Raw genomic sequence first — 86,497 nt, forward strand, 5'->3', positions numbered from 1 at the left:
GACGAAGTCTTCCCCGACTCTCCAGAGATAAAGGAATTTGGCAGGGTCTTCTTCGTAGGATCGGACGAGTTCGAGCAAGGCGAGCGGAGATTTGTCGCTACATGAGAACGCGAGCAAGCCCATCGCCGTCTTTTCGTACGATTGTTTATATTTCACCAGCATCGCTGGTTTCACCACCTTTAGTCATTCATGTTTCACTAAGTGAACACGTGAGAGACATGGCTCATTGTGTCATAACATTCAGGCAGAAATCAATTCTCGTCCCAAACTTTGACTTCGGCCATCTTCGTGCCTTGACGAAGTTTGACCGCGTGCTCGAGGCCAGACGTCACTTTTCCGAAGACCGTGTGGACGCCATCAAGGTGCGGTTGTGGCTCATGGACGATAAAGAACTGTGACGAGCCCGTGTTGCGTCCAGCGTGCGCCATTGAGAGCGAACCGGCTTCATGCTTGTACGGGAACGACGTCGACGTCTCACATGGGATCGTGTAGCCTGCGCCGCCCATGCCTGTGCCTTCTGGGCAGCCGCCTTGGCTGACGAAGCCTGGGATGACCCGGTGGAACGTCAAACCGTTATAGAAACCGCTGTTCGCGAGCTTCTCGAAGTTTTCAACCGTGATCGGTGCCGCATCGTGGAACAAATCGAATTCGATCATTTCGCCGTTCTCTAATTTCATTGATCCTTTTTTCATATCAAGTTACCCCTTTATGTTCATATTGTCTTTCTCACTCACACATTGCCCATTCTATCAAAAAAAACCGTCTGTCTCCACTATTTTGTGGAAACAGACGTTCTGACTTGCTACTTACTGGATGACAGCGTGGACGAGTGGACGGGCCTCCGGCTCTGTCGCACCGATCGTATACGCGTGGTCCATCCGCTCGAGCGCAGACGTCATATCTTCTTTGTTCGAACGGAGCACGGCGATCACGTCACCGGCTTCGACCTTGTCACCGACTTTCTTCTCGAGCGTGATCCCAGCCGCAAAGTCGAGCTGATCATCTTTTGTCGCCCGACCTGCGCCGAGGAGCATCGCTGCCACACCGACTTCGTCAGCGATAATCGACTCGACGTAACCCGCTTGTTTCGCGACGAACGTCGTCTCATACTTCGCTTGCGGAAGTTTCGACAAGTCATCGACGAGCGACGCGTCGCCACCTTGTGCCGCTACGAACTGACGGAACACTTCGAGGGCATGACCATCCGCCATCCGTTTCTCCAGGTCAGCGTACGCCTCGTCGAACGTCGGATAGAACTCGCCAAGTACAGCCATATGGCCGGCGATCGTGAGGGCAATCGTCTTCAAGTCGTTCACGTCTTTGCCCGATAGGACTTCGATCGCTTCTTTCACTTCATTCGCGTTCCCGATTTCGAAACCGAGCGGCTGGTCCATGTCCGTGATGACGGCGACCGTTTGACGGCCGACGTTCTTCCCGATGGCGACCATCTCTTCAGCGAGCGCTTTTGCATCATCGAACGACTTCATGAACGCGCCTGAACCCGTCTTGACGTCGAGGACGATGCTGTCGGCACCGGCCGCGATTTTCTTCGACATGATCGAGCTCGCGATGAGCGGGATTGAATCGACCGTCGCCGTCACGTCACGGAGTGCGTAAAGACGTTTGTCGGCAGGCGTCAAGTTACCCGTCTGACCGATGATTGACATCTTGATATCGTTTACTTGCTTCGTGAACTGTTCTTCCGTCAACTCGACGTTGAAGCCAGGGAACGATTCGAGCTTATCGATTGTCCCGCCCGTGTGGCCGAGACCGCGCCCGCTCATCTTCGCGACCGGAATGCCGATTGACGCGACGAGCGGAGCGACGATTAAGCTGATTTTGTCACCGACACCGCCGGTCGAGTGTTTATCGACTTTTTTACCTTGGATGTTCGAAAGATCGATGACGTCACCAGACTTGACCATCTCCATCGTCAAGGCTGCCGTCTCTTTCTCTGTCATGCCGTTAAAGTAAATAGCCATTGAAAGGGCCGACATCTGATAATCAGGAATCGTCTCGTTCGTGAAGCCTTCGATGATGAAGCGAATCTCCTCTTCGTTTAATTCGCCACCGTTACGTTTTTTCAAAATCAAATCGACCATGCGCATAAGTTTCGTCCTCCTAATTGGGTAGTGGTTACATGCTTTGAATCGTGCCGCGTACGAGTGAAAGGAAGTCTTGGCGGACGCGTTCTGTCGTCTCGATGACCTCTTCATGGTTGAGCGGTTGATCTAAAATCCCGGCTGCCATGTTCGACACGCACGAGATGCCGAGCACACGCATATCCGAATGACGGGCCACGATGACTTCAGGTACCGTCGACATGCCGACGACGTCGCCGCCGAGGAGGCGTGCCATCTTCACTTCAGCTGGTGTCTCGTATGTCGGACCTGTGTTTCCGAAATAGACGCCTTTTTGAATCGAGAGGCCGAGCTTCGCAGCGACACCTTCCGTCAACGTGACGAGCTCTTTATCGTACGCTTCTGACATATCTGGGAAACGTGTCCCGAAGTCGCTCGCGTTCTTGCCGATGAGCGGGCTCGTGCCGAAGAAGTTGATGTGATCCGTGATGATCATCAAATCGCCCGGGTTGAATGACTCGTTGCAAGCACCAGCCGCGTTCGTGACGATAAGCGTCTCGACACCGATCAATTTGAGGACGCGGACCGGGAACGTGACTTGTTCCATCGAGTAACCTTCATAGAAATGGAATCGTCCTTGCATCGCGACGACGCGTTTTCCTTCGAGGTCACCGAAGACGAGTTGTCCAGCGTGTCCTTCGACGGTCGATACCGGGAAGTGCGGGATGTCCTCGTAAGGGATTTTGACCGCGTTTTCAATTTCATCAGCGAGGACGCCGAGTCCTGAGCCGAGGATGAGTCCGATTTCTGGTGTTCCGTTCATGCGTTCCTGTAAAAATGCCTTTGTTTCGTTCCAATTTACCATGAGTAGTGCCTCCTCAAATTTCGTTTAAGAAACTCTTTCCGTGTACTGGTGCATCGACATCGAAGTTATCCGCGACTGTGGCGCCGATGTCGGCGAACGTTCCTCGAATCCCGAGGTCGACTGCTGTCGCGCCGTGATGATGAACGATGAGCGGCACGTATTCACGCGTATGGTCCGTGCCTGGTGCCGTCGGATCGTTCCCGTGGTCGGCCGTGATGATGAGCAAGTCGTCTTCACGCAACTTCTCCATCACTTCTGGTAGACGGGCGTCATACTCTTCAAGCGCGATCGCATAGCCTTCTGGGTCACGGCGGTGACCGAAGAGTGCGTCAAAGTCAACGAGGTTCAAGAAGCAGAGTCCTTCGAAGTCTTCATCGAGCGATTCGACAAGCTTGTCCATCCCGTCCATGTTCGACTTCGTCCGAATCGCTTTCGTGACGCCTTCGCCGTCGTAAATATCGCTGATTTTCCCGAGGGCGATCACGTCTTTCCCGGCCGTCTCGAGCGTGTTCATGACCGTCTTGCCGAACGGTTTGAGCGCATAGTCGTGGCGGTTCGACGTACGGACCCAAGCGCCAGGTGTTCCGAGGAACGGGCGGGCGATGATGCGACCGAGCATGTACGGGTCTTCGCGCGTGATTTCACGGGCGTATTCGCAGATGCGATACAACTCGTCGAGCGGGACGACTTCTTCATGCGCCGCGATTTGAAGCACAGAGTCAGCCGACGTGTAGACGATCAAGGCGCCCGTGTTGACGTGTTCTTCACCGAGCTCATCCAAAATCTCTGTGCCTGATGCCGGCTTGTTGCCAATGATGTCACGACCGCTGAACTCTTTGAGACGATTGATCAAGTCATCCGGGAACTCTTCGAAGACGCGAAACGGCGTATCGATATGAAGGCCCATGATCTCCCAATGGCCGGTCATCGTGTCTTTACCTGCTGAAATCTCTTCCATGCGTCCGTAGGCGCTAGGCGTCTCCGATGATTCGATTCCTTCAATCGGCTTAATGTTCGACAAGCCGAGACGGCCCATATGCGGCATGTTTAAACCACCATGCTCACGGGCGATATGTCCGAGCGTGTCCGAACCGACGTCGCCGAACTGATCGGCATCCGGGGACTCCCCGATTCCGACCGAGTCCATGACGACCAAGAAAATACGTTTAAATTTCTTCACAAAAAGTTCCTCCTTTGGTGTCGTTACGCACGCGGGTGATGTTTTCGATAGACATCATGAAGTCGTGCCTTATTGACATGTGTGTAAATTTGAGTCGTGGAGAGGTCTGCATGCCCGAGCATCTGTTGGATGGCCCGAAGGTCGGCGCCGTTCTCAAGCAAGTGTGTCGCGAACGAATGCCGGAGCACGTGCGGCGTGATCTCTTTTTGAATGCCAGCCTCTTTGGCCCGTCGTTTAATCATCTTCCAGAATCCTTGACGACTGAGCCGGCCGCCACGTCCGTTCAAGAACAACGCCTCGGTCTCCCGACCACCGAGCCCGTTACGCGCCTGCTGGATATAGCGTTCGACAAAACTTTGGGCGACCGATGACACCGGGATAATCCGGGCACTCTCGCCTTTGCCTTCACACTGTAGATACCCCAATTCGAACTGTAAATCATCCAAATCGAGCCCAAGAAGTTCACTGACGCGCATGCCCGTGCCGTAGAGCAGTTCGAGCATGGCCCGATCGCGCAGCGCAAGCGGGTCTGACGTCGGAACGCTGTCGAGTAACCGCTCGACTTCGTCTTGCGACCACGTGTCCGGCAGATGGCGCTCTGCTTTCGGCGTCTCTAAATAGAGCGCCGGGTCAGTCGTTGCCCCACCCGTCATCTTTAAATGATGATGGAACGTCCGAATCGAACTGACGGCCCTCCGCAATGATGAGGCGGCCCGACCGGCTTGCGACAACTCTTCCATATGCTTGACGATATGTGCCCGCGTGACTTCATTCCATTCGGTCACCCCGAGTTGGGTCAACGTCGATAAGTACTGGGTCAAATCGCTCGCATAGGCTTGTCTCGTGTTCGTTGACATTCGTTTTTCTACCGTCATGTACTGCAAAAATGACTCGACTTGCGAACGCATGACATCCCCCTCCTTTCTCGTTACACCTGAATACGCTTACATCATATCACTTATGTAAACCGTTGTGAAGACGTCTGACCTCATTTTTTTTAAAGCTTTTTTGTGACGGATTTTGGTGAGGTTTTTACGCTTTCCTTCCGATTGGGGGCTTACGAATCTCGTCACAATTTGATACACTCAAGTCGACTTATTAAACCAATTTAAAAAGTTAGGAAGGAGTCGTCCATGGACCAGACCACTACTAATCTGACGGTCGCCGTCAGACGGCAACTCGTCTTGAACGGCCGCTCGACCGTCGCCGCCATCTCGGAGGCGACCCGGCTCAGCTTTCCGACCGTCAAGAAGCAGTTAGAGCAGTTGATGCAAGCCGGTGAAGTGTTCGAACACGGATTTGAGGACTCACGCGGCGGACGCCCTGCCAAACGTTACATCTATAATGAGCGGTTCACGCACGGATTGACGCTATACGTCGAGAAGACGGTCGTCCGCTATCGTCTCATCGATTGCAAAGGCGCAACGATTGACGACGGGACGCAAATGATTCTAGACGGGGACCACCTTGGTGCGCTCGGTGCGGTACTCGATCGACAGTTGGACCAGACCTCCGACGTGAGTGCGATCTCCATCGGTGTCGCGGCGGCCGTCGCGGACGGGACGGTCATCTTCGCCCCGGACTATACGACGTTCGCACACCTCGACTTGAAACATTGGGTCGAGTCACGCACCGCTCGCCCTGCCGTCATCGAGAACGACATGAACGCGGCTGTCTATGGATACGGACACACGCACGAACTCACTGGCGACCAGTCAATCGTCTACATCTATCTGGGAAAAAACGGACCCGGTGCCGGGATTCTCATCAACGGACAGCTCATCCGTGGAAAGACCGGGTTCAGCGGGGAGATCTCGTTTCTACCGCTCTATGACGACTCGACGTTTCATGACCGGATAGCGAGTGAGCGGTCGGCCCCGGCCCCATTGTCGGACGCCGCGCTCGATGCGCTCGGTCGGCTCGTCGCGACCTTCACCGCGACACTCAATCCGCACGCCATCATTTTTTCGGACGTTGATCTCGTCGATACCGAGTTGGAGGGGATTCGGCACGCCTGCCAGCGTCATATTCCGGCGGCTCACACCCCAGATTTATTGATCGGCATATGGGAGGAAGATTATTTCGCAGGCTTAGCTCGACGTTGCGTCGGGTTGATCCTTGAATCGATTTGAAGAGGTGAACTATGACAGGATTTTTATTATTGACCGTGATTTACATTGCCTTTATCAGTCTTGGCCTGCCCGACGCCTTGCTCGGTGTCAGTTGGCCGTTGATGCACGTCGAGTTCAACGCCCCAATCTCGATGGCCGGATGGATTTTTATGACCATTGCTGCAGGCACGATTTTATCGAGCCTACTCAGCGGTAGGTTGCTCGAACGTTTCGATACGAAGCAAGTCACGTTCGGCTCCGGACTCGTGACGGCAATGTGCCTGCTCGGCTTTTACGCGGCCCCGTCCTTGATTTGGCTGTTCGTCCTATCGATTCCACTCGGACTTGGTGCCGGGGCGGTCGATGCCGCGCTCAACCATTACGTCGCAGAAAACCATCAGGCGCACCATATGAACTGGCTCCATTGTTTCTGGGGCGTCGGAGCGACGGGCGGACCGCTCGTCATGGCCGGTGTCTTGACGGAGAGCGGTTGGCGTGACGGCTATTTAATCGTCGCGTTGATTCAGTTCGCGCTCGCCTTCCTCCTGCTCCTGTCGTTCCCGCTCTGGAAGCGCGAAAACAAAACGGAGCCCTCCACGCTCGAACGACAAGAGACGGCCGTGACCGCGCTCGAACGAAAGATGCCGAAAGGCCTCTCGTATGCGCTAGCCACGTTCCTGCTCTATTGTGGGATTGAGGCGCTCATCGGCCTGTGGGCCAGCAGTTATCTCGTCCAGATGAAACAGTTCTCTGTCGCGACGGCCGCGACGTGGGTGTCAATCTATTACGGCAGCATCACGCTCGGTCGCTTCCTGAGCGGGTTCCTCTCGTTCCGCTTCACGAATCGACAAATGATTCGGCTCGGGCAAACCTTCGCTTTAATCGGTAGCCTCGTGTTTCTCATTCCGGCGACCGGAGCGATGTTGATCGGATTGATTTGTATCGGGCTAGGCTTGGCCCCGATTTACCCGAGCATGCTTCATGAGACGCCGCAGCGGTTCGGGAAGGAACGGGCAAAACGGTTGATGGGCTTCCAGATGGCGTTCGCCTACACGGGCAGCACGTTCCTGCCACCGCTATTCGGACTCATCGTGTCTCAGACGTCGCTCGGCCTATTCCCGCTCGTGACCGTCTTGATCATGCTCGGGATGCTCTTGAACACGGAACGCTTGAACTCGATCATGCACCAACCATCAAAGGAGGAACTCACATGAAAATCGAACACATCGCCATATGGGTGAACGACCTCGAACCGATGCGCCGCTTCTACGAGACGTACCTCGGGGCAACTGCAAACGACAAGTATACGAACGAACAAAAACAGTTCGAATCCTATTTTCTGACGTTCCCTGATTCGACATGCCGGCTCGAGTTGATGCGACGCCCGGACGTCCAAGGCACACCACGCGAAACGATCGGCTACGCGCATATCGCGTTCGCGCTCGGTAGCAAAGAGGCGGTCGATGCGTTGACACGACGACTCGAAGTCGACGGGTATCCGCTCATCGACGGACCGCGGACGACGGGAGACGGTTATTATGAAAGTGTCCTGCTCGACCCCGAACAAAATAAACTTGAATTGACGATTTAAGGAGATGAGACGATGATTCAGGCGATTTTACTCGACCTTGACGGAACGTTATTGACCGACCAGAAGATGATTTCATCGCGCACGAAACAGATATTGCTCGACCTCCAGGCGGAAGGCAAAAAAGTCGTACTCGCCTCCGGCCGGCCGAAACGGGGCATCGAACCGTTCGCCGAAGAGCTCAGACTGCATGAATACGGGGGACTCATCGTCTCCTCGAACGGGGCGTGCGTCACGGATGCTGCGACGAATGAAACATTGTTCGAACAGGCGATTCATCCGAACGACGCTCGTGCCATTTTGGATCATTTGACCGGCTTCGACGTCATTCCGATGATCAATGACGAGACGTATATGTATGTCAATGACGTCTTCAACGGCATGCTCGAGTTGAACGGTGAGCCGTTCAATATCATCGAATATGAGTCGCGCGGCGGTCGGTTCCGATTACGGGAAGCACCCCGTCTCGCCGACGCCATCCATTTCCCCGTCTATAAGATTCTCGTCGCGGGACAACCTGACTATCTGCAGGCGCATGCCGCTTCTCTCGCCGGACCGTTCACGGACCGCGTCACCGGCATGTTCACGGCCGCCATGTACTATGAGTTCACGGATCTCGGAATCGACAAGGCCCGGGCACTTAATCATGTGTTCCGGGAGATTGGGATTGACCGCGAGCATGTCATCGCGTTCGGTGACGGGCATAACGACCGGTCGATCATCGAGTATGCCGGCATCGGCGTCGCCATGGGCAACGCCGTCGAGGACATCTTGACCATCGCCACGGAAGTGACGACATCGAACAATGAAGACGGGATCGCCACCGTCTTGTCCCGTTACTTGACGACGTGACGACATACAAAAGACAGGCAGCCTTTGAGGGGCTGCCTGTCTTGCTTTATCCGTTGATGACTGCTTTATGACCCTCGAGCGTGACGCCTTTGGCTTGGCAAACTTTACAGATGCCGTGAAACGTCAAGCGATGATCTTTGATTAAAAATTCGTATTTGCTTTCAACTTTCTTCTCGACGTCGACGAGCAAGTCTTCCATGATCTCCTCGACCGAACCGCACTCGACACAGACGAGATGATGGTGCGAATGGTTCGCGCCTTCTGGTCTGAGGTCGAAACGGGCGACGCCGTCACCGAAGTTGACTTTGTCGACGACACCGAGCTCCGTCAATAGCTCCAGCGTCCGATAGACGGTCGCGAGCCCGATTTCCGGTGCGATGCTTTTGACGAGCATGAACACGTTCTCTGCGCTCAAATGGTCCGTCTCATTCTCAAGTAGAATCCGGACAGTTGATTCTCGTTGCGGTGTCAATTTATATCCTTTGGCGCTCAATTGCTGTTTGATCCGTTCAATTCGCGTTTCCATAAGGCGCCCCCTCTTAGCATAATTCACTATTCAAAGCATACCGAAGTTCGTCCGGTTTTTCAAATTAAAATGATTCCTATGTAAGTGTAACATAACTCACTCTAGTTTAGAATCATTTCAATTTAGATAATTGCCACCACTGAATCGCCATAATCGTCTTCGCGTCAGTGATGCGTCCACTCGCCAGCAAGTCGACCGCCTCGTCGAACGTGAAGCGTTGGACTTGTAAAAACTCGTCCTCATCAAGGTTCATCGTACCGGCCGTCAAGCCGTGGGCGACATAGACATCGACCCGTTCACTACAAAAACCGGGTGCCCCGTAAAATGAGAAGATTTTTTCGAGCGTCTCGGCCGTATAACCGGTCTCTTCTTCGAGTTCGCGCTTCGCGCTCGCGAGCGGTTCCTCACCGACTTCTAATTTACCGGCCGGAATCTCGAGTGACATCGATTCAAACGCTTTCCGGTACTGCTCGACGAGGACGATGCGATCGTCTTCATCGACGACGAGGACGGCGACGGCCCCGTTATGGTAGACGAGCTCGCGGACCGAGGTCCCTCCGTTCGGGAGCGAGACGACGTGTTTCTCAACGTTAAAGATCTTTCCTTCGTAAATGACTTCCCGTTCAATCGTTTTCTCTTCCATTTGTATGTACCCCTCACTTTTCCTATATACTGTGATTATGATTCATATCGTCAGACGGAACAAGGAGGAATTATCAATGGCAGAGTTAGGATTAGGAACCATGTCGATTTTAAAACACGGGGAAGCAGAAGGTCGTCGGATTCTAGAGGCCGCCTACGACGCTGGGATTCGGCATTTCGATACGGCCGACGTCTACGATCACTTCGAGGTGGAACGTCTAGTCGGTTCGACGTTTGCCGGACGCCGGGACGAGCTGTTCTTGACGAGCAAGGGCGGGAACGTGCGAACGGAGGATGGGATGCGCTGGGATCCGAGCGCCGCGTATTTGGAGCAGGCGCTCGCCGATTCGCTCGAACGTCTCCAGACTGACTATTTGGATTTATATTACGTCCATGGCGGCACGATCGAGGACGACCTCGATGAGACGATCGCCTTCATGCGCCGGCAAAAACAAGCCGGGGTCGTCCGACAAATCGGACTGTCCTCGATTCGTCCGAACGTCATTCGCTATTGGCTCGAGCACGGTGAACTCGACGTCTTGATGACACCCTATTCGTTGCTCGATCGTCGCGTCGAATCACTCGACCTCGACATCCCGATTGTCGGGCGCGGACCGCTCGCCAAAGGACTATTGACCGCCGAGTGGTCCGAGCGCTTGACGGACAAAGGCTTCGAAGCATGGACTGCATCAGAGTTACGCGACGTGTTGCCGACGATCCCGACGCCGATTCAAGCTTACGCCCTTGCCGCCGCGAAACGAACGTGTGCCGTCGTCCTGCCGGGTGCCTCTTCGGTCGATCAATTGAACGAATTGATTGCCGCCAATCAAGCCGACGTCGATTCGGACAAACTTGATGAGCTGTTGGCACGGCTGCCTATTCACCCCTACACAAAACATGCGACCTGAACGTCAGGTCGCATCGGTGTCACGTTGTTTCATTTGTTCGATGGCCCAATCGGCCCAACCGGCGTAGTTTTCCATCATCCGAATCGCATACTCGCTCGTCAGTAAATAGCCGAGCGTATCGGCCTCGGACTGATGGGCCGCTTGAAACGCCCGGATTTGATGGGCGACTTGCTCGTGATGCGCTTTCGTCTCTTCGACGTAGCGAATCGCCTCGTCGAGCGGGAGCAACTGCAACAGGCTGACCCGGAGCAAGTTCTCGTCTTTCATTTTCGGTTGGTACGAGGTCGGTTGCCGCAACCAGTCGATCAACTCTTGACGTCCCGTGTCGGTGATCGAGTAAATCTTTTTGTCCGGTAAATCATGTTGGGCCACATGCTCAGAGGAGACGAGTGCTTCGTCTTCCATTTTTAACAGTTCACGGTAAATCTGTGTATGATGGGCGTGCCAAAAATGAATCATTTGCGCTTTGAACGTCGCGTTCAAGGCATAGCCGGTAGCGGGTTGATGGGTCAATAACCCGAGTAGTGCATGACGTAACGCCATAACCATCACCTATCCCTTGCGGTTCTATTTTTATTAGTGTATCACATATTGCAGCGCGACCGAGAATGCCAATCGGTTGACGCCCATTGCGATTACACAGACAATATACGTGAAGGGAGAGATTTTTTATGAAACCGATTCAATCCGATCAGCAATTCCAAGAAGCCATTCAAGATAAAGGCATGGTCGTCTTCACGACGTCATGGTGCCCTGACTGCCGTCGACTCGACATGTACGTCGACGAGCTCGTCAAAGACTACCCACAGTTCAACTGGTACGTCGTCGACCGCGACGAATTGCCGGAACTGTCGGACGCGCAAGAAGTACGGGGCATTCCCTCGCTTCTCTTCTATAAAGAAGGCGTCAAACAAGAGCATCTCCACTCGGCGAACGCCAAGACAGAGATGCAAATCCGCTCGTTCCTCGATGCGTTGAACGACTAAACAAAAAGACGACCGTCATGGTCGTCTTTTTTCGTTCTTTCAAGTAAATCGTTCGACGTAGCGTCGGTCGATTGTCCGTTTCAACCAAAACGGTAACCGCCCGTGCCACGTCAACTTCCCGTACGTCAAGAGTGCTTGTCCCGGAGTCGTCAGCAAGATGTTGAGCGATGTCCGTGATTTGAACGGCCGCTTTGTGCCCAGCAGCAGACGTGCGACGTGTCGGCCCGAGCGGACGGCATCGACGCCGCCGTTCAATCGGGCTGCCATATCGCCCGTAACAAAGATATCGCGATAGACCGGGTGCCGTAAATCGTCTTCGGTCTCGATGAACGCCGCTTCTTCCGCCAGTCCGGCCGCTGACCACCAGTCGTCGGCGACGACACCGGTCGCATCCAAGACGAGTCCGTCCCCTTGTCCGGGTTGGAACGGGCCCAGGATGATCGTCACGCCGCTCCGGACGAGACGACGTGCCATACGCTTAGCGACGCGCCGTGGGAGTTCAGGCAACAGGCGACGCGCATACAATGTCACGCGTCGCTTTTGTCGGATGCATGCGAAGGCGAGCTCGACCCCGGCCTTGCCACCGCCGACGACGGTGACCGCCTCACTGTTGACAATGTCGTCCAACACATATGACGTCATCGGTTTGAGGCCCGTCCCGAGTCCACGACTTTTCGCACCGGTCGCGAGCACGAGGAGATCATATCCGACTTGCCCGTGTTCGGTCTCGACGATTCGGGCATCCGGATCGAGCCCGATGAGGCGATTGGCGACCGGCGTGACGTCAGGGCGCAACCGTGTCGTCGCCGATTCCATCTCCCCGGCGATCACTTGCGGGAACGCGCCCGTGTATATCGTTTCGCGTCCCCCGATATACTGGACGTCATACCGTTCATGGAGCGCGTCGAGCCGAGCGAGAATCTCAAGTTGCCCGTGACCGAGTCCGACGAGGACGAGACGCGGCTTCATCGTAAAATCCGCCGCGCTTCTAACAACCGCTGTAAAATGGTCGACACTTCAAGGACGAGGAAAATCGTCGCGATGACGCCAATCCATGTCGGGAATAAAATCATGAGCGTGAACAAGATGAAGCATTCCGTCCGTTCTAAAATACCAGGTTGGTAATAAAACGACTTCTCCGACCGACGGGAGCTGCTCGCCCCAACGGCGAGGAACAATGTCATCGCCACGACGAACGACCCGAGCAACAGCAGAAAGACCGGCATATGCTCCGGATGGCGTAAGGCGAGCGCGATGACGACGGCAATCTCGACGATGCGGTCGAACACGAGATCGAGTACCGTCCCGAAGCTAGTTTTTTGCGAGCGACGCGCCATCGTCCCATCGAGGACGTCGAACAGACCGGACACCCATAATAGCAAGACGGCCGTCCACAGCATGTCGTTGTAAATGAAGAGACCGACCGAAACGCCGATGATGCCCCCGAGGACGGTCACCTCATTCGGGGTGAACTTCCATTTCAAGAGCCGGTCGGCCCCACGTTCGATGACGGGACGAACGAACCGGCTACCGTATGTGTCTAACATCATATTCCTCCTTGTCTCTTACGTAAATAATACGTCTCACCGTCTCGGAACGATTCATCCCGTGGCAAGATGACGTAGTCCCCCTGGCCGCGGCGATATTCGCCGAGACGATGCCCGAATCGCGTGAACGACCGGATCAGCACGACCGTCTCGTCCGTCGGGGAGTCCGTCACCTCGATATGAAGCGAGGGATACAGACTGCCACCCAGTTCGATAAAGTCGCCGAACGTCGATTCCGTCTCGGATAACGCTTGTGGGGTGCCGCTCGCGCGGACGAGCCCCGCTTCGAGCAGGGTCACCCGGTCAGCGACGAGCATCGCTTCTTCCCGGTCATGCGTCACGAGGAGCGCCGTCAATCCAAGTTCACGAACGAGGTCGCGAATCAAGCGTTGCAACTCGTATTTGAGCTCGGGATCGAGGTTCGTGAACGGCTCATCGAGCAGAATGAGCCGCGGTGAAGCCGCGAGTGCCCGGGAAAAGCTTACGCGTTGTTGTTCTCCGCCGGAAAGCTCGTGAATCTCAGCGTCATAGCGACCAGGCAGCCGGACGCGGGCGAGCCACGCCTCTGCTTCTTGGCGCGATCGGTTCGGTGTGGCGAGTGTCACGTTCTCCCCGACCGTCAAATGTGGGAACAAGAGCGGGGATTGTGACAACATCGTGATCCGGCGCAAGTGAGGTGGCACTCCGTCAAGCGGCGTCTCCTCCCACGTCACTGTCCCGGAGTCGTGTGTCTCTAATCCTGCGATGATGCGGAGCAACGTCGACTTCCCGGACCCGCTCACGCCGACGAGAGCATGAATCTCGCCGTTCGGAATTTCTAAATCAATGCCGCGTAACACGTCACGGTCTTTAAAGCGTTTATGAACGCCTGATAATACTAAGCTCATTGCAACCGTCCTTTCACCAATCTAATCCAGATGCCGAACAGTCCGCCGAGCCCAAGATAGAGGAGGACCGGAACGAGGATGAGCACCCATGTATTCTGTAACGCCAGCGAGACGTCATTGCCTGCATAGGACTGATAAAGCCGCGTTGTGACCGTCGGGACGAGCCCTGCCCCGATTAATTGAACGAGCACGAATTGACTCAAGACGATAACCGTCGAGAACAAGACGATCGTTCGAATCGTCTCTTTCAAGAGCGGGAATAGCACGAGACCGAACCGGGTCCACGGGGCGAGCATCAACGTCTGTTCAAGAAGCGTTCGGCCAATCACATACATGGCGTTATATGCCAGCCGGATGGAATACGGCAACGTCGTGACGAGCAGGACGAGGCCAACTCCAATGTGCGTGCCGACAAGGCCGAGTTGCGCCAAAGCGATATACATGCCGAACATGCTGGCCATGACCGGGATGAACAGTGGAAGGAACGTGAACCATTCGACTGAAGTTTTCCATCTCGACTCGGTGAACATAAGCCACCAAGCCGTACCGATACCGAGCCATACGTTGATGAAGCCGAGGATGATGACATAGATGACCGTGTTTCCGAACGCCTCATCCCAACTGAACGCGGCCGGGAACGCCAAAAACAGCCCGATGAATGGGAACAGGATCAAGCCAGCGGTGAGAATCCGACTCATCGTCTCACCCCCCGTTCGATACGTCGTCGTCGTTTCGCCGTCACCGCATAGGAGCTAATGACACCAATAAAGATGAATAGCGTCCAGATGAGGGCGACCGCATACGACTCGTACGCATTTAAAAACAACCCGGTCGTTAATCGTTCGTAGGCGAGTACCCCGAGCAGTTCAGGGAAGGTGACCCCTAACAAGGCCGGCACTTCATAGGCAAACGAGATAAAAGCGACGAGCACCCAAAACGAATCGAGGAGCGGTTTAACGAGGAATGGCCATTCCGCCACTTTAAATTGTTTAAACGGCGTGAGTTGAAGTGTTTTCGCCATATCCAAATAACCCCGATTCAATTGGGCATACGTCCCAATCACCATCAAAAACACGAACGGCACTTCTTTCCAAACATACGTGAAGATGACGACGAGATGGTGGCGTTCATTCGCCTCAATCAATCCATAGAATGGGAAGACGCCTGAGAACAACAGATAAAATAAATACGCGGCTGCGACGTGCGGTATGAACATCGGCCACCTGAGAAGTGACGCGAGCCACGTCGACCGATGTCGATACACCGAACGGGCGAGCCACGTCCCGATGACAAGTGAGAGGACCGTCGAAACGACTGTCACATACAGCGTCACGGCGAGACTGGCACGCCACGCCGCGTCGTTCAATTCAGACCAGTCGAACCCTATGGTCTCGTAAATCAGAAAAGCAACACCGGTGAACGGTAATGCCAGAACGAACAGACTAAGCCATAGACTACTTCGCGACACGGTCCCACTCCTCACGAATCGCATCGATCACGGCTGGCCCATAGTCAGGGATCGAGCGTTCGGCGAGACGTTCCGGGTCAGGATAAGTGACACCTTCATCGAGCTTTAAGAATGCGTCACGGTCTGCCGTATCGAGTTTGGTCAAATCGAGCGACGTCCCGTCTCCCCAGTACGTCGAGTCTTGTTTGGCGAGCTGGGCTTCGGGCGACAACAACTCATTGATGACCACGAGCGCACCGTTCGGATTTTTGGCGTTAAATGGAACGGCGAGAAAATGCGTCGAGGCAATCGAATGTTCGAGCACGAGTGCCCGTGTCCCACTAGGAAACACGCCATTTTCACGCTCGGCCTCGGCGCGTCGTTCATTGAAGCCCATCGTCATCCAGACGTCACCCGCGGCGTACAACTGGTCGAGCTGGGCCAGCGATTTCGGATACGTCGTCCCTTGTTTCCATTGGGTCGGCGACCACGTCGCAAGCTTCTCCCAGAACTCGTCTGGAATCTCACCGTCACCGCCCGCAGTCCCATACTCGGCGTAGAGCAGATGGCGGACGAACGCGTTTCCTGTGAAGTCTGTCACTTCAGGATACGTGAAACGGCCAGGATTTTCTTCGGTCCAACGATGTAATTCGTCGAACGTCGTCGGCGGATTTTTGACTTTGTCCGCATCATAGTGCATGACGAACTGCACGTTCCCCCAAGCGACTTCGAGCCCGTTCGTCGGAGTTCCCGCATCGGTCGCTTGCGCTTCCTCGTTCAATAACTTGGCGTTCGGGATTTTGCCGAGCAGGTCACCCTGCAACAAATCCGCCTCGGCAGCGTTACGGAAATTGTCTCCATTGATCCACATGAGGTCGATCGTTCCTTCTTCTCGATTCGCCCGCTTGTCGAGCGACAATTGACGCACGAATTCGGCCGTGTCCATCGGGACGCGGTTCAACTCCACGTTATACGTCTCTTTCAGGCGGGGCGCGACATACTCATCGATATAGCGATTGATGCCATCATCTCCTCCCCACATATAAAAATTGACCGTCGACTGTTTCGCTTCTTCGGCCGCCTGTTCGAACGTCGGTGCGATTTCGGCGCGCGTCGTCCCGCAGGCAGCGAGGAAGATGAGTGACAGCATCAAGCCAAACTGTTTCAATCGGCGCATCGTGTCTCCCCCTTTTTTTCTCTATGTTGACGCATTTACTTTTTGTCAAATCCCCGTTTTGCGAGCCGTTCGAACATGACCGGGCACATTGCGTACAGTTTCGCGCCAAGTTCCATCCACCACGGGGCGTTCACTTCACGTTTCGACGCCTCACATGCCGCGACGACGCGTTTCGCGAGACGATCGGGATCGAGCATAATCGATTTCACACTCGCTTCGTAACGTCCACTCTTGTCGGCCCGGAGAAAAAACGGCGTCGCAATCGGTCCCGGGTTGACGGTCAATACATGAATCCCAGCCGGCTTCAGTTCCAACCGGAGCGCGTTCGAGAACTGGAGCAGCGCCGCTTTCGATCCGGCATAGACGGCCGATTTTGGGGTCGGGACTTTTGCCGCTTGCGAGCAGACGTTGATGATCGTACTGCCACGGCGCATCGTTCGCGCACAATCACGCGCGAGCAACATCGGTGCGGTCGCGTTCAAGCACATCGTCTCCTCGATGACGTCGGTCGTTTGATCGACGACCCGGTCGAACTCGCCGATTCCGGCATTGTTCACCCAGACGTCGATTGCTCCATATGTACGTTCGACTTGGGCCACGAGCGTGTCATAGTCGGTACAGACGTCGGCCACCATCCAATCGGCCGATAACTTCTGTCCGAGTTCGCGCAACCGCTCCTCGTTCCGTGCAATCAACGTCAATCGGGCACCCGACTCATAAAAAGAATGCGCCAGCGCGGCCCCAAAGCCGCTCGACGCACCCGTGATGACAATATGTCTCATTCTACGATGTCCTCCACTCTCACATAAATCCATTTTCCATCCGTCAACTGTTTGACGACGCGCCCACGTTCCTCGAGTAACGTCAACCGGGCGAACACCTCACTGAAGACGAGCGGCATCGCCCGCCGCATCTTGCGTCCATACAGGCGCATCGACCAATCGAACACGCTCAAGCCGTCCACCCAGTCGTTCAGGAGCAGTTCACTTCGCTCATAGCGCTGACTGATGCGGGCCTCAATCAATGGACGCGGTTTGTGAATCGGTTCCCCATGCCCGCTCACGACGAGCTTCAAGTCGACCGACTGCAATTTCCGCAGTGAATCGAGATACAGGACGACCGGCGAAGCGAACCCTTCCTCTTCGTACGGCTGCTCGATGAGCGGGTTCGGTTCGACCGCATCGATTAAATGGTCGCCCGCGATTAACACGCCACCCGGACCGAGCAGTCCGAGCTGGTCACTCGCATGCCCAGGCAGATGGATCGTCTTCCACGCCCCGTCGCTCGTCACGTCCTGTCCATCCTCGAATGTCATCGTCACAGTCGTCGGACCGATCCAGCGCAGCGCCTCCCGATAATCGGGCAATTTGTTCACAATCGTCTCCGGGGTCCCGAACCAGTGCGCCAGATCGTGCAAAAACTGGTTGCCCCGTTTGATGAAGTTCGGTGTCTGTTCTAAATAGCGAACGAGCTTCTCATGTCCGTAGACGGGAATCGAGGCGTCACGCAGACGCCACGCCTGACCCGCATGGTCGGCATGATGGTGCGTCAAAAATAAAAAATCAATATCCGCGAGCGTCAACTCGAGCTCGGCCAGTTGTGTCGTCAATGAGGTCCACGCCTCTTCCGTATCTGGTCCGCAATCGACCATAAAGAAACGGTTCATGTGTTCGACGACATAAACGTTTACGTTGCCGACCTCGAACGGCGTCGGTATATCGAGTCTTGCCAGTTGGCTTGAAATCCAGTTCGCCACGTCCCCACAACCCCTTCCACCTATCTTCACTCATTATACCTGTCCGAAAGAATGGATTTCAATCACACAAAAAAAGGAGAGGATTTCTCCTCTCCGATGTCTTATAGGTTGATGACTGTGACTTTATCTCGTGTCATCGTCTCGAGGCTGCGTCCAATCCCTTGAACACCGAGGCCTGACTGTTTCACGCCGATGAACGGGAAGTGGTCTGGGCCACGTTCCGTGCGGCCGTTCACTTGGACCGTACCGACGTCGAGCTTGTCGGCGACCGTGAAGGCGCTGTTCACGTTTTGCGTGAACACACTCGCTTGAAGACCGAACTCAGACTCGTTCGTGAGTTCAATCATCTCGTCGAGCGAGTTGACGCGGATGATCGGTAAGACTGGTCCGAACGGCTCTTCCCAAGCGACACGCATTTCACGTGTGACGTGGTCGAGGAGCGTCGGGTGCAAGAGGTTGCCGTCGCGCTCGTTTCCGTGGACGACCGTCGCTTGCTTGTTGACGGCATCGTCAATCAAGCCTTGGACGTAATCCGCCGACTTCTTGTCAATGAGTGGGACGATAAAGCTGTTATCGACCGGTGACCCGACCGTGAGCTTCTCGACGCGCTCTTTCAACATGCCGACGAGTTCGTCTGCTTGGTGCTCGAGCACGAATACGCGCTTGATCGCCGTACAGCGTTGTCCTGAATACGAGAACGCCCCGCTGACGATTTGATCAGCCGCGAGCGTGAGGTCTGCGTCTTCGAGGACGAGCGCCGGATCTTTCCCGCCAAGTTCAAGCACGACAGGTACCATCGATGCTTGTTGCGACAAGTGTTGACCTGTCCCGGTACCGCCCGTGAACGTGATCATGTCGATGCCAGGGTGTGACGTCAAGTAGTCACCGATGACCGACCCGCGCCCTGTGACGAGGTTCAATAGACCGCTCGGAAGACCTGCGTCTTGGAGTGCCTCGATCATCTTCACACCACTGATGGCACCTTGTGTCGCCGGTTTGAAGACGACCGCGTTACCTGTGATGAGCGCCGGTGCGATTTTGGCTGCTGCCAAGTTGACCGGGTAGTTGAATGGTGAAATCGCGAGGACGACACCGAGAGCTTCTTTCTTGATGATTGCCATCTTGTTCTTCGAACCGCCAGGGAATGAGTCCCCTTGCATGAACCCGCCCGTGAAGCGAAGACCTTCTTCGGCCGTATAGCGGATGATTTCCGCCGTCCGGACGACTTCTTTCTTCGCGTCGCTCAAGTTCTTCCCGACTTCGCGCATGATGATTTGACCGATCTCATCAACGCGTTCTTCGAGTTTGTCCGCCCAAGCGTACAACAGTTCGGCACGCTTGTTGACCGGAAGCGCCGCCCATTCCTGTTGTGCGCTTTTCGCGCCGTGAATCGCCTCGTCGACTTCGTCGCGAGACATCGCCTGGACGTGCCCGACGACTTCATCTGTATAAGGTGAAACGAGTTCGATTGTTTCGTTCGTTGTCGATTCCTGCCATTGTCCATTAATTAAATATGGATACGTGTTCATACTCATAATCTCTATCTGCCTCCTGAGTAAGCTTTGATATCTCGTTGCCACCCCCATTGTATGCAAAATCAAATCGGTTGAACAACTATAAAGATTCAGTTTATGTAATGTAAACGGTTACTCGTCAATTTTTTGTCAATTCCGCCTCGACTTTGCCACTTTCAACTGAAGATGTTCATCAAATCGACCGATAGAAGAGATGAGAGTACGTGAACTAGGAGGGACCACCAGTGAGCATGGATCATAATATTTTACTTGAGGCAGGCACGAACGAATTAGAGATCGTCATTTTCCAGTCAGGCCCGTTCATTTTCGGGATTAACGTCATGAAGGTACGTGAGATCATCACGATGCTTCCCCTCACTCCGCTCCCGGGCACTCCGGAAGCAATCATGGGATTGATTGAGCTCCGTGGTGAGGTCATGACGGTCATCGATTTACCGATGGTCATCGGACATCCGCGTGACGTCGGAGACAACGATCGCTTGATCGTCTGTGAGTTTAACGGAGAGAAATCGGTGCTCCGCGTCGATCAAGTGACAGAGATTAAGCGTATCTCTTGGGAACAGATCGACACGCCGTCTGATCTCGCACGCGGCATGCAAGGAATCACGAACGGGGTCGTCAAGACAGGCGACCAGATGATTATCCTTCTTGACTACGAGCGCATCGCCCTCGAACTGTCCCGTAAAGACATCATGGCCCGTGAATCGGTCAAACGACTCGGTGCCCGGGAGCGCTCGAACAAACACGTCTGGATCGCGGAAGACTCGGAGATGTTGCGGACGCTCATCATCGATACGCTCGATGACGCCGGCTATTTCAACACGACGATTTTCAATAACGGGAAGGAAGCGCTCGATGCGTTCGAACAGAGCGACGTCCATTGTGACTTGCTGATCACCGATATCGAGATGCCGCAAATGGACGGCTTGCATTTGACGAAACGACTCCGTGAGATGGATCGTTTCGCCGACCTGCCGATTATCATCTTCTCTTCGCTCATCTCGGACGACTTGAAACATAAAGGCGACGCGGTCGGGGCGAACGCCCAAATCACGAAGCCAGAGATTGGCATGTTGATTGCCACACTCGACGAATTTTTAGCCTAATCCGAAAAACGGGACTTCGCCTTGCGGCGAAATCCCGTTTTATTTATGATAATGCATTCAAGCGCGCTTCCCATTCTTGGTCGAAGCGGCGCATATCGGCTTCGATGTCGTCGAGAATCGGTTCGAGGTTCTCGGTCTCGTTCGTCTCTCCAGCCACTTCGAGCTGATGGAACCGGGCGGCCGTCTCGTCGAGGCCGACAGAATAGGAGGCCCCTTTCAACAAGTGGGCGAGCTGTTCGATTTGTTCATGGTTTCGTTCCAGCACCATGCGTCTCAATTCCGGGAATTTCGCCTCAAATTGGCGGATATATGTCTCGGCAATCTTTTTTAAGAAATCTTTATTTCCGCTAGCGATTTGATGGAGCTCCGCCAACTTTTCTTCGTTAAACAGAGCATTATGGGGCGTTTGTGACAACTCCATCCCTCCTTTGCTTCAATCCTACTAACATTCCTACCCACTGTAGCATGTTTTCGAGAAAAAACAAAAAAACTCCTCCTTTTCCGATTGCACTCTCCCATTCGCCTACCTATAATTAGGTTGAGCTAAGGTAGGAGGAACATTATGCTAACGATTTACCGTACCGACGCATCTGGGCGTGTCGACGAAATCGAAGACTTTGACAAAGGGAGCTGGATTCAACTCGTCAATCCGACGAAAGATGAGGCCGATCAAGTCATCGCCGCCTCCGGCATTCCTGAAGATTTCGTCTACGACCCGCTTGATATTGAAGAAAAACCACGATTTGAAAAAGATGATGAGGGCCTCCTCATGATCATTGACGTCCCATATGTGGAAGAAGACGACACAGGACGCGCCTATAATACGATTCCACTTGGGATTATCGTCACGGGACGACACTTCATCACCGTCTGTTCGCGTGACCTCGACGTGCTCAATTTGTTCGCCAACGGAAAAGCCCGTTTGTTCCGGACGAACTACCGGAGCCGGTTCGTCTTTCAGATTTTGCACCGAGTCAGCATGACGTACTTGCGCTTCCTTCGCCAAATCGATCGGCGCATGGACGAGCTCGAGCAAGAGTTGCAACGTTCGATGCGAAATCAGGAAATCTTTCAATTGATGAACTTACAGAAGTCGCTCGTCTACTTCATGACGTCGCTCAAAGCGAACGACAGCGTCCTCGACCGCATCGTCAAGACACCGAGTCTCGAGAAGCACGAGGAAGACGAGGAGTTGCTCGAAGACGTGTTCGTCGAGCACCGTCAGGCGATGGAGATGGCGTCGATTTATAACGATATCATCAGCATCAAGATGGACGCCTTCGGTTCGATCATCTCGAACAACGTCAACTTCGTCATGAAGTTCTTGGCCTCGATCACGATCGTACTTAGTATTCCGACGATGATCTCTGGAATATTCGGGATGAACGTCCAAGTGCCGTGGGAAGGACAACCAATCGGCTTTGTGTTCGCCATTACGATGATGATCGGTTTCTCAAGCCTCGCCTTTTACATTTTGTGGCGCAAGCGATATTTCTAAAAAAAGATGGTGTTGCCCGTTGCGGCGACACCATCTTTTTACATCAATTTGACTGTGACGAGACACAAGTCATCGTCGATCTCGATTTTAGGGACGAGTTGTTCGGCGACGTGACGCGCGTAGTCAAGCCCGTATGACGCGACGTCCTTCTCGAGCCAGCGGATGCCGTCGTCGATGTCTTTGCTGTAACATTCCATCAATCCATCTGTATACATATGCATCGTCATCCCCGGTTCGATGTCGATGACCTTCGACTCAAAATTCGGCTCCTCGAACATGCCGACCGGGACACCGGTCGTCTCGAGACGGGTCACACCCGAGTCCGACGTCACGATGACCGGCGGATGACCGGCGTTGACGTACTCGATTTGACGCTTCGTCGTGTCGATATAACAATAGACGGCCGTGAAATAGCTCTGCATGTCCTCTCCCGAGAACAAGAACGTCATCTGACGGTTCAATTCACTCATCACATCGACCGGGTATTGGACGTTGCTGACGAGACCGGGCAAAATCGACCGAATCCCCATCGTAATCAACGCCGACGAGACACCATGCCCCATCACGTCGAAGATGATGACCCCATAGCGATCCGGTGCGACCTGGAACCAGGCATACATATCCCCGGCCAGTTTTTTAGACGGCAAGTAGAGGGCCCGGACGTCAATCTCATCGTTGCTGATGGGCGGGGTCAACGCGCTCTGTTGAATCTTTTGCGCGAGATCGAGGTCATATTGGAGCCGCGCCTCATATTTTTTGCGTTCATCGACGGCCGCTTTGTAACGGAGTGCGGAGCGGATGCGCGCGAGCAGTTCCGTGATTTTAATCGGTTTCGTCGTATAGTCGGACGCTTCAGCGTCGAGACCTTCCGCGATTTGCTTTTCCTCGGTGCGACCCGAGACCATAATCACGGGAAGTTCCTCATAGCCGCTCATCTGTCGAATCCGTTTACACGTCTCGATTCCAGAGATTCCTGGCATCTCGACATCAAGCAGGACAAGGTCGTATAGCGACGGGGCTTGCGGGTCCATCAGGAGCGCGAGCGCATCTTCACCACTCGAGACTGAAATCGTCTCATAATCATGTTGATGCAATAATTGTTCGAGAACCATCGTATTGACCGGTTCGTCGTCCACAATCAAAATCGCCATAGTCATCCCTACTTTCTCTGTCAGTGTTCTTCTGCATATTATTGTATCATATCTAATCGCTTCATTAGGTATTTCAATGCTGTGACAGTTCGAAGTGGTTCAAAGATGGAGAATCTCGTTCGTTTTTGGCATACTGGAAGTACGAAAGCGAGGAATGCCGCATGGGATGGATATTCGCTGTGAGCGGTTTGATTATTTTGCTCGTCTTAATCGCGTCAATCGTTGTCATTCAAAAAGGATATGCCTATAAAGACAACAAGGACGACATCGTGCTCGATTACGATGAAATCAATCGCCGCATCACCGAAGAAGAACAGCAGAAAAAATAGAGCCATCGGCGGATGGCTCTATTTTTTATTTAAATTCGAATCGAAGTGCCCCTTTTTCAAGGTAGAGCGCGGCATCGAACGTCTTGTCCCCTTTTTTGAACGTGTGCACGTTCGATTGCCCGCCGTTAATCATCTGTTTCAGTTCATCTTTGGCAATTCCGACGCCGAGTACTTGTTTCGACATCGTAAATTTGCAACCTTCGCGAAAGCCGCTACAACCGATGAATTTCGCATGCTCGACGAGTCCCTTGCCACAGCTCGGGCAGACGCCGAACGATGCTTTCGGCCGCGCCGCCGACTTCTTCCCGAAACGGCGGGCTTCAATCGTATAGCCTTCCGGGTTCGCCGTCTCGACTCGCGCTTTCGCCTCTTCGACGAGATGAATCGACATCTTTTTCGCCTGGTCGATAAATTCGGCGGCCGAAGCCGATGCCTGCCCGATTTCGTTGAGACGTTTCTCCCATTTGGCCGTCATGGCCGGTGAAGCAAGGATACTGTCACCGAGCACGTCAATCAACAAGCGCCCTTTATCGGTCGGGACGAGTTCTTTCTTTTGTAGGTCGACATAGCCCCGCTTCTTCAATCCGTCGATAATATTGGCTCGTGTCGCCTCGGTTCCAAGCCCCTCGACTTCTTTCATGATATGAATCAGTTCTTCATCATCGAGCTGCTTACCGGCCACCTTCATCGCCATGATGAGCGCGCCTTCTGTATACCGTTTCGGTGGCTCCGTTTGTTTCGATAATACTTCGACTTTCTTTTCCGTCAACGGCTCCCCGAGTGTGAGCGCCGGGAGTTCGACGTCTTTGGACTTCATCTCGACAACTTGACGATAGCCGGCACTGACGACGACCGTCCCTTTTGCCCGGTACAGGTCGTCGCCGTCCATGAGGTCGACCGTCGTTTTCTCAAGCTTGGCCGGAGGGGCGAACGCCGCAAGAAAGCGACGGTTAATCAAATCGTATAGTTTTGCCTCATCCCCGCTAAGTCGGGCCACATCGCCACACGCCTCGGTCGGGATGATCGCATAGTGATCACTGACCTTTTTCGCGTTGACGTAGCGGCTGTTCCGGGACGGGTTCTCGGTCAACACGTCTTTCAACTCGGCATAGGCCGCCGACTTCAATAGTCTTGCTTTCGTCTGTGGGAACAACGTCGCCTCGTCCGGTGTGACGAAACTTGAGTCAGTCCGCGGATAACTGATCCATCCTTTCGTATATAGCTTTTGAGCGATGTCGAGCGTCTTCTTCGCCCCGAAGCCGAACCGCTTGCCGGCTTCAGCCTGCAAACCCGATAAACTGAACCAGAACGGTGGGTGTTCCGTCTTCTCTTCCTTATCGATCGATTGAACGACCGCTGTTCCGGTCGCTCGGCTGACGACCGCGTCGGCTTGTTCGCGAGTCTTTAGTTTCGTCGTCTTACCGAGCGTGTATTTCGCTTTGAACGTGCCGCGTCCTTTTTGAAGCGTCGCCTCGACCTCAAAATACGGCTCTGGGACGAACTGTTTAATCTCACGTTCGCGATTGACAATCAAAGCGAGCGTCGGAGTCTGGACACGGCCTAGCGAAAACACGTCCTCGACGCCGATCGTCTTCAACAGCGTTGTATACGCTCTTGATGCGTTCATGCCGACGAGCCAGTCGGCACAGGCGCGACTCATTGCTTCGTGATAGTACGGGACCGTCTGGTCGCCTGGTAGCAGTGCGGCGAAACCACGGTCGACCGCCTGCTCGGTCAAACTCGAGATCCATAGGCGCGACAAAGGTTTTTGATTGCCGGCGAGCCGTAAAATGAGACGGACGATGGCTTCTCCTTCCCGCTCGGCATCGGATGCGATGATGACGTCGGTGATGGACCGGTCGTGCAGCCATTTCTTAATCGTCTGGAACGGTTTCGACTTGCCTTTCGAGATGCGATAGTCGAATCGGTCCGGCACGATTGGGAGCGACTCATATTTCCAAGACTTCCATTCCGGCTTATAATGGGACGGTTCTTGCAGCTCGCATAAGTGACCGACCGCCCAGACGACGATGGCGCCTTCTGGGAACCGGGCACATGAAGCGATCTCAATCTCCTCTTTTTTCTTTTTTGATGGATACGGCGCAGCCAGTTTTTGGGCCTGCGACGGTTTCTCCGCAATAATTAATCTCATAGGATCCCTACTTTCACAGTCATCCGAAATCTCGTCGGAACGACACTTTCGAGAAAGAATGTATTTTCTTATCTATTCTATAATATCATTAGAAGAGTATGTACAACATAAAGGGGGATGTCTCTTGTCTTATCTTATCTTATTCGCCGCCGTCTTCTTCTTATCGACGAGCGTCTTGTTCGTCAAATGGACGTCCGCACCGGCCGAGACGGCCGCGTTTTACCGTATGCTGATCACGTGCCTGATGTTGTTGCCCTTCGTCGATTTCAAGTCGCTCCTCGGGACACGACTCATGACGCGATATGCCTTGCTCCTCAGCGGGACGTTGCTCGCGTTCCATTTTTGGCTCTGGTTTTTATCGCTCGATTATACAACCGTCGCTAGCTCGACGCTGTTCGTCACTTCGAGCCCGATTTTTGTCTTAATCGGGAACGCCTTGATTTTTAAAAAGAATCCGACCCGGAAAGGGTTAGCCTTCTCGCTCATCGCTGTCTTCGGAGGTATGCTTGTCGCGGCAGGCGACATTCAACTCGGACGTGAAGCGCTGTTCGGGGACTTGCTCGCTTTAATCGCTGCTCTGCTCATCGCCGGCTATTGGCTCGTCGGCCAACACGTCCGGACCGAGATGAACACGAATACATACTCGTTCAGCGTCTATCTCGTCGCAGCGGTCGTCCTCTGTTTCATGCTTCTCGTCCGGGGGACGACGTTCACCGCGTTCGAATCGGTCAACTGGTGGTATTTCCTCGCCCTCGCCTTCTTCCCGACGATTTTAGGACATAACTTGTTCAACTATGCGCTCGCCCGTGTCAGTGCGACCGTTGTCAGCATCACCATCCTTGGCGAGGCATTGTGGGGCATGCTTTTCGGGTTCGTCTTCTTCGACGAGCGTCTCGGCGTGATGCAATGGGTCGGTGCGGCCGTCCTGCTCGGCGGAATTTACTTGTTCCTAAAAGAAGACGCCCGTTCCACAAGAACGGACGTCGCTTCATAAATTGGTTGCTTTCGCTTCGATTTCGTCTTCTGACGGGCGGAATAAGAGCTTGCGATCCCAAACAGCCATCCCGACCGCTGTCAGGAAGGTCATCGCATCAGCGATTGGGAATGCGAGCCAGACACCGAATACGCCGAAGAAGTTCGGCAGGATGAAGACGAGTGGAATCGTATAGAGCGTCTGCCGCGACAGCGACAAGAACATCGCGACCCGGGCCTTCCCGAGCGATTGATAGATGCCGTTGACGAGCATTTGGACGCTCGGGAGGAATGAGACGGCGAACAACACATGAATCGCCGTCACGCCGCCGGCAATCAAGTTGGCGTCGGTCGTGAACATGCGCATCAGTTGTTCCGGAATCAACTGGAGCGTCAACCAGATGATGACGGCGATGGCAATTCCAGCCCGCATTGCCGTCCAAATCGTTTCCCTCATCCGGTCGAATTGTTTGGCGCCGAAATTGTAACCGACAATCGGCTGCATACCTTGGACGATACCCATAATCGGCATCCCGACGAGCGCCATGAATTTATTGATGATCGCAAAGATGGCAAGTTCCTCGGTCCCACCGTACGTTCCGAGCATGACGTTGACCCCGACGAATAAAATCGACTGGGAGACCATCATGATGAACGAAGATGAGCCGATCGCCATAATCTCCTTCAATTCGCCGAACCGTAATCGAAACTTCCGCCATTGGAAATCGAGCTCGGTGCGGCGATTTTTTGAGAAGAAGAAACGGAGCATGAGCACAGACCCGACGACTTGAGCGAGCGCCGTCGACCAAGCGGCCCCGTAAATGCCCCAGCCGAACGTGAAGATGAATAGCGGTGTCGTCACCAAGTTGACGACAACGGTCGTGAGCATCACTTTCATCTGATAAGGCGCCTGTCCTTCAGCCCGTACCATCGCGCTCGCCGCGAGTGTGAACATGAAGAACGGAGAGCTGATGAGCACGACCGATAAGTATTGTCGGCTCAGTTCCATGATGGCCGACGTCGCTCCGAACACTTTCAAGATGTCATCCAACATGAAAAAGGCGGAACTGACCGCAAAGGCGGCGAACACACCGACGAGGACGAGCACGTTCAAAAACGTGACGGCGGCACCGGCATCGTCGCCTTTGCCGAGTTTCCTTGAACTGATGGATGCCCCGCCCAACCCGACAGCGCTCGAGACGGCCATAAGAATCATTTGAATCGGAAAGGCGATCCCGATGGCAGCCACGGCAGTCGACCCGATGCCACGGGCGACGAAGATTGTATCAATGATGTTGTACAGTGCCGTCACCAGCATCCCGATCATTGCCGGTAGCGACAGTTTGAACAGCAGGCGTCCGATTGGATCGGTCCGGAGCTGCTCCGTATTCTGATTCATGCTTCCATCCCCTTTGTCGTCTATGTTAACAGGTTAGCAAGATTGGATGGAACGGTCGACTATGTTGTCTTGTCGGATGTGTCAGACCGGGCTCGGCACAGGCGTGTTCACGACGCCGGCTTTTCGCTTGCGCATGATGAAATCGGTCGCGACCGGTTGCTCGACCTTGACACGTACCGTCATCATCGCCTGGTTCGCCGTCTCGAGGCTTTCTCCCGACTCATCGTACAGCTCATCGATGCGCTGCGAGAAACGGACGAAGCCGGGACCGAAGAACTCGACTTCTTCCCCGCGCCGAAAATGGTTTCGTTGCTCGAGTGTCGCTATTTTTGTCGTCGGTTCATACGCGATGACGCGTGCCGCGAATGCATATTGCGGGATGGCGCGCGGCTTACCGAATAGTTGCTCGTTCTCGGTCGGGACGCCGTAATAGAATCCGGTCGCGAGTTCTCGTTGTGCCGCTTTCCAGATTTCTTCTTCCCACGCCGGATTAAACTCGAATCCCTCGGGGTCATTACAGTACGCGTCGATGACTTGACGATAGACGTTACAAACGGTCGCCACATAGTGAATCGATTTCATCCGTCCCTCAATTTTCAAGCTGTCGACGCCAGCGTCGACCAAGTCCGGAATGTGACGTACCATCGCCAAGTCGACCGAGCTCATCGAGAACGGTTCCTCGTCGCGTGCTGCCATCTCGTCAGTCAACAGTTCGTCCGCCTCAAAGAATCCGTACTTCCAACGGCATGACTGGGCACAGCCACCCCGGTTCGCATCGCGGAGCGCCATATGGTTCGATAAGGTGCAACGTCCCGAGTACGAGATGCACATCGCCCCATGGACGAACGTCTCGATTTCGACATCGACTTGCCGTTTCATCTCTTTGATTTCTTCCATCGATACTTCGCGGGCGAGAACGATTCGCTCCAATCCTTCCTCTTGCCAAAAGCGGAGCGTCTCATAGTTCGTCGCTGACGCCTGCGTCGACAAATGGACCGGAAGTCCCGGCGCATCCGTGAGGCATACCTCAATCATGGCCGGGTCGGACACGATGACGGCATCAATGCCGATATCGCGAAGCTTGCAAAAGAACTCGCCCGCGCCATCGATATCGCCTTCATGGGTCACCATATTCGCGGCGACATACACTTTTGCCCCGCGCGCATGGGCGAACGCGACGCCTTCGGCCATCTCGTCATACCCAAAATTGCCGGCCCGAGAGCGGAGTCCGAACTGTTGTCCCCCGATAAAGACCGCATCGGCCCCATACAAAATCGCCATCTTCAATTTTTCTAAGTTGCCGGCCGGTGCTAATAATTCTGGACGTTTTTTCATCTCAATCCCTCACTTGATCTCTTCTGGATTTCGTAACAATAGTCCCGTCCCGAGCCGGAATTGTTCCGGCTGCAGTTCGGCGAGACGCCGTTCCATGACGAGACGGTCGAATCGACCGTTCAATAAATCTGAGCGGGCCTTATCGAACAAGCGGACGATATCAACGAATGCATCACCCGCGTGCCAACCCTCGAGCTTCCACGTGTGTAGGCCGCCTGTTATTAAAGTGGGCAGTTGTCCCATAAGCGTCAAATCCTCAGAGAACACATGCGTCCCGTTTTCGTCTTCATACACCGGATAGCGGCTGTCCGCATCCGATGGTTCGCTCACATAGTATTCGCGTGCTTCTGCCAACGTGTTCGATCGGCCAATCTCATTGAAGTAGTTCGTCAAGAGCGGACGTTTCGAATGATGGATACACGTCGGTCCGTACACTTGGACTTCGACCGGCAATCCGATTTGCTGTTGAATCAGCCCGAGTTCAGTCAACGTCACTTCACGGGCCGCGATTGCCCCGATTGCATCGCGTTTGCCCCAAAATTGAATGTGTCGGGCCGACGTGACGAGCGTTTGAGCATCATACCAATAGGGGATATTTGCATTACGGATTAAGCGGATGGCGCCCGGGTCACCGGCCGTCACACTGTCAACCCCGATTGTTTTTAAAGCCGATAAATAGTCAGGCAGCGTCTCAATCTGATGATTGTGCATCAAATTATTGACGGCGACGGTCACTTCTTTGCCATAACGGTGGGCAATCGCTGTGACTTCTCGCACAGCCTCCAACGACCAGTCTCCCTTATGGCGTAACCCGTATGTTGCTTCTCCGATATAGATGCGGTCAGAGCCCGCCATAATCAGCGCTTCTGCTTGCTCGACGCCCTGTGCTGTAGTCACTAGCTGTATCATCATCTGGTTTCTTCTCCTCACTTTGTGAGTCTAATCACATATTCTTGCTATACTCTAGCATACGTTTTGACGTCGCGGCCGAGCAGGAATTTAACAACTCGTGAAGAAATCAGTAACAATGTATGACTTTTTATATCGAAGGAGTGGACGATTTTGACAAAAACAGCCTTAATTACTGGAGCCTCGACAGGAATCGGACTCGATCTTGCCGTGTTAGCGGCCCGGGATGGATTTGATTGTATCCTCGTGTCTCGCAACGAGCCTCGGTTGCACGAATTAAAAAAAGTACTGGAGAAACGTTACCGTGTCAGCGTACACGTCTTCGCCCTCGATTTGTCTGAACACCAAGCCGTAAAACGATTGACGAGTGCAATCGCCGATGCCGGACTGACGGTCGACTTTTTAATCAACAATGCCGGTTTCGGAACGGCCGGCGAGTTTATCGAGCTCGATGCCGAGACCGAGGCCGAAGAGGTCCGTTTGAACGTCAACGCCTTGACCGAATTGACGAAAGCTTATTTGCCGGGCATGGTGGAACGGAATCATGGCTATGTGTTGAACGTCGCATCGGTCGCCGCCTTCCAACCTGGTCCGTATATGGCGGTCTACTACGCGACGAAGGCCTACGTGTTATCGCTCACCGAGGCGCTCCATGCCGAAGTGAAAGGAACAGGCGTGCACGTGAGTGTCCTCTGTCCAGGTCCAACCGATACCGGATTCTTCAATCGGGCCGGCAGCGAGATGATGGTGTCAAAAATGCCTTCTCATCTCGTCGCTTTCTTCGGCTATAAAGGCGTCATGACCAACAAACGCGTCATCGTGCCGGGTGTGTCGAACCAACTGCTTGTCGCCGCGGCCAAGCTCATGCCACGCGCAGTCAGCCTTGAGATTTTGCGCCGCTTCCAAAAACCATCAGATGCTGGATCGGAAGACGTCTCGACGATTTAACCCATGTATGCACGTTAAAAAAGGAGGAGGTCCCCCGGGGGACTTCCTCCTGCTTTATGTGATTTGATTATGACCGCGCCAACTGAATCATGCGCCGGATGAGTGTTATGCCCGGAATACACACCATCAGTGTCGTCGCCACGACGACCGACCAAGCCAAGGTGCTTTCGAGGGTGAGCGCCCGTTCCGTCAGCCCGCCGAGGACGCTTCCACCTTGGACGGACAAGACGATCATGAGTGCCGGCCAAACGCTGGCCCCGAGGATACTGAGCATCCCGTAGCGCGTCCGTAGCAGCTGACGTGACATCAAAAACAGATTGAGCCCCATAAACAACAGTCCGATGAAAAGAAACCAACCGATTTCAACCAGATTGACGTATCCGCTCATGCAAGTGTCACCTCACTCGTGTGATACCTACTTGTTACCCGTCTTCCCGCACAAATATGCGAACGAACAAGTCATGCAACAAGATGAGGAAGACGGCGTTCCCGATGCCGTGGGCCACATCGAACGGTAGACTGAGCACGAGCAGTTTGACGAAGTCGGCCCCGATGACCTCCGCGAACGAAAGATTGGCCGTCCAGCCGAAGAGAAAACCGGCCCCCAGACCTACGAAAGCTAGGAGCCACCGCGAGTGACGAAGCAGTGGTTTAAGTAAAATGACGACGAGTACGACGAGAAGCCATCCTAAAAATTGAAACAAGACGAACGGACCGAGTCCGAGCAACAGTCCCGATAAAATCGGGACGAACAACGCCAGCATCGCGGCGCTCGTGAACCCGAAATACAAGGCCGTCAACATGAGCAACGCCGTCGACGGTTGCACGTTCGGGATGGCCACGAATAACCAGCGCCCGATGACGGCAAGCGCGAGAATCTGTGTCAGAACGGCGATCGGGATGTCCGTCCGCTCAAATCTTGACATGATCGCCGCCGCAATGATTAGGATGAGGACGTATGTGACCATAGCGCACTCCGTTTCCTATACTCGTCTAAATCGCCATCGAAGACAATCGTACCGTTCGACAGGCAAAGGATACGGTCCGCCGCCTGAATCAGTTGCTCATCATGTGTCGCACACAAAACATGTGCCGTCATGGCTTTCTCGGTTAACGCTCGTTCAAACTGAGAGCGCTCTTGCTCGGTCAAGCCCACGCTTGGCTCATCCAACAAGAACAGCGAAGCTTCGGAATCGAAGACGGCCTGCAGTTGAGCGACGCGACGATTCGCCGCATGCGGGAACGGGCCGTACTCTTGCTCGGCCGGTAAATAAACCGGCCGCTCTGCCCATTTAACCTTCCCATACAAGGGACGCACGCTTTTGGCAATCAATTCGAGCAACGTCGATTTCCCGCTCCCGTTCGTTCCGATACAGATGGTCAGTCCTGCCTGCTTCGCCTCGTATGACACATGCTCGACCGCATAGGAAGCCTGCAACGGATGGCGATAGGACACGTCCGTCACGATAAGTTGGGGCTGATTCATGGTCGGATTGACGTGAAACGGGTCGGATGGGGTATGTTCGCGCGCCCTGTCCGTGTATGCAATCCGAACGCCGAGCCCGGTCAACCTGCTGAGCAACATCGTCAAATGCTCGACCCGAAACCGATCCAAATGTCGAAACGGCTCGATTAAGACGATCGCCTCGGATGAATCGGCCAGGGCGTGAGCGATTCGGACGAGTTGCCGTTCCCCACTTGAGCACTCGTCGAATCGCTTATGAAATAGATGATCGATTTGAAGAATGGCAGCCAGTTCGGCTCCTCGCAGGGCGTCACTCCCAGAAATGAGTGTTGCGACTTTCCCAGCAAGCGGAGTGTCGAGGCGAACGACTCGCGCTTGTTCTTCCCTCACCCACTCCTCGAATTCATCATGTCCGTCTGCCAAGGATAACCAACGCATCGCGCACCCCTCCCTTCGTCAAATATGGATACAGAAGCCAAACGACCGGTGTGACCATACCCGCAATCGCCCCGAAACTAGCGAGGACGAGACATTGGACCCAGTCATGTCGTTCGAAGCGTCTCATCCGATTCGTCACATATACCGGCTCGAGGCGTTGGCTGTCGATGCCGACGACGACGGCCTCTTGCCAGTCACGTCGCGGATGACTGGCCAACGATAAACGGACCGCCCGTTCCATCGTCGGGACGAGCGCCCAACCGCCGTACAGCAACCTTGTCGAACGAGGCCATTTGTTCAAGAACGGCAATAAACGCTCGAGGCGCATGAATCGATTGACCCAAATCATACCGAACAAAAAAGTCGCGAGTGGAATCAATTGATTTGTGACACCACCGACCGAAATCCTCCAACCGAGAACGAACGGGGCAAGTGAAATCAATAAGAACGCGAGGATAACACCGAGCATCGCCAGTGGAAACCGTCGTTCCATCAGTAACAAACCGAACAGACCGAGGAGGAGCCAAATCGAGTCATTCAAGTATGTCAACACGTACAAATGGACGAGTAAGAAGAAAAGGAGCGTGACCGGATGTCTGCGCTCCCAATCTGCCTCATTCGAAGAAAGAAATCGCATCTTCTTCGAACCGCCATTGAATGATGTCGGTCGATTCGACTTCTTTGGCTCCGGCGCCTTCATCGCCCGGGCTACCATTGAAGGCGTAAACCCAGCCTGAGGATTGTCCGGCCGACTTCTCTTCAATCCCGTCAACGGCCGTGACATAAGTCATGTCTCCGTCGCCGACCGATTCAATGTCAAGCTCGGTCGCTTCAAGGGCATCGAGTACCGTCGCCCCTTCTTCTAAGCAGACACTCTTCTCATTGAACAGCGTCTCTTCGGTCGCCGCATTGTAAACAGAAATCGTCGGCTCGACATCACAAGCCGCTTCCTCGGTCGATGTCGTATCTCCTCCGCATGCGGTCAAAAGCGGGACAAGTAAACTCATCAGAAGCAATTTTTTCATAAATCAGTCAAATCCTCTCGTTGATGGATAGAGTAGTTGTATAGAATCGTGTATTTCTCACCCGTCGTCCGCCCTTGCTGGCTCAATCCCGACAATTGAATGCTGTTGGCGAGCACCGGCTCGCGTTGCAACCAGAACTTGACGAGGCGATTATCCCGATTGATCATGAGCATCGACTCGTTCTCGAACGTGTACATGTCGTACAGCCCATCGAATGAGAACTGGAGGAACGGGGCATCGACTTGTGTCTTGAATTCAGACCAGGCCGGTTTCCGGATCGCGTCGAGCATATGTTCAAAGTCGACGAGTTTCTCGAAGAACGCACTTCCCGAATCCTTATTCAGTTCGTCGACTTGACGATACGTCAGCTCGCCCGATTCGTCGTAGTTGATTCGAATCTGTTGATACGAATTTGCGCGTTCGACCATGAGCAAATATTCGAGCGAACGGAGTTCACCGTCCTCGCTGAAAATCATTTTGCTTCGGTCGAGTTTGATGGACTCACTGTTGATCCGGCGCAGAATGTTGTCCGTCATCTCGTCAAACGTCTCGTCTTGAATCGACACCGTTCCAATCTGTTGTGACTCGGCCCGGAATTCGGATTGATCAAAGAGTGGGACGAACAAGAGGACGATGAAGAAAAAGAATCCGACGAGCGCCCCGTACCATTTATAGCGGCTATTGCGTTTCGGGAAGAATAAGAACGACATCAGGAATCCGATTGGAATATGAAAGCCACCAATCGGGAATGAAACGATCCCGAGCAATGAGAAAAATAAAAATTTGATAAGAAAGTTTGGTTCCGGTTCTTTCAGTTGATTTAAGCGTAAACCTAGCAACGTACTGATGACGAAAAAGCCTAGCCATACGTATAGTTGTACTGTCACGTTAATCCCCCACTGTAAACTCGAAGAAGTCAGTCGCTACATGGCTGTCTGGAAACACGGTGCGCACTTCATCCACAAACGCCTCGTCTCGACCTTGATAGCGGGCCGAGATATGCGTGACAATCAAACGGCCAACTTGCGCCGTTTTTGCGAGCGTTGCCGCCTCAACTGTCGTCGAGTGGCCGTATTGACGGGCGAGTTTCGCCTCTGCTTGCATGAACGTCGCTTCATGAACGAGCACGTCGACGCCAGTGGCGAGGATGGCTGCGTTCGGACAAGGGACCGTATCGCCTAGAATCGCCACGACCGGTCCGGCAACCGTGTCAGTGACGTATTCTTTAGAGGCGTACGTTTTCCCTTCAAACTCGAACGTGTCAGACTGCTTGATCGTCCGATAAATCGGTCCGCTCGGGATGCCGAGCGCCTTCACTTTTTCGACGAGCAATGCGCCCGGTCGTTCCGGCGCTTCGATGCGGAATCCATAAGACGGAAAGCGATGTTCAAGCCGTCTGACCGTGACGATGTGCCCGTCCTGTTCGAACGTATCGCCGTCCTCGTACTCGACAATCGTCAAATCATAGCCGAGATAAGAACCGGTTACTTTCATCGTCAACTCGAGCCATTTCTTGATGCCTTTCGGTCCATACAAGGTGAGCGGGCTCGACCCGTCGAGTGCCGAGCGCGTCGACAGAAACCCGGGCAGACCGAAGACGTGATCCCCGTGAAGGTGTGTCACCCAGACGGCTGAGACTTTGCGCGGCTTGACTTTCGTATGCAACATTTGGTGCTGGGTCGCCTCGCCACAATCGATAAGCCACGTCTGTTTCGCAAGCGTAAGTGCCAACCCCGAGACGTTCCGTTGTTTCGACGGCATACCGGAGCCAGTTCCTAAAAATTGTAACTTCATAAATAATATTGTCCTTTCTTGTCGTCCATTCCATGCTATACTGTAGGCAATCGTTGAAAAAGGATGTGATCCGTGATGAAGAAAGTTGAACATTCCGACTCGATCTATCAACAGATCCGGGAACGGGCGACTTCAATGAATCGCAAACACCAACAAGAATTAGGCACCTCAATCCTCATTCACGACATAGCGATGGAACTTCACTGTTCAGACGAACTCGTTTTAGAATCGTTGGAGTTCGCCGCATAATAGCTCGAACACATAGGAAGAGCCGACATCACGTCGGCTCTTTTTCATTTCGTTTTAGGTGTCGCGACGAGCTCGACAATTTGAACGACATATTCAACCAACTTGTACAGTTCGACGAGTGGCATACGCTCGTTCGTCGTATGAATTTCTTCATATCCAACAGCAAGGTTGACGGTCGGAATCCCACCGCCGGCAATCACGTTGGCGTCAGAACCGCCGCCCGAATGCAAGATTCGAATTGGACGGCCAATCGCTGTCGCGGCTGCTTTCGCCACTTCGACGACTTCGTCCCCTTCTTCGAACTTAAAGCCTGGGTACATGATGTCGATGTCGACTTCCGCACGTCCGCCATGTTCTTCAGCTGCGTCAAGATACGCTTGTTTCATCGCTTCGGCTTGTGCTTCCATCTTTTCATGAATCAATGAACGCGCCTCGGCGAGGACTTCGACGTAGTCGCAGACGATGTTCGTGGCACGGCCGCCTTCGAAGCGTCCGATGTTTGCCGTCGTCTCATCATCGATGCGGCCTAACTTCATCTTCGCGATTGCTTTCGCCGCGATTTGAATCGCCGATACACCTTTTTCCGGGGCTACACCGGCATGAGCCGTCTTGCCATAGATTTTGGCGTTCACTTTCGCCTGAGTCGGTGCTGCGACGATAATGTCGCCGACCGGGCCATCCGAATCGAGCGCGAAGCCGAACTTCGCATCAATTTTCGAAAGATCGAGCACTTTTGCCCCGACGAGCCCAGATTCTTCTCCGACTGTGATTACGAACTGGATTTGACCGTGCGGAATCGCTTGTTCCGTCAACACGCGAACGAGTTCGATCATCGCCGTCAATCCGGTTTTATCATCCGCCCCGAGGATCGTTGTCCCATCCGTCACGACGTAACCGTCTTGAATACTTGTCTTGATCCCTTTACCTGGTGTGACCGTATCCATGTGAGCCGTGAAATAGATCGGGTCGACGTCTTGCTTCGTCGCCGGTAGCGTAATAATCAAGTTGTTACCTGAATGAGCCGTTTTCGTCGACGCATCGTCTTCATAGACGTCGCATCCGAGCTCTGTGAAGACCGCCTTTAAATGCTCACAGATGACTGCTTCTTCTTTCGTCTCTGAGTCGATCCCGACCAGTTGTAAAAATGTGTCAAGCACTCGTTTCTCGTTTACCATGAAAACATCCCTCCATCCAAACATTTCTAGGTTATTATAACAAACTCGTGCCGTTTGCACGAACCTTTTCCATTCTGTACAATGAGGACAAACACATTTGGAGGAACGTCATGAGTAAGAAACAGAAAAAGCGTCAACGCATCATTCAAATCGGTGTCGTCGTCATCGTATCCATCTTTTTATTGAGCACGTTTTTGTCCGGGGTGGCCATGTTCCTGTAACAGCAGGATATACCGCTCTTTTAAAATCAAGTAGCTCTTCACGTCCGACAAAATATTTAATAACGATGAACGTACCTCAAATTCCTCACGCGACGTGGGGAGGGGTACGTTTTTTCGATAATGCTCAATCGTCTCTTCGAGCTCCCGTAGGAACGTCGAAGCGTCGGCCCGTTGGTTGACGTTGTCGCCGACGCGCCGAAGGAACGTCGCGACCGGTTTGGCCTCATTGACGACCATCGTGATCTCCCGTGAGTTCTCGGCGATGCGCTTCAAGATGTCATATTGCCGCTCCCGCATTCGGAAGTACAGGTAATCCATGTCCTCGTTCCGCTTCCCAATCGAGTTCCCCATGCGACGGAGCGCGAGGTCTTTCCCTTGTTTCAAATAATCCCGCGTCTTCAAGAGCATCATCGAATGGTCGTTATAGACGCCCGTCTCGACACAGGCGGCCACATCATAAAAGTGAACGGCGAGGGCCCGGTCGATATTGTCTTTGATGCGCTCGATCTCTTTATCAAGTGTCGGCATATACATGTTGACGACGAGTCCGACCCCGACGCCGATGGCGATCAATAACAGCTCGTTCACGAACAAATCGAGCGAGAACTGCCCTTCCGTATATAGATGGGTCAAGATGACGACACTCGTGATCATGCCGTCCTGCAGTTTGAGCTGTTGAACGAGCGGGATGAACATGACAAAATAAAGTGTGAGCGTCGCCGGTGAATAACCGAGCAAGGTGAACATCAATGCCCCCATGCCGATTGCAATCAGGCTGGCCATGACCCGCTCATAGGAAGCCCGAAACGACTTTTTCCGTGTCTCCTGAATACTGAGGATGGCGATGATGGCTGCGAAGACGTAGTAATCGAGATGAATCGTCTCGGAGATGAGCATGGCGATCCCGGCTGCCGCCGCAGTCTTGAGCGTGCGTGATCCGATTTTCATAAATATCTCCTCCTCTCTCACAAAATTGTTCACTAGTTTGTTCCGTTTGGCAATCCATATGTTTGGAAGTGATCGTATTGAAAAGAAAAAAACGTGGCGTGATTCCCACGCTGCTCACGCTCGCCCTCGCCGTTTTAGGTTTCCTTTGGCTCCAAGACCGTCCGAGCGGCTCGTATACCGTTCAGACCTATGACAGCGGGGACGTCTCGACCCGATCATTTGAGTCACTCGACGAGGCGCGGGACTATATGGAACGTGGGGGCAACCGGGCCCTGCTCGATGCGTCAGGCGACGTCATCGACTTCATAGGTACCGGTATCGCCGTCACCCCGACCGACCGAATCACGAACTTGTATCAAGACGCCGAGTTTAAGAAACGGCAGTCGTATGTCGCCGGCGGGACCCGCCTCCGTCTCGTGCAGACGGCCGACAAGCATTTGTTGGTGAACATTTCCGGCGCCGACGTCTACGTGAAGCCGGCCGACATGACGCTTTATCCGGACGCCGTCGTCGAGCGTCGCGGCTTCTATCAGATGCGGGACGGACAAGTGTTCCATACCGTCGAGGCGAACGGCAACTTGGCCGGGACGTTCCTCGTCGGACCGGCGCCGCAACAGTCGTCCGACCGCTATTATACGGAGGACGTGCGCGACGTGTTCGATTCGCCATACCAGTTCGCCTCGATCGCGTCGAAGGCACCGTATTCGGCTCGCGAGCTCGACGCCTTCCTCGGCTCACTCGACGACAGCCCGCTCGCTGGTAAAGGCGACGCCTTCAAAGATGCCGAGGCAGAGTTCGGCATCAACGCCTTGTTCCTCATGGCCGTCGCCGGACACGAGTCCGGATTCGGTACGTCAGCCATCGCCCGGGAAAAGAATAACTTGTTCGGCTTCCAGGCGACCGACAACGACCCGAGCGGAAATGCGGCCTCCTATCCGTCTGTCGAGGCGAGCATCGATGCGGCGGCTCGTTTATTCGCCGAAAAGTACGTGACGGGCGCCTATGACCGAGGACCGTTCCCTGGCAATAAACAAGAAGGCGTCAACGTCAATTACGCCTCGGACCCGTATTGGGGCGAGAAAGTCGCCGGGACGATGTATCGCATCGACCGTGAACTCGGATTGACCTATTTAGAGCAGTTGAAGTGATGGCCCAACGGCCGTCACTTTTTTTGCAGGAATCCCCCCTTCGCTGAGCGAATACATAAACTGAACGACCATTCATTTCAAAGGGGGATTTGTATGAAAACGATTTGGATCACAGGTGGCTCATCGGGGATGGGCAAGGCGATGGCGCTAAAATTCAAGACCGAGGGCTGGAACGTCGCCATCAGCGGCCGCAACGAGGAGCGGCTACAAGAAGCGATGGGCGAACTGGAGACCATCGGGGCCGGAGCGGCGATAGCCGTGCAACACGATGTGCGTGACTATGAGGGGTGTGCCGTTGCGCTCGATCAAATCATTGAACGGTTCGGTCCAGTGCACGCGCTCGTTAACAACGCGGCCGGTAATTTCGTCTGCCCGACGCTCGACTTGACGCCGAACGGATGGACGAGCGTCATCGACATCGTCTTGAACGGGACGTTCAACTGCACCCACGTGCTCGGCAAGCATTGGGAACGGGAGCAACTGCGTGACGGCTCCATCATCAACATGGTCGCGTCGTATGCCTGGCAAGCGGGCGCCGGTGTCGCACCGAGCGCGGCCGCCAAGGCCGGTGTGCTCAATTTGACGCGAACGCTCGCCGTCGAATGGGGATATCAGTTTGGGGCGCGTGTGAACGCGATTAGCCCGGGGCCAATCGAGCGGACAGGTGGAGCCGACAAACTAGCCGTCCACGTCAAAGAAGTCGAGCGCATCCGCCGCAATGTGCCGCTCGGACGGTTCGGGACACCGGAAGAGATTGCCGACCTCGCCTTTTGGATGGCGTCGGACGAGATGCGCTATTTGAACGGGGAATGCATTTCCCTCGACGGTGGCCATTGGCTAAATAAACATCCGTTCTAACCAAAAAACGGCCGAGGGATTCCTCGGCCGTTTCATATGTCTTGCCCTGTCCATTCCGCTTCGAACCGTTCCAAAAAAGTAACCATGAACGCGTTGCGGTCCCGGGCGATTCGTCTCGCCCGTTCCGTATGCATTTGATTCGCGAGCCGGAGCAACTTCTCCTCGAAATGAGCGATCGCGCTTTTCGAGTCACCCTCGCCGTGGAGGCTATTGCCACGTGCGCCGGCAAATTGGAACGTCCGGGCGATGCCGATTGCCCCAATCGCGTCGAGCCGGTCGGCGTCTTGCAGCATCGCGCTCTCACGTGACGACGGGGACCGTCCTTTTGAAAAGGACGACTCTTCAATCATCGTCAGGACGTGAGCCCGTTGTTCGGGGTCGATCGGTAACGTGTCAAGGTGACGTGCGACGAGACCTTTATCACGTCCAAGCTTCTCATCCTCGACATCATGCAAGAGCGCCGCGAGCGTCAAAGCGAGACCGTCGACCGCTTCGCCTTCCGCGAGATGCGTCGTCAAACGGCGCACGCGGTCGAGATGGGCCATATCATGGCCGGTATGGTCTCCGGCATGCAGCTTCGCCACGTACCGTTCGGTCTCGAGCACCGCTGGATGCATCATCAAATCTCAATCGTCGTGTTCGGCTCAATCAAGAGACCACGTTGGTGCAATTGATCGCAGAACGCCCGTGCGTCTTGTTTGATGGGCGGGAACGTATCAAAATGGATTGGGACGACTCGTTTCGCTTGGAGCCAGTGCGCCGCATCGAGTGCGTCGACCGGTCCCATCGTGAAGTTATCCCCGATCGGGAGGAAGGCGACGTCAATCTCGAAGCGTTCGCCGTACAGTTTCATATCCGAAAATAGCGCCGTGTCCCCGGCGTGGTACACCGTGAGTGCGTTCGTCTCGATGATGAACCCGCCCGGCATTCCCATATAAACCGGGATGTCGCCCATGTCGAGACTCGAGCTATGGAACGCCTGCGTCATCGTGACGCGGCCGAACGCGAACGAATGGCCGCCCCCGATGTTCATGCCGTGGACCGAAAAACCCTTCTTCTCATAATATGTCGCCAGCTCGTGTGTCGCGACGATCGTTGCGCCCGTCTGTTTCGCAATCAATTCGACGTCTTCGATATGGTCAAAATGGGCGTGGGTGAGCAAGATATAGTCTGCTTTGACACTCGCCGGGTCGACGTCCGTATGCGGATTGCTCGTCAGGAACGGATCGATTAAGACGGATGTCCCGTCGATATCGAGTTGCACGGTCGCGTGGCCATAGTAGGTGATCTTCATAGAAATCCTCCCTTTCTGGTGTCAGATGGATCGTTTCAGTTATAAGACTTTTTCTAAGAAGCGTTTTGCGCGGTCGGTCTGCGGATTGAGGAGCAGGTCGGCCGGTTTGCCTTCCTCCATCAAGATGCCTTCGTCGAGGAAGAGGACGCGGTCTGCCACTTCACGGGCGAAGCCCATCTCGTGCGTGACGACGACCATCGTCATCCCAGACTCGGCGAGCCCTTTCATGACATCGAGCACTTCGTTGACCATCTCTGGGTCGAGCGCTGACGTCGGCTCATCGAACAACATGACGTTCGGCTCCATCGCGAGCGCCCGGGCGATCGCGACACGTTGTTTTTGTCCACCCGACAGTTGACTCGGATAGGCGTCGATTTTCTCGGACAATCCGACCCGTTCGAGGAGCTTTTTCGCCCGTTCGATCGCCTCGGCCTTGCTCACTTTCAAGACGTTGATCGGCGCGTATGTCAAATTGTCGAGCACGCTCATATGCGGGAACAAGTTGAACTGTTGGAACACCATCCCGATATTTTGGCGTGCCTTCGAGACGTTCGCCCCTTTTTTCGTGAGCTCATAGCCGGCGACGCTGACCGTTCCAGACGTCGGCACCTCGAGCATGTTCAAGCAACGGAGGAACGTCGATTTCCCCGAACCGGACGGACCGATGACGGCGACGACCTCCCCTTTCTCAATCGATGTCGTAATGCCTTTGAGGACCTCGAGGTCACCAAATTGTTTGTATAAATCGTTTACTTGTATCATCTGCCATCACTCTTTCTAAGCCGTTTTTCTAGACGTTGACCAAGATACGTCAACACCATCACTATTGTAAAGTATATCACACCGGCAAACAGGAGCGGTTCAAAGTAGATCGCCTTTTGCCCACCGACGATTTGCGCCCGGCGCATGATGTCGAGCACACCGACCGTCGAGACGAGCGCCGATTCTTTCGTGAGCGTGATCATCTCGTTGACGAGGGCCGGCAAGATGTTTTTGAACGCCTGCGGCAAGATGATTGATCGCAGTTGTTTGACGTACGGGACGCCAAGGGCATCCGACGCTTCCCACTGGCCTTTATCGACCGCTTGAATCCCGGCCCGAATGATTTCCGAGATATACGCCGCCGAGTTGAGTGAGAAGGCGATGACGGCCGATTGGTATGGCGTCGTGATATATCCGGTCAACTGCGGCAATCCGAAGTGGATGATCGCGAGTTGCAAGATGAGCGGGGTTCCGCGGAACACGGCCGTATAGGCGTGCCCGATGAAGTTGACGAGACGGTTTGGGACGATTTTGAATGTGGCGACGACGACGCCAAGCGTAATCCCGAACAAGGCCGAGACGAGCACGACTTGGAACATGACGGGAATCCCTTCGAGAATATACGGGATAGAATCATAAATCCGACTAAAATCCATTGTGAGTTCCTCCTAAAAAAGGCTGACTGATGCTTTCAGTCAGCCTTCTACAATCTTTATTCAGCTGGTGCAGCTTCTTGTTCGAACCATTTTTGAGCCAACTTCTCGATTTCTCCTGAATCGATCATCTTGTTCAACTCTTCATTGAACTGATCACGGAGCTCGTCGTCCTTACGGAAGGCAGCGGCTGAACCGGCCTCTTCCTCGTCGACGATTTCAAACGTCGTGAGTTCGCTGTCTTGATCGAGATATTTCTTCGCGACCGTGTCCTCGATGACCATCGCATCGATGCGGCCGGTCTTGATTTCTTGAATAATCTCTGGAATCTTGTTCAAGGCGACGATTTCAGCACCCGGGATTTGCTCTTTGGCAATCCCTTCTTGAATCGATCCGAGTTGGACCCCGACTTGTTTCCCGTCCAAGTCCTCAAGCGACTGGATGGCATCCCCTTTTGACAAAATCAAGTTCTTCGCCGTGAAGTAGATGTCTGAGAAATCGGCGTTCTCTTTCCGTTCTTCTGTCGGTGTCATACCCGCCATGACGAAATCGACACGACCGGCGTTGAGCGCCCCGAGCAGGCTCCCGAAGTCCATGTCTTCAATTTTCAATTCGTAGCCCATGTTCTCGGCCACTTGCTTGGCGATATCGATATCGAATCCGACAATCTCATCCCCGTTCGCCGTATCGACGAATTCATATGGGAAGTAGTCCGCACTCGTCCCCATGACGATGACTTTGTCATCTTCATCGGTCGATGTCGAACCTCCTTCGTTCACGTCTGCCCCACAGGCTACAGTAAAAGCGGCTAGGCTTGCGATACATAATGCTAGAAAACTTTTTTTCATGTTCATCGTCCCTTTCTTCAATAGGATGAAATTATCAGAACTTTAACAAAATTATGACATATATGTGAATGTTGCTCAACTGTTCTCTGACTCATCATATGTCCGACTTGTTCTTCAACCACTATATACACATAATTATTACTTGTAAAGTATATTCATGCATAAAATCTAAAAAAAAATACGGTCACATTCGCTCGTAAGCAAAATAAGTGACCGTACCATTGTCCCGAGAGCCGTAGGGCTGCACTCGTTTGACCGAAGCGATGGGAATGGCGCTATACACGTGGGGATAGCGTTCCCCGTCCTCGTCAAACTCATAGTGGAGCAGGCTGCCGAGACGTCCGACATGGAACGAGACGAGCACGACTCGCTCCCCATGATAATGTCGACGCACGAATTTCCCGATCTGTTGCGGGGTGCAACAACGAATGTACCCTTCCGTTTGGAGGGTCGGCTCGTTGATCTCGCCGCGCGACAAAGCAATCGTATATTCGGCCTCGCTCATGATTTTGACGACTGGTTCCATCTCATCGATCCCTTCTTAAGGAAAAGCGCAAAGGCAATGCCTCTGCGCTCACTTCTTAGGCGTAGTAAATATCGAACAACGTCTGTAACTGCTCGACGAGCTCTTCGGCCGTCGATGACTCGATTGTGCTCCGTTCGACCATCGTGACGATATTGCCGTCTTCTAACAGCGCGATCGATGGTGACGACGGGGCGTAACCTTCGAAGTATTCACGGGCGCGGTCAGTCGCTTCACGGTCTTGACCCGCGAACACAGTCACGAACTGGTCCGGTTTGACGCCTTCCATCTTATTCACGTACGCTGCTGCCGGACGAGCGATGCCACCGGCACAGCCACATACCGAGTTGACGAGCACGAGCGTTTTGCCTTCTTTCGTTAACGCCGCGTCGACTTCTTCCGGTGTCGTGAGTTCTGTGTACCCTGCAGAGCGTACCTCATTGCGAGCTTGTTCGACTACATCTTGAAAGTATAGTTGAAAATCCATATTGTTTCCCCTTTCGACTTGCGTCTGTTCTTTCTTATTTTACGTCTAGTGGATCGGTTAGGACAAGTCTATCGCTCAATTGTCCTTCGAGGAACGGTGTCGCGTTCAACAGCGTCTTGAAGGCCACATAGCGGCCCCGCGCTTCAGCGGTCGCTTCCCGGTTCGTCAAATAGGCCCGGATGAGGATGTTCTTCGGCGTGTGCTCCATATCGATGAACTCGAGGAGTTGCGCCTCATAGCCGACGAGTCCAAGTAATTCGGCCCGAATCGAATCGGTGGCGAGCGCCGCGAACCGTTCTTTGACGAGTCCATGCTGCAACATGACGTCAAGGCTCGGTGCCTCAAGTTGACGGTTCAATTCTTTTTGACAACACGGCACGCTCAAGATGACTTTCGCCCCCCAACGCACGGCCCGAGCGAGCGCCATATCCGTTGCGACGTCGCACGCATGAAGTGTGACGACCATATCGACCGCCGTCTCCCCTTCGAACTCATTGATGTCACCGACGAGGAACTCGAGACGTTCATACCCGAGGTCGCGCGCAATCCCGGCACATTCCTCGATGACTTCTTTCTTCAAATCGAGCCCGGTGATATGGACGTCATAGCCTTTCATCTCATGCAAGAAGTGATAGAGGGCGAACGTCAAATACGACTTCCCGGAGCCGAAATCGAGAATCCGGATGGTCCGGTCGGTCGGTAAATGTTTGATCGAGTCTTCGATAAATTCGAGGAAGCGGTTGATTTGCTTGAACTTGTCATACTTTTGGCGTTTCACTTTCCCATCCTCGGACTGGACGCCGAGTCGGATGAGGAACGGTACCGGCTCATCGAGCGGCAACAGGTACTGCTTCTCGCGGTTATGACTCAGCTTCACTTGTTTGACGGCCGTCTCGCGCTCCTTGAACGTCACTTTGAACTTTTTAGACAGTTGAAAGTGGAACTCGGACGCCTTCAACTGGAACTGTCCTTGGCGGAACGTCTCGAGCAATTCATCGAGTTCGATGACCGCCTCGTCCGGTGTGAGATTTTTATGTTTCATTACCCGTTCAAATTGGTATTCGAATTGTATATGGTACTCGCCTTTCAACAGGACCGGCTTCAATTTGACCCGGCGTAAATCGTTCGACTTTTGACGCGGTTGACTGATTGTCGCTGTGACGAGCTCGTTCTGGCGAATCACATCAGCCAGCCGTTCGGTTAATGCTGTATATTCCACTGCGTTCATCCTTTTTTCAATAGTTTCGAAACTTTTGTTCACGTGTATTCGTACATACTATTACACGAACACGTGCAAACGTCAAAGGAGGATCATTGTATGTTCAAAAAGTTATTATCATCGATTGGAATCGGCGCCGCGACGGTGGATACGCGACTCGAAGAGAGTGCCTGTGTGCCAGGCGGGACACTGAATGGTGTCGTCCATATCAAGGGCGGTAGCACCGAGCAATCGGTCGACCGGATTTACATCTTCTTCAACACGCTCTATAAGCATGAGGTGAACGACAAGACGACGTATTCGACGTTCACGATCGAGAAGATTTTGTTGAACGAAGCGCCGTTCATGATCGGTCCCGAAGAAGTGAAGGAAATCCCGTTCACGATTGACGTGCCGTTCAACACGCCGATTTCGGTCAGCCAATCGAAATCGTGGATCGAGACCGGTCTCGATATCGCCCAGGCCGTCGACCCGAAAGACGAGGACTCGATTCTCGTCAAACCGAACCAGGCCCAGCAGGTCGTCCTCGACGTGCTCGACGACATCGGCTTCCGCTTGAAGAAGGCCGATACGGAGATGCTTCCGGCCCGCCATCGTTCCGGCCGTCTCCCGATTGCCCAAGAGCTCGAATACTCGCCGAACGGGACGAGCTACGGACGTAAACTCGATGAGCTCGAAGTCGTCATGCTCCAAACAGAATCGTCGTTAGACTTATTGATTCAAGTCGACAAGAGCGTCCACAATCTCGGCAGCCTGTTCGCCGACTTGACCGGGACCGACGAATCGACACACCGCCTCAGCTACACGAACGCCGAGCTCACTTCGCCCGAACGCATCCGCCGCGATATCGAAGCGTTGATTGAACGTTCCATCTGAACCATGTTGCCACGGACAATTCCGTGGCTTTTTTATTTTCCATATGAAAAATCCTGCCTTCGACTGAAGGCAGGACGTGAATCAATAGAGCGTATACGTGTCTGGGTCGATCGATTCGAGCGACTGCTTGATCGCCTGCAAGAACTGACCGGCGACGAGACCGTCGAGGACACGGTGGTCGACCGACATGCACAAGTTGACCATGTCACGCGCCGCGAACATCCCATTCACCCAAACCGGACGTTTCACGATCGACTCGACCGACAGGATCGCCGCTTGTGGATAGTTCAAGATCGGTGCCGATTGAATCGAACCGAACGCACCCGTATTGTTGATCGTGAACGTGCCGCCACGCATCTCGTCCGCTTTCAAGCGGTTGCCGCGGGCACGGGCCGCGACGTCTTGAAGTGCGACGGCGAGCCCTTTGATGTTCTTCTCGTCCGCATGCTTGATGACCGGGACGTAGAGGGCGTCGTTCGCCGCGACGGCGACCGACAGATGGATATCCTGATGGACTTTGATGTGATCGCCTGCCCATTCCGAGTTCATCATCGGATGCTTCTTGAGCGCCTCGATCGCCGCCTTCATGAAGAACGGCATGAACGTCAGTTTGACACCTTCCCGTTTGAAGAACTCGTCTTTCAACTTGGCCCGGGCCGTGACGAGGTTCGTCACATCGACCTCGATCATGAGCCACGCATGCGGGGCCTCATGTTTCGAGCGGACCATGTTGTTCGCAATCGCTTGACGGACACCTGCCGTCGGAATGAGTTCGACTCGGTCCGACGACCCGTCGGTTACCGGCACAGATGGTGATACGGAAGGTGCCGCGGCCGTCTCAGGTACGTCGAGCTTCGTTTGTGTCATCGTCTCTTGGACCGGCACTTGCGTCGCCGCTTCCGGCTTGACCGGACGGCCTTCCGATAAGTAGCGGAGGACATCTTTGCGCGTGATGCGACCACCGAGGCCACTGCCGTCGAGTTCGTTCAAGTCAATCGCGTTCTCATTGGCGAGTCGGATGACGGCCGGCGAGAAACGACCGTTATTATTCTGTTTTCGTGGTGCGGCCGACGCTACAGTGACCGCTTGCTTCGTCTCGACCGGGGCCGCTTCGACTTGTGCCGGTTCTGCTACCACTTCTGCTTTCGCTGGCGCCGAATCGGCACCTTCGACTTCCATGACGAGGACCGGTGTGCCGACGGCGACCGTGTCGCCTTCACTGATTAAAATCTGTTTCACGACACCGGCACTCGTCGCCGGAATCTCAGCGGTTACTTTATCGGTCATGACTTCGGCGAGCGGCTCATACTCCTCGACGCGGTCACCTGGTTTGACGAGAAACGTTGTGATCGTCCCCTCAGTGACACTTTCCCCGAGCTGTGGCATTTTAATTGTCTGTTCCATATGACCCCTCCTTAAAAGGCGGCGAGCTGACGTGCCCGCTCCGCGATTTTTTCAGGGGATACGATGAAGAACTTCTCCATCGGTGGTGCATACGGCATCGACGGAACGTCCGGTCCCGCCAGACGCTCGATCGGCGCATCGAGTTCGAACAGCGCTTTCTCCGCGATGATGGCCGCGACTTCCCCGATGATGCTGCCTTCCTTATTGTCCTCGGTGACGAGGAGCACTTTCCCGGTCTTCTTGACGGCTTCGACGATCCCTTCTTGGTCGAGCGGATAGATCGTGCGCAAATCGAGGATGTGCGTGCTGATGCCTTCGGCTTCGAGCGTTTTCGCCGCTTCCTGGGCCATGTGGACGCACAGACCGTACGTGATGATTGTGATGTCGTCACCTTCCCGCTTGACGGCGGCCTTGCCGATTTCGACCGTATAGTCGTCAGTCGGAAGGTCGGCTTTCAAGAGGCGGTACGCTCGTTTATGTTCGAAGAAGAGGACCGGGTCGTTCGAGCGGATCGCTGCCTTGAGCAACCCTTTCGCATCGACCGGGTCAGATGGGATGACGACTTTAAGTCCAGGCGTCGAGTTGAACATCGCCTCGACCGATTGGGAGTGATAGAGTGCGCCATGAATCCCGCCGCCGAACGGTGCACGGATGACCATCGGGCACGTCCAATCGTTATTTGAACGGTAGCGGATTTTTGCCGCTTCGGAGACGATTTGGTTGACCGCTGGCATGATGAAGTCGGCGAATTGCATTTCGGCGATCGGACGCATGCCATACATGGCCGCCCCGATCCCGACACCTGCGATTGCGCTCTCGGCGAGCGGCGCATCGATGACGCGGTCCTCGCCGTACTTCTCAATCAAGCCTTGCGTCGCGCGGAATACACCGCCTCGGACGCCGACATCTTCCCCGAGCACGAAGACGTTCTCATCGCGATCCATTTCTTCATGGATCGCTTCATTGATCGCTTCAATAAACGTTTTCATCACATTTCCCCCTCGTACACATGGTCCATCGTCGATTCAGGAGACGCATATGGTGCCTTATCGGCGTAAGCAGTCGCCTCATTGACTTCACGATCGACGTTCGCCTCGATCTCTGCGAGTTCTTCCTCGGTCATGACGCCATCTTCAATCAAACGCTTCCGGAACAATTGATTCCCGTCACGATTCTTAAGGTCGGCCAACTCTTCGACCGAGCGATACGCTTTGTCATCGTCATCCGACGAGTGCGGTACGAGACGTTCGACTTCGGCTTCGATGAGCGTCGGGCCTTCGCCGCGAAGGGCGCGGGCGCGGGCTTCTTTCACGGCGACATAAACGGCAATCGGATCTGTCCCATCGACCGTGACGCCTGGCATCCCGTAACCTTTGGCGCGGTCCGATACGCGCTCGCAAGCGAGTTGCTTCGAGAGCGGTACCGAGATGGCGTACTTGTTGTTCTCACAGAACAAAATCACAGGCAACTTATGCACGCCCGCGAAGTTCGCACCTTCGTGGAAGTCACCTTGGTTCGACGAGCCTTCTCCGAACGAGACGAACGTGACGAGCTCTTCTTTTTTCAGTTTGGCGGCGAGCGCCACACCGACCGCATGCGGCACTTGTGTCGTCACCGGAGACGAGCCCGTCACGATGCGATGCTGTTTCGAACCGAAATGGCCCGGCATTTGACGGCCGCCTGAGTTTGGGTCTTCCGCCTTGGCGAACGCCGACAACATTAAATCGCGAGCCGTCTGTCCGAAGTGGAGGACAACGGCGACATCGCGGTAATACGGAAGAATATAGTCCGTCCCTTTTTCGAGCGCGAACGCCGCCCCGACTTGGGCCGCCTCTTGTCCTTGACACGAGACGACGAACGGGATTTTTCCGGCACGGTTCAATTTCCACATGCGCTCATCGATTTTACGGGCACGGACCATCGTCTCGTACATCGCACCGAGGTCTTGTTTCGTCAATCCTAGTTCCTCATATGAATTCACAGTCATCTGTTCCATTCTGTTTCCTCCTTAGGCGTGAATCGGTAATCCGTCAACGGCCAGTGCCGCTTCTTGGAACGCTTCGCTCAGCGCCGGGTGAGGATGGACGAGTTGGCCCATTTCCCATGCCGTGGCGTTCAAGACGAGAGCGAGTCCGCCTTCTGTGATTAGTTCTGTCGCTTTTGGTCCGACGATATGCACACCGAGCAGGTCGTCCGTCGTCTTGTCCGACACGAGTTTGACGAATCCATCCGCTTGCCCTTCGATACGGGCCTTGCCGAGGCCGTTGAAACGATACGTGCCCGTTTTGACTTCATGCCCCGCTGCTTTGGCACCTTCTTCGGTCATGCCGACCGATGCGACTTCCGGGACCCCATAGACACAACGCGGGATCAAGGCGTAGTCGAGCGGAGTCGGCTCGTGACCGAGAATCGTCTCGACCGCCTTCACACCTTCCGCCGAGGCGACATGGGCGAGTTGAAGTTTGCCGATGCAGTCACCGATGGCGAAGATGTGACGTTCTTTCGTCCGATACTGTTCATCGACTTGGATGACACCGTTCTCGACGACAATCGATGTGTTCTGTAACCCGAGATGCTCCGTATTGGCGACCCGTCCGACCGAGACGAGTACACACTCGACCGAGATCGTTTCTTCGCCGACCGCGAGCGAGACGGCATCGGTTGCTACTTCTGTACGCTCCGGGTCGACGGTGACGTTCTTCAACACACGGACGCCCCGCTTTTTCAGGAGTCGCTCGACTTCCCGTGACACCGCCTTGTCTTCGAGCGGCAACAGACGCTCTCCGACTTCAATCAGCGTGACCGCGACATCAAGGTCGATAAGCATCGAGGCCCATTCGACACCGATGACCCCACCGCCGACGATGGCGATGGATTCTGGCAACCGTTCGAACTGGAGCAGGTCGTCCGAGTTCAAGATGCGTGTATGGTCAAACGGCAGGCCTGGCAGTTCGCGCGGAATCGACCCTGTCGCGATGATAAGCTGGTTCGGCAAGATGAGCTCGGACTCCCCGGATTCGTCTTCGACCGCGACCGTTCCCGGCTGCGGCGAGAAGATGCTCGGTCCCAAAATCGATGCCTTTCCGCGAAACACCTCGATTTTACCTTGCTTCATCAAGTGCTCAATACCTTTTTCTAGTCCCGCGACCAAGTCGCGTTTGAACGACTGGGCCCGCTCCATGTTGAACGAAACGGATCCCGTCTCAACACCGTACGTGCTCCCGTGTTTTGCCGTCTGATAGACGTGGGCCGCTTTCAACAACGCCTTCGTCGGGATGCAGCCTTTATGTAGACATGTCCCGCCGAGTTTCTCGGCCTCCACGATTGCGACAGTTTTCCCGGCTTGGGCCGCCTTGATGGCTGCGACATATCCGCCAGGACCGCCGCCGATGACGACGATCTCAAATTCTCGTGCCATGTGTATCCCCCTCATATTCTCGAACTGCTTCCTCATGTCGGATGGCCCGGAGTGCGCCTTCGGCGAGTGCCTTCAGCTCATCTTCGCCCGGATAGATGTGAACCGGCGCCAAATAGCCGACGCGCGCACTGATTTGCTCGGTCAGCCAAGTCGAATAGGCGATGCCACCCGTCAACAGAATCGCGTCGACGTCGCCGCGAAGCGTGGCGCCATGTTTGGCGATTTCCTGGGCGACGCGGTATGCCATCGTCTCGTAAAGAAGAGCGGCCTGTTCATCGCCATCTGCCATGCGCTGTTCGATCTCGATCGCGTCGAACGTTCCGAGGTGGGCAAACAGCCCGCCTCGTCCGACGATTTTCTGTTTCATTTCCGACTCTTTATACCTGGTACTATAACATAGTTCTACTACCTGTCCAACAGGAATCGAGCCTGCCCGTTCCGGTGCGAGCGGCCCGTCGCCGTCAAGTCCGTTGTTCACATCGATGACTGCCCCTTTGGCGTGGGCACCGACTGTGATACCTCCTCCGAGGTGGGCGATAATCAAGTTAAGCTGTTTGTAATCGCTTCCATTTTCGGCTGCGAAACGTTTTGCGACCGCCTTTTGATTCAAGGCGTGAAAGATGCTGCGACGATTGATCTCCGGCATTCCCGTCGCACGCGCGAGCGGGCCGAGCTCATCGACGACGACTGGATCGACGATGAAATTCGGTACCTGAAATAATTCACCGAGTTTATAAGCGAGTAGTCCGCCCAAGTTCGAGGCATGCATCCCGAAACGACCGCTCGCCAAATCTTCACGCATGAGCGGGTTGACAGCGTACGTCCCCGATGTCATCGGGGCCAGCAATCCCCCGCGACCGACGATTGCGGACAAGTCCTCGCCCGCAATGCCCGTTTCGGCCAATAAGTCCCGCACTTCACGTTCTCGATGCGGGAGTTGCTCCGGAAGTGACAATCCTGTGACGTCGGCCTCGTGACGGACGGTACGAGATAAAATCTCGTCCGCTCCGTCAAACAAGCCGACCTTCGTCGAAGTCGAACCCGGGTTGATGGCGAGAATGAGCTGTCGTGTCATCTCAGCGCCCACCGAGTAAGCTCTTTTCGACTTTCAAGAACTGGCTGCGCGAACGCGACATCATCTGAATCCGCTCCTCTGCCATCTTCTCGGCGGCGACATGCGTCGGTACCCCGTCGCGCTCGGCGATCTCGAAGACGCGCTGCATGTTGTCATAGATGAGTTCGACTTTCTTCATCGCCCGCTCACGGTTATAGCCTTCGAGCTCGTCGGCCACGTTGATGACACCGCCCGCGTTGATGACGAAGTCCGGCGCATACAGAATGCCTCGCTCCTCGAGCACGTCCCCGTGACGATCTTCAGCGAGCTGGTTGTTGGCCGCACCGGCGACGATTTGAGCCTTGAGTAGCGGGATCGTCTTGTCATTGATGATCGCACCGAGCGCACACGGGGCGAAGATGTCACAATCGACCGCATAAATCTCGTCCGGTTTGACGACCGTCGCGCCGAAGTCCGTCTCCGCGCGTTTGAGCGCCTCTTCGTTGATGTCGGTGACGACCAAGTGGGCCCCTTCTTCATGTAAGTGACGGCACAAGTTGTAGGCGACGTTGCCGACCCCTTGGACAGCGACCGTCTTGCCGGCGAGCGAATCCGAACCGAACTTCCATTTCGCTGCCGCCTTCATGCCGCGATACACGCCATACGCCGTCACCGGCGATGGGTTGCCGCTCGATCCGAACGCCGGGCTGACGCCGGTCACGTAATCCGTTTCCATGTGGATGAAGTCCATATCGGCGACCGACGTATTGACGTCCTCGGCCGTGATATAGCGTCCGCTGAGCGATTGCACGTAACGACCGAATGCACGGAACAACGCCTCTGATTTGTCCGTCTTCGCATTGCCGATGATGACGGCCTTCCCGCCACCAAGGTTGAGTCCCGCCGCCGCGTTTTTGTACGTCATCCCTTTTGCGAGACGAAGGACGTCCGTGAGCGCTTCTTCTTCCGACGCATAGTTCCACATCCGCAGCCCCCCGAGAGCCGGCCCGAGTGTCGTGTCATGAATGGCGATAATCGCCTTCAGTCCTGACGCCTGGTCTTGGCAAAAGACGATTTGCTCATAGTCCTCGGCCTGCAAGACGTCGAAAATTCGAAAGCGTGGTTCCATGTTTGTTTCCATCATTGATGATTCCTCCATAAAATTTATTTTTTAGCGTGCAAGAGCGCGAATGCGAGTGAGTACAGTTTGGCCTCGGCCGTATCGGCCCGGCTCGTTAAGACGACCGGTGCGGCTGCGCCGACGACAATCGCCGCCACGCTCGCTCCGGCAAAGTACATCATCGACTTATAAAGGACGTTGCCGACCTCTATGTATGGGACGAGCAATAGGTCGGCTTGTCCGGCGACCTCACTCTCGATGCCTTTTTGTTTGGCCGCGACCATGTCGACGGCGTTATCGAGCGCAAGCGGTCCGTCGACGACACATCCTTTGATTTGGCCGCGACGGTTCATTTGGGCGAGCAGCGCCGCGTCTGTCGTGGCGGCCATCTGTGGATTGACCACTTCGACGGCGGCGATGGCAGCGACACGCGGTAGCTCGTACCCGATGTCTGTCATCGCATCGACCGCATTGGCGATGATGTCCACTTTCTCTTCGAGCGTCGGCGCGATATGGATGGCCGCGTCGGTCACACCGATTAATCGTTCCCGGTTCGGGATTTGAAATAAGGCGATATGGCTGAGCGTCCGGTTCGTCCGGAGTCCTGCCTCGCGGCTGAGCACAGCTTTCATGAACGTCGACGTCGCGACCATTCCTTTCATGAGCACATCCGCTTCTCCTGTCTTGACCGCGAGCGTCGCTCGTTTGGCAATCTCTTTATCGCCTTTGACGTGGATGATATCGACCGCGTGATCTTCGATGCCGTGCTCGTCGCATAATCGTTTAATCTCCCGGGCATCTCCAATCAATTTAAATCGAGATAGACCGTGATCGGTCGCGAGTTTGACGGCGCGAATGACCTCCACATCGGCGGCCCCGGCAATCGAGACGGTGCGCCCGTCCAACTGCTTCGCCTTTTCGAGCATCCGTTCAAAATTCATGCATGTCCCCCCTTGCCTGTCTTCATCTACTAACAAGCAATTTTGTTTCCACTTTTGAAAGCGCTTTAATAGGTCGTATACTCTGCACTTTTTTGCGTGGTATGAAAAAAAATGCAGGTAATTTATTGCATACGTTCAAGTTTATTATACAGCGTCCGAATCGAAATGTGTAATCGCCGGGCGGCCTCTGACTTGTTGCCGTCCGCCTCTTCGATGGCCCGTTCAATCAAATCACGCTCATAGCGCGACACGGCATCCTGTAACGACAGCGCGTCGGTCGGTCGGGCCGATGCGACGCGCGGTGACAACTGTAGGTGGTGCGGCGCGATCCACTGCTCGGAACTCGCCATATAGATGATCGCCCGCCCGAGGACATTCTCGAGCTCTCGGACGTTGCCTTTCCAATATTGATTCTTCAACAGCTCGGTCGCCTCGCGGTTCACCCCGCGCACGCTGCGGCCGTACTCTTGATTCAGCTTGCGGACGATGCGTTCGCAGAGCGGCTCGATTTCTTCGAGCCGGTCCCGGAGCGGCGGGATGTGGATCGGCATCCGGTTGATCCGATAATATAAGTCTTCACGGAACGTGCCGTCCGCCACTTTTTGTTCAAGGTCGGCGTTCGTCGCCGCGATGATGCGGACGTCGACCGGAATCGCATTCGTACCCCCGACCCGCACGATTTCATGCTCCTGCAGGACACGGAGTAGTTTGACTTGGACATCGACCGGCAGTTCGCCGATTTCATCTAAGAAGAGTGAGCCGCCATCGGCCTCTTCGAAATAACCGACCTTCCCACCACGTTTCGCCCCACTGAATGCGCCGTCCTCGTAGCCGAACAACTCACTCTCGAGGAGCGTGGGGGAGATGGCCGCGCAATTGACGCGGACGAATTTCTTGTATTTGCGCGGGGACTCACCGTGGATGGCGTGGGCGAACAGTTCCTTGCCCGTCCCCGACTCCCCGCGAATAAGGACGGTGACCGGCGTGACCGCGGCGAGGCGGGCCTGTTCGATGACGAAGCGCATCGCGTCGCTCGACGCGATGATGTCGGCGAACTGGTATTTCGCCTCGAGGTTGCGGATGCGTGTCTTCGCTTCTTGCAGCTCGTCACGGAGCGCTCGGATTTGAGACACGTCCCGGATGACACCGACCGACCCGCGCAACTTCCCTTCGACGATAATCGGTTCGGCATTGACGAGAATGTCGCGCCGCGTCGCCCCGATTTGCATCCGGATATCGCGGACTCCTTGCCCGGTCGACAGCACTTTCAAGTGGACACTCTCCTGCATGCCGATGTCGGCCGTCGCCGGCTTGTCGACGACGTCTTCTTTCTTGAATCCCGTCAGTCGCGTATAGGACGGGTTGATTAAAATCGTGTTCCCGTTGTGATCGGCGACCGAGATGGCCTCGCTCGTACAGTCGATAATCGCCTCGAGCATCTGTTGATTTTGCTTCAGCCGTTCGACGACGATGCGGATGAACTCGCCGGGCAAGACGACCGCGTCGGCGAAATGTCCTTTCAATTCATCGAACGTCTCGGAGCGGCCCGTCGTCTCGATCACGAAATCGAGACGCTTGTCGGCACATGCCCGCCAATCCTCCGCCGTCATAATCCCCTGGTTCCGCGCGAGTTGCATCCCTTCGGCCGTCTGTTCCGGGTCGATGACGGCGACGACGGTGACGAGCGGCGAGTCGAGCAACATTTTCAGCACTTCGGTCCCGCCTTTTCCCGCACCGACAATCATCAATCGTTTATTCATTCTGAAATCCCCCAATTTTACCGTTCTGCATTCATGCTACTGAACCTGAACTGATTTCGCAACCTCACAAAAAAGGCCGTGTCGAGCTATGTGTTTTCTGGTAAACTTATGAGTGTTAAGGAGGAGATCCTATGCGCATCATCGCACTGTTGATCTTAATCATCCCTGGCCTCTTCGGTGTCTATGGCATCAAGTTACTTCGCGACAGTTTCTTCCTCAAGACGAGCGTCCCGTTCTCTTGGATCGAGTCGGTGGCAGCCGCCTCGATGTTACAAGGAACGTTTGGACTGTTGATTGCGATGGGCGGGATCGGTTTCGTGGCAGGTTATATCTTCAATCGTGACAAGAAAACAGGCAAAGTCCCACGAATAGATTCTTGAACACAAAAAAAGGTTCCCTAACTTGACTTCATTTCAAGTGCGGAACCTTTTTATTCGTATTGAATTGTGATCACTACGGATGATCTCCTCTCCTACTTGCTACAATCTTGTGACATGAGGGTCCAATGGTCTTCTTAATGAAGAAGTTTGAAAGAAATTAGTAACTGCCGTCTTGCGTGAACGGAAACGTACCCATTCGAGTTACTAACGATTATTCATCGGGTCATGTCGAACCATCCATCGTGAAGTCGAACGCTTGCCATAAACTGTTCAACGGTTGACAACACTCCTTTTGGTCAACTGAACGATTCGTTTTCCCCGGTCACGGTCCCTAGCTTCGAACTCGATGCCGGAATCGCCTCGCGAATGAGCGTACGTCGCGACCTCTCGTCGGGACGATGACGATTTGAGATGTCGTTCCCACCTCTGAGCTATTGACGGATAGCGGTCCGAGATGATTTCTTGCTCTAACACGTTCCGGAACACGTTAGAAAGCGTTCATCTGACGCTCGTCCAAGTAACTTGGTACACCTTTATTATAACAAGTTCCGCATGATTTGCAAGCGCTTTCTTTCACAAAGTAAAAGAAAATCAGGAGGCGGGCCTCCTGATCGATTATTGCTGTTTAAACGATTGATACGTGACGAAATACGAGATGAATTCCGAGTTTTTCGGACTGCGCTCGCGCTCGGGGCGACCGTTGAACATCTCGTGGTCCCGCATCCCGTTCTCCCACGCCGTCTTGATGGCGTGGCGCATCGCCCGCTCGACGCGGGACGAGGTCGTCTCATGCTCTTTCGCGATCATCGGATAGAGCTCCTTCGTAATCAATCCGAGCAGCTCCTGACGCTCTCGGACGTAGACGACGGCTTGGCGGATATATTTGAACCCTTTGATGCGCGGCGAGATGCCGAGTTGTTGCAGCAAGAGCGAGATGTCGAGTTCTTCCGGCGACATCGCTTCGAACTCACGGCTCGAACCGGCAGCGAGTTCGCGGATTTTCGTGATCAATTGTTGAATGTTGAACGGCTTGACCAGAAAGTAAGAAGCGCCGAGTTGAACGGCCTGCTTCGTGACTTCATCTTTCCCGAACGCACTGAGCATAATCACTTCTGGTTTAGCGTGCGCCAATTCCGTCTGTAACCGTTCGAGGACGCCGATGCCGTCTAAGTGAGGCATGATGATGTCGAGCAACAGCACGTCCGGCTGGTGTGTCTTGACGACGTCTAAGCATGCCTCGCCGTCGTAGGCGGTCCCAACGACTTTTAAGTCGTCTTCGGACTCGAGTTGGCGGGTCAACAAATCGACGATTTCTCGATTGTCGTCCGCGATGCATAATGTAATCAATTAAGACACCCCTTCGATAAACTTCCGTTTTAATTGGAGAGACATAGTGAGCAGTTCCTCCACGTGTTGTTTCGTCAATTCCGTCATCTGCGCCCCAGCAATCATCCGTCCGAGCTCATCGACCCGTTCGGCATGCCCGAGCGTCGAGACGTTCGTCTTCGTGCGCTCATCCGTCTCTGTCTTCGTGATATACAAGTGTTGGTCCGCCATGGCGGCCACTTGAGCCAAATGGGTGATGCAGAGCACTTGTGACCCGACCGACAACCGGAAAATCTTCTCGCCCATCGCTTGAGCGACCCGTCCCGACACGCCTGTGTCGACTTCGTCGAAGATGATGGACGCGACACCGACCGTGCGCGAGAAAATCGACTTCAACGCGAGCATGACGCGGGATAGTTCTCCGCCTGAAGCGACTTTGGCGAGCGGCTTGAACGGTTCGCCGACGTTCGTCATCATATAGAACTCGACTTGGTCGAGTCCGTCTGCCTTGAACGGCCCTTCTTTGAACCGGACTTCGAACTGGGTCTTCTCCATATACAATTCCTTCAATTCACGCTGAATCGCTTTCTCGAGCTCGGTCGCCGCTTGTTTGCGGGCCGCCGATAACGCCAGTCCGGTCGTACGCACTTTTTGTTCGAGCTGGGCGAGCCGGTCCGATAGTTCTTGCAAGTGTTCTTCCCGATTCGTCATCGATTTTAACTCGTCGGCGATTTTTTCCCCATACGTGATGACCTCGTCAATCGTGGCCCCGTATTTCCGTTTCAACTGTTGGAACAAGGCGAGCCTCGTCTCAATTTCATCGAGCCGAATCGGATCAAATTCGAGTGAATCGAGCTGATCGCGCAACTGGAATTTGGCGTCCTCGAGCAAGAAATAAGCGTTCGAGATCGTTTCGGCCATCGGCGCGAGCGAAGTCGACAATGAGGAAGCTTCCTCCATCTCGCGCATGGCGATCCCGATTTGATCGAGACCTTTCGCCTCATCCGCGACGGCCTCATACGATAACCGGACGTGCTGATGAATCCGCTCGAAGTTGGCGAGCTCGTTCCGTTCCTCGGTGAGCGCCTGTTCTTCCCCGACCTTCAGTTCGGCCGCCTCAATCTCATTCGTCTGGAACGCGAGCAGGTCCATGCGCTGGGCCAGTTCTTGTTCGCTTTGACTCAATCGTTTCAACTCGTCGGCGACGTTCTTCCAATCGACGTAAGCCTCTCGATAACGTTCGAGGAGCGGGGCGAGCTCGGTTTCGGCAAAACTATCTAAAATGCCGAGATGGTATTCGGCATCCATCAAGTGCTGGTGCTCATGCTGGCCATGAATATCGACGAGCAGCCGTCCGAGCTCGCGAAGCGTCGACAGCGGCATCATCTTGCCGTTGACACGGCAAACACTCTTTCCGCTACTATGTAGGTCGCGGCGCAAAATGACGGTCCCTTCTTCAATCTCGATGCCGTATTGGGTCGCCGCCTCGATGATCGGATGGTCTGGTTCGACGTTGAACAGCCCTTCGATCTCCGCCTTGTCTTGGCCATAGCGGACGAACTCGCTCGAGCCGCGGCCCCCGACGAGCAGGCCGATCGCATCGAGCAAGATTGATTTCCCGGCTCCGGTCTCACCCGTCAATACGGTCATCCCACGTTTGAACGTGATATTCAGTTCATCGATGATCGCAAATTGTTTGATCGATAGTTCTGCTAACATACGATAGTTCACCTCATAACATTCCGAGTAGTCGTTCGATGATTCGCTTTGCCTGGTCTTCGTCGCGGGCGATCATCAAAATCGTATCATCGCCACACACCGTCCCGATCAATTCATCCCATGACAAATGGTCAATCAAGACACCGATTGCATCCGCATTGCCCGGTAATACTTTCATGACGACCAAGTTTTGGGCCGAGTCGACCGAGACGAAACTGTCGCCGAGGATCCGTTTCATCTTGCCGTACGGGTTGAAGCGTTGATCGGCCGGAAGGCTATACTTATAGCGCCCGTCGTTGAGCGGTACTTTCACGAGATGGAGCTCTTTGATGTCCCTTGACACTGTTGCCTGGGTCACTGGATATCCAGAGCGATGCAGCTCGTCGACGAGCTCGTCTTGCGTCTCGATTTCACGGTTTGTCACGATTTCTCGAATCTTAATCAAGCGCTGTCCTTTATTCATACTCGCTGACACCTCATTTTATGTTTCACATACTCAGTATCATTCTAAAGTATTGTCGAAAAAAGGTCTAGCATTCACAGGATGATTTCCCCAGTCGGTCGCATTCGCGCATGAAAAAGCTGCAGACGAAACGTCTGCAGCTCAAGCGTTCTTCTTTAATTGCGCGTGCGCGGCGTCGATGACCGCGTCCACGTCGATGGCTGGGTCGACACTGCCGACACCGGTGAAACGGGCGAACAATAAGAATTCGATATTCCCATCCCCACCGGTGATCGGTGAAAAGTCGAGTCCCGCGACTTCGAATCCTTCCGAGGCGAAGTAACGGACCATGTCGTCGACGACCCGTTCATGGATGGCGCGGTCCCGGACGATGCCTTTTTTGCCGACATCGGCCTTCCCGGCCTCAAATTGCGGTTTGACGAGCGCCATGACGATGCCGTTAGGCTTCAAGATCGTCTTCAACGGCGGAATCATGAGCCGAAGTGAGATGAACGAGACATCGATCGTCGCGAAATCCGGCGTCACCGGGAACTGGTCAGCGGTCGCATGGCGGAAGTTCATCCGCTCCATGACGACGACACGGTCATCGCTCCGAAGTTTCCACGCCAACTGGTTATAGCCGACGTCGACGGCATACATTTGCGTGGCCCCGTTTTGGAGCGCACAATCGGTGAAACCGCCTGTCGATGAGCCGATATCGATGCCGATGTTACCAGCCACATCGAACGGGAAGACTTGGAGCGCTTTTTCCAGCTTCAGTCCGCCCCGTCCGACGTATGGCAACACTTGGCCTTTCACTTCGAGCGGAATGTCGTCGAACACTTTGTCGCCCGCCTTGTCGAGCCGTTCGGTCCCGCTATAGACGAGCCCGGCCATGACAGACCGCTTCGCCTTCTCTCTCGTCTCCGCTAAGCCGCGGTCGACGAGGAGCACATCTAATCTAGTTTTCTTTCGTTTTTCCATAGTTCCTCACACATTCTGTCGATTTGTCACTTGAACGAACTGCTGAACCGAGTCAGCGATTTGCGTCGGACGGAGCCCGATTTCTTCGAGTAGCTGATTGACGCCGCCGTGTTCGATATAGCGGTCCGGAATGCCGAGTCGGAGCACACGCGGGAACTGCCCAGCATCGCTCGCATGTTCGAGCACGCTGCTGCCGAAGCCACCGGCGAGCGCCGCTTCCTCTAACGTGACGATCGGGATGCCTTCCGCATATAAAGCAGAGAGCATAACATCGTCGAGCGGTTTAATCGTCCGAGCGTTGATGACGCGGACGCTCACTTGTCCTTCAAGCAGTGCGCGTACTTCGAGCGCGTCTTGCACTTGTGGACCGAACGTCAAGATGGCGACGTCCGTCCCGTCTGCAACCGTCTCCCAGACGTCGAGCGGCAATTCGCGGAGCGTCTCGCTCATCGGTGTGCCGATTCCTTCACCACGCGGGAAGCGGACGGCAATTGGACCATCATCATACTTCAGCGCTGAATAGACAAGATGTTGCAACTCTTCCTCGTCTTTCGCCATCAAGATGCGAATATTCGGGACATGACGCATAAAGGCGATATCGAATACCCCTTGGTGCGTCTCCCCGTCCGCTCCGACGAGACCAGAACGATCGATTGTGAAGACGACGTTCAAGTTTTGACGGCAAATGTCGTGCACGAGCTGATCATAGGCGCGTTGGAAGAACGTCGAATAAATCGAGACGACCGGCTTCAAGCCTTGTGTCGCCTGTCCTCCGGCCAATGTGACCGCATGCTGTTCGGCGATGCCGACGTCAAACATCCGCTCCGGGAATTGCTTGTTGAAGCAATCGAGTTTCGAGCCGACGCTCATCGCGGGTGTGATGAGTGTCACGCGCTCGTCCGTCTCGGCAACTTTCGTGATCGTCTCAGCGACGACCTTCGAATAGCTCGGTCCTTTGACCTTGCCTTTGATGACTTCTCCCGACTCGATTTTATACGGTCCGAGGCCGTGCCACGTGCCGACACCATCGAGTTCGGCCGGGCGATAGCCCTTGCCTTTTTTCGTGATGACGTGGACGATGACCGGTCCATCGATTTTCTTGGCATATTCGAGCGTCTCAAGCAGGTCGCGTAAATCGTGACCGTCTGTCGGTCCGAAGTACGTGAATCCGAGCTCTTCGAAGAACGTCCCCGGGATGAGCGCTGATTTCAACATATCCTTCACACGTTCCCCGCTCCGTTCGAGCGAGTTGCCGACGATCGGGATATGTTTGATGAGCGTTTCGACTTCCTCACGGGCGTGTTTCAGTTTACGAGACGAGCGCATCCGACCGAGCATATTGTGCAAGGCACCGACGTTCGGGGCGATTGACATCTCATTGTCGTTCAAGATGACGATGACGTTTTGTTTCTCGGCGCCGATATGGTTGAGTGCTTCGAGCGCCATTCCCCCTGTGAGCGCCCCGTCCCCGATGATGGCGATGGCCCGGTCGTTCGCGCGCCCTTTCAATTCGTTCGCGATGGCGATTCCCATCGCGGCCGATAAGGACGTCGAGCTGTGCCCCGTCTCCCAGACGTCATGATCACTCTCACAACGCTTCGGGAACCCGCATAAGCCGTTGTATTGACGGAGCGTGTCGAACTGACTCGTTCGTCCTGTCAAGATTTTGTGGACGTAGGCTTGATGCCCCACATCCCATACGAGTTGGTCTTTCGGACTGTCAAATACACGGTGCAAGGCAAGCGTCAATTCGACAACCCCTAGGTTTGGTCCCAAGTGCCCTCCCGTTTCAGCCAATTTTTCAATCAAAAACCGTCTGATGTCCGCTCCGAGTGCTTCTAACTCGGGTACCGACATCTTTTTTAAGAATGACGGGTCTTGAATGGATGTCAAGTCCATGATGACCATCCTTTCTCCTGTCTTATTACTGATTCGTACCTTACATTTTACAAGAATGTGTCCATAGATGCTATACATTCACAAAAACAAAGGTGACACGATGTGCTCATCGTGTCACCGAGATTAATGATTGCGCTGCACGACGAAGTCGAGAAGCTCTCGTAAACGGGGGGCCTCGACCGATAGTTCGGCCAATGCGGCCTCACTTTCCGTGACTTCCCGTTCGAGCGCTTGCTTCGCCCCATCGAGCCCGAGCAGTTTCGGATACGTCGCTTTATCGTTGCCTTCGTCCGAACCGACCCGCTTCCCGATGAGCGCCTCGTCTCCTTCGACGTCTAAAATATCGTCTTGGATTTGGAAGGCGACACCGAGATGTTTCCCGAAGCGAACGAGCGCCTGTCGGTCCGCCAATGGGGTGTCCGCCAAAATCGCGCCTGCTTCGAGGGCATATACGAGCAGTGCCCCCGTCTTTCGCTCATGAATCGATTGCAAGGTCGACAGCGACACGCCGGCGCGTTTTTCGGCGAGCATGTCATCGAGCTGACCACCGACCATGCCGGCGCTACCGGCCGCTTCACTGAAGCGGGCGATGAGCGCGACGCTCTTCACTGGTTCGAGCTCCGCATGGGCCAGAATCCGAAACGCGTCCGTCAATAGGGCGTCGCCTGCGAGAATCGCGGTCGCCTCATCGAACTGACGGTGATTCGTTGGACGCCCACGCCTTACGTCGTCATCATCCATCGCCGGAAGGTCGTCGTGGATGAGGGAGTACGTGTGGACCATCTCGAGAGCGACGGCCGCTTCATGACCGAGCGCCCGCGGACGTCCGTATGTATCGAGGACGGCATAAAGGAGAGCCGGACGAATCCGTTTTCCCCCTGCCTCGAGTGAGTACGTCATCGATTGGAACAAACGGTCCGGCATCGACGACGCGTCAATGAGACGGCGTGTCGCCGTCTCGACTTCCTGTTTCCACTCTTGAAGATAGGCTTGCGCGCTCATACGGTGCCACCCTTTTCACGGAGCGTCCCGTCGAGTTCGAGAATCTCGTCCATCTTCTGTTCCGCGGCCATCAGTTTGGCCTGACAGAGTGCCGACAAGCGGACACCTTCCTCATAGAGGGTCATCGCTTCTTCAAGGGCGACTTCTCCTGTCTCGAGTTGCGTCACGATTTCCTCGAGGCGGGCGAGTGCCGCTTCAAACGTCTGTTCTGCTTGTTGTTTCGCCATCATGTCTCTCCTTCACTTCCGCAACGGCTTGGCCATCCCGAAACCGGATTGTCACCAGGCCGTCATGTAGTTGTTTGACATCTTTCACGTACGTCCCATCCTGCTCAATCAACGTATATCCTCGAGCGAGCACGGCGAGAGGACTGACCGCGTTCAAGCGACCGACTTGGGCTGCAAAGCGGTCCGTCGGTCGTTCGAGTGGGCGGATGCGCTTGAGGCGACCGTCGAATTGTCGGTGTGTCTCCTCGTTGCGACGAAGCGTCTGCGCCAGCTTTCGGACATCGAGCTGTTGTCGGGACTGGGCAAGGCGATGTTTGGCATGTGTCACTTGTTTCGTGACACCTTGTTCGAGCCGAATCTCGGCTTGTTCGAACCGCTCCCGCTTTTGTGTGAGCGTGAAGCGGGGCGACTTTAAGCCGTAACTGTTCGTCGCCCGACCGAGCCGTTCCCGAATCGAGGACATCTGATTCGTGACGGACCGGGTCAACTGGGCCGTCAATCGTTCGACGTCTTTTCGTTGCGCCTCGATCGTCGCTGTCGCGAGCTCTGCCGCCGCTGTCGGTGTCGCGGCCCGCACGTCGGCGACAAAATCAGCCAACGTGAAATCGGTCTCGTGCCCGACGGCCGAGATGACAGGAATCCTAGATTCGTGAATCGCTTCGACGACGACGTCCTCGTTGAACGCCCATAACTCTTCAATCGATCCGCCACCTCGGCCGACGATTAACACGTCGCAATCGGTGCGTTCGTTCATCCACCGAATCGCGCTCGCCACTTGCGGGGCGGATTGATCGCCCTGGACGGCGACGGGCGCGAACGTGATGGCCACGTGCGGCGCACGTCGTCTGAGTGTCGTGGCGATATCGTGGAGGGCCGCGCCTTTCGGCGAAGTGATTATCCCGATTCGCTCCGGGAAGGCCGGCAGCGGACGTTTCCGTTCCGCTGCGAACCATCCCTTCGCCTCGAGTTCACGTTTTCGTGCCTCATACCGTTCGAACAAGATCCCGATGCCGTCCTGTCGCATCAGTTCGACGTACAGCTGGATGTCGCCTGTCGACTCGTACATCGTCACGCGGGCGACGACGATCACATTCATCCCGTCTTTCGGTTCGAAGTTGAGCGTCCGGGCGTCACGAGAGAACATGACCGCCTTCATCCGCGACGATTCGTCTTTGAGGGTGAAATAACAGTGCCCGGAGGCGTACCGTTTGAAGTTCGAAATCTCGCCGATGACGGCAAGTTGTTGCAGAATCGGGTCATCGTCGAGCTGTCGCTTCACGTAGCGGACGACTTCGGAAACTTGAATCGGATTAGCCACGAGAGGCGACCTCGACCGTGTTGTGCATGAGCATCGTAATCGTCATCGGGCCGACACCACCCGGAACAGGGGTGATGGCGCTCGCGACATCACGGACACCTGCAAAGTCGACGTCCCCGACGAGACGACTGTCGACGCGGTTGACACCGACATCGATGACGATCGCCCCAGGTTTGACCATGTCAGCTGTGACGAGACCGGCCCGACCGACGGCGACAATCAAAATATCGGCCTGCCGTGTCATCGCCCCGAGATCATTCGTCTTCGAATGGCAGTAGGTCACGGTCGCGGATTCGTTCAAGAACAGCATCCCGACCGGTTTCCCGACGATTTGGCTGCGACCGACGACGACGACGTGCTTGCCGACCAAGTCGGTCTGCGTCTTGACGAGGTGCAGAATCCCGTGCGGTGTACATGGCAATAGCGTCTCGAGACCGAGCATCATCTTTCCGACATTCGTCGGATGGAACCCATCCACGTCTTTGTCCGGTGAGATGCGCATAATGACGCGATTCTCATCGATATGCTTCGGCAACGGCAACTGCACGAGAATACCGTGCAACTCGTCGTCCGCGTTCATCGAATCAATCAGTTCGAGCACTTCACGTTCTGAAATCGTGTCATCGAAGCGAATCACTTGCGAATCGATGCCGATGTCAGCCGCTGCCCGTTCTTTCCCCCGGACGTAGCTGTGGCTCGCCGGATCATCCCCGATTAAAATGACTTTCAGTTTCGGTACGATGCCGCGTGCGCGCAGCGCACTGACCCGTTCCTTTAACGTCTCCCGATATGATGCTGCGATTTGTTTCCCGTCGATCACTACTGCCATCTCTCTCATCCCCCGTTGTCTTAGGTTTCTCTGTAGTTGGTGTGGTGTCTTCTCTATTTGTTTAACAGACCGTAATGCTTGTCTTCGCTTACGCTTTGATGATGTTACCGAGCACGCCGTTGACGAGCTTGGCCGCTTCTTCATCGGCGAATGATTTGGCGAGTTCGACCGCCTCGTTGATCGTCACTTTGTCCGGAATCGTCTCGACGTAGAGTAACTCGTACGTCGCCATGCGAAGAATCGTCCGCTCGACATTTCCAAGACGATCGAGTCTCCAGTTTTTCAAGTTTTCGATGAGCAATTCGTCAATCTCATCTTTCTTTTCTAACGTCTCAACGACGAGTTGTTCGTAGAATGGATCCGACTCCATGCCATCGAGGGCAAATTCGATGGCCTCGTCTACCTCAAGTTTTGATACTTCGATTTGAAAAAGCGTTTGAATCGCTTTTTCCCGTGCTTCATGACGTTTCATTCAGATACTCTCCTTTTGCATGCTTTCATTGTGATAGTTTAGCATAAAGCCTCCATAAATTCAGTACAAAAAACCAGGAAGCCCAAATAATGTTCGGGCTTCCTGGTCAAGGTCATTTCGTGAGCGTCATTTCTTTTTCGACAAATTTCGTGTCGAACGCCCCTGTTCGAAAACGTTCATGGGCCATGACTTGTTGATGGAACGGGATCGTCGTGTGGATGCCCGATACGGTGAACTCGTCGAGGGCGCGAAGCATCTTCGCGATCGCCTCTTCCCGCGTCGGGGCATGGACGATTAGCTTCGCCACCATCGAATCATAGAACGGCGGGATGACGGCACCGGCATAGAGACCGCTGTCGACCCGGACGCCCATGCCGCCAGGAACGATATACTGATCGATTTTCCCGGCCATCGGACGGAAATCTGCAAACGGATCTTCCGCATTGATGCGACATTCGATCGAGTGACCACTAAATTTGATGTCCGCCTGGCTGATGGCAAGCGGATGTCCAAGCGCGACTTCGAGTTGTGCTTGGACGAGGTCGAAGCCGGTGATCATTTCGGTGACCGGGTGTTCGACTTGGATTCGCGTGTTCATCTCCATGAAGTAAAACTCGTTCACTTCCGGTACGTAAATGAACTCGATTGTACCCGCACCCGAATACTGAATCGCTTTGGCCGCTTTCACGGCTGCGTCGCCCATCGCTTGACGGGTCGTCTCATCGATTGCCGGAGACGGCGCTTCCTCGACCAACTTCTGCATCCGGCGCTGAATCGTACAGTCCCGCTCCCCGAGGTGGATGACGTTGCCGTATTGATCGGCGAGCACTTGCACCTCGACGTGGCGGAACGACTCAATGTATTTCTCCAAATAGACGTCGCCGTTGCCGAACGCCTGCTTCGCTTCTTTACGTGTGTCGGTGAGCCCTTTCACGAGCTCAGACTCGTCGAAGGCGACACGGATTCCACGTCCTCCGCCTCCGGCCGTCGCCTTGATGATGACCGGATATCCAATCTCGCGGGCGAGTTCGATCGCTTCCTCGTCGGTGACGACACCACTCGACCCCGGGACGACCGGAACGCCCGATTCGATCATCGTTCGTTTCGCCTCGTCCTTGATGCCCATCTTCCGAATCGCATAGCTACTCGGTCCGACGAACTGGATGCCGCACGCCTCACTCATTTCGGCGAACTCGGCGTTCTCGGCCAAGAAACCATAACCTGGATGAATCATCGTCGCATCGACCGCGCACGCGACCGACAAGATGTTCGGGATATTCAAATATGAGTCTTTCGACGGGTTCGGTCCGATGCAGTATGCCTCATCGGCAAGACGGACGTGCAGCGCCTCGCGGTCCGCTTCCGAGAAGACAGCGACCGTCGGGATATTCAACTCTTTCGCGGCCCGGATGATGCGGACCGCAATCTCTCCACGGTTAGCAATGAGTAGTTTCATACATACCTCACTTCACGCTGAAGAGCGCTTGGCCGTATTCGACTAAATCGCCATCTGCGACGAGGATCTCGACGATCTCCCCGCTGATTTCCGTCTCGACATCATTGAACAGTTTCATCGCTTCTAAAATACAGACGACCTGTCCGGCTTCGACGCGGTCGCCGACTTGAACGTAAGCGTCTTTGTCCGGTGCCGGACGCGAATAGAACGTCCCGACCATCGGTGACGTGATCGTGCGCAAATTGCTCGGCGCAGGTGTTGGTGCCGCTTCTTGTTCTGTCTCGACGACTGGCGCAGGTGCTGCGACCGGGGCCGCGTGCACGATCGGTGTATGAGTAGCGGCGAATTGTGGGGCCGCTTCCTTTTTCAATGAAAGTTTAAACTCCGGCGTCTCGAGTTCCATCTCGTGAACGGACGTCTGATCGAGTAATGTGATCAGCTCTTTAATGTGTTCGATTTGCATGAAATAACCCCCTGTTTATACCTGGTACTAATCTCTACTCTACTATAACTGGTCAGACCAGTGAATGCAACGACAAAAAAAGGGCCCATTCCGAAGAATGGACACCCTTGGTTTACCCGTTATAGCGGCCCGTGAACTCGCCTGTGCGCGTGTCGACCGTTACTTTTTCGCCTGGCTCGATGAAGAGCGGCACTTGAATGATGTGGCCCGTTTCGACCGTCGCGTTTTTCTTCACGTTCGATGCCGTGTCGCCTTTGACGCCTGGATCAGCTTCGACAATCGTTAAGACGACCGTCGTCGGAAGCTCGATTCCGAGAATCTCACCGTCGTAGTCAGCGATACTTACTTCCATGTTCTCGAGCATGTACGGGAGCGCCGCTTTCACTTGCTCGCCCGTCAATTCGAGCTGTTCATACGACTCTGTGTCCATGAACACGTACGTATCGCCCATCGGATAGAGGTACTGCATGCGTTTCCGTTCGATGTGCGCACGTTCGATGCGCTCGCCACCACGGAACGTCGTCTCTTGAATCGCGCCTGTGCGTAAGTTACGCATTTTCGTGCGGACGAAGGCCGCGCCTTTACCTGGCTTGACGTGTTGGAATTCGATGACTTGCCAAATCGAACCGTCAGACGTCTTGACCGTTAAGCCTGTTTTTAAATCGTTTACTGATACCATGTTGATTTCCTCCTAAAATGAGCTGAGACTCAAGCCTCAATCGTAATTAACTCTTTTGGCGACTGCGTGAGACGGATGTTGCCCGTCTCCGTGACGACCACGTCATCCTCGATGCGGCAACCGCCGATCCCGGCGATATAGATACCCGGTTCAATCGTGACGACCATCCCCGGCTCGAGCACCGTCTCCGAACGGAATGACAAGCCTGGTGCCTCATGCACTTCCATGCCGAGACCGTGGCCTGTCGAATGTCCGAAGTACTCACCGTAGCCCGCGTCTTTAATCACGTCACGCGTCAATGCGTCCGCCTCGATTCCCGTGATGCCAGCTTTCGTGCCCTCGACACCTGCGAGTTGAGCCCGGAGCACCGTATCGTAAATCGTGCGCAACTCGTCCGAGATGTCCCCGATAGCGAGCGTACGTGTGATATCCGAGCAGTATCCTTGATAGTAGGCACCGAAATCGAGCGTCACGAGTTCTCCCGCCTCGATGACCTTGTCGCTGGCCACACCGTGCGGCAATGCCGAACGATGCCCTGACGCAACGATCATATCGAACGAAGATGAGTCCGCACCTTGGGCCCGCATGAACATTTCCAGTTCATTCGCGACTTCTTTTTCGGTCCGCCCTGGACGGATGAACGTCTGGATGTGTGCAAACGCCGCGTCCGCAATCGCCGCGGCTTCCTTCATTATCTTAATCTCTGACTCATCCTTAATCAAGCGTAGCTTTTCGACGATACCTGACGTCTCGACGAGCTCGGCTGCGACTTCTTTTTCATACGTCCGGAACTGGCCGACCGTCATGTCATCTTGTTCGATGCCGAGGCGCTTCACCGCTTGCTCTGTCACGACTTCCGCCACCGACTTGATGAGCGACGTCTTATGCTCGATGATGTCGAAGCCTTTTACTTGGCTAGCGGCTTGTTCCGTGTAGCGGAAATCCGTGATGAAGCTCGCCGACTGCGCCGTGATTACGAGGACACCGCTCGACCCGGTGAAACCAGATAAGTAGCGAATGTTTTCCCGTTTCGTCACGAGCAATCCGTCGATGCCGTTCGCTTCTAGCTGACCTTGCAGTTTGTTGACCCGTTCAATCATGTCGATTCCTCCAATGTACGAGCAATGCCTGCAACGCGAGCGTATAGCTCGTCAGGCCGAAACCGCTGATGACACCGAGACAAACGGCGGCAAGTTTCGACTCATGACGAAACGACTCCCGTGCATGCACGTTCGAGATATGTACTTCGACGACCGGGGCTTTGATGGCGGCGATGGCATCACGGAGCGCAATCGACGTATGCGTGTACGCCCCCGCATTAAAGATGACTCCCGCATAATCGTACGCTTCATGGAGCGCGTCGATCAGTTCGCCTTCATGGTTGGATTGGACGAACGTCAACTGAACATCCTCCGGGGCGGCGAGCAATAGCTCCGCCGTCAATCCCTTCAACGAGACGTCCCCGTATACGTCCGGTTCCCGCTTCCCGAGCAGATTCAAATTCGGTCCATTTAAGACGAGTATATGCACAAGTCTTCCCCCCTGTTCGTCAAGTCGCCTCTATTGTAACAAATTTAACGGTTCGTGCGACAATCGACGTTCGTGAGGTTTCGTTTTTTACGTGAATCACGGTATAATTCAACTATATAACTGTAGGAATCGAGGAAATGACATGAAAACTAAACCAATGATTCCCGTCGGTGGCCAGGCGCTCGTGGAAGGCGTCATGTTTCAAGGACGCGCCGAGAGCGCTTCGGCGATTCGACGGAAAGACGGGTCTATCGAGACGTTCCAGCAGCCCCGCATTCTCGTCCCGTGGGTCCAATCGTTAAAAAAAATCCCATTCCTGCGTGGTGTGGTCGCGCTATACGAATCACTCAAAAATGGTTCGGCCCATATGACGTTCGCAAGCGATCGTTATGACGTCGACCCGAGTGAGGACGAGGCAACGAAACCAGAAGAGAAAAAACAGAACATCTTGATGGTCGTCATGATCGCCATCGTCGGCGTCATCTCATACGTGTTCGGGAAGCTGATTTTCAACGTCACCCCGGCCCTTCTCGCCGCCATGTTCCAAAGCGTGCCCGCATTGTCCGGTCATGTGATTCAAAACCTCCTCGAAGGGGGAATAAAATTAGTATTGTTGCTCAGTTACCTTTATTTGATTTCCTTGACGCCACTCATCCGGCGCGTGTTCCAATATCACGGGGCCGAGCACAAGGTGATCAACTGTTATGAGTCCGGACGACCGATTACCGTCGATAACGTTCGGGCAAGCTCACGCCTCCACTATCGCTGTGGATCGAGTTTCATCCTATTCACCGTTTTCGTCGGCATCGGCGTTTACATGATCGTCCCGATCGACCCCCTCTGGGTCCGACTCGTCAGCCGCATCGCTTTGTTGCCAGTGGTCATCGGCATCTCATTCGAGGTGCTCCAATTCACAAACCGCTTCCGTGAACATCGCTTCTTGTCCGTTCTCGGCAAGCCTGGGTTGTCTTTACAATTGTTGACGACGCGCGAACCGAATGACGAACAAATCCGTGTCGCCATCGAGGCGTTCGAGACATGGGAACGTTCAGAACTAGGTCAACCGGCCGTGCAAAGAGAGGGATAAAGAGGAGGAAAGCACCATGATCAGACAAAGAATCGGCTCGACCGCAGCCACGATCGTGTTCATCTTAGGCTTCATCGGTGTCGGACATATGCTCGCGACCGACCCTGGTCGATTGTTCAGACAGTTGCTCTTCATCGGGATTTTCGGGTTGATTTTCTATGTGATTTATCGAGTGTTCATGGCGCCGAAAATCTCGGCTGAGGATATGCGTTACCGGAAGACCGCTCAAGCCTCGAAAAAACGGATGCAACGCCCAGGTGCGAATCCGAAAGTCAAGCCGTCCACTGCGGCCAAGAAGAAAGTGAAGCCCAGTTCGAACGTGACGAAACTGTCGAAGCGTCCGACCCGCTCGGCCCATCGCAGTGACGCCCCTCACTTGACCGTCATCGAAGGCAAGAAAGGCAAGAAGAAAAAGAAAGCCAATATGTGAAAACGAACCAGGCCATATCCGGCCTGGTTCGTTTTTCATTCTGTCTCGACGAAGCCGATGTACGGCAGATTGCGGTACTGTTCGGCATAATCGATGCCATACCCGATGACGAATTCATCTGGAATCTCGAAACCGACATAGTCCGCATCCAACGTGACGAGCCGGCGGGCCGGTTTATCGAGAAGTGTACAAATCTTCAATTCTCCCGGTTGATGTAACGTCATGTGCTGGCATAAAAATTTGAGCGTCTGTCCCGTATCGATGATGTCCTCGATGATGACGACGTACTTTCCTTCGACATCGAGATCTAAATCTTTACGGAGTTGGACGTTCCCACTCGAGACCGATTTCTTCCCGTATGACGACGTCGCGACCGTGTCGAGTTGGACACTGCCCGTCATCTCGCGCATCAAGTCGGCTGCGAAGACGAGCGACCCTTTCAAGACGGCCACGAGCACGATTGGTGTCCCTGCCGCATCGCGTTCGATTTGTTGGGCGAGTTCCGCCACACGTTGTTTAATCTGCGCTTCGTCAAACAGTTTCCCTTTGATTTGAATATTCATAATGTCGGCGATTGTTCGCCGTCACCCCCTTATCTTTCTTACCAGCACCCATTCTATCATAAAAACGGCTTAAAAATAGACTTTACTTAAAAAATATGAAGTCATCGTTCGGTTTTAGGTTAGATTTATGTAAAAACGACCGCTTCCGATTCGATTCATCGGTCGCGGTCGTTTACATTCACTCGTCTTCAGAGCGGTTCACCTCTTGAAATGCACGAAACTGTGCCATCAGTTCCGGTTTGTCTTCGAAAAATTCGACGAATTGGGTCATACAGTCGAGCGTATTTGAGCTTAAGTGGTGTTCAATCCCTTCGACATCCTCATAGACGTGAGCTTCGTCGACGCCAATCAAGCGTAGAAATGACTCGAGCATCGCATGCCGTTCGACAAGCCGTTTCCCGATTTTCTGGCCTTTGTTCGTCAGCATGAGACCTCTATATTTCTCATAAATCAAATAGTCTTCCCGGTCGAGCTTTTGCACCATTTTCGTGACAGAGGAGGGATGCACCCCTAAATGTTCGGCGATATCGGATACGCGAGCGTATCCTTTCTCCACCATCAGCAAATAAATTCGTTCTAAGTAATCTTCCATACTCGGTGTCGGCATGGGCATAGCCTCCCCTTATGTTCCGTTCTGCAATCTCTATTTTAACGCAACCATTTAGAAACCGAAAGCAGAACGGGGAAATCCATCAGTCAATCATTGTCTCATGACCTTAAATTCTTTATAATGGATGTTGGTGAAACTTAATAGAGAAAGGGAGAACATCAATGGGAATCGAAACTATCCTCGTCATCATCCTATGGGCTGCGCTCATCGCATACATCGTCTGGCGTTTCTTGCCGGCTCGCGGTTTGAAGAAAATGAAGCAAGAAGAGTTCCGTGCATCGCTCCGTAAAGGTCAATTGATCGACGTCCGTGAACCGAACGAGTATAAGGGTGGCCACATCGTCGGCGCCCGTAACATCCCGGTCGGACAAATGAAACTGCGCATGAAAGAACTTCGCAAAGATCAACCGATCCTCATGTATTGCCAAGGCAAGTCACGTACGAACCAAGCGGCCAAGCTGCTCATGAAAAATGGTTATACGGACATCTACATGCTCGACGGCGGCTTCAAAAACTGGAAAGGGAAAGTCAAAAAAGACTGACCCGTTCACTACGTCCACTCCCTTTAGCGGAGATGGACGTTTTTTTGCGCCAAAAAACCCGCTCGCTTATAGCGAACGGGTTCGGATTCAATTGATGGACGACGGTTGGCGTCGTTCGTATTTGAGCACCGGCTTGCGAGCAGCGAGCGTCTCGTCGAGTCGTTTGACGACCGTCGTATGCGGGGCCGTCTGAACGATTTCCGGATTCTCTTCTGCCTCTTTGACGATTTGGAGCATCGCGTCGCAGAAGGCGTCGAGCGTCTCTTTCGATTCCGTCTCCGTCGGTTCGACCATGATGCACTCCTCGACGTTGAGCGGGAAGTAAATCGTCGGCGGATGGTAGCCGAAATCGAGCAATCGTTTGGCGATATCGAGCGTACGCACGCCGAGCGCTTTCTGGCGTTTACCAGATAAGACGAATTCATGTTTGCAGAACGTGTCGTACGGCACATCGAACGCATCTTTCAAGCGGGCGAACATATAGTTGGCGTTCAATACCGCTTCGCGTGAGACGCGCGTCAACCCTTCCGCACCCATCGTTTTGATGTAGCTATAGGCACGGACGTTAATCCCGAAGTTGCCATAGAACGGTTTGATGCGGCCAATCGATTGCGGACGATCATAATCGAGCGTGAAGCCCGTTTCGGCACGGCGCGCAATCGGCGTCGGCAAATACGGAATCAAGTCGCGCTTCACCCCGACCGGTCCAGATCCTGGACCGCCACCACCGTGCGGGCCCGTGAACGTCTTATGCAAGTTCAAGTGGACGACGTCGAAGCCCATATCCCCAGGACGGGCGATGCCTAGAATCGCATTCGAGTTGGCTCCGTCGTAATAAAGTTTGCCGCCGGCCTCGTGGACGACTTTGGCAATCTCCAAAATGTCGGCCTCGAACAAACCGAGTGTATTCGGGTTCGTCAGCATGAGCGCTGCCGTATCGGCCCCGACTTTTGACTTCAAGTCTTCCAAATCGACGAGCCCACGCTCATCTGATTTGACGGTCACCGTCTCGAAACCGGCGACGACGGCCGAGGCCGGGTTCGTTCCGTGTGCCGAATCCGGCACGAGTACTTTTGTCCGTTCCATATCACCGTTGTGATGGTGGAACGCCTTGATGAGCATGAGACCGGTCCATTCCCCATGGGCCCCGGCTGCCGGTTGAAGCGTCACTTCGTCCATGCCGGTGATTTCGGCAAGTTGTTCTTGCAGGTCGACCATGAGCTCGAGCGCCCCTTGAATCGACTCGACCGGCTGCAACGGATGGATATGGGCGAAGCCAGGGAGGCGGGCCATATCTTCATTCACTTTCGGGTTATATTTCATCGTGCACGAGCCGAGCGGATAGAAGCCGGAATCGACACCGTGGTTGCGTGTCGACAGCGACGTATAATGTCGCACGACATCAAGTTCCGATACTTCCGGAAGCTCGGCCGCTTCTTGACGAATCATCGAAGCCGGTAAGAGTGTGTCCAAATCGACTTCCGGCACGGTCGGTGTCGGCAAGTTGTAGCCCGTTCGTCCTGCACGTGACACTTCGAAAATTAATGTTTGTTCGTGTTGCATCACTTCATCCCCCCAACCACTTCAACAAATTGATCGATTTCTTCTTTCGTCCGAAGCTCCGTCGCACAGAGCAACATTTGCGTCTGCCGTTCTGTCTCATACGAGCCGAGTGGCAAGCCGCCGATGATGCCGGCCTCGAGCAGATGACGCGACACATGTTCCGCATCGACTCCGAAGTCGACGACGAACTCATTGAACATCGGCCCTTCATCGACTACTGTGTACCCGGCAGTCTTGAGTGCTTCTTTCATGTAATGGGCCGTTTGAATGTTACGGACGGCCATGTCACGAATCCCGTACTTCCCGAGCGCAGACATCGTGATCGATGCCGCGAGCGCATTGAGCGCTTGGTTCGAGCAGATGTTTGACGTCGCTTTGTCACGACGGATGTGTTGTTCACGGGCCTGAAGCGTCAAGACGAAACCGCGCTTCCCATCCTCATCGACCGTTTGACCGACGAGGCGGCCTGGAAGTTTGCGCATGAGTGCTTGTTTGACGGCGAAGTATCCACATGAAGGACCGCCGAAGCTTTGCGGGATTCCGAACGGTTGGGCGTCACCGACTGTGATGTCGGCACCGAGCGCACCCGGTGATTCCAGAATACCGAGCGCGAGCGGATTGCTCGACACGACGAACAAGGCGCCGGCGTCGTGCGCTGCTTTTGCGAGGGCTGACAAGTCCTCGACACGACCGTAGAAGTTCGGATATTGGACGACGAGACACGAGGCGTCCGTCAAATCGATGTCAGAAATATCGGTCACCCCCGCACTCACGTCCGTATATTCGACCGTGAGCCCTGGCCCACCGGCGTATGTTCGGATGACATCCTTCGCTTCCGGATGGACCGCTCCTGATACGACGACACGTTTTTTCTTCGTATGGGCACTCGCCAGATACGTTGCTTCGGCGAGGGCGGTGATTCCGTCATACATTGACGAGTTGGCCACGTCCATCCCCGTCAATTCGCAAATCATCGTTTGGAACTCGAACATCGCTTGGAGTTCACCTTGCGAGATTTCAGGTTGATACGGCGTATAAGCTGTATAGAACTCGGAACGGAGAAGCATATGGTTCATGACGCTCGGAGAGAGGTGATCGTACATCCCGGCCCCGAGGAAACTCGGAGTCGATTTCGTGTGCACGTTTTTCTCAGCCAGCTTCGTCATATGACGAACGAGGTCAACTTCCGGAAGCGGCGCACCGATGGCCGCTAAAGAAGCCGTCTCCCGGAGCGATGCTGGAATATCCTCGAGTAGGTTTTCAATCGACTCTACGCCAATCGTCTGCAACATGTCACGCTCATCTTGCTCTGTCATCGGTAAATAACGAAACTCCATTCTATTCATGCTGAATCCCCCTGTTTCATTTACGTTTATAAAACGGTGTCGGTACACGTTCGGCTTCTATTTTTTTACCCCGAACTTCAACGATAAAGTGTGTCGCCTCCGCGAAACGGCGATCGACGCGCGCCCAGGCAATTGATTCGTTCACCGTCGGCGGCATCGTACCAGTCGTGACGACACCAATCGTCTCACCGTCAACTTCGACCGTCGCGCCTTGACGAGCGATACCGCGCCCGAGCAGACGCAAGCCGATCAATCGGCGCGGGATGTCTTCTTTTTGCTTCACGAGGGCATCCTTACCGATGAACTCAGTATCGAGTTTGACGGCGAAGTTCAAGTTCGCCTCGAACGGAGTGACCGTCTCATCGAGCTCGTGCCCATAGAGTGGGAGGCACGCTTCAAACCGGAGCGTGTCACGCGAGCCGAGCCCGCATGGCGTGACGCCTTCAGCTTCTAACGCTGACCAAATTGCGGCTACGTCTTCGGCACGGGCATACAATTCAAACCCGTCCTCCCCCGTATAGCCGCTGCGTGAAACGATGGTCGACACGCCGGCCACGTCGCCGGTCATGAACCGGAAAAACTTGATGTCGGCCAGCGGCATATCCGTCAAACGGCCGAGCACTTGTTCAGCCACCGGTCCTTGGATGGCGATTTGACCATAGGCGTTCGACTCATCCGTCACCGTGACGTCCCCTGTGACATATTCACGGACGTGCGCCACATCTTTTTCGATATTCGAGGCGTTGACGACGAGCCAAAATGCGTCTTCATCGAGTCGATAGACGAGCAGGTCATCGACGACACCGCCGTTCGGTAAACAAAACAGATTATACTGCGCCTGACCGATCTGTAATTTTGACACATCGTTCGTGACAAGACGTTGCACGTTCTCGAGCGCATCCGGTCCTTCGATGCGAATCTCCCCCATGTGTGACACATCGAACATCCCGACGTTGTTGCGAACCGCTTGATGCTCTTCTTTAATCGATGAGAACATGATCGGCATCTCAAACCCCGCAAAATCCACCATCTTCGCCTTTACGGAAATCAAATCATATAAAGGCGTACGTTTTAACGATACTTTCTCCATATTATCCCCCAATCCCGAACGTAAATAATGTATTTCGTGAAATATTTCGTTTTCTATTCCACTTTATCAATTTTTTGCGGCTCTGCCTAGCCAAAATGGGCAAAAATAAAGAGGATGGAAAACGAAAACGTTTTCATCCTCATTATTTCATATTTTAGTCTCAGTGGAAACGTCTGGGCGTTCGATTCCAGCGGTCCGTTTAATTTCTTTCGTCAAGCCGACGGTCGCTTGTTTCAGCTCCATCGTCTCGTCCTTCACTTTCACCGAATAGGCTTTCATCTGTTTCACCGATGCATTGACCGTATCCACGTGCTGTTTAATCTCATTGACGAGCCCTTGGATGACGTCGGCACGGATTTGGAACCGTTCCGTCAAGCGCTTCACGCGACGAAGGTCTGCCTTCATTTTATTACGGTACAATAAGAAGCCATACAAGCCGAGCCCGACAAGTGCGAGTACGATAATCCCAAGATTAATCCAAATCATCCTTCTACCTCCTTCAACTGATTCAATGTATGCGCGATGGCCTCTGTGCAGAGCGAAGCGTCAAGCACATGATTTGCGCGCGCATAGAGCGGTCGACGACGTTCGTACAACGTGTGAACGGCCGCTTTTCCGTTACGAACGAGTGGACGGTCCGAGTCTTTAATCCGTTCCCAACAAGCTTCAAACGGCAAGTCGAGCGTGATGATGACACCTTGCTCTCGCATCCATTCCATATTCGCTTCCCGTTCAACAATCCCTCCGCCCGTCACGATATAGTCAGCGCGCGCATTTTGTAACAGTCGACTCTCTTGGAGACGAAACGCTGCTTCGCCGTAACGATCGAAATATGCCGGGATGTCCATACCGGTATGTGTTTCAAACAACTCGTCCAAATCGATGACGTGATTCGATTTTGCAAGATATTGTTTTAAGCTTGATTTACCTGTACCCATAAATCCAATGATGTAAAACGGTTTAGTCATCGAAATAAATCACCTCTTTATGTCGTTCACCGGTCTGAAGGCGTACGTCGACCTCAATCGTCCCAGTGCCGAGCGGACGGCACTGGATCGTGCCGGTCGGTCTCGTCAACGCGACCGCGGTCGACCCGCACGTCCGCTCCGCCACCATCACGTGAGCCTCGAAGCGAATCGCCAAGGCATCGAGCGCCAATTGTTCAGTGCTTCGTTCGATATCAGTATACCAAAACATCGCCCCGCCGAGTAACCACGTCAATACGATTAACGTCGACATCACAAAGTATCCGCGCGCATGCACATCACGTTCTTCTCGCGCGGCCCGGTCGCATCGTTCCATTGAATTCGAAAACCTTCTCCTACCGGTTCGACCCGGTACGCCTCGATCCCTCTTAAAAATAGCAAATTCCCTCCCCCGTCTCCGACCATGACCAAGTTCCGGTCGATTTGTTTGAGCGTCCACGTCCATGTCGTCCCGTCCGGACGCACGTGCGTACCGACGAGACGGCCCAACACGACGTCACAATCGCGGCTCTCGAACAGTTTCCGCACCATCAGTTGCGGCGTCGTCTGGACTTTCGCCCGAGGTTGTTCATAAAATGCTTGTCCGAGGACGAGGAAGTGGACCATCAACCCGATGAAGAGCGGGATGATCAACATCGTGAGACTCACTTCGAGCAAGGTGAAGCCCGAATCAAAGCGTCGGCAGGCAAAGGTCGCCGTCACAGATTGTTTGGCGCCCGCTCGGGTTCGCGGCATCGCGCAACACCTCCCCTTGGAGCCGTTCATACGTACGGACGGTCGTCTCGAGGCGCTCGACCCGTTCCGTCGCCGCCTCGATGAATGGGGCAACGACACCGACCCAAGCCAGTAAGAGCGCCAGACTGAGGCAAATCTCCCAAAATGTGACTCCTTGCTCATTTCCCTTCAACGCGCAACACCTCCGGCTCGTACGTCCCCATCCTGAATTTCAACGTCACCATCGTCGTTCCTGAATAGAACTTCCACTGTCCCGCATACGTCGCTGCCGTGCGTGAAAAGACGATTTCACTATTGGTCGGCAAACTCAGATTGACCCCTTCCGGCACCACGCGGGACACGATCGGTGTCGTCCCGCAAGCGATTTGGTAGCGCCGTTCTTTGAGATACCAACGTAAACGCGGCACACACGAGCCGTCGGCGGCGACGTAGGGCGCTTGTCCCACTTCGGCGATGTCACTCACGAGCGCCTCCGTGAAATCGAATAATGCCAACCGGTCCATCGACCGGACGACCGGGGTCGCCATGAGGAGCAGGAGTGCCAAAATGACGAGGACGGCCGCCGTCTCGATTAACGTATAGCCGTCTCGCCTCACTGTTTCGTCAACGTACCGGTCGTCGGCGCATACGTGTACACGAGCGACTGACAACTGTATTCGAGCGGACTCTCAGTCGTGGCACGGTCGATCGCCACTAACGTCTCAGGGTACGCTTTATGTTCCGCGTAATACAAATTGATTTCGGACTCGACGATGCGCACACTGCCCTCGCAACTGACGCTGTCCGCTCGTGACTTCCCGTCTGACATCGACGGGACGAGGAGCAAGAGCAACACCGAGATAATTAGCAAGACGGCGGCCATTTCGACGAGCGTGAATCCTTGTTCTGATTTGAAGCGTGTCATAATCAGATTCCTCCTTGTCATAGTTGAGACATGATTAGTTTGACCGGCAAATAAATCGTATAAAAGATCATCGTGACCATCACCGTTAAAAATCCGTATAACATCGGTTCCGCCTTGGCGATCAGCTGCTTCCAATACAGCTCCATCTCTTCGAACACGAGATCCCGATGAATCATCATGATTGATCCGAGCTCCCCGCTCACCGTCCCGACGCCGAACAGACTGACGACTTCATGTTCGAGCAAACGCTCTTGCCGCGCCGCCGCCTCGAGTTCGCACCCAGCCGACATACGCTCATGCATCCGTCTCGCGATGCTCGCCACTTCACCGTCGCCTCGTGACAGCCGCTCGATGATGTGACGGACCGAACCCTGTCCTTCACTCAACAAGGCTAACTCACTGACGAACAAGTACGTCACGTACAGCCGTCTGCCTCTCTCGACGACACGTAGCGGCACGAGTCGGCCGCGTCGGCCGTTCCAATAGAGGCCGGCCCCAGTCACGAGCAATCCGACGAACAGACCTGGGAAAAACCATCGCGACAGAAGAATCGCGTTCAGCCCATCGAGCGTATCGACCTCTACCATTGTCAACAGCTTTGGGAAGATATACAGGGCGTAAATCGCACCGAGCCCGAGCAGCATCGTCAAAATCACGAGCGGGTACCGTGCCAACTGGCTGAGTTCTTGCCGTAGATTGCGGCGCATCGTCGATAAGACGAGCACTTGCTCAAGCCCTTCCAAAAAATGATGACCCCGTTCGGCTGTGACGAGCATCTCTCGCATCCTCGGGTCGGTGACGAGTCCCTCGAACACGTTGGCGAGCGGGCGTCCTTGCTCAAGTTGATTCCGCATCTCACGGATGGCTAGTTTCATTTTTCCACGTTCATGCAGTTCGAGCGTCTCGAACGTCTTCTTCAACCCGACTCCACGTGACTGGAGTCTGAGGAAGCGGCGAATGATGGCCAACTCCTTGCTCAATTGGTCTCGGACCACGTACAGCTCACCTCGTCTTCCCGGTGCAGGATGCACCAATGCCGTGTGACTTCCATCTTCCCCGTGAGCTGTTCGAGTCGCCGTTCGCCATCGGTCACACTCGCCGTATGGAACGTCGCAATCGTCATATGACCGCTGAGTGCCGCATCATGCGCCACCCTCAACTCCTCACTCGTCCTGATCTCTCCGATGACAATCACATCCGGATCGGCCCGGAGCGTCTCTTTCAGCAACGTGCGATGGTCGAGTCCCGCTTTCGGATTGACTTCGAGTTGAATCACGCCCGGCACTTGCTTCTCCGGAGGGTTCTCAATCGTGACGATGCGTCGACCGGCCAAACTTTGTAAAAACGCATATAGGACGGTCGTCTTCCCCGCCCCGGTCGCGCCCCCGATTAAGAGCAGACCTTGCCGAAACGTCGACCATTCGTTGAACCGATGGACGTCCTTGTCATCTAACAACTCCGCTAAGTGGAACGAGGCGTTCGGAAGCCGCCACGACATGAGCGTACGGTCGAACGATGGTAGGAAAGTGACCCGGATTGCCTCAACTGACCCGGCGTACATACCGGACTGGGGCACGCGATGATCTGTTTCCGTCAACGAGCACCAATACTTCATATGTAAGGTCAATCGTTCATAGTCTGTATGTGTCATCATCTCCAATCGTTGCAAGTGTGCCCCATGCCGTACTTGAATCATCACCTCGTCCCCTAACGGCATGAAATGGACATCACTTGCCTGCAACGTACGTGCCGCATCAATCACTCGCTCAATCATTCGTATCATCTCCGCCACCTCAACTTGAGCATAAAAAAAAGCCCACTCGTTGGAAAGTGGACTTGTGTCATGAAACGTTTGCAGTTGTCGATTCGAAACGGCGGGCATACGCCTCGATTGTCGCCTTGTCATAACCGACAATGACTTCGTTGCCATCCGTCAAAATCGGGCGTTTCAATAGTTTCGGATTTTCGCTCATCAACTTGAGCAACTCGCTCAGCTTTAAATCTTCGACGTCAATGTCTAATTGCTTGAACGCCTGACTTCTCGTTGCAAGAAGCGAGTCGACTCCGTTTTCGCTCAGTGCCAATAGCGTCTTCAATTCGTCCACGGTCGGGGCGTTGCGGAAGATATGGCGCTCGCTAACCTCAAGGTGCTGCTCCTGTAAAAACGCTTTCGTCTTACGGCATGAAGTACAGCTCGGGTACGTGTAGAACATCAATTCATTTGCCATTTCAATACCTCCTCATAATGTGTGGAACGATTCGTTCGATGTGTGTAAGTTGATTATACAACCTTATACCCGTTTTGTACATAGTTTGTACAAGTTTTTTTATTTTTTTGTACAACCTTGTCCAACGTTTTTATTTCACATATTTTTCACGATTATTTTGCTCAATTCACACGTTTTCATAGCATTTTTCTGAATGTGTTGGTAAAATAGTGAATGAGAATGGAATAATGCACGTATGGGGGGATTAACATGGCGAGAATGTTCCGTGTCCTAGGCTTTTGGACTGGGTTGATCGCGGCGCTTGCTTTTGTAGGCGCACTCGGTGGAGATCAAAGCAGTAGCGAACATAGTGGTGACTTCGTCGTAATGGGTCTTGTCTTTTTAGCTCAAACTATTTTCTTCGTCGCACTAGGCTACTTGAAACTCACTGAAAAAACGTATGTATACGTGTTCGGCGCTTATTTGACTGTCTTCTTCGTCGTCTTCACGTATTGGAGTAACTTCCAAATGTAAAAAAAAGATTGTCTCCTCGTGAGACAATCTTTTTTTTAGTTATCTGTCGAAAAACGGATTCGTCCGAATCTCGGCATCGAGCGTCGTCTTCGGTCCATGACCTGAATAGAGCACCGTTTCACCCGGTAATAACTGACGCATGCGATCGATCGATCCAAGCAACGTCGCTTGGTCACCACCGTACAAATCGGTCCGTCCGACCGACTGTTTGAAAATCAAATCCCCACAGAAGGCGATGCGTTCGGTCGGGAAGTGAAGCGTGACGCTGCCCGGCGAATGACCCGGCGTGTGATGCAACTCGATGGTGAACGCACCGATTCCGAGCGTCTTGCCTTGGTAGATCCGTTCGGCCGGTCGCATCGCCGCACTTGGCAGATGAAACTTCGCCGCCCCGTTCTTCTCGTCGTCCATCAGCCACGTCCGTTCCGCTTCATGGACGTAGACCGGGACGTTGTAACGGTCACGCAAGGCATCGATTCCCCCGATATGGTCAAAGTGGGCATGTGTCAACAGAATGGCGTTCAAGCCACCGAATCGTTCCACTGCCTCGAAGAATTTCGGGTCATCCGTGCCCGGGTCGACGATGAGGACCGTGCCTTCTTTTTCGAGCACGTATCCGTTCTCTTGGGCCAGGCCCGATGTGATTCTTACTATGTTCATCCAGAACACCTCCCCCATCATTCTAATCGATATTGTGGCAAAATTGTAGCGGAGGCTTTCTTTTCTCGACAGCGTCTACATTATCGGATAAAATAATAATGATATTTCAGTGAAATTTTTATGAATTTCATGACGTATAATAAAGGGGGAACTCGTCATGCATTTGTATGAACCATTTGGATGGATCTCGCTCATCGTTGCACTCGTTGCAATCTGGGGAATGGCCCGTTCGTTTAAGAAGCGCCAATTCTTTCCACTTGCTTTCGCCGCGGTCACTGTACTCGTATTCGGATTTTTCGGCGTCGCGACATTGATTTACGGTGGAATCCCAAGCTAATGAGCACGAAGACGACTCTGGTCGTCTTTTTTTGTATAACCAATAGCGCCGTCCCGGCTAAGCGGGACGGCGCTATTGGTTATTGTTCGGTCTGCTCTTTGAAGCGGAGCAAATCTGAGTAAATCAAATCATCGTTCATTTGGAGAATCTTCTCTGCTTCTGCGCTATCTGGTCCACATAGCGAGACGTCCTCGACGACTTCACCGCTCGAAGCGTCATAGCATGTCGATTGCGTCCAGACGTATTCGTCGGTGATGACGGTGCCATCCCGGAAGATGGCGCGGCTCGTCCGGTCTTCCGATAACAAGTCATTTCCGAAACCTACCGTGTCCGAAGTGTCGATCCCGAGCAAGTGCAAGATTGTCGGCTTCATATCGACATGACTGCCGATCGTCTCGTGCACTTCACCCTTGTCTTGTCCCGGTAGATGAACCGCGAACGGGACGGACTGGAGCTTGGCGACGTCGTATGGCGTCAACTCGTCTTTCCCGAGCAGATCAGCCATGGCGTCGTTGTGGTTCGTCGAGATCCCGTAATGGTCACCGTAGACGACGAAAATCGTGTCGTCCCACATGCCGTTCGCCTTCAACTCATCGATGAACAAGCCGAG

General features: G+C 54.2%; 102 protein-coding genes (1 of these 102 cut by a window edge). 21 read left to right on the plus strand and 81 right to left on the minus strand.

The window, feature by feature from the left end; genetic code table 11:
* From M467_RS28525 to xerD, 6 genes are all read right to left on the minus strand, one after another.
* A protein-coding gene (locus tag M467_RS28525; RefSeq protein ID WP_021067630.1) for a GNAT family N-acetyltransferase crosses the window boundary here: on the minus strand, positions 1–162 show its 5' end (the start). It extends 195 nt beyond the left edge of the window; 162 of the gene's 357 nt are visible here — the first part of the coding sequence; the start codon lies at positions 160–162; the stop codon falls past the left edge of the window.
* Positions 163–251: 89 nt separating this feature from the next.
* Positions 252–692 carry a peptidylprolyl isomerase gene (locus tag M467_RS28530; RefSeq protein ID WP_021067631.1) on the minus strand — a complete coding sequence of 147 codons (441 nt, stop codon included), beginning with the start codon at positions 690–692 and terminating at the stop codon, positions 252–254.
* Positions 693–806: 114 nt separating this feature from the next.
* Positions 807–2,108: a pyrimidine-nucleoside phosphorylase gene (locus M467_RS28535; protein WP_021067632.1), complete on the minus strand. Its 1,302-nt coding sequence runs from the start codon at positions 2,106–2,108 to the stop codon at positions 807–809.
* A 28-nt stretch (positions 2,109–2,136) separates the two neighbouring features.
* Complete coding sequence (locus tag M467_RS28540; RefSeq protein WP_021067633.1) at positions 2,137–2,946, minus strand: purine-nucleoside phosphorylase; 810 nt, start codon at positions 2,944–2,946, stop codon at positions 2,137–2,139.
* Between the two features lie 13 nt (positions 2,947–2,959).
* On the minus strand, positions 2,960–4,126 hold the full coding sequence (deoB, locus tag M467_RS28545) for a phosphopentomutase (RefSeq protein ID WP_021067634.1): 1,167 nt from the start codon (positions 4,124–4,126) through the stop codon (positions 2,960–2,962).
* A gap of 23 nt (positions 4,127–4,149) precedes the next feature.
* Positions 4,150–5,034: a site-specific tyrosine recombinase XerD gene (xerD, locus tag M467_RS28550; protein ID WP_021067635.1), complete on the minus strand. Its 885-nt coding sequence runs from the start codon at positions 5,032–5,034 to the stop codon at positions 4,150–4,152.
* A 225-nt stretch (positions 5,035–5,259) separates the two neighbouring features.
* On the opposite strand from xerD, the gene M467_RS28555 reads away from it, so the two are divergent.
* From M467_RS28555 to M467_RS28570, 4 genes are read left to right on the plus strand one after another with little or no spacing between them, the layout of a single operon-like run.
* Positions 5,260–6,258, plus strand: a complete 999-nt coding sequence (locus tag M467_RS28555) for an ROK family transcriptional regulator (protein ID WP_021067636.1) — start codon at positions 5,260–5,262, stop codon at positions 6,256–6,258.
* 11 nt (positions 6,259–6,269) lie between these two features.
* Positions 6,270–7,451 carry an MFS transporter gene (locus M467_RS28560; protein WP_021067637.1) on the plus strand — a complete coding sequence of 394 codons (1,182 nt, stop codon included), beginning with the start codon at positions 6,270–6,272 and terminating at the stop codon, positions 7,449–7,451.
* A complete protein-coding gene (locus M467_RS28565) occupies positions 7,448–7,828 on the plus strand; it encodes a VOC family protein (protein ID WP_021067638.1) in 381 nt (126 codons plus the stop codon). The genes M467_RS28560 and M467_RS28565 overlap by 4 nt, the downstream gene beginning before the upstream one ends.
* A gap of 12 nt (positions 7,829–7,840) precedes the next feature.
* Entirely contained in the window at positions 7,841–8,677 is an 837-nt protein-coding gene (locus M467_RS28570; RefSeq protein ID WP_021067639.1) for a Cof-type HAD-IIB family hydrolase, read from the plus strand.
* Positions 8,678–8,723: 46 nt separating this feature from the next.
* Here M467_RS28570 and fur read toward each other — a convergent pair whose 3' ends face one another.
* Positions 8,724–9,203 (minus strand): ferric iron uptake transcriptional regulator, encoded by a 480-nt coding sequence (gene fur / locus M467_RS28575; protein ID WP_016509373.1) that lies wholly within the window; start codon positions 9,201–9,203, stop codon positions 8,724–8,726.
* A gap of 112 nt (positions 9,204–9,315) precedes the next feature.
* Positions 9,316–9,846, minus strand: coding sequence for an NUDIX domain-containing protein (locus M467_RS28580; RefSeq protein WP_021067640.1), 531 nt, complete (start codon positions 9,844–9,846; stop codon positions 9,316–9,318).
* 76 nt (positions 9,847–9,922) lie between these two features.
* On the opposite strand from M467_RS28580, the gene M467_RS28585 reads away from it, so the two are divergent.
* On the plus strand, positions 9,923–10,753 hold the full coding sequence (locus tag M467_RS28585) for an aldo/keto reductase (protein WP_021067641.1): 831 nt from the start codon (positions 9,923–9,925) through the stop codon (positions 10,751–10,753).
* Between the two features lie 3 nt (positions 10,754–10,756).
* Here M467_RS28585 and M467_RS28590 read toward each other — a convergent pair whose 3' ends face one another.
* Positions 10,757–11,296 carry a PadR family transcriptional regulator gene (locus M467_RS28590; protein ID WP_021067642.1) on the minus strand — a complete coding sequence of 180 codons (540 nt, stop codon included), beginning with the start codon at positions 11,294–11,296 and terminating at the stop codon, positions 10,757–10,759.
* Positions 11,297–11,424: 128 nt separating this feature from the next.
* On the opposite strand from M467_RS28590, the gene M467_RS28595 reads away from it, so the two are divergent.
* Positions 11,425–11,739, plus strand: a complete 315-nt coding sequence (locus M467_RS28595) for a thioredoxin family protein (RefSeq protein WP_021067643.1) — start codon at positions 11,425–11,427, stop codon at positions 11,737–11,739.
* Between the two features lie 39 nt (positions 11,740–11,778).
* On the opposite strand, the gene M467_RS28600 is transcribed toward M467_RS28595, so the two are convergent.
* From M467_RS28600 to M467_RS28640, 9 genes are all read right to left on the minus strand, one after another.
* Entirely contained in the window at positions 11,779–12,708 is a 930-nt protein-coding gene (locus M467_RS28600) for an NAD(P)/FAD-dependent oxidoreductase (RefSeq protein ID WP_021067644.1), read from the minus strand.
* Entirely contained in the window at positions 12,705–13,286 is a 582-nt protein-coding gene (locus tag M467_RS28605; RefSeq protein ID WP_021067645.1) for a CDP-alcohol phosphatidyltransferase family protein, read from the minus strand. The genes M467_RS28600 and M467_RS28605 overlap by 4 nt, the downstream gene beginning before the upstream one ends.
* Positions 13,286–14,173 carry an ABC transporter ATP-binding protein gene (locus tag M467_RS28610; protein WP_021067646.1) on the minus strand — a complete coding sequence of 296 codons (888 nt, stop codon included), beginning with the start codon at positions 14,171–14,173 and terminating at the stop codon, positions 13,286–13,288. Before M467_RS28610 ends, M467_RS28605 begins: the two co-directional genes overlap by 1 nt.
* Positions 14,170–14,871, minus strand: a complete 702-nt coding sequence (locus tag M467_RS28615) for an ABC transporter permease (protein ID WP_021067647.1) — start codon at positions 14,869–14,871, stop codon at positions 14,170–14,172. Before M467_RS28615 ends, M467_RS28610 begins: the two co-directional genes overlap by 4 nt.
* Positions 14,868–15,641: an ABC transporter permease subunit gene (locus M467_RS28620; RefSeq protein ID WP_021067648.1), complete on the minus strand. Its 774-nt coding sequence runs from the start codon at positions 15,639–15,641 to the stop codon at positions 14,868–14,870. The genes M467_RS28615 and M467_RS28620 overlap by 4 nt, the downstream gene beginning before the upstream one ends.
* The gene (locus tag M467_RS28625) at positions 15,628–16,797 is read right to left on the minus strand and encodes an ABC transporter substrate-binding protein (protein ID WP_021067649.1); all 1,170 of its coding nucleotides are present in this window, start codon (positions 16,795–16,797) and stop codon (positions 15,628–15,630) included. Before M467_RS28625 ends, M467_RS28620 begins: the two co-directional genes overlap by 14 nt.
* Positions 16,798–16,832: 35 nt before the next feature.
* Complete coding sequence (locus tag M467_RS28630; protein ID WP_021067650.1) at positions 16,833–17,579, minus strand: SDR family NAD(P)-dependent oxidoreductase; 747 nt, start codon at positions 17,577–17,579, stop codon at positions 16,833–16,835.
* On the minus strand, positions 17,576–18,553 hold the full coding sequence (locus M467_RS28635; protein WP_021067651.1) for an MBL fold metallo-hydrolase: 978 nt from the start codon (positions 18,551–18,553) through the stop codon (positions 17,576–17,578). The genes M467_RS28630 and M467_RS28635 overlap by 4 nt, the downstream gene beginning before the upstream one ends.
* A 101-nt stretch (positions 18,554–18,654) precedes the next feature.
* Positions 18,655–20,091, minus strand: a complete 1,437-nt coding sequence (locus tag M467_RS28640; protein WP_029595305.1) for an NADP-dependent glyceraldehyde-3-phosphate dehydrogenase — start codon at positions 20,089–20,091, stop codon at positions 18,655–18,657.
* 227 nt (positions 20,092–20,318) lie between these two features.
* Between M467_RS28640 and M467_RS28645 the strand changes: the two genes are divergently transcribed.
* Positions 20,319–21,194 (plus strand): chemotaxis protein CheV, encoded by an 876-nt coding sequence (locus tag M467_RS28645; protein WP_021067653.1) that lies wholly within the window; start codon positions 20,319–20,321, stop codon positions 21,192–21,194.
* A gap of 43 nt (positions 21,195–21,237) precedes the next feature.
* Here the strand turns inward: M467_RS28645 and M467_RS28650 are convergent, their stop codons facing one another.
* Positions 21,238–21,615, minus strand: coding sequence for an Hpt domain-containing protein (locus M467_RS28650; RefSeq protein ID WP_021067654.1), 378 nt, complete (start codon positions 21,613–21,615; stop codon positions 21,238–21,240).
* A gap of 141 nt (positions 21,616–21,756) precedes the next feature.
* Here M467_RS28650 and M467_RS28655 point away from each other — a divergent pair, with 141 nt between their 5' ends.
* On the plus strand, positions 21,757–22,692 hold the full coding sequence (locus tag M467_RS28655) for a magnesium transporter CorA family protein (protein WP_021067655.1): 936 nt from the start codon (positions 21,757–21,759) through the stop codon (positions 22,690–22,692).
* A gap of 38 nt (positions 22,693–22,730) precedes the next feature.
* On the opposite strand, the gene M467_RS28660 is transcribed toward M467_RS28655, so the two are convergent.
* Complete coding sequence (locus tag M467_RS28660) at positions 22,731–23,843, minus strand: PP2C family protein-serine/threonine phosphatase (protein WP_021067656.1); 1,113 nt, start codon at positions 23,841–23,843, stop codon at positions 22,731–22,733.
* A 161-nt stretch (positions 23,844–24,004) separates the two neighbouring features.
* Between M467_RS28660 and ytzI the strand changes: the two genes are divergently transcribed.
* Positions 24,005–24,172 (plus strand): YtzI protein, encoded by a 168-nt coding sequence (gene ytzI / locus M467_RS31710; RefSeq protein ID WP_021067657.1) that lies wholly within the window; start codon positions 24,005–24,007, stop codon positions 24,170–24,172.
* Positions 24,173–24,197: 25 nt separating this feature from the next.
* Here ytzI and M467_RS28665 read toward each other — a convergent pair whose 3' ends face one another.
* Positions 24,198–26,324: a DNA topoisomerase III gene (locus M467_RS28665; RefSeq protein WP_021067658.1), complete on the minus strand. Its 2,127-nt coding sequence runs from the start codon at positions 26,322–26,324 to the stop codon at positions 24,198–24,200.
* Positions 26,325–26,448: 124 nt separating this feature from the next.
* On the opposite strand from M467_RS28665, the gene M467_RS28670 reads away from it, so the two are divergent.
* Positions 26,449–27,318 carry a DMT family transporter gene (locus M467_RS28670; protein WP_021067659.1) on the plus strand — a complete coding sequence of 290 codons (870 nt, stop codon included), beginning with the start codon at positions 26,449–26,451 and terminating at the stop codon, positions 27,316–27,318.
* On the opposite strand, the gene M467_RS28675 is transcribed toward M467_RS28670, so the two are convergent.
* The 3 genes from M467_RS28675 to M467_RS28685 form a co-directional block, all read right to left on the minus strand.
* On the minus strand, positions 27,313–28,695 hold the full coding sequence (locus M467_RS28675) for an MATE family efflux transporter (protein WP_021067660.1): 1,383 nt from the start codon (positions 28,693–28,695) through the stop codon (positions 27,313–27,315). The two genes, M467_RS28670 and M467_RS28675, sit on opposite strands and share 6 nt — an antisense overlap.
* Positions 28,696–28,776: 81 nt before the next feature.
* On the minus strand, positions 28,777–30,030 hold the full coding sequence (locus tag M467_RS28680) for a peptidase U32 family protein (protein ID WP_021067661.1): 1,254 nt from the start codon (positions 30,028–30,030) through the stop codon (positions 28,777–28,779).
* A gap of 9 nt (positions 30,031–30,039) precedes the next feature.
* Entirely contained in the window at positions 30,040–30,942 is a 903-nt protein-coding gene (locus M467_RS28685; protein ID WP_021067662.1) for a peptidase U32 family protein, read from the minus strand.
* A gap of 150 nt (positions 30,943–31,092) precedes the next feature.
* On the opposite strand from M467_RS28685, the gene M467_RS28690 reads away from it, so the two are divergent.
* The gene (locus M467_RS28690; RefSeq protein ID WP_021067663.1) at positions 31,093–31,887 is read left to right on the plus strand and encodes an SDR family NAD(P)-dependent oxidoreductase; all 795 of its coding nucleotides are present in this window, start codon (positions 31,093–31,095) and stop codon (positions 31,885–31,887) included.
* A gap of 67 nt (positions 31,888–31,954) precedes the next feature.
* Here the strand turns inward: M467_RS28690 and M467_RS28695 are convergent, their stop codons facing one another.
* Genes M467_RS28695 through rnz form a run of 7 tightly spaced genes read right to left on the minus strand, consistent with a single transcriptional unit; the run spans position 31,955 to position 36,609 of the window.
* Positions 31,955–32,275, minus strand: coding sequence for a hypothetical protein (locus tag M467_RS28695; RefSeq protein WP_021067664.1), 321 nt, complete (start codon positions 32,273–32,275; stop codon positions 31,955–31,957).
* 34 nt (positions 32,276–32,309) lie between these two features.
* A complete protein-coding gene (locus M467_RS28700) occupies positions 32,310–32,855 on the minus strand; it encodes a hypothetical protein (protein WP_021067665.1) in 546 nt (181 codons plus the stop codon).
* Positions 32,831–33,790: an ATP-binding cassette domain-containing protein gene (locus tag M467_RS28705; RefSeq protein WP_021067666.1), complete on the minus strand. Its 960-nt coding sequence runs from the start codon at positions 33,788–33,790 to the stop codon at positions 32,831–32,833. Before M467_RS28705 ends, M467_RS28700 begins: the two co-directional genes overlap by 25 nt.
* Positions 33,759–34,427, minus strand: a complete 669-nt coding sequence (locus M467_RS28710; protein ID WP_021067667.1) for a hypothetical protein — start codon at positions 34,425–34,427, stop codon at positions 33,759–33,761. The genes M467_RS28705 and M467_RS28710 overlap by 32 nt, the downstream gene beginning before the upstream one ends.
* Complete coding sequence (locus M467_RS28715) at positions 34,405–34,815, minus strand: DUF4430 domain-containing protein (RefSeq protein ID WP_021067668.1); 411 nt, start codon at positions 34,813–34,815, stop codon at positions 34,405–34,407. Before M467_RS28715 ends, M467_RS28710 begins: the two co-directional genes overlap by 23 nt.
* Entirely contained in the window at positions 34,812–35,702 is an 891-nt protein-coding gene (locus M467_RS28720; RefSeq protein WP_021067669.1) for a hypothetical protein, read from the minus strand. The genes M467_RS28715 and M467_RS28720 overlap by 4 nt, the downstream gene beginning before the upstream one ends.
* A gap of 1 nt (position 35,703) precedes the next feature.
* Positions 35,704–36,609, minus strand: coding sequence for a ribonuclease Z (rnz, locus tag M467_RS28725; RefSeq protein WP_031200286.1), 906 nt, complete (start codon positions 36,607–36,609; stop codon positions 35,704–35,706).
* Positions 36,610–36,684: 75 nt separating this feature from the next.
* Between rnz and M467_RS31810 the strand changes: the two genes are divergently transcribed.
* Positions 36,685–36,858 carry a hypothetical protein gene (locus M467_RS31810; protein ID WP_021067671.1) on the plus strand — a complete coding sequence of 58 codons (174 nt, stop codon included), beginning with the start codon at positions 36,685–36,687 and terminating at the stop codon, positions 36,856–36,858.
* A 44-nt stretch (positions 36,859–36,902) separates the two neighbouring features.
* Here the strand turns inward: M467_RS31810 and M467_RS28730 are convergent, their stop codons facing one another.
* Together M467_RS28730 and M467_RS28735 are read right to left on the minus strand one after the other, a co-directional pair.
* Positions 36,903–38,033 carry a M20/M25/M40 family metallo-hydrolase gene (locus M467_RS28730; protein WP_021067672.1) on the minus strand — a complete coding sequence of 377 codons (1,131 nt, stop codon included), beginning with the start codon at positions 38,031–38,033 and terminating at the stop codon, positions 36,903–36,905.
* 179 nt (positions 38,034–38,212) lie between these two features.
* Positions 38,213–39,202 carry an aromatic acid exporter family protein gene (locus M467_RS28735; protein ID WP_021067673.1) on the minus strand — a complete coding sequence of 330 codons (990 nt, stop codon included), beginning with the start codon at positions 39,200–39,202 and terminating at the stop codon, positions 38,213–38,215.
* A 68-nt stretch (positions 39,203–39,270) separates the two neighbouring features.
* Between M467_RS28735 and M467_RS28740 the strand changes: the two genes are divergently transcribed.
* Together M467_RS28740 and fadH are read left to right on the plus strand one after the other, a co-directional pair.
* A complete protein-coding gene (locus tag M467_RS28740) occupies positions 39,271–40,350 on the plus strand; it encodes an N-acetylglucosaminidase (protein ID WP_235045193.1) in 1,080 nt (359 codons plus the stop codon).
* Positions 40,351–40,443: 93 nt separating this feature from the next.
* Positions 40,444–41,208: a 2,4-dienoyl-CoA reductase gene (gene fadH / locus M467_RS28745; protein WP_021067675.1), complete on the plus strand. Its 765-nt coding sequence runs from the start codon at positions 40,444–40,446 to the stop codon at positions 41,206–41,208.
* 32 nt (positions 41,209–41,240) lie between these two features.
* Here fadH and M467_RS28750 read toward each other — a convergent pair whose 3' ends face one another.
* The 8 genes from M467_RS28750 to M467_RS28785 form a co-directional block, all read right to left on the minus strand.
* On the minus strand, positions 41,241–41,828 hold the full coding sequence (locus tag M467_RS28750; protein ID WP_031200288.1) for an HD domain-containing protein: 588 nt from the start codon (positions 41,826–41,828) through the stop codon (positions 41,241–41,243).
* Positions 41,828–42,502 carry a metal-dependent hydrolase gene (locus tag M467_RS28755; protein ID WP_021067677.1) on the minus strand — a complete coding sequence of 225 codons (675 nt, stop codon included), beginning with the start codon at positions 42,500–42,502 and terminating at the stop codon, positions 41,828–41,830. Before M467_RS28755 ends, M467_RS28750 begins: the two co-directional genes overlap by 1 nt.
* Before the next feature lie 39 nt (positions 42,503–42,541).
* Entirely contained in the window at positions 42,542–43,264 is a 723-nt protein-coding gene (locus M467_RS28760) for an amino acid ABC transporter ATP-binding protein (protein ID WP_021067678.1), read from the minus strand.
* A complete protein-coding gene (locus M467_RS28765) occupies positions 43,261–43,920 on the minus strand; it encodes an amino acid ABC transporter permease (RefSeq protein ID WP_021067679.1) in 660 nt (219 codons plus the stop codon). Before M467_RS28765 ends, M467_RS28760 begins: the two co-directional genes overlap by 4 nt.
* Before the next feature lie 56 nt (positions 43,921–43,976).
* The gene (locus tag M467_RS28770) at positions 43,977–44,765 is read right to left on the minus strand and encodes a transporter substrate-binding domain-containing protein (protein ID WP_031200291.1); all 789 of its coding nucleotides are present in this window, start codon (positions 44,763–44,765) and stop codon (positions 43,977–43,979) included.
* A 184-nt stretch (positions 44,766–44,949) separates the two neighbouring features.
* Positions 44,950–45,291, minus strand: coding sequence for a DUF952 domain-containing protein (locus M467_RS28775; protein ID WP_021067681.1), 342 nt, complete (start codon positions 45,289–45,291; stop codon positions 44,950–44,952).
* A gap of 55 nt (positions 45,292–45,346) precedes the next feature.
* Positions 45,347–45,775, minus strand: a complete 429-nt coding sequence (locus M467_RS28780; RefSeq protein ID WP_021067682.1) for a BrxA/BrxB family bacilliredoxin — start codon at positions 45,773–45,775, stop codon at positions 45,347–45,349.
* Positions 45,776–45,809: 34 nt separating this feature from the next.
* Positions 45,810–46,994, minus strand: a complete 1,185-nt coding sequence (locus M467_RS28785; RefSeq protein WP_021067683.1) for a class I SAM-dependent methyltransferase — start codon at positions 46,992–46,994, stop codon at positions 45,810–45,812.
* A gap of 99 nt (positions 46,995–47,093) precedes the next feature.
* Here M467_RS28785 and M467_RS28790 point away from each other — a divergent pair, with 99 nt between their 5' ends.
* On the plus strand, positions 47,094–47,870 hold the full coding sequence (locus M467_RS28790) for a sporulation protein (RefSeq protein ID WP_021067684.1): 777 nt from the start codon (positions 47,094–47,096) through the stop codon (positions 47,868–47,870).
* A gap of 81 nt (positions 47,871–47,951) precedes the next feature.
* Here the strand turns inward: M467_RS28790 and M467_RS28795 are convergent, their stop codons facing one another.
* The 8 genes from M467_RS28795 to M467_RS28830 form a co-directional block, all read right to left on the minus strand.
* Positions 47,952–49,274, minus strand: a complete 1,323-nt coding sequence (locus tag M467_RS28795) for a dihydrolipoamide acetyltransferase family protein (RefSeq protein WP_021067685.1) — start codon at positions 49,272–49,274, stop codon at positions 47,952–47,954.
* An 11-nt stretch (positions 49,275–49,285) separates the two neighbouring features.
* Entirely contained in the window at positions 49,286–50,263 is a 978-nt protein-coding gene (locus M467_RS28800; protein ID WP_021067686.1) for an alpha-ketoacid dehydrogenase subunit beta, read from the minus strand.
* The gene (locus M467_RS28805) at positions 50,263–51,261 is read right to left on the minus strand and encodes a thiamine pyrophosphate-dependent dehydrogenase E1 component subunit alpha (protein ID WP_029595280.1); all 999 of its coding nucleotides are present in this window, start codon (positions 51,259–51,261) and stop codon (positions 50,263–50,265) included. Before M467_RS28805 ends, M467_RS28800 begins: the two co-directional genes overlap by 1 nt.
* Positions 51,262–51,282: 21 nt before the next feature.
* Positions 51,283–52,692, minus strand: coding sequence for a dihydrolipoyl dehydrogenase (gene lpdA, locus M467_RS28810; RefSeq protein ID WP_021067688.1), 1,410 nt, complete (start codon positions 52,690–52,692; stop codon positions 51,283–51,285).
* A complete protein-coding gene (gene buk / locus M467_RS28815; protein WP_029595278.1) occupies positions 52,676–53,767 on the minus strand; it encodes a butyrate kinase in 1,092 nt (363 codons plus the stop codon). The genes lpdA and buk overlap by 17 nt, the downstream gene beginning before the upstream one ends.
* 1 nt (position 53,768) lies before the next feature.
* Positions 53,769–54,890, minus strand: a complete 1,122-nt coding sequence (locus M467_RS28820) for a Glu/Leu/Phe/Val family dehydrogenase (RefSeq protein WP_021067690.1) — start codon at positions 54,888–54,890, stop codon at positions 53,769–53,771.
* 20 nt (positions 54,891–54,910) lie between these two features.
* Positions 54,911–55,807 carry a phosphate butyryltransferase gene (yqiS, locus tag M467_RS28825; protein ID WP_021067691.1) on the minus strand — a complete coding sequence of 299 codons (897 nt, stop codon included), beginning with the start codon at positions 55,805–55,807 and terminating at the stop codon, positions 54,911–54,913.
* Between the two features lie 122 nt (positions 55,808–55,929).
* Positions 55,930–57,567, minus strand: a complete 1,638-nt coding sequence (locus tag M467_RS28830; protein ID WP_021067692.1) for a sigma-54-dependent Fis family transcriptional regulator — start codon at positions 57,565–57,567, stop codon at positions 55,930–55,932.
* Between the two features lie 131 nt (positions 57,568–57,698).
* Here M467_RS28830 and M467_RS28835 point away from each other — a divergent pair, with 131 nt between their 5' ends.
* Positions 57,699–57,947 (plus strand): DUF2627 family protein, encoded by a 249-nt coding sequence (locus M467_RS28835; protein ID WP_021067693.1) that lies wholly within the window; start codon positions 57,699–57,701, stop codon positions 57,945–57,947.
* Positions 57,948–58,562: 615 nt separating this feature from the next.
* Here M467_RS28835 and spo0A read toward each other — a convergent pair.
* The 15 genes from spo0A to aroQ all read right to left on the minus strand — a co-directional run bounded on the left by spo0A (position 58,563) and on the right by aroQ (position 72,293).
* Positions 58,563–59,294 carry a sporulation transcription factor Spo0A gene (spo0A, locus tag M467_RS28840; RefSeq protein WP_021067694.1) on the minus strand — a complete coding sequence of 244 codons (732 nt, stop codon included), beginning with the start codon at positions 59,292–59,294 and terminating at the stop codon, positions 58,563–58,565.
* Positions 59,295–60,992 (minus strand): DNA repair protein RecN, encoded by a 1,698-nt coding sequence (recN, locus tag M467_RS28845; protein ID WP_021067695.1) that lies wholly within the window; start codon positions 60,990–60,992, stop codon positions 59,295–59,297.
* A gap of 13 nt (positions 60,993–61,005) precedes the next feature.
* The gene (ahrC, locus tag M467_RS28850; RefSeq protein ID WP_021067696.1) at positions 61,006–61,455 is read right to left on the minus strand and encodes a transcriptional regulator AhrC/ArgR; all 450 of its coding nucleotides are present in this window, start codon (positions 61,453–61,455) and stop codon (positions 61,006–61,008) included.
* A gap of 141 nt (positions 61,456–61,596) precedes the next feature.
* Complete coding sequence (locus M467_RS28855) at positions 61,597–62,418, minus strand: TlyA family RNA methyltransferase (protein ID WP_029595275.1); 822 nt, start codon at positions 62,416–62,418, stop codon at positions 61,597–61,599.
* A 6-nt stretch (positions 62,419–62,424) separates the two neighbouring features.
* Positions 62,425–64,317 carry a 1-deoxy-D-xylulose-5-phosphate synthase gene (gene dxs, locus M467_RS28860; RefSeq protein WP_029595274.1) on the minus strand — a complete coding sequence of 631 codons (1,893 nt, stop codon included), beginning with the start codon at positions 64,315–64,317 and terminating at the stop codon, positions 62,425–62,427.
* Between the two features lie 123 nt (positions 64,318–64,440).
* Complete coding sequence (locus tag M467_RS28865) at positions 64,441–65,319, minus strand: polyprenyl synthetase family protein (protein ID WP_021067699.1); 879 nt, start codon at positions 65,317–65,319, stop codon at positions 64,441–64,443.
* A complete protein-coding gene (gene xseB / locus M467_RS28870; RefSeq protein ID WP_021067700.1) occupies positions 65,316–65,546 on the minus strand; it encodes an exodeoxyribonuclease VII small subunit in 231 nt (76 codons plus the stop codon). Before xseB ends, M467_RS28865 begins: the two co-directional genes overlap by 4 nt.
* Positions 65,515–66,864, minus strand: coding sequence for an exodeoxyribonuclease VII large subunit (xseA, locus tag M467_RS28875; protein ID WP_021067701.1), 1,350 nt, complete (start codon positions 66,862–66,864; stop codon positions 65,515–65,517). Before xseA ends, xseB begins: the two co-directional genes overlap by 32 nt.
* Positions 66,857–67,693 carry a bifunctional methylenetetrahydrofolate dehydrogenase/methenyltetrahydrofolate cyclohydrolase FolD gene (folD, locus tag M467_RS28880; RefSeq protein WP_021067702.1) on the minus strand — a complete coding sequence of 279 codons (837 nt, stop codon included), beginning with the start codon at positions 67,691–67,693 and terminating at the stop codon, positions 66,857–66,859. Before folD ends, xseA begins: the two co-directional genes overlap by 8 nt.
* An 88-nt stretch (positions 67,694–67,781) precedes the next feature.
* Positions 67,782–68,165, minus strand: a complete 384-nt coding sequence (gene nusB, locus M467_RS28885) for a transcription antitermination factor NusB (protein ID WP_021067703.1) — start codon at positions 68,163–68,165, stop codon at positions 67,782–67,784.
* 112 nt (positions 68,166–68,277) lie between these two features.
* A complete protein-coding gene (gene accC, locus M467_RS28890; RefSeq protein ID WP_021067704.1) occupies positions 68,278–69,621 on the minus strand; it encodes an acetyl-CoA carboxylase biotin carboxylase subunit in 1,344 nt (447 codons plus the stop codon).
* A 7-nt stretch (positions 69,622–69,628) separates the two neighbouring features.
* A complete protein-coding gene (gene accB / locus M467_RS28895) occupies positions 69,629–70,084 on the minus strand; it encodes an acetyl-CoA carboxylase biotin carboxyl carrier protein (protein WP_021067705.1) in 456 nt (151 codons plus the stop codon).
* A gap of 112 nt (positions 70,085–70,196) precedes the next feature.
* Positions 70,197–70,763 carry an elongation factor P gene (efp, locus tag M467_RS28900; protein WP_021067706.1) on the minus strand — a complete coding sequence of 189 codons (567 nt, stop codon included), beginning with the start codon at positions 70,761–70,763 and terminating at the stop codon, positions 70,197–70,199.
* Positions 70,764–70,792: 29 nt separating this feature from the next.
* Complete coding sequence (locus M467_RS28905) at positions 70,793–71,860, minus strand: M24 family metallopeptidase (protein WP_031200299.1); 1,068 nt, start codon at positions 71,858–71,860, stop codon at positions 70,793–70,795.
* Positions 71,856–72,293 carry a type II 3-dehydroquinate dehydratase gene (aroQ, locus tag M467_RS28910; RefSeq protein WP_021067708.1) on the minus strand — a complete coding sequence of 146 codons (438 nt, stop codon included), beginning with the start codon at positions 72,291–72,293 and terminating at the stop codon, positions 71,856–71,858. The genes M467_RS28905 and aroQ overlap by 5 nt, the downstream gene beginning before the upstream one ends.
* Positions 72,294–72,435: 142 nt before the next feature.
* On the opposite strand from aroQ, the gene M467_RS28915 reads away from it, so the two are divergent.
* Together M467_RS28915 and M467_RS28920 are read left to right on the plus strand one after the other, a co-directional pair.
* Positions 72,436–73,380 (plus strand): DUF1385 domain-containing protein, encoded by a 945-nt coding sequence (locus M467_RS28915; RefSeq protein WP_029595268.1) that lies wholly within the window; start codon positions 72,436–72,438, stop codon positions 73,378–73,380.
* Between the two features lie 16 nt (positions 73,381–73,396).
* A complete protein-coding gene (locus M467_RS28920) occupies positions 73,397–73,810 on the plus strand; it encodes an SA1362 family protein (RefSeq protein WP_021067710.1) in 414 nt (137 codons plus the stop codon).
* 35 nt (positions 73,811–73,845) lie between these two features.
* Here the strand turns inward: M467_RS28920 and hpt are convergent, their stop codons facing one another.
* Together hpt and mntR are read right to left on the minus strand one after the other, a co-directional pair.
* Positions 73,846–74,373: a hypoxanthine phosphoribosyltransferase gene (gene hpt, locus M467_RS28925; RefSeq protein WP_021067711.1), complete on the minus strand. Its 528-nt coding sequence runs from the start codon at positions 74,371–74,373 to the stop codon at positions 73,846–73,848.
* Between the two features lie 178 nt (positions 74,374–74,551).
* Positions 74,552–74,980, minus strand: coding sequence for a transcriptional regulator MntR (mntR, locus tag M467_RS28930; protein ID WP_021067712.1), 429 nt, complete (start codon positions 74,978–74,980; stop codon positions 74,552–74,554).
* A gap of 170 nt (positions 74,981–75,150) precedes the next feature.
* On the opposite strand from mntR, the gene M467_RS28935 reads away from it, so the two are divergent.
* Positions 75,151–75,525 carry a rhodanese-like domain-containing protein gene (locus M467_RS28935; protein WP_081637957.1) on the plus strand — a complete coding sequence of 125 codons (375 nt, stop codon included), beginning with the start codon at positions 75,151–75,153 and terminating at the stop codon, positions 75,523–75,525.
* Between the two features lie 87 nt (positions 75,526–75,612).
* On the opposite strand, the gene gcvPB is transcribed toward M467_RS28935, so the two are convergent.
* The 13 genes from gcvPB to M467_RS29000 form a co-directional block, all read right to left on the minus strand.
* On the minus strand, positions 75,613–77,088 hold the full coding sequence (gene gcvPB / locus M467_RS28940; protein ID WP_021067714.1) for an aminomethyl-transferring glycine dehydrogenase subunit GcvPB: 1,476 nt from the start codon (positions 77,086–77,088) through the stop codon (positions 75,613–75,615).
* Positions 77,088–78,425, minus strand: a complete 1,338-nt coding sequence (gcvPA, locus tag M467_RS28945; protein WP_031200302.1) for an aminomethyl-transferring glycine dehydrogenase subunit GcvPA — start codon at positions 78,423–78,425, stop codon at positions 77,088–77,090. Before gcvPA ends, gcvPB begins: the two co-directional genes overlap by 1 nt.
* A 25-nt stretch (positions 78,426–78,450) precedes the next feature.
* Positions 78,451–79,524 (minus strand): glycine cleavage system aminomethyltransferase GcvT, encoded by a 1,074-nt coding sequence (gene gcvT / locus M467_RS28950; protein WP_021067716.1) that lies wholly within the window; start codon positions 79,522–79,524, stop codon positions 78,451–78,453.
* A 147-nt stretch (positions 79,525–79,671) separates the two neighbouring features.
* Entirely contained in the window at positions 79,672–80,010 is a 339-nt protein-coding gene (locus tag M467_RS28955) for a hypothetical protein (RefSeq protein ID WP_021067717.1), read from the minus strand.
* Entirely contained in the window at positions 80,007–80,492 is a 486-nt protein-coding gene (locus M467_RS28960) for a shikimate kinase (RefSeq protein ID WP_021067718.1), read from the minus strand. The genes M467_RS28955 and M467_RS28960 overlap by 4 nt, the downstream gene beginning before the upstream one ends.
* Positions 80,485–80,763 (minus strand): hypothetical protein, encoded by a 279-nt coding sequence (locus M467_RS28965; RefSeq protein ID WP_021067719.1) that lies wholly within the window; start codon positions 80,761–80,763, stop codon positions 80,485–80,487. The genes M467_RS28960 and M467_RS28965 overlap by 8 nt, the downstream gene beginning before the upstream one ends.
* Positions 80,763–81,245, minus strand: coding sequence for a prepilin-type N-terminal cleavage/methylation domain-containing protein (locus M467_RS28970; RefSeq protein ID WP_158406029.1), 483 nt, complete (start codon positions 81,243–81,245; stop codon positions 80,763–80,765). Before M467_RS28970 ends, M467_RS28965 begins: the two co-directional genes overlap by 1 nt.
* Positions 81,181–81,417 carry a hypothetical protein gene (locus M467_RS28975; protein ID WP_021067721.1) on the minus strand — a complete coding sequence of 79 codons (237 nt, stop codon included), beginning with the start codon at positions 81,415–81,417 and terminating at the stop codon, positions 81,181–81,183. Before M467_RS28975 ends, M467_RS28970 begins: the two co-directional genes overlap by 65 nt.
* Positions 81,404–81,841 carry a prepilin-type N-terminal cleavage/methylation domain-containing protein gene (locus M467_RS28980; RefSeq protein ID WP_021067722.1) on the minus strand — a complete coding sequence of 146 codons (438 nt, stop codon included), beginning with the start codon at positions 81,839–81,841 and terminating at the stop codon, positions 81,404–81,406. Before M467_RS28980 ends, M467_RS28975 begins: the two co-directional genes overlap by 14 nt.
* On the minus strand, positions 81,838–82,149 hold the full coding sequence (locus M467_RS28985; protein ID WP_021067723.1) for a prepilin-type N-terminal cleavage/methylation domain-containing protein: 312 nt from the start codon (positions 82,147–82,149) through the stop codon (positions 81,838–81,840). Before M467_RS28985 ends, M467_RS28980 begins: the two co-directional genes overlap by 4 nt.
* 17 nt (positions 82,150–82,166) lie before the next feature.
* Positions 82,167–83,144: a type II secretion system F family protein gene (locus M467_RS28990; RefSeq protein WP_021067724.1), complete on the minus strand. Its 978-nt coding sequence runs from the start codon at positions 83,142–83,144 to the stop codon at positions 82,167–82,169.
* Positions 83,126–83,932 carry an ATPase, T2SS/T4P/T4SS family gene (locus M467_RS28995; protein WP_031200309.1) on the minus strand — a complete coding sequence of 269 codons (807 nt, stop codon included), beginning with the start codon at positions 83,930–83,932 and terminating at the stop codon, positions 83,126–83,128. The genes M467_RS28990 and M467_RS28995 overlap by 19 nt, the downstream gene beginning before the upstream one ends.
* Positions 83,933–83,990: 58 nt before the next feature.
* Positions 83,991–84,377, minus strand: coding sequence for a Spx/MgsR family RNA polymerase-binding regulatory protein (locus tag M467_RS29000; RefSeq protein WP_021067726.1), 387 nt, complete (start codon positions 84,375–84,377; stop codon positions 83,991–83,993).
* 249 nt (positions 84,378–84,626) lie between these two features.
* Here M467_RS29000 and M467_RS29005 point away from each other — a divergent pair, with 249 nt between their 5' ends.
* A complete protein-coding gene (locus tag M467_RS29005; protein ID WP_021067727.1) occupies positions 84,627–84,890 on the plus strand; it encodes a DUF2626 domain-containing protein in 264 nt (87 codons plus the stop codon).
* Between the two features lie 39 nt (positions 84,891–84,929).
* Here the strand turns inward: M467_RS29005 and M467_RS29010 are convergent, their stop codons facing one another.
* On the minus strand, positions 84,930–85,550 hold the full coding sequence (locus M467_RS29010; RefSeq protein WP_031200312.1) for an MBL fold metallo-hydrolase: 621 nt from the start codon (positions 85,548–85,550) through the stop codon (positions 84,930–84,932).
* Between the two features lie 157 nt (positions 85,551–85,707).
* Here M467_RS29010 and M467_RS29015 point away from each other — a divergent pair, with 157 nt between their 5' ends.
* Positions 85,708–85,887: a DUF2759 domain-containing protein gene (locus tag M467_RS29015; RefSeq protein WP_021067729.1), complete on the plus strand. Its 180-nt coding sequence runs from the start codon at positions 85,708–85,710 to the stop codon at positions 85,885–85,887.
* Between the two features lie 79 nt (positions 85,888–85,966).
* Here the strand turns inward: M467_RS29015 and M467_RS29020 are convergent.
* Positions 85,967–86,497 (minus strand): LTA synthase family protein (locus M467_RS29020; protein WP_021067730.1); only part of this gene is annotated, 531 nt, incomplete at its 5' end.

Origin of the sequence: Exiguobacterium chiriqhucha RW-2 (assembly GCF_000416965.1) — a bacterium.
Lineage (GTDB): Bacteria > Bacillota > Bacilli > Exiguobacteriales > Exiguobacteriaceae > Exiguobacterium > Exiguobacterium chiriqhucha.

What these genes read in the sequence shown, in the direction of transcription:
- M467_RS28530 (WP_021067631.1), bottom strand. Translation starts at nt 692, where the DNA reads ATGAAAAAAGGATCAATGAAATTAGAGAACGGCGAAATGATCGAATTC.
- M467_RS28535 (WP_021067632.1), bottom strand. Translation starts at nt 2,108, where the DNA reads ATGCGCATGGTCGATTTGATTTTGAAAAAACGTAACGGTGGCGAATTA.
- M467_RS28540 (WP_021067633.1), bottom strand. Translation starts at nt 2,946, where the DNA reads ATGGTAAATTGGAACGAAACAAAGGCATTTTTACAGGAACGCATGAAC.
- xerD (WP_021067635.1), bottom strand. Translation starts at nt 5,034, where the DNA reads ATGCGTTCGCAAGTCGAGTCATTTTTGCAGTACATGACGGTAGAAAAA.
- M467_RS28555 (WP_021067636.1), top strand. Translation starts at nt 5,260, where the DNA reads ATGGACCAGACCACTACTAATCTGACGGTCGCCGTCAGACGGCAACTC.
- M467_RS28560 (WP_021067637.1), top strand. Translation starts at nt 6,270, where the DNA reads ATGACAGGATTTTTATTATTGACCGTGATTTACATTGCCTTTATCAGT.
- M467_RS28565 (WP_021067638.1), top strand. Translation starts at nt 7,448, where the DNA reads ATGAAAATCGAACACATCGCCATATGGGTGAACGACCTCGAACCGATG.
- M467_RS28570 (WP_021067639.1), top strand. Translation starts at nt 7,841, where the DNA reads ATGATTCAGGCGATTTTACTCGACCTTGACGGAACGTTATTGACCGAC.
- fur (WP_016509373.1), bottom strand. Translation starts at nt 9,203, where the DNA reads ATGGAAACGCGAATTGAACGGATCAAACAGCAATTGAGCGCCAAAGGA.
- M467_RS28580 (WP_021067640.1), bottom strand. Translation starts at nt 9,846, where the DNA reads ATGGAAGAGAAAACGATTGAACGGGAAGTCATTTACGAAGGAAAGATC.
- M467_RS28585 (WP_021067641.1), top strand. Translation starts at nt 9,923, where the DNA reads ATGGCAGAGTTAGGATTAGGAACCATGTCGATTTTAAAACACGGGGAA.
- M467_RS28590 (WP_021067642.1), bottom strand. Translation starts at nt 11,296, where the DNA reads ATGGCGTTACGTCATGCACTACTCGGGTTATTGACCCATCAACCCGCT.
- M467_RS28595 (WP_021067643.1), top strand. Translation starts at nt 11,425, where the DNA reads ATGAAACCGATTCAATCCGATCAGCAATTCCAAGAAGCCATTCAAGAT.
- M467_RS28600 (WP_021067644.1), bottom strand. Translation starts at nt 12,708, where the DNA reads ATGAAGCCGCGTCTCGTCCTCGTCGGACTCGGTCACGGGCAACTTGAG.
- M467_RS28605 (WP_021067645.1), bottom strand. Translation starts at nt 13,286, where the DNA reads ATGTTAGACACATACGGTAGCCGGTTCGTTCGTCCCGTCATCGAACGT.
- M467_RS28610 (WP_021067646.1), bottom strand. Translation starts at nt 14,173, where the DNA reads ATGAGCTTAGTATTATCAGGCGTTCATAAACGCTTTAAAGACCGTGAC.
- M467_RS28615 (WP_021067647.1), bottom strand. Translation starts at nt 14,871, where the DNA reads ATGAGTCGGATTCTCACCGCTGGCTTGATCCTGTTCCCATTCATCGGG.
- M467_RS28625 (WP_021067649.1), bottom strand. Translation starts at nt 16,797, where the DNA reads ATGCGCCGATTGAAACAGTTTGGCTTGATGCTGTCACTCATCTTCCTC.
- M467_RS28630 (WP_021067650.1), bottom strand. Translation starts at nt 17,579, where the DNA reads ATGAGACATATTGTCATCACGGGTGCGTCGAGCGGCTTTGGGGCCGCG.
- M467_RS28645 (WP_021067653.1), top strand. Translation starts at nt 20,319, where the DNA reads ATGGATCATAATATTTTACTTGAGGCAGGCACGAACGAATTAGAGATC.
- M467_RS28650 (WP_021067654.1), bottom strand. Translation starts at nt 21,615, where the DNA reads ATGGAGTTGTCACAAACGCCCCATAATGCTCTGTTTAACGAAGAAAAG.
- M467_RS28655 (WP_021067655.1), top strand. Translation starts at nt 21,757, where the DNA reads ATGCTAACGATTTACCGTACCGACGCATCTGGGCGTGTCGACGAAATC.
- M467_RS28660 (WP_021067656.1), bottom strand. Translation starts at nt 23,843, where the DNA reads ATGGCGATTTTGATTGTGGACGACGAACCGGTCAATACGATGGTTCTC.
- ytzI (WP_021067657.1), top strand. Translation starts at nt 24,005, where the DNA reads ATGGGATGGATATTCGCTGTGAGCGGTTTGATTATTTTGCTCGTCTTA.
- M467_RS28665 (WP_021067658.1), bottom strand. Translation starts at nt 26,324, where the DNA reads ATGAGATTAATTATTGCGGAGAAACCGTCGCAGGCCCAAAAACTGGCT.
- M467_RS28675 (WP_021067660.1), bottom strand. Translation starts at nt 28,695, where the DNA reads ATGAATCAGAATACGGAGCAGCTCCGGACCGATCCAATCGGACGCCTG.
- M467_RS28680 (WP_021067661.1), bottom strand. Translation starts at nt 30,030, where the DNA reads ATGAAAAAACGTCCAGAATTATTAGCACCGGCCGGCAACTTAGAAAAA.
- M467_RS28685 (WP_021067662.1), bottom strand. Translation starts at nt 30,942, where the DNA reads ATGATGATACAGCTAGTGACTACAGCACAGGGCGTCGAGCAAGCAGAA.
- M467_RS28695 (WP_021067664.1), bottom strand. Translation starts at nt 32,275, where the DNA reads ATGAGCGGATACGTCAATCTGGTTGAAATCGGTTGGTTTCTTTTCATC.
- M467_RS28700 (WP_021067665.1), bottom strand. Translation starts at nt 32,855, where the DNA reads ATGGTCACATACGTCCTCATCCTAATCATTGCGGCGGCGATCATGTCA.
- M467_RS28705 (WP_021067666.1), bottom strand. Translation starts at nt 33,790, where the DNA reads ATGCGTTGGTTATCCTTGGCAGACGGACATGATGAATTCGAGGAGTGG.
- M467_RS28710 (WP_021067667.1), bottom strand. Translation starts at nt 34,427, where the DNA reads ATGCGATTTCTTTCTTCGAATGAGGCAGATTGGGAGCGCAGACATCCG.
- M467_RS28715 (WP_021067668.1), bottom strand. Translation starts at nt 34,815, where the DNA reads ATGAAAAAATTGCTTCTGATGAGTTTACTTGTCCCGCTTTTGACCGCA.
- rnz (WP_031200286.1), bottom strand. Translation starts at nt 36,609, where the DNA reads ATGAAGTTACAATTTTTAGGAACTGGCTCCGGTATGCCGTCGAAACAA.
- M467_RS31810 (WP_021067671.1), top strand. Translation starts at nt 36,685, where the DNA reads ATGAAGAAAGTTGAACATTCCGACTCGATCTATCAACAGATCCGGGAA.
- M467_RS28730 (WP_021067672.1), bottom strand. Translation starts at nt 38,033, where the DNA reads ATGGTAAACGAGAAACGAGTGCTTGACACATTTTTACAACTGGTCGGG.
- M467_RS28735 (WP_021067673.1), bottom strand. Translation starts at nt 39,202, where the DNA reads ATGAAAATCGGATCACGCACGCTCAAGACTGCGGCGGCAGCCGGGATC.
- fadH (WP_021067675.1), top strand. Translation starts at nt 40,444, where the DNA reads ATGAAAACGATTTGGATCACAGGTGGCTCATCGGGGATGGGCAAGGCG.
- M467_RS28750 (WP_031200288.1), bottom strand. Translation starts at nt 41,828, where the DNA reads ATGATGCATCCAGCGGTGCTCGAGACCGAACGGTACGTGGCGAAGCTG.
- M467_RS28755 (WP_021067677.1), bottom strand. Translation starts at nt 42,502, where the DNA reads ATGAAGATCACCTACTATGGCCACGCGACCGTGCAACTCGATATCGAC.
- M467_RS28760 (WP_021067678.1), bottom strand. Translation starts at nt 43,264, where the DNA reads ATGATACAAGTAAACGATTTATACAAACAATTTGGTGACCTCGAGGTC.
- M467_RS28765 (WP_021067679.1), bottom strand. Translation starts at nt 43,920, where the DNA reads ATGGATTTTAGTCGGATTTATGATTCTATCCCGTATATTCTCGAAGGG.
- M467_RS28770 (WP_031200291.1), bottom strand. Translation starts at nt 44,765, where the DNA reads ATGAAAAAAAGTTTTCTAGCATTATGTATCGCAAGCCTAGCCGCTTTT.
- M467_RS28775 (WP_021067681.1), bottom strand. Translation starts at nt 45,291, where the DNA reads ATGGAACCAGTCGTCAAAATCATGAGCGAGGCCGAATATACGATTGCT.
- M467_RS28780 (WP_021067682.1), bottom strand. Translation starts at nt 45,775, where the DNA reads ATGGATTTTCAACTATACTTTCAAGATGTAGTCGAACAAGCTCGCAAT.
- M467_RS28790 (WP_021067684.1), top strand. Translation starts at nt 47,094, where the DNA reads ATGTTCAAAAAGTTATTATCATCGATTGGAATCGGCGCCGCGACGGTG.
- M467_RS28795 (WP_021067685.1), bottom strand. Translation starts at nt 49,274, where the DNA reads ATGGAACAGACAATTAAAATGCCACAGCTCGGGGAAAGTGTCACTGAG.
- M467_RS28800 (WP_021067686.1), bottom strand. Translation starts at nt 50,263, where the DNA reads ATGAAAACGTTTATTGAAGCGATCAATGAAGCGATCCATGAAGAAATG.
- M467_RS28805 (WP_029595280.1), bottom strand. Translation starts at nt 51,261, where the DNA reads ATGACTGTGAATTCATATGAGGAACTAGGATTGACGAAACAAGACCTC.
- lpdA (WP_021067688.1), bottom strand. Translation starts at nt 52,692, where the DNA reads ATGGCACGAGAATTTGAGATCGTCGTCATCGGCGGCGGTCCTGGCGGA.
- buk (WP_029595278.1), bottom strand. Translation starts at nt 53,767, where the DNA reads ATGACACGACAGCTCATTCTCGCCATCAACCCGGGTTCGACTTCGACG.
- M467_RS28820 (WP_021067690.1), bottom strand. Translation starts at nt 54,890, where the DNA reads ATGATGGAAACAAACATGGAACCACGCTTTCGAATTTTCGACGTCTTG.
- yqiS (WP_021067691.1), bottom strand. Translation starts at nt 55,807, where the DNA reads ATGAATTTTGAACGGATGCTCGAAAAGGCGAAGCAGTTGGACGGGCGC.
- M467_RS28830 (WP_021067692.1), bottom strand. Translation starts at nt 57,567, where the DNA reads ATGAATAAACGATTGATGATTGTCGGTGCGGGAAAAGGCGGGACCGAA.
- M467_RS28835 (WP_021067693.1), top strand. Translation starts at nt 57,699, where the DNA reads ATGCGCATCATCGCACTGTTGATCTTAATCATCCCTGGCCTCTTCGGT.
- recN (WP_021067695.1), bottom strand. Translation starts at nt 60,992, where the DNA reads ATGTTAGCAGAACTATCGATCAAACAATTTGCGATCATCGATGAACTG.
- ahrC (WP_021067696.1), bottom strand. Translation starts at nt 61,455, where the DNA reads ATGAATAAAGGACAGCGCTTGATTAAGATTCGAGAAATCGTGACAAAC.
- M467_RS28855 (WP_029595275.1), bottom strand. Translation starts at nt 62,418, where the DNA reads ATGGAAAAACGAAAGAAAACTAGATTAGATGTGCTCCTCGTCGACCGC.
- dxs (WP_029595274.1), bottom strand. Translation starts at nt 64,317, where the DNA reads ATGGACTTGACATCCATTCAAGACCCGTCATTCTTAAAAAAGATGTCG.
- M467_RS28865 (WP_021067699.1), bottom strand. Translation starts at nt 65,319, where the DNA reads ATGAGCGCGCAAGCCTATCTTCAAGAGTGGAAACAGGAAGTCGAGACG.
- xseB (WP_021067700.1), bottom strand. Translation starts at nt 65,546, where the DNA reads ATGGCGAAACAACAAGCAGAACAGACGTTTGAAGCGGCACTCGCCCGC.
- folD (WP_021067702.1), bottom strand. Translation starts at nt 67,693, where the DNA reads ATGGCAGTAGTGATCGACGGGAAACAAATCGCAGCATCATATCGGGAG.
- nusB (WP_021067703.1), bottom strand. Translation starts at nt 68,165, where the DNA reads ATGAAACGTCATGAAGCACGGGAAAAAGCGATTCAAACGCTTTTTCAA.
- accC (WP_021067704.1), bottom strand. Translation starts at nt 69,621, where the DNA reads ATGAAACTACTCATTGCTAACCGTGGAGAGATTGCGGTCCGCATCATC.
- accB (WP_021067705.1), bottom strand. Translation starts at nt 70,084, where the DNA reads ATGCAAATCGAACACATTAAAGAGCTGATCACATTACTCGATCAGACG.
- efp (WP_021067706.1), bottom strand. Translation starts at nt 70,763, where the DNA reads ATGGTATCAGTAAACGATTTAAAAACAGGCTTAACGGTCAAGACGTCT.
- M467_RS28915 (WP_029595268.1), top strand. Translation starts at nt 72,436, where the DNA reads ATGAAAACTAAACCAATGATTCCCGTCGGTGGCCAGGCGCTCGTGGAA.
- M467_RS28920 (WP_021067710.1), top strand. Translation starts at nt 73,397, where the DNA reads ATGATCAGACAAAGAATCGGCTCGACCGCAGCCACGATCGTGTTCATC.
- hpt (WP_021067711.1), bottom strand. Translation starts at nt 74,373, where the DNA reads ATGAATATTCAAATCAAAGGGAAACTGTTTGACGAAGCGCAGATTAAA.
- mntR (WP_021067712.1), bottom strand. Translation starts at nt 74,980, where the DNA reads ATGCCGACACCGAGTATGGAAGATTACTTAGAACGAATTTATTTGCTG.
- gcvPB (WP_021067714.1), bottom strand. Translation starts at nt 77,088, where the DNA reads ATGCAACACGAACAAACATTAATTTTCGAAGTGTCACGTGCAGGACGA.
- gcvPA (WP_031200302.1), bottom strand. Translation starts at nt 78,425, where the DNA reads ATGGAGTTTCGTTATTTACCGATGACAGAGCAAGATGAGCGTGACATG.
- gcvT (WP_021067716.1), bottom strand. Translation starts at nt 79,524, where the DNA reads ATGGAGAAAGTATCGTTAAAACGTACGCCTTTATATGATTTGATTTCC.
- M467_RS28955 (WP_021067717.1), bottom strand. Translation starts at nt 80,010, where the DNA reads ATGATTTGGATTAATCTTGGGATTATCGTACTCGCACTTGTCGGGCTC.
- M467_RS28960 (WP_021067718.1), bottom strand. Translation starts at nt 80,492, where the DNA reads ATGACTAAACCGTTTTACATCATTGGATTTATGGGTACAGGTAAATCA.
- M467_RS28965 (WP_021067719.1), bottom strand. Translation starts at nt 80,763, where the DNA reads ATGTCGACGTTAATCGTATTGACGTGGTTACTCGGCGGGGCGATGTTT.
- M467_RS28970 (WP_158406029.1), bottom strand. Translation starts at nt 81,245, where the DNA reads ATGCCGCGAACCCGAGCGGGCGCCAAACAATCTGTGACGGCGACCTTT.
- M467_RS28985 (WP_021067723.1), bottom strand. Translation starts at nt 82,149, where the DNA reads ATGACACGCTTCAAATCAGAACAAGGATTCACGCTCGTCGAAATGGCC.
- M467_RS28995 (WP_031200309.1), bottom strand. Translation starts at nt 83,932, where the DNA reads ATGATACGAATGATTGAGCGAGTGATTGATGCGGCACGTACGTTGCAG.
- M467_RS29000 (WP_021067726.1), bottom strand. Translation starts at nt 84,377, where the DNA reads ATGGCAAATGAATTGATGTTCTACACGTACCCGAGCTGTACTTCATGC.
- M467_RS29005 (WP_021067727.1), top strand. Translation starts at nt 84,627, where the DNA reads ATGGCGAGAATGTTCCGTGTCCTAGGCTTTTGGACTGGGTTGATCGCG.
- M467_RS29010 (WP_031200312.1), bottom strand. Translation starts at nt 85,550, where the DNA reads ATGAACATAGTAAGAATCACATCGGGCCTGGCCCAAGAGAACGGATAC.
- M467_RS29015 (WP_021067729.1), top strand. Translation starts at nt 85,708, where the DNA reads ATGCATTTGTATGAACCATTTGGATGGATCTCGCTCATCGTTGCACTC.